The organism is Tessaracoccus caeni (genome assembly GCF_029211185.1).
Taxonomy (GTDB): domain Bacteria; phylum Actinomycetota; class Actinomycetes; order Propionibacteriales; family Propionibacteriaceae; genus Arachnia; species Arachnia caeni.
Genome location: NZ_JARGDO010000001.1, coordinates 1 through 97317, shown reverse-complemented (window position 1 = coordinate 97317; position 97317 = coordinate 1). Strand labels below are relative to the sequence as shown.

The 97317-nt window shown below is 68.3% G+C and carries 80 protein-coding genes; 43 read left to right on the top strand and 37 right to left on the bottom strand.

What is annotated here, in order from left to right:
• Positions 1–1279, bottom strand: a 1279-nt coding sequence (locus P0D62_RS00395; protein WP_275700637.1) for a sigma-70 family RNA polymerase sigma factor, incomplete at its 3' end; no start/stop codon positions are given.
• 290 nt (positions 1280–1569) lie between these two features.
• Entirely contained in the window at positions 1570–2592 is a 1023-nt protein-coding gene (locus P0D62_RS00390; RefSeq protein WP_275700636.1) for a LacI family DNA-binding transcriptional regulator, read from the bottom strand.
• A 126-nt stretch (positions 2593–2718) separates the two neighbouring features.
• Here P0D62_RS00390 and P0D62_RS00385 point away from each other — a divergent pair, with 126 nt between their 5' ends.
• Entirely contained in the window at positions 2719–5730 is a 3012-nt protein-coding gene (locus P0D62_RS00385; protein ID WP_275700635.1) for a glycoside hydrolase family 2 TIM barrel-domain containing protein, read from the top strand.
• The gene (locus P0D62_RS00380) at positions 5727–6185 is read left to right on the top strand and encodes a hypothetical protein (RefSeq protein WP_275700634.1); all 459 of its coding nucleotides are present in this window, start codon (positions 5727–5729) and stop codon (positions 6183–6185) included. The genes P0D62_RS00385 and P0D62_RS00380 overlap by 4 nt, the downstream gene beginning before the upstream one ends.
• A gap of 99 nt (positions 6186–6284) precedes the next feature.
• On the opposite strand, the gene P0D62_RS00375 is transcribed toward P0D62_RS00380, so the two are convergent.
• The 7 genes from P0D62_RS00375 to P0D62_RS00345 all read right to left on the bottom strand — a co-directional run bounded on the left by P0D62_RS00375 (position 6285) and on the right by P0D62_RS00345 (position 13933).
• Positions 6285–7967 (bottom strand): amylo-alpha-1,6-glucosidase, encoded by a 1683-nt coding sequence (locus P0D62_RS00375; protein WP_275700633.1) that lies wholly within the window; start codon positions 7965–7967, stop codon positions 6285–6287.
• A 1-nt stretch (position 7968) separates the two neighbouring features.
• Positions 7969–8820, bottom strand: coding sequence for a carbohydrate ABC transporter permease (locus P0D62_RS00370; protein ID WP_275700632.1), 852 nt, complete (start codon positions 8818–8820; stop codon positions 7969–7971).
• 3 nt (positions 8821–8823) lie between these two features.
• Positions 8824–9738, bottom strand: a complete 915-nt coding sequence (locus P0D62_RS00365; RefSeq protein ID WP_275700631.1) for a carbohydrate ABC transporter permease — start codon at positions 9736–9738, stop codon at positions 8824–8826.
• A complete protein-coding gene (locus P0D62_RS00360) occupies positions 9735–11021 on the bottom strand; it encodes an extracellular solute-binding protein (protein WP_275700630.1) in 1287 nt (428 codons plus the stop codon). The genes P0D62_RS00365 and P0D62_RS00360 overlap by 4 nt, the downstream gene beginning before the upstream one ends.
• A 14-nt stretch (positions 11022–11035) precedes the next feature.
• Positions 11036–11980, bottom strand: coding sequence for a DMT family transporter (locus tag P0D62_RS00355; RefSeq protein WP_275700629.1), 945 nt, complete (start codon positions 11978–11980; stop codon positions 11036–11038).
• A gap of 82 nt (positions 11981–12062) precedes the next feature.
• Positions 12063–12794 (bottom strand): glutamine amidotransferase, encoded by a 732-nt coding sequence (locus tag P0D62_RS00350; RefSeq protein WP_275700628.1) that lies wholly within the window; start codon positions 12792–12794, stop codon positions 12063–12065.
• The gene (locus P0D62_RS00345) at positions 12791–13933 is read right to left on the bottom strand and encodes a carboxylate-amine ligase (RefSeq protein ID WP_275700627.1); all 1143 of its coding nucleotides are present in this window, start codon (positions 13931–13933) and stop codon (positions 12791–12793) included. Before P0D62_RS00345 ends, P0D62_RS00350 begins: the two co-directional genes overlap by 4 nt.
• Positions 13934–14066: 133 nt before the next feature.
• Here P0D62_RS00345 and P0D62_RS00340 point away from each other — a divergent pair, with 133 nt between their 5' ends.
• Positions 14067–15263, top strand: a complete 1197-nt coding sequence (locus P0D62_RS00340) for an amino acid aminotransferase (RefSeq protein WP_275700626.1) — start codon at positions 14067–14069, stop codon at positions 15261–15263.
• Between the two features lie 61 nt (positions 15264–15324).
• Here the strand turns inward: P0D62_RS00340 and P0D62_RS00335 are convergent, their stop codons facing one another.
• The 5 genes from P0D62_RS00335 to P0D62_RS00315 all read right to left on the bottom strand — a co-directional run bounded on the left by P0D62_RS00335 (position 15325) and on the right by P0D62_RS00315 (position 26477).
• Positions 15325–17376, bottom strand: coding sequence for a PTS fructose transporter subunit IIABC (locus tag P0D62_RS00335; protein ID WP_275700625.1), 2052 nt, complete (start codon positions 17374–17376; stop codon positions 15325–15327).
• A 24-nt stretch (positions 17377–17400) separates the two neighbouring features.
• Positions 17401–18360: a 1-phosphofructokinase family hexose kinase gene (locus P0D62_RS00330; RefSeq protein ID WP_275700624.1), complete on the bottom strand. Its 960-nt coding sequence runs from the start codon at positions 18358–18360 to the stop codon at positions 17401–17403.
• A gap of 136 nt (positions 18361–18496) precedes the next feature.
• Positions 18497–20242, bottom strand: a complete 1746-nt coding sequence (gene recD, locus P0D62_RS00325) for an exodeoxyribonuclease V subunit alpha (RefSeq protein ID WP_275700623.1) — start codon at positions 20240–20242, stop codon at positions 18497–18499.
• On the bottom strand, positions 20239–23421 hold the full coding sequence (locus P0D62_RS00320; RefSeq protein WP_275700622.1) for a UvrD-helicase domain-containing protein: 3183 nt from the start codon (positions 23419–23421) through the stop codon (positions 20239–20241). Before P0D62_RS00320 ends, recD begins: the two co-directional genes overlap by 4 nt.
• Positions 23418–26477, bottom strand: coding sequence for an exodeoxyribonuclease V subunit gamma (locus tag P0D62_RS00315; RefSeq protein WP_275700621.1), 3060 nt, complete (start codon positions 26475–26477; stop codon positions 23418–23420). The genes P0D62_RS00320 and P0D62_RS00315 overlap by 4 nt, the downstream gene beginning before the upstream one ends.
• Before the next feature lie 122 nt (positions 26478–26599).
• Between P0D62_RS00315 and P0D62_RS00310 the strand changes: the two genes are divergently transcribed.
• Entirely contained in the window at positions 26600–28642 is a 2043-nt protein-coding gene (locus P0D62_RS00310) for an ATP-dependent DNA helicase UvrD2 (RefSeq protein WP_275700620.1), read from the top strand.
• On the opposite strand, the gene P0D62_RS00305 is transcribed toward P0D62_RS00310, so the two are convergent.
• The 3 genes from P0D62_RS00305 to P0D62_RS00295 form a co-directional block, all read right to left on the bottom strand.
• The gene (locus P0D62_RS00305; RefSeq protein ID WP_275700619.1) at positions 28637–29137 is read right to left on the bottom strand and encodes a hypothetical protein; all 501 of its coding nucleotides are present in this window, start codon (positions 29135–29137) and stop codon (positions 28637–28639) included. The two genes, P0D62_RS00310 and P0D62_RS00305, sit on opposite strands and share 6 nt — an antisense overlap.
• Before the next feature lie 160 nt (positions 29138–29297).
• Positions 29298–29459 carry a DUF5679 domain-containing protein gene (locus P0D62_RS00300; RefSeq protein ID WP_275700618.1) on the bottom strand — a complete coding sequence of 54 codons (162 nt, stop codon included), beginning with the start codon at positions 29457–29459 and terminating at the stop codon, positions 29298–29300.
• Positions 29460–29658: 199 nt separating this feature from the next.
• Positions 29659–30987, bottom strand: a complete 1329-nt coding sequence (locus P0D62_RS00295) for a zinc-dependent metalloprotease (protein WP_275700617.1) — start codon at positions 30985–30987, stop codon at positions 29659–29661.
• A gap of 110 nt (positions 30988–31097) precedes the next feature.
• On the opposite strand from P0D62_RS00295, the gene P0D62_RS00290 reads away from it, so the two are divergent.
• From P0D62_RS00290 to P0D62_RS00280, 3 genes are read left to right on the top strand one after another with little or no spacing between them, the layout of a single operon-like run.
• On the top strand, positions 31098–32141 hold the full coding sequence (locus tag P0D62_RS00290) for a YlbL family protein (protein ID WP_275700616.1): 1044 nt from the start codon (positions 31098–31100) through the stop codon (positions 32139–32141).
• Positions 32134–32652 carry a PPA1309 family protein gene (locus P0D62_RS00285; protein ID WP_275700615.1) on the top strand — a complete coding sequence of 173 codons (519 nt, stop codon included), beginning with the start codon at positions 32134–32136 and terminating at the stop codon, positions 32650–32652. The genes P0D62_RS00290 and P0D62_RS00285 overlap by 8 nt, the downstream gene beginning before the upstream one ends.
• A complete protein-coding gene (locus P0D62_RS00280) occupies positions 32649–35627 on the top strand; it encodes a UPF0182 family membrane protein (protein ID WP_275700614.1) in 2979 nt (992 codons plus the stop codon). Before P0D62_RS00285 ends, P0D62_RS00280 begins: the two co-directional genes overlap by 4 nt.
• Positions 35628–35634: 7 nt before the next feature.
• Here the strand turns inward: P0D62_RS00280 and P0D62_RS00275 are convergent, their stop codons facing one another.
• The 3 genes from P0D62_RS00275 to P0D62_RS00265 are packed head-to-tail and all read right to left on the bottom strand — an operon-like array spanning position 35635 to position 40032.
• On the bottom strand, positions 35635–36966 hold the full coding sequence (locus P0D62_RS00275; protein ID WP_275700613.1) for a M16 family metallopeptidase: 1332 nt from the start codon (positions 36964–36966) through the stop codon (positions 35635–35637).
• The gene (locus P0D62_RS00270) at positions 36963–38252 is read right to left on the bottom strand and encodes a M16 family metallopeptidase (RefSeq protein ID WP_275700612.1); all 1290 of its coding nucleotides are present in this window, start codon (positions 38250–38252) and stop codon (positions 36963–36965) included. The genes P0D62_RS00275 and P0D62_RS00270 overlap by 4 nt, the downstream gene beginning before the upstream one ends.
• Before the next feature lie 28 nt (positions 38253–38280).
• Positions 38281–40032 (bottom strand): bifunctional chorismate-binding protein/class IV aminotransferase, encoded by a 1752-nt coding sequence (locus tag P0D62_RS00265; RefSeq protein ID WP_275700611.1) that lies wholly within the window; start codon positions 40030–40032, stop codon positions 38281–38283.
• Here P0D62_RS00265 and P0D62_RS00260 point away from each other — a divergent pair.
• On the top strand, positions 40031–40849 hold the full coding sequence (locus tag P0D62_RS00260) for a TrmH family RNA methyltransferase (RefSeq protein WP_406708200.1): 819 nt from the start codon (positions 40031–40033) through the stop codon (positions 40847–40849). The genes P0D62_RS00265 and P0D62_RS00260 overlap by 2 nt on opposite strands.
• A 3-nt stretch (positions 40850–40852) precedes the next feature.
• Here P0D62_RS00260 and def read toward each other — a convergent pair whose 3' ends face one another.
• On the bottom strand, positions 40853–41458 hold the full coding sequence (def, locus tag P0D62_RS00255; protein WP_275700609.1) for a peptide deformylase: 606 nt from the start codon (positions 41456–41458) through the stop codon (positions 40853–40855).
• A gap of 126 nt (positions 41459–41584) precedes the next feature.
• On the opposite strand from def, the gene P0D62_RS00250 reads away from it, so the two are divergent.
• Positions 41585–42487: a tyrosine recombinase gene (locus P0D62_RS00250; RefSeq protein ID WP_275700608.1), complete on the top strand. Its 903-nt coding sequence runs from the start codon at positions 41585–41587 to the stop codon at positions 42485–42487.
• Between the two features lie 104 nt (positions 42488–42591).
• Here P0D62_RS00250 and P0D62_RS00245 read toward each other — a convergent pair whose 3' ends face one another.
• Entirely contained in the window at positions 42592–43500 is a 909-nt protein-coding gene (locus P0D62_RS00245; RefSeq protein WP_275700607.1) for a peptidoglycan DD-metalloendopeptidase family protein, read from the bottom strand.
• A gap of 319 nt (positions 43501–43819) precedes the next feature.
• Between P0D62_RS00245 and rpsB the strand changes: the two genes are divergently transcribed.
• From rpsB to gdhA, 7 genes are all read left to right on the top strand, one after another.
• A complete protein-coding gene (gene rpsB / locus P0D62_RS00240) occupies positions 43820–44692 on the top strand; it encodes a 30S ribosomal protein S2 (protein WP_275700606.1) in 873 nt (290 codons plus the stop codon).
• A 33-nt stretch (positions 44693–44725) separates the two neighbouring features.
• Positions 44726–45538, top strand: a complete 813-nt coding sequence (tsf, locus tag P0D62_RS00235) for a translation elongation factor Ts (RefSeq protein WP_275700605.1) — start codon at positions 44726–44728, stop codon at positions 45536–45538.
• An 86-nt stretch (positions 45539–45624) separates the two neighbouring features.
• Positions 45625–46338, top strand: coding sequence for a UMP kinase (pyrH, locus tag P0D62_RS00230; protein ID WP_275700604.1), 714 nt, complete (start codon positions 45625–45627; stop codon positions 46336–46338).
• A gap of 29 nt (positions 46339–46367) precedes the next feature.
• A complete protein-coding gene (gene frr, locus P0D62_RS00225; RefSeq protein WP_406708199.1) occupies positions 46368–46925 on the top strand; it encodes a ribosome recycling factor in 558 nt (185 codons plus the stop codon).
• Positions 46925–47785 (top strand): phosphatidate cytidylyltransferase, encoded by an 861-nt coding sequence (locus P0D62_RS00220; protein WP_275700603.1) that lies wholly within the window; start codon positions 46925–46927, stop codon positions 47783–47785. The genes frr and P0D62_RS00220 overlap by 1 nt, the downstream gene beginning before the upstream one ends.
• A 7-nt stretch (positions 47786–47792) precedes the next feature.
• Positions 47793–48917 carry a 23S rRNA (adenine(2503)-C(2))-methyltransferase RlmN gene (gene rlmN, locus P0D62_RS00215; RefSeq protein WP_275700602.1) on the top strand — a complete coding sequence of 375 codons (1125 nt, stop codon included), beginning with the start codon at positions 47793–47795 and terminating at the stop codon, positions 48915–48917.
• A 192-nt stretch (positions 48918–49109) separates the two neighbouring features.
• A complete protein-coding gene (gdhA, locus tag P0D62_RS00210; RefSeq protein ID WP_275700601.1) occupies positions 49110–50450 on the top strand; it encodes an NADP-specific glutamate dehydrogenase in 1341 nt (446 codons plus the stop codon).
• A 156-nt stretch (positions 50451–50606) separates the two neighbouring features.
• Here the strand turns inward: gdhA and P0D62_RS00205 are convergent, their stop codons facing one another.
• Entirely contained in the window at positions 50607–51311 is a 705-nt protein-coding gene (locus P0D62_RS00205) for a phosphotransferase (protein ID WP_275700600.1), read from the bottom strand.
• A gap of 43 nt (positions 51312–51354) precedes the next feature.
• On the opposite strand from P0D62_RS00205, the gene dxr reads away from it, so the two are divergent.
• From dxr to P0D62_RS00175, 6 genes are all read left to right on the top strand, one after another.
• A complete protein-coding gene (gene dxr / locus P0D62_RS00200) occupies positions 51355–52539 on the top strand; it encodes a 1-deoxy-D-xylulose-5-phosphate reductoisomerase (protein WP_275700599.1) in 1185 nt (394 codons plus the stop codon).
• Positions 52536–53822 (top strand): M50 family metallopeptidase, encoded by a 1287-nt coding sequence (locus P0D62_RS00195; protein ID WP_275700598.1) that lies wholly within the window; start codon positions 52536–52538, stop codon positions 53820–53822. The genes dxr and P0D62_RS00195 overlap by 4 nt, the downstream gene beginning before the upstream one ends.
• A gap of 23 nt (positions 53823–53845) precedes the next feature.
• Positions 53846–54988, top strand: coding sequence for a flavodoxin-dependent (E)-4-hydroxy-3-methylbut-2-enyl-diphosphate synthase (ispG, locus tag P0D62_RS00190; RefSeq protein ID WP_275700597.1), 1143 nt, complete (start codon positions 53846–53848; stop codon positions 54986–54988).
• Between the two features lie 56 nt (positions 54989–55044).
• Positions 55045–55878 carry a GNAT family N-acetyltransferase gene (locus P0D62_RS00185; RefSeq protein ID WP_275700596.1) on the top strand — a complete coding sequence of 278 codons (834 nt, stop codon included), beginning with the start codon at positions 55045–55047 and terminating at the stop codon, positions 55876–55878.
• A 76-nt stretch (positions 55879–55954) separates the two neighbouring features.
• Positions 55955–57280 carry an MFS transporter gene (locus P0D62_RS00180; RefSeq protein WP_275700595.1) on the top strand — a complete coding sequence of 442 codons (1326 nt, stop codon included), beginning with the start codon at positions 55955–55957 and terminating at the stop codon, positions 57278–57280.
• 78 nt (positions 57281–57358) lie between these two features.
• A complete protein-coding gene (locus tag P0D62_RS00175) occupies positions 57359–57745 on the top strand; it encodes a hypothetical protein (protein WP_275700594.1) in 387 nt (128 codons plus the stop codon).
• Positions 57746–57767: 22 nt separating this feature from the next.
• On the opposite strand, the gene P0D62_RS19130 is transcribed toward P0D62_RS00175, so the two are convergent.
• Complete coding sequence (locus P0D62_RS19130) at positions 57768–58049, bottom strand: DUF4276 family protein (RefSeq protein WP_406708198.1); 282 nt, start codon at positions 58047–58049, stop codon at positions 57768–57770.
• Positions 57973–59214, bottom strand: a complete 1242-nt coding sequence (locus P0D62_RS00170; protein ID WP_275700593.1) for an AAA family ATPase — start codon at positions 59212–59214, stop codon at positions 57973–57975. Before P0D62_RS00170 ends, P0D62_RS19130 begins: the two co-directional genes overlap by 77 nt.
• A 48-nt stretch (positions 59215–59262) precedes the next feature.
• On the opposite strand from P0D62_RS00170, the gene P0D62_RS00165 reads away from it, so the two are divergent.
• On the top strand, positions 59263–61020 hold the full coding sequence (locus P0D62_RS00165) for a proline--tRNA ligase (protein WP_275700976.1): 1758 nt from the start codon (positions 59263–59265) through the stop codon (positions 61018–61020).
• Between the two features lie 16 nt (positions 61021–61036).
• On the opposite strand, the gene P0D62_RS00160 is transcribed toward P0D62_RS00165, so the two are convergent.
• Positions 61037–61525, bottom strand: a complete 489-nt coding sequence (locus P0D62_RS00160) for a MarR family winged helix-turn-helix transcriptional regulator (RefSeq protein ID WP_275700592.1) — start codon at positions 61523–61525, stop codon at positions 61037–61039.
• A 117-nt stretch (positions 61526–61642) separates the two neighbouring features.
• Here P0D62_RS00160 and P0D62_RS00155 point away from each other — a divergent pair, with 117 nt between their 5' ends.
• Positions 61643–65332, top strand: a complete 3690-nt coding sequence (locus P0D62_RS00155; RefSeq protein WP_275700591.1) for an efflux RND transporter permease subunit — start codon at positions 61643–61645, stop codon at positions 65330–65332.
• A 10-nt stretch (positions 65333–65342) separates the two neighbouring features.
• Here P0D62_RS00155 and P0D62_RS00150 read toward each other — a convergent pair whose 3' ends face one another.
• The 3 genes from P0D62_RS00150 to P0D62_RS00140 are packed head-to-tail and all read right to left on the bottom strand — an operon-like array spanning position 65343 to position 67521.
• Positions 65343–66038 carry a hypothetical protein gene (locus P0D62_RS00150; protein ID WP_275700590.1) on the bottom strand — a complete coding sequence of 232 codons (696 nt, stop codon included), beginning with the start codon at positions 66036–66038 and terminating at the stop codon, positions 65343–65345.
• Positions 66035–66787, bottom strand: a complete 753-nt coding sequence (locus P0D62_RS00145) for a hypothetical protein (RefSeq protein WP_275700589.1) — start codon at positions 66785–66787, stop codon at positions 66035–66037. Before P0D62_RS00145 ends, P0D62_RS00150 begins: the two co-directional genes overlap by 4 nt.
• A complete protein-coding gene (locus tag P0D62_RS00140) occupies positions 66784–67521 on the bottom strand; it encodes an ATP-binding cassette domain-containing protein (RefSeq protein WP_275700588.1) in 738 nt (245 codons plus the stop codon). The genes P0D62_RS00145 and P0D62_RS00140 overlap by 4 nt, the downstream gene beginning before the upstream one ends.
• Positions 67522–67651: 130 nt before the next feature.
• Here P0D62_RS00140 and P0D62_RS00135 point away from each other — a divergent pair, with 130 nt between their 5' ends.
• Both P0D62_RS00135 and P0D62_RS00130 read left to right on the top strand, forming a co-directional pair.
• Positions 67652–68500, top strand: coding sequence for a sensor histidine kinase (locus tag P0D62_RS00135; RefSeq protein WP_275700587.1), 849 nt, complete (start codon positions 67652–67654; stop codon positions 68498–68500).
• Positions 68497–69156: a response regulator gene (locus P0D62_RS00130; protein ID WP_275700586.1), complete on the top strand. Its 660-nt coding sequence runs from the start codon at positions 68497–68499 to the stop codon at positions 69154–69156. The genes P0D62_RS00135 and P0D62_RS00130 overlap by 4 nt, the downstream gene beginning before the upstream one ends.
• On the opposite strand, the gene P0D62_RS00125 is transcribed toward P0D62_RS00130, so the two are convergent.
• From P0D62_RS00125 to P0D62_RS00115, 3 genes are all read right to left on the bottom strand, one after another.
• Positions 69129–71717 (bottom strand): PEP/pyruvate-binding domain-containing protein, encoded by a 2589-nt coding sequence (locus P0D62_RS00125; protein ID WP_275700585.1) that lies wholly within the window; start codon positions 71715–71717, stop codon positions 69129–69131. The two genes, P0D62_RS00130 and P0D62_RS00125, sit on opposite strands and share 28 nt — an antisense overlap.
• A complete protein-coding gene (locus P0D62_RS00120) occupies positions 71710–71943 on the bottom strand; it encodes an AbrB/MazE/SpoVT family DNA-binding domain-containing protein (RefSeq protein ID WP_275700584.1) in 234 nt (77 codons plus the stop codon). Before P0D62_RS00120 ends, P0D62_RS00125 begins: the two co-directional genes overlap by 8 nt.
• Positions 71944–72245: 302 nt before the next feature.
• Complete coding sequence (locus P0D62_RS00115) at positions 72246–73133, bottom strand: hypothetical protein (protein ID WP_275700583.1); 888 nt, start codon at positions 73131–73133, stop codon at positions 72246–72248.
• Between the two features lie 102 nt (positions 73134–73235).
• On the opposite strand from P0D62_RS00115, the gene rimP reads away from it, so the two are divergent.
• The 16 genes from rimP to P0D62_RS00035 all read left to right on the top strand — a co-directional run bounded on the left by rimP (position 73236) and on the right by P0D62_RS00035 (position 90449).
• A complete protein-coding gene (rimP, locus tag P0D62_RS00110) occupies positions 73236–73712 on the top strand; it encodes a ribosome maturation factor RimP (protein WP_275700582.1) in 477 nt (158 codons plus the stop codon).
• A 2-nt stretch (positions 73713–73714) separates the two neighbouring features.
• On the top strand, positions 73715–74689 hold the full coding sequence (nusA, locus tag P0D62_RS00105) for a transcription termination factor NusA (protein WP_275700581.1): 975 nt from the start codon (positions 73715–73717) through the stop codon (positions 74687–74689).
• Between the two features lie 99 nt (positions 74690–74788).
• A complete protein-coding gene (locus P0D62_RS00100; RefSeq protein WP_406708196.1) occupies positions 74789–75538 on the top strand; it encodes an amino acid ABC transporter ATP-binding protein in 750 nt (249 codons plus the stop codon).
• 23 nt (positions 75539–75561) lie between these two features.
• On the top strand, positions 75562–76437 hold the full coding sequence (locus P0D62_RS00095; RefSeq protein ID WP_275700580.1) for a glutamate ABC transporter substrate-binding protein: 876 nt from the start codon (positions 75562–75564) through the stop codon (positions 76435–76437).
• Between the two features lie 66 nt (positions 76438–76503).
• Positions 76504–77151: an amino acid ABC transporter permease gene (locus tag P0D62_RS00090; RefSeq protein WP_275700579.1), complete on the top strand. Its 648-nt coding sequence runs from the start codon at positions 76504–76506 to the stop codon at positions 77149–77151.
• Positions 77148–78056 (top strand): amino acid ABC transporter permease, encoded by a 909-nt coding sequence (locus P0D62_RS00085; protein WP_275700578.1) that lies wholly within the window; start codon positions 77148–77150, stop codon positions 78054–78056. The genes P0D62_RS00090 and P0D62_RS00085 overlap by 4 nt, the downstream gene beginning before the upstream one ends.
• A gap of 48 nt (positions 78057–78104) precedes the next feature.
• Positions 78105–80027, top strand: a complete 1923-nt coding sequence (locus P0D62_RS00080) for a sulfatase-like hydrolase/transferase (protein ID WP_275700577.1) — start codon at positions 78105–78107, stop codon at positions 80025–80027.
• The gene (locus tag P0D62_RS00075; RefSeq protein WP_275700576.1) at positions 80017–80292 is read left to right on the top strand and encodes a YlxR family protein; all 276 of its coding nucleotides are present in this window, start codon (positions 80017–80019) and stop codon (positions 80290–80292) included. Before P0D62_RS00080 ends, P0D62_RS00075 begins: the two co-directional genes overlap by 11 nt.
• 169 nt (positions 80293–80461) lie before the next feature.
• Positions 80462–83368: a translation initiation factor IF-2 gene (gene infB / locus P0D62_RS00070; RefSeq protein WP_275700575.1), complete on the top strand. Its 2907-nt coding sequence runs from the start codon at positions 80462–80464 to the stop codon at positions 83366–83368.
• A complete protein-coding gene (gene rbfA, locus P0D62_RS00065; RefSeq protein ID WP_406708204.1) occupies positions 83365–83802 on the top strand; it encodes a 30S ribosome-binding factor RbfA in 438 nt (145 codons plus the stop codon). The genes infB and rbfA overlap by 4 nt, the downstream gene beginning before the upstream one ends.
• Positions 83799–84686 carry a tRNA pseudouridine(55) synthase TruB gene (gene truB, locus P0D62_RS00060; protein ID WP_275700573.1) on the top strand — a complete coding sequence of 296 codons (888 nt, stop codon included), beginning with the start codon at positions 83799–83801 and terminating at the stop codon, positions 84684–84686. Before rbfA ends, truB begins: the two co-directional genes overlap by 4 nt.
• A 223-nt stretch (positions 84687–84909) precedes the next feature.
• Positions 84910–86574 (top strand): L-lactate permease, encoded by a 1665-nt coding sequence (locus tag P0D62_RS00055; RefSeq protein WP_275700572.1) that lies wholly within the window; start codon positions 84910–84912, stop codon positions 86572–86574.
• 9 nt (positions 86575–86583) lie between these two features.
• Positions 86584–87339, top strand: coding sequence for a (Fe-S)-binding protein (locus P0D62_RS00050; RefSeq protein WP_275700571.1), 756 nt, complete (start codon positions 86584–86586; stop codon positions 87337–87339).
• Entirely contained in the window at positions 87339–88838 is a 1500-nt protein-coding gene (locus P0D62_RS00045; RefSeq protein WP_275700570.1) for a LutB/LldF family L-lactate oxidation iron-sulfur protein, read from the top strand. The genes P0D62_RS00050 and P0D62_RS00045 overlap by 1 nt, the downstream gene beginning before the upstream one ends.
• Positions 88835–89479 (top strand): LutC/YkgG family protein, encoded by a 645-nt coding sequence (locus tag P0D62_RS00040; protein WP_275700569.1) that lies wholly within the window; start codon positions 88835–88837, stop codon positions 89477–89479. Before P0D62_RS00045 ends, P0D62_RS00040 begins: the two co-directional genes overlap by 4 nt.
• An 88-nt stretch (positions 89480–89567) precedes the next feature.
• Positions 89568–90449 carry a bifunctional riboflavin kinase/FAD synthetase gene (locus tag P0D62_RS00035; protein WP_275700568.1) on the top strand — a complete coding sequence of 294 codons (882 nt, stop codon included), beginning with the start codon at positions 89568–89570 and terminating at the stop codon, positions 90447–90449.
• A 24-nt stretch (positions 90450–90473) separates the two neighbouring features.
• On the opposite strand, the gene P0D62_RS00030 is transcribed toward P0D62_RS00035, so the two are convergent.
• A complete protein-coding gene (locus P0D62_RS00030; protein ID WP_275700567.1) occupies positions 90474–91916 on the bottom strand; it encodes a pyridoxal phosphate-dependent decarboxylase family protein in 1443 nt (480 codons plus the stop codon).
• A 145-nt stretch (positions 91917–92061) separates the two neighbouring features.
• A complete protein-coding gene (locus tag P0D62_RS00025; RefSeq protein ID WP_275700566.1) occupies positions 92062–92541 on the bottom strand; it encodes a GNAT family N-acetyltransferase in 480 nt (159 codons plus the stop codon).
• 245 nt (positions 92542–92786) lie between these two features.
• Between P0D62_RS00025 and rpsO the strand changes: the two genes are divergently transcribed.
• Positions 92787–93050, top strand: a complete 264-nt coding sequence (gene rpsO, locus P0D62_RS00020; RefSeq protein ID WP_275700565.1) for a 30S ribosomal protein S15 — start codon at positions 92787–92789, stop codon at positions 93048–93050.
• Positions 93051–93335: 285 nt separating this feature from the next.
• On the opposite strand, the gene P0D62_RS00015 is transcribed toward rpsO, so the two are convergent.
• From P0D62_RS00015 to P0D62_RS00005, 3 genes are all read right to left on the bottom strand, one after another.
• Positions 93336–95252: a thiamine pyrophosphate-binding protein gene (locus P0D62_RS00015; protein WP_275700564.1), complete on the bottom strand. Its 1917-nt coding sequence runs from the start codon at positions 95250–95252 to the stop codon at positions 93336–93338.
• Entirely contained in the window at positions 95249–96022 is a 774-nt protein-coding gene (locus P0D62_RS00010; protein WP_275700563.1) for a cyclase family protein, read from the bottom strand. The genes P0D62_RS00015 and P0D62_RS00010 overlap by 4 nt, the downstream gene beginning before the upstream one ends.
• Positions 96023–96348: 326 nt before the next feature.
• A complete protein-coding gene (locus P0D62_RS00005) occupies positions 96349–96939 on the bottom strand; it encodes a GNAT family N-acetyltransferase (RefSeq protein ID WP_275700562.1) in 591 nt (196 codons plus the stop codon).
• Positions 96940–97317 lie beyond the last annotated feature (378 nt).

Below are 97317 nucleotides of genomic sequence, written 5' to 3'. Positions count from 1 at the left end.
CTGTGGTCGGCGTCGGTGTGGGGTCCGTGGTCGGCGTCGGATCTGGCGACGGGGTGGGCGTGGGGCGCGGCAGCGGATCCGGCCTTTCGTCGCCCGATCCGGTTCCCGTAGACGGTGGGAGCGTGATCGGCGGCGTCCATGATGTCGGCACGAAGTTGGCCGCAGTCAGGTCGCTCGCGTCCTCGACCTCGGACTCCGCGGTGGTGGTGTCTTCACGGTCCTCGTCGGTGGTGTCAGTGGGGTCGGCGGTTGCTGATGTGCTGGGAGACGAGGTGCCGGGAATCTGCGACGACACCGTCGCGGTGGTGTTGGAGTTGGCTTCGGCGGGGCCGCCGGACAGTCTGGGCACGACGACGGCGCCGACGATCACCGCAGCGGCGGCCACTCCGGCGATGCCGGCGACGGTGGCCCCCGTCGAGGCGCCCAGCAGTGGACGGAGCACCTGCATGGCCACGCGCGCTGCCAGGTTGCCGGCGACCGAACCAGCGGCGGACCCAGCCGCAGCGCCACCCGCCGAACCGCTGGAGGCGCCTCCGGAAGTACCCCCGGACGAACCTCCCTGGGGGGTGGCCGCGGCGGCCGTGGCCGGGGCAGCGGTGCCTGCCGCCACCCACGCCGCCACGCCGCTCATGCTGCCGCCCGCGAGCAGGGCGATCAGGCGCAGAGACGATCCGATATGGGCGATGCGCCGGGTTGCTCGTTCGCATCCCGCGCACGACATGAGGTGGGTCTCGACCCGATCCTTCTGCGGGGCGCTGAGGGAGCGGCGAACGTGGCCGCCCACGTGCCCCAGAACCCAGCGGCACTCGGCTTCTTTGGCTCTGGTGTCGACCTGCTCTTGCAGCCAGGCGCGGCTCAGGGCCTCGCGGGCGCGCTTGCTCAGCGCGGCTGCGGCGTTGGGAGTCAGATCGAGTTCGACGGCGATGTCGGCGGCGCGCTTGCCCTCGACCTCGGTCATCCAGAGGACCGACTGCCAGCGTCCGGGCAGGGTGGCGAAGGCGCTGGAAACCAGTTCGTGCTCGGAGAGCGACTCCTCGAACGAGTTGGGCACGTAGATCTGCTGAGACTCGAACTCCAGCTGGTCCTGCTCGGTGGGAACCTCCTGAGACCGGCCGGCCCAGGTGGCCGCCACGTTGCGCACGACCGTGCGGGCGTAGGGGAGGAAGGCCTGGGTGGGGCCGCTGCCGTCGCGCAGCGCAGCCCAGATGCGGGTGAACGACTCTGCTGCGAGATCCTCGGGATCGAAAGTGCTGCTCGTGCCGGCCGCGATCCGCAACACGCTGTGGTGGTAGCGGCGGAACAGAGCGGTGAAGGCTTCGGTGTCTCCCTCGCGGCATGACTGCAGCAGAATCTCGTCACTGGGCCCAACGCGCGGGCGGCGGATGCCAGCCCGGCGTCTTCCCTGAGTGAGCGCCATATTTTGCCCCCGAAATCACCGAGTCTCGCCGTCGTGTCCATCGAGCGCCCGAGACGGCAGGCGGAACGCCCGTCTCACTATCCTAACCTTCCTTTGGATAGAGACCGAGAGAAGCAGTGAGGAGAATGCTCTGATCTGCCGTGGCGCAGCGGTCAGGCGCTGACCCGTTCGGTCAAACTCATGGGCAGCACGACGGTCTTCGGCGGCTTGCCCGCGATCATGCCGAGGGTGAGTTCGGCAGCCAGTTTCCCCTGCTCGATCAGGGGCTGACGGACTGTGGTGAGTGGCGGATCGGCCTGCGCGGCGAGTGCATGATCGTCGAATCCGATCACCGAGACGTCCCTGGGAACCCGACGGCCCGCGATGCCGAGGGCGGTGATCGCGCCGACGGCGAGACGGTCGGATGCGGCGAGCACGCCGTCGATGTCCGCTCGGCGTTCGAGCAGCTCGCGCATGGCCGCGATGCCCGACGCGGTGTCCCAGCCCGTGGAGACGGTGAGATCCTCGTCGTAGCGCTCGCCCAGCGCCTCCCGGTAGCCGCGAAGCCGATCGGCGGCGGCCGGATTCTGCAGGGGACCGTTGATGATCGCTATCGTGCGCCTCTTCCTCGCCACCATGTGTTCTGCGGCGAGCCGGCTGCCGGCCACATCGTCGGCCCAGACGCTGGAGAACACGCCCTCGTACGGGTTGCCTTCCAGCTGGCCGCACAAGGTTACCGGCAGCGGCCCGTTGGCGAGGGCGTCCAGGAGGTCGCCCCCGACGTAGGGGGAGATGTTGATCACGGCGTCGACGGAACGCCGTTCGAAGTGCTGCAGCGCCCGTTGCCGCTCCTCCGGCGACCACGCCTGGAGCAGCAGTGGGAGGGTGGGGGTGCGGGCCAGGCCTTCGTTGATGCCGCGCAGCACCGTGGCATAGGTGGGATCGACGAAGAGCTCGTCCAGCGGCTCGGTGACCAGGATCGCGATGGCCTCGGACCGGCCCGTGGCCAGCTGACGGCCGCGCGCGTTCATCACGAAACCGACGGAGCGGGCGGCGTCGCGCACCTTCCGCTTGGTCTGTTCGGTGACCTGCGAGGAGTCGTTGAGCGCCCGTGAGGCGGTCGCCCGGGATACCTCTGCGGCGCGAGCCACGTCCGCGATGGTGACGGAACCGTGGGCTCGAGCGCGGCTGGACATGGGACCATCTTGGCATGTTGCGCAATCACGTACGTCGGCGTGGCCAATCGCCCCGGAGGTGCGCTACATTCTCTGAATGTAACCGGTTTCATGGGTAGTTGGTTCGAGGCAAGGGAGCATCGTGTCATGGCAGAGCCAAGGGATTCCGCTGGGAGACATCACCAGCTGGCGGGTTCACTGGGTCGGCTCGACTGGGAGAATCCTGCGCTCACCGGCCGCAATCGGCTGCCCGGGCGCGCCTACTTCTTCGGCTATGAGACTCCCGAACTCGCGAGGTCGGGCGACCGCAGCCGGTCGCGCGGGTACGTCGGCCTGAGCGGTACTTGGCAGTTTCGCCTGTTCGATCACCCGGCCCGCGTACCGGCGGCCTTCACCCGGCTGTTCCAGGAAGAGTGGGACGAGGTGCGGGTGCCTCATCTCTGGCAGTTCGACGGATACGGCTCGCCCCACTACACCGACGAGGGCTACCCCTTTCCGGTCGACCCACCCCGCGTTCCGGCGAACACTCCGACCGGCGCCTACCAGCGGCTGGTGACGCTGAGCCGGCCGGCGGCGGGCGAGCAGATGCTGCTGCGCCTGGACGGTGTGGAGAGCTATGCGGAGATCCATCTCAACGGATCGTTCGTCGGGATGACGAAGGGGTCGCGGCTGTCGGCGGAGTTCGACATCACCGAGCAGGTGCGCGAGGGCGAGAACCTCTTCGCGATCACGGTGCTGCAGTACTCGGACGGTACTTACCTGGAGGACCAGGACATGTGGTGGGCCTCCGGCATCTTCCGCGACCTGTACGTCGTGACGCGGCCCGCCGCGCGGCTGACCGACTTCTTCGTGCGCACGCACCGTCGTGGCGACGACGCCGAGGTCACCCTCACCGCCTGGGCGGACGGCGCCGACGCGGTGCGCTGGCGGATCGAGGACGGCGAAGCGATGGTGGCAGAGGGAGAGGTGCCGCCGGGAGGCACCACGACCGCCGTGATCCCGCATGCCCGGTTCTGGAACCCGGAGAATCCGGCGCTGTATCACCTGACCTTCGTGGTGCGCGGGGCGGACGGGGTGAGCGAGTACGTGCCGCATCGGTTGGGCTTGGCCGAGGTCACCGTCGAGGACGGCCTGCTGCGCCTCAACGGGAGCTACTTCATGATGCACGGGGTCAACCGGCACGACCACGACCAGCGGCGGGGCCGCGCCGTCGACGTCGCCACCATGCGCCGCGACCTCGAGATGATGAAGCGCCACAACATCAACGCGGTGCGCACCGCTCACTACCCGAATGACCCGCGGTTCTACGAGCTGTGCGATGAGATCGGGATGATGGTGCTGGCCGAGACCGACCTGGAGACGCATGGCTTCGCCAACATCGGCGACCTCTCCCGGATCACCGACGACCCGGCCTGGGAAGCCGCCTTCGTCGACCGGATCGAGCGCCACGTGCTGGCCCAGCGCAACCATGCCTCGGTGGTGATGTGGTCGCTGGGGAATGAGTCGGGCTACGGCTGCAACGTCGGCCCCATGTACCGGCGGGCAAAGGAACTCGACCCCAGCAGGCCCGTGCACTACGAGGAGGATCGCGACGCGGAACACGTGGACGTGATCTCCACCATGTACTCGCGGGTCTCCCAGATGTACGACTTCGGCGAGTATCCCGGTCCCAAGCCCCGGATCATCTGCGAGTACGCTCACGCGATGGGAAACGGGCCCGGAGGCCTCGCCGAGTATCAGGCGGTGTTCGATCGCTTCGACTCGCTCCAGGGCCACTTCCTCTGGGAGTGGATCGACCACGGAGTGCTCGCCCACGACGAGCACGGCAGAGAGTTCCATCGCTACGGCGGCGACTACGGCGACTACCCGAACAACGCCAACTTCTGCATCGACGGCCTGGTGTTTCCGTGGGGCGAGCCCAGCCCCGGCTTGGTCGAGTACGCAGCGGTGCTGTGCCCTGTCCGGGTGGGCTTCGAGGACGGCGTCATCGTCGTGACCAACCGCCGCTGGTTCACCGATCTGAGCGACGTCGAACTGCGGATGGAGATCAGCCACGACGGCGTGCCGGTGGAGAGTCTGGTGCTCAGCCCGGGTGCGGTTCCGCCCGGCGGGTGTTGGCGTGCGCCGGTGGAGGTGTCCGTCGCGTCGGAGGGGGAGACCTGGCTGACGGTTGAGGTGCACGGCGTGGCGCGACCCGACTGGGCGCCCGACGGCCGGCGTCTGGGGGTCGCTCAGCACCTGGTGGCGTCGCGGCCTCGTTCCGTCGCTGCGTCGCGCGGGCTGCGGACGACCGCGGAAGACTCCGGTGGCCGGCTGTTGGTCGAGACGGGGGCCAGTCGGCTGATGTTCGATCTGGTCGACGGGTCGCTCGTCTCGTGGCACGTCGGCGAGCGCGAGCTCATCTCGACGGCGCCGACGGTCGGCTTCTGGAAACCCCTGATCGACAACCATCACCAAGAGGCGGCTGACCTCTGGCATCCCCGTCACCTGGAGATCATGCAGACCTCCGTGCGGGCCGTCTCGTGGCGGAGGGACGGGGAAGCGGTCGTCGTCGAGGTGGAGGAGCGGATCGCGCCGCCCGTGCTTGGTTTCGGCGTGCACGTGAGCCTCACCTGGCGGATCGAGGATGGCATAGCCCGGCTTCAGGTGACGGGCGAGCCCGACGGCGACTACCGCGACCTCGTGCCCCGCATCGGGCTCAGCATGGCGCTGTCGGATGAGTTCCGCCGGGTGGCCTGGTACGGCCGAGGCCCGGGGGAGAACTATCCCGACTCGGTGGCCGCCACGTCGGTGGGCCTCTGGCAGAGCGACGTGGACGCCATGTTCACCCCCTACATCCTGCCGCAGGACTGCGCGAACCGCGGCGACGTGCGCTGGGTCGAGTTCCGTTCCGCGGATGGCGCGGGGCTGCGGGTCGGCCGCGACCAGGGCCAGCCGCCGTTCCACTTCTCGGCGTGGCCGTACACCTGCGCGCAGATCGACCGGGCGCGGCATGTCAACGAGCTCGAACCCAGCGGATCGGTGACCGTCAACCTGAACCACGAGGTGCTGGGCCTTGGCTCCAACTCCTGGGGCTCCGAGGTGCTGGACGCCTACCGGGTGCGGTTCGAGCCTTTCTCGTTCTCCTTCGTCTTCGAGGCAGAGGAGGGGACGCGATGAGGCTGTTCGCGGACGCGGAAACCGCGGCGGAGGTGCTGGGGGCTCATCGCAAGTGGCAGCGAGTGCTGGAGGCCATCGCCCTCGCACCGACGCTGCCAGAGGGAATCACCCACTCGATCGGCGACTCGTTGACCTATCGGGTCGGCTCCGCGGCCGATCTGGCGACGGAATCGTTGATCGGTCGGCGGCGCTACCACCTGGTTTTCGCGTGCCTGTCCGGGCGGGCCGTGGTCGAGGTGGGGAGGAAGGACCAGCTCGCGGCGAAAGGACCGTACAGCGATCTCAGCGACCGCCAGCCCTTTGCCGGCTCTGCGGAATCGGTGGAGATGCCCGCCGGCGCGCTCCTGGTGGTCGGCATCGACGAGGCCGCGCGGGTGCGACCCGACTCGGACTCGGACTCGAGGCTCGTGCAACTGCACGTCACCGTCGAAGGGGCCACCTTCCACAACAAGTAGCGCGACGTTCCGGAATTATGGCTGGCTGGGTTGGTCGCTCTGTGCAATACGTACAGAACGACCAAAAGAGCCAGCCATAGTTCCTTCGTCGGCGTGAACTCAGCTCAGGGCGACCGCGAGGTCGATGGTGAGTGCGGCCGACCAGCCGAAGCAGACGGTGGCGGTGCGGGCGCGCTCACCGGTGTCGGGACGGAAGTACTCGGCGGGACCGCTCTGCTCCACCAGCTCCAGGATTCCTTCCGAGAGCCGATCCGCCAGCTCGTCGAGGCCGTGTCGACGCAGGCCCTGGATGACGAGCCAGGTGGTGTTCACCCACACGGGGCCGCGCCACATGCGCTCGGTGCTGTAGTCGGCATCGCTCGCGGCGACGGTCGGCAGCCGGTGCGGCGTGCCGAAACGCTCCGGATCCGAGATCGCGCGGACCAAAGCGTCGCGCTGCTCCGGGGGCAGGTCCGAGGCCAGGAGCGGCATCAGGCTGACCACGGTCTCGGAGGCCAGCGGTGAACCGTGCTCGCCGAGGGTGGGGAAGAAGCCCCGCTCGGCGTCCCAGGTGCCGAGCAACTGGCTCAAGGAGGCAGCCGCGCGCTCGCGGCACTCGGAGGCCTCCTCGGCGCGCCCCGCTTGTTCCAGCCAGCCCGCGAGCAACTCGTCGGACAGGATCAGGTAGGCGGTGAGGTCGGGCGAGACGACGATCGCGTCGTGGTCGAAGATGGGGGAGTCGTCCAGCCCGCTGGAGTACGGATGCAGGTATGCCGGGTGCCCACCGGGCGCGGACTTGCGGTACCACCAGTGCTGCGCCACCAGCATCGTCGGCAGCGATTCCTCGATGACCGATGGCCCGCAGACCTCGGCCAGCCGGCCGACCGCCAGCGCGGTCAGCGGCGGCTTGGTCAGGGGAACCGTGGCGTGCGCGAGGCTCGGCGAACCGAGACGACGCAGGTTCTCCAGGTCGCCGCGCGGGAGATCGTCGCTCGAGGCCAGCACGCCCTCCTCGTGCACCACATCGGGCAGCTGGCCCTCGGCGGTGGGGTAGGCGAGCGCGATGCGCAGCTGCTCGGCGGCCAGCTCCGGATCCCCGTGCCTCAGACCGATCGCGATGAAGTAGGCGTCCCATTGCCAGAGGCCCACGTAACCGATCTTCGACGGCACGACGGCCCGGTTCAGGCCTTCGGGTGCGTCCAGGACAAGGGTGTTGACGCCCAGCACCCACCAGCAGAGTCGGGTGGCCTCGCGCCACCGAGGAGAGACGTCGGGGCAGCGCCCCATCCAGGCGGCGAGCTCGGCGGCCACCAAGTCGCGGGCCTCGGCGAAGGATGCCTCGAGCGGTCCGGCACAGGCGATGCCGATCTCCCCTCCGGCAGGCAGCAGGATCTCGGTGAGGGTGCCATCGACCCGGACGACGGCATCATCCGGCAGGACCAGGCGGTCAGGGGTGAGCGCGACCTCGGCGGGCGGCAGAGTGAGATCCGCGACGAGGCGCCACCCGGCGGGAATGCCGCCGAGGTGGACGCCGTCGTCGGGCGTCACGACGAGGCTCGCCCCACCGTCGAAGCCGATCTTCAGCGGACTCGCCCGCCGCACCGGCACCTCCGCGCCGGCATCGTCCAGCAACCGCAGGTCGCCGGCCACGACGCTGTCCCGTAGCCCTCGCTCATAGGCCGCGCGATAGACCGTCAACCCGGCCGGGCCCCGCCGCACCAGCAGCCGCGAGCGTCGCACCGTGTAGGGCACCTCGACGAGATCGAACCGGGGAGCCAGATCCCGGCCGAGATCCGGCGTCACGTCAGCGACCTCCAAGGCCGGAGGTGGCCAGCGACTCGATGATCTGACGCTGTCCGATCACGAAGGCGATCAGCATCGGCACCGTGGACAGCGCCGTGGCCGCCATCACCAGGCCGTAGTTCATGCCTCCGTACTGGCCCTGGAACTGGCTCAGCAGCAGCGGGACGGTGAACAGCTCGGTGGAGTTCAGCAGCACCAGCGGAAGCAGGAAGTTGTTCCATGCGTCCAGCGCGACGATGATGGCCAGCGCGCCCAGACCCGGGCGAATCGTCGGCAGGATGATCGTCCAGTAGATCCGCCAGCGCGAGGCGCCGTCGATCATCGCCGCCTCTTCGAGTTCGACCGGAATCGAGACGATGAACTGGCGGGCGAGGAAGACGCCGAACGGGTTGACCATGATCGCCGGGATGATCAGCGCGAGGTGCGAGTCGACCCAGCCGATCTGCGCCATCAAGAAGTAGAACGGCACCAGGGTGACCTGCTTGGGCACCATCTGCATGGCGAGGAACACCATGAACAGTGCCTTCGATCCCTTGAACGGGATCCGGGAGAAGCCGTAGGCGGCCATCGAGGTGGTCAGCAGGGTGCCGGCCACCACGAGCACGGTGATGTAGATCGAGTTCGCGTAGGCGCGGCCGAACGGCAGCGCGTCCCAGGCGTCGGCGAAGTTGGTGAAGACCCAGGGGTCGGGGAGGATCGACAAGGGCTCCTGCAGCAGTTGCGGCAGGCCCTTGAAGGCCGTGAGCACCATCCAGATGAACGGGGCCACCATGGTCAGTCCGGCCACCAGGACCAGCGGGTGCTTCAGCCACCCGAGTCCGCCGCGCCGACGCGTCGTTGTAGGTGTAGACATGGCTCAGCTCTCGTAGTGGACGAACTTCTTCTGCGCCCCGAACTGAGCAGCCGTGATCAGCAGGGTCAGGAGCAGCAGGACGATGGAGGCGGCGCTCGAGACGCCGAACTGCGACTTGGCGAAGCCGAGGTCGTAGATGTGGTAGACGATGGTGCGGGTGCCGTTGTCGGGGCCGGCGTTCTTGACCAGGACGAAGACCAGGTCGAAGGTCTGCAGCGAGCTGATGAACGCCACCACCGACTGGTAGAACACGATGGGCGACAGCAGTGGCAGCGTCACCTTGAAGAACCGCGCGACGGGTCCGGCGCCGTCGATGGCGGCCGCCTCCATCACCGAGGGGGAGATGGACTGCAGGCCCGCCATGAAGATCACGACGTTGAGTCCGAGCGATGCCCAGATGGTCACAAGGCAGACCGACAAGAGCGCCAAGTACGGGTTGCCGAGCCAGTCGATGGGCGCGATGCCGAGCACGCCGCTCAGGGCCCCGGAGATCACGCCGTCGGTGCGCAGCAGCTGCGACCAGATCAGGGCGATGGCGACGGAGCTGGTCACGACGGGTGCGAAGAACATGACCAGGTAGACCGGGCGGCCCTTGATCTTGTTCAGCACCACGGCGGCGAGGATGGCGAGGAACAAGCCGATCGGCACCGTGACGACGGCGATCACCAGGGTGTTGACGATCGCGCGCCCGAGCAGCGGGCTGGTCAGCTGATCGGCGAAGTTTTCGAGGCCGACGAAGCGCGGCATCCCGAAGCCGTTCCATTCCGTGAACGCGAGCAGGAACGCGGCGGTGAAGGGCAGCAGCGTGAACAGCAGCATGCCGAGCGCCTGTGGGGCGACGAACAGCATGCCCCACCGCCGGTCCTTCTCGCGCCACGACCGCCGGGGGCTGACCCCGGCGGTGGCGGCGTTGCTCATTGCTTCGTCTTCTCTTCCACGAGCTTGGCGACGGCGTCGAGGGTGGTCTGGGTGTCGGACTTGCCCTCGTACAGCGGCTGCATGTACTCCACCGAGATCTGGTTGGACAGATCGGGAACGGCCGCTTCGGTGGCGAAGTTGGAGTAGCCGATGTCGCGCATGTCGAGCATCGTCTGAGCATGCGCCGGGTAGCCATCGCTCAGCACGATGTCGTCGGCGCCCTTGATCGACGGCACCGCGTTGCCCTGACCTTCGAGGCGCAGCTTCTGACCCTCGATATTGAGGAAGGCCGTGAAGAACTTCAGCGCCGCCTCCGGGTCGGCGGCCTTCGCGTTGATGGCGAGGTAGGAGGCGGCGACGCCGGTGGGAGCGGCCTTGCCGTCGACGGTGGGCCAGCGCACGATGTCGTAGAGGGCCTCGTCAACGCCGGCGCCCCGGATCGCGCCGATGGTGTAGCGGCCGGCGGCGAGGAAGCCGAGCTTGTGGGTGACCAGCAGCGTCTCGGAGCCGGAGCCCTCGGGCAGCAGGTCGGCGAGCTTGAACTCGCCGGTCTGGAAGCGCTGGGCGTAGTCGTCGAGCGCCTTGACGCTGGCCGCGTCGGTGTGAGCGACGTAGGCGCCCTGGTCGTCGTAGACCTTGCCGCCGCCGGCGGTGATGAAGCCGTCGTGGGTCGCCCAGTAGTTCCAGTACACGGCGCCGGTGAGGCCTGCGGCGGCGAGCTTGGCCGTCATGCCGAAGAAGGCCTCGGTGGTCCACTGGTCATTGGCGGCCAGTTCGGCGGGATCCTCGGTGATACCCGCGTCGGCGAGCGCCTGCTTGTCGTACCAGAGCGTGTCGGGATTGACGTCGTTGGGCAGGGCGTAGAGCTTGCCCTCCCAGCGGGCGATGTCGAGCACGTTGTCGGCGAAGTCGGACTCGCTGACGCCGGCGCCTTCGATGGGCATCAGGACGTTGTTGCGGATGATCGACGCCACCCGGTCGTCGCCGATGTAGAACACGTCGGGGGCGGTGCCGGAGGAGAGCTGGGTGAGCAGCTTCGAGTGGTATTCGCTGTAGGACGGGGTGGGCTGGAAGACGAGCTCGATGTCGGTGTTGCTGGCCTTGAAGGCCTCCTGGAAGCGGTCGAAGCTCTTCAGATCCTCGGGGGAGCCCCAGGTGGACCAGACGACCTTGCCCTTGCCGCCTCCTCCGGAGCCGGATCCCGAACAGGCGCTGAGGCCCGCGGCCGCCGTGGCGAGGCCTGCCAGTCCGCCGAGCTGGCGGCGGGTGATGCTGATGGTCATGGTGTTCTCCTGATCTATCGACGTTGACGAGACTCTTTGTCGGGACTCTTGGGTTCCTCGGAGGGAGGCGATGCGGGGTCGGCGAGGGTATGCAGCTCCGTCGGCTCGGGTGTGCCGCTGCGGATGCCGAGCAGGGTGGCGCCCAGGATCAGTCCGCCGCCGAGAAGGAGGCGCACTGTCAGATCCTCGCCCCCGAACCCGACGGCGAAGGCGGAGGCGAACACCGGCTCGAAGGTCATCAGCAGCGCGACCCTTGTGGGGGAGATATGGCGCTGTGCCCAGGTCTGCAGCAGCATGGTGACGATGCCCGCCACGATCGCGGTGTATGCGATCGCCCCCCAGACGCTCGGTTCGGTCGGCACGTGGTACCCGCCGGGTGCGCCGAGCACAACGACGACGATCGCCACGCCGATCAACTGGACCACGGTCAGCGACATCGCGTCCATGGCCCTGGACCACCGGTCGAGGACGATGATGTGCACGGCGTAGAGGGCGGCGCCGATGAGGGTGAGCAGCTCGCCGAGGCCGCCGCCAGAGCCGAGGCCGGTGATGCTGAGCACGCCCAGGCCCACGGCGGCGAGCCCGACGGCGAGCCACGTCGTGAGGTTCAGGCGCGACTTGAAGAAGATCCAGAGGAAGACCGGAGTCAGGATCACATAGGTGCCCGTGATGAACCCGGAGATCGAGGCATCGGTGTGACGCAGGCCGACGGTCTGCGCGATCTGGGCGAGGCCGTAGAGGCCGCCGAGGCCCAGGCCCATGCCCCATTGCTTGAGTGTCAGGCGAAGCAGCGAGCGGTGGAAGACGATGGCCGGCAGGAGGGCGCCGATCGTGAAGCGCACCGCCAGGAAGTCGATGGGGTCGATCAGCGTCACCGCGTCTTTGATGATGAAGAAGGTGGAGCCCCAGATGGCGGTCACGAGCAGGATGCCGAACGTCGCCAGGGTGGACTTCGACATCGTTCCTCCTCGAATGAAACCGGTTTCATTTTGTAGCGTAGAGAGCGAACCGGTCACGGTCAAGTACTTTGCGCGGAAGTGGTCAGTCTGTCGCGTAACGCGCGGCGAAGTTGCTGAGCACCTTGTGCACGGCGGAGGTCATCGAGGTGGAGTAGGCCATCTGGATCAGGTCGCTCAGGGAGTCCGGATCGAAGTAGCCGGCGTGCTGGTAGATCCGCAGCCGGTCGGCCAGGGCGTCGGCGTCGAGCTCCGGGTGGAACTGGGTGGCGTAGGCGTGCTCACCGACGCGGAACATCTGAACGGGGCAGTCGTCTCCCTCGGCGAGCAGCACCGCGGACGCCGGGAGCTCGGTGCAGGCCTCCTTGTGAGCGACGAAGGCGACGAACTCATCCGTCACGCCGGCCAGCAGCGGATCGGAGCGGCCCTCGTCGGTGAGTCGGACGGCGATGCCGCTGGGCGGCTCGCCATAGGTGCGGTCGACCACGCCGCCCAGCGCGGAGGTCAGCACGCCGACGCCGTAGCAGAGGCCGAGAAAGCCGATCTGGCGAGAGAGCACCTCGTCGACCACATAGGACAGGTCGGCCTCGACCCTCAGCTGCAGATCCGACTTGTCCTCGTCAGAGGAGTTGAAGGGACCGCCACCGAGGATCACGCCGGAGTACGCGCCGAGATCGATGCCGCCGAGCGGCTGGTCGATCACCGAGTGCTGCACCAGCTGGCGCGACGTGAGCCCTGCGAACTTCGCCACGGCCAGATACTCGCCGCGCGCTGCCGCCGGCTCGGGACGAGCGCTCAACAGGAGGAAGGGCTTCACAGCGGCTCCTTGAATCTCGGGGTTCGCGTCCGGGTCTCGTCGACGATGGACCGCGCGACCGCCACCATATCGCCCCCGGTGTCGGCGAAGACGCGGCGTTGACGCAGATAGCTCGGCCCCTTGCGCACGAGCGTCTGCACACCGACGAGCTCCTCCGCGCAGCCCAGTTCTTCGGCGACGGGGAGCAGGTCATTGGTCCAGCGCAGGATGCCGTCGGTGGTGTGGATCATGAACTCGTCCGGACGAGGCACGATGACGTCGGCCGCCAGCCCGTAGCGGGCCGCGCGCCACTTGTTCTCGCGCAGGAACCAGTGGGGGAGCCGGTCGATGGGCTCGCCGTCGTCGATCGCACGATGCATCCGCTCGGTCAAGGTCTGCGACAGCGCGGCCAGGGCGGCGACCTCGAAGGTGGTGGGCACCGAGTCCATGGCGCGGTTCTCCACCGTTCCCCAGGACGACGGCCGCACGTCCCAGCGGATCTCGGAGGGGTTCTGGATCATGCCGACGCTCTCCAGCTGTCCGGCGAATTTCTCCAGCTCGTCCCAGGTCTCGAAGTGATAGGGGAGCCCGTTGGTGGGCAGCTGCTGGAAGATCATGGTGCGCTGCGAGGCGAACTTGGTGTCCTTCCCCATCCAGAACGGCGATGAGCCCGACAGTGCGATGAAGTACGGGCCGAACCGGGCCAGGCCGTAGGTGATGGGCAGCGCCTTGTCGCGATGGCTGATGCCGCAGTGGATGTGCAGCCCGTTGATGGCCATCTGCGCCCCCCACCACGCGGCCCGCTCCGTCACGCGCCGGTATTGGGGCTTGTCGACGGGCTTCTGCGCTGTCGGGTCGCCGAAGGGATGGCAGCCGGCGCCCATCAGGGCGAGCCCGTGCGCGTCAAGCTTCTCGGTCACCTGATCCAGCAGGTCGTTCAGCTCGGCGACGGCGCTCGCCACCGTCGAGTGCACGCCGGTGACCAGCTCGATCATCGACGTGAGGTACTCCCCGCGGATCGGCCCGTCGACGGGATCTTCGACGGTCTCGAGCACGATGGGCGCGCCCGGCACCTGCTCCATCGTGGTTTTGTCCACGATCGCGAGCTCCCACTCGATCCCGAGGGTCGACTGGGCGGACTCCGCGAAGTTGATCTTCATGCTGGGCTCCTCGTCGGTTGCCAAAACAGTAGTGCCAGGGGGTCCGCGATGAGGCGAGAAACGGCGATATGGGTGATTCGCAGTAGGCTGAATCCGGTGTGCCGAGGAGCGGCAGCCAAGGAAGGAATCTGACATGTCGCAGCTGAACAGCATCGAGCTGGCTCCAGCCGATCCCATCCTCGGTCTCAACGAGGCCTTCGCCAAGGACGATCGGGCCACCAAGGTCAACCTTGGTGTCGGCGTCTACCTCGACGAGTCCGGCAAGCTCCCGCTGCTCGACTGCGTCCGCGAGGCCGAGCAGAGGCTCACGGCGCAGACCAAGCCCCATGGCTACCTCCCCATCGACGGACTGCCGGCCTACCGCGAGGCGGTGCGTGGCCTGGTGTTCGGCGAGGACTCCGCAGCGCTGACCGAGGGACGCGTGTCCACCGTCCAGACGCTGGGCGGCACGGGAGCGCTGCGCGTCGGCGCCGACCTGCTGTACCTGGCCGATCCCTCGGCCACCGTGCTGATCTCCAGCCCCAGCTGGGAGAACCACCGGGCCATCTTCACGCGCGCCGGGTTCACGGTCGACGAGTACCGCTACTACGACCCCGAGGCACGCGGCATCGACTTCGACGGCATGCTCGAGGACCTGCGCGCGGCGGCGCCGGGCACCATCGTGGTGCTGCACGCCTGCTGCCACAACCCCACCGGCTACGACCTGACCCCCGAACAGTGGACGGAGGTGCTGGCCATCGTCACCGAGGGCCGCCTGGTGCCGTTCCTGGACATGGCCTATCAGGGCTTCGGCTTCGGCATCGCCGAGGACGGCGCGGTGATCGCTCGCTTCGTCGAGGCCGGCGTCGACTGCCTGATCTCCACCTCGTTCTCCAAGTCGTTCAGCCTGTACGGCGAGCGGATCGGATCGCTGTCCGTGGTCTCCCAGGACGCCGACGAGGCCCGTCGCGTGCTGTCGCAGCTCAAGGTCATCATCCGCACCAACTACTCCAACCCCGCCACCTTCGGCGCGGCCGTCGTGGCCAGCGTGCTCGACGACGCCGAACTGCGCGCGCTGTGGGAGGACGAGCTGGGCCGGATGCGCGACCGGATCAAGACGCTTCGTTCCGGTCTGGTGGCCGCGCTCGAGACCGAGGGCGTCGAGGACATGGGCTTCATCGCCGGCCAGCTCGGCATGTTCTCCTACTCCGGCCTCACCAAGGACCAGATGGTGCGGCTGCGCTCCGAGTTCGGCATCTACGGCACCGACGCAGGCCGGATGTGCGTCGCCGCGCTGAACGACGGCAACCTGGAGGCGGTGGCCAAGGCGATCGCCGCCGTGCGCGCCTGAGATACACGAAGAACCGCCCGGCCCCTCAGGGGCCGGGCGGTTCGTTTTCGTCAGGTGACGATCAGGCTGCGGCAGCAGCCTTCTTGTTGGCGCCCATCTGCTTGAGCATGGTCACCAGGATGCCCGCCACGATCGCGCCAGCCACGACGGCGATGAGGAAGCCCCAGATCGGCTCGATCGCGAAGAACACGAAGATGCCGCCATGCGGAGCCTTCGAGCCGACGTTCAGGGCCATGATCAGCGCACCGGTGACGCCGCCGCCCGCCATGATCGACGGGATGACGCGGGCCGGGTCGGCCGCGGCGAAGGGGATTGCGCCCTCGGAGATGAAGGCGGCGCCCAGCAGCCAAGCCGTGGTGCCGTTCTCGCGCTCCGCAGCGGTGTAGAGCTTCGGGCGAAGCGTCGTGGACAGCGCCATCGCCAGCGGCGGGACCATGCCAGCGGCCATGACGGCGGCCATGATCTCGAACGATGCCTGGGTGCCAGCGGCGAGACCAGCGGTCGCGAAGAGGTAGGCCGCCTTGTTGACGGGGCCACCCATGTCGAAACACATCATGAGGCCGAGGATGAGGCCCAGTAGGATCGCCGAGGAACCGCCGGACATGCTGGTGAGGCCGTCGGTCAGGGCGGTCATCAGGGAGGCCAGCGGACGGCCCAGCAGGACCAGCATCACGCCGCCGACGAGCAGCGTCGTCACCAGCGGGATGATCACGACGGGCATCAGGCCGGCGAGCCAGCGCGGGGGCTTCATGTTGGCGAGCCACATGGCGACCAGGCCGGCGAAGATACCGGTGATCAGACCACCGATGAAGCCGGCGCCGACGGCAACGGAAACGGCACCACCGATGAAGCCCGGAGCGATGCCGGGACGTCCTGCCAAGCCGAATGCGATGTAGCCGGACAGTGCGGCCACCAAGAAGCTCATGCCGAAGCCACCGAGCGAAGCCAGGACTGCGCCGAGGTACAGCCGGAAGCCCGACTGAGCCGTCAGCAGCTCGACGCCGTTCTGCATGTAGGTCTGCGCCTCGGGCAGGTTCCAGAACGAGTAGTTGAGAGCCACGTCGTTGGAGACGAAGGCCACGTCGTAGCCACCGAACAGGAAGCCGAGCGCGGTCAGCAGACCACCGGCCGCCACGAACGGGATCATATACGACACGCCGGTCATCAGGGCCTGCTGGATGCGCTTGCCCCAGCCCACCTGCGGTCCGTCGGCCGACGAGTCGGAGCTCGCCTTGGCGTCGGCCTGCATGCGACGTGCGTTCGGGTTGTTCGCGGCCGCGACGGCCTCGTCGAGCATCTTGCCGGCCTCCGCCATCGGGCGCTTCACACCCGACTCGATGAGGGCGAGGCCGTTGAAGCGCTCGCGACCGGAGACGCCGACGTCGGCGGCGATGATGATGGTGCTCGCCTTGGCGATCTGCTCGGCCGTGAACGGCTCGATGCCGCCGGAGCCCTGGGTCTCGACGTAGAGCTCGATGCCCTTCTCCTTGGCGGCCGCCTCCAGGGCCTCGGCGGCCATGTAGGTGTGCGCGATGCCGGTGGGGCAGGACGTGATGGCCAGGATGACCGGTCCGGCAGGAGCAGAGGGAGCGGCTGCGGGAGCAGCGGCCTGGGCCGGAGCAGCGGCGGGCGCGGCCGGCTCGGCATAGCCCTCGACCAACTCGGGCTGCACGACGGCCAGGATCTGCTGGGCAGCCTCCTCCTGGGTCTCCGCGGCACGCAGGCCGGCGAGGAACTCCTTCTTGATGAGGGAGCGCGACAGCTTGGCCAGCAGCTTCATGTGCTCGTCGCCCGCGCCGTCGCCGGCGGCGATCGCGATGATCAGGTCGGCCGGGCCGTCCTTGGCGCCGAAGTCGACGGGGGTGTCCAGCCGGATGAGCGCCAGCGACGACTCGCTGACGGCGGCGGTGCGGCAGTGCGGGATGGCGATGCCACCGGGCATGCCGGTGGGGAACTGCGCCTCGCGCTTCTCGAATCCGTCGAGCAGTCCGTCGCGCTCTGCGCGCCCGGTGCCGGCGATGAGGGTGGCCATGGCGGCGATGACCGCATGCTTGTCACCGTCGACCTCCACCCCCAGCCTGACCAGGTCGGGAGTGATGAGTGGGGTTGTCATGTGTTGCCTCTCGTCATTAAGCGGTTACTGGAGTGTGATGACGGCGCCCGGGTTGGGGGACACCTGGGATCGGGCGGGAATGGTGGTGCCGGGAAGCGACACCGCTACTGCGCCGTAGGCGATGGACAAGGCCAGCCGCTCGGCAGGAGCGGCCCCGGTGACCCGTCCGATCAGGTAGCCGGCGGTGGCGGAGTCTCCCGCGCCGACGGTGGAGGCCACGGAGACCTTGGGCGACGGGGAATACCACGCGCCCTCGGCGGTGACCAGGACGGCCCCGGAACCGCCGAGCGTGACCAGCACCTCGGCCACACCTTGCTCGTGCAGGTGGCGCGCGGCCTCGGTGACGGCGGCCATGTCGCCCTGGGCGACCAGCGCCTCGAGCTCCACGCCGTCGCGGCCGGTGAGCTGTCCGAGCTCCTCGGCATTGGGCTTCAGGAAGTCGGGCGCCGAGTCCGGCCCGGCCGCGAAGAGAGCCGCCAGCGGGGCATCCGAGGTGTCCACCCCGACCCACGCGCCCTTGGCCCGCAGCTGGCGGATCAAGGTGGCGTACTCGTCGGCGGGAAAACCCGGAGCCAGCGAGCCGGACAGCATGACAGTGTCGCCCTCACCCACGGCATCGGCGAGCGTGGACTCCACGGCGGCCACGTCGTCGGCGGACAGCGGAGTACCCGGCTCGTTGATCTTGGTGGTCACGTCGGGATCCGAGACCACCGTGATGTTGGTGCGCACCTTGCCCGGCGACGGCACCGCCCGATAGGGCAGCTGATCCGCGTCAAGCAGCCCGAGCAGCGGGTCCGCCTCCGGCGCCGGGAACACCGCCAGCACGTCGAGGCCGGCGCGATGCACACCGAAGGCGACGTTGATGCCCTTTCCACCAGGCTGTGTCTTATCCGCCTGAATGCGGTGCACACCCCCGGGGGTGAGCTCGCCGTCCAGGTCCACGGTCCGGTCGAGGGATGGGTTTGCGGTGAGCGTAACGATCATCCTTGGCCTTCCTCCGGCCGCCATCGAAGGGGTCCACGGCCGTAGCCCTGATCCTACGGTGAGTCGGAGTCAGGTTGTGCCAAGGGTCCAATTAATCACGAAAATACCCGGCAAACCTGAGCTGACAAGCGATGACTCAGCGGCTCCCGGCGAGTCCGGATGCCCTGCGAACCGGGGTCGAGACGGCTTGCGCGAAGGCGTCCCAGGAGCCATACAGGCTCACCCGGGTCTGAGCCCGGGTGACCGCGGTGTAGAGCAGCTCGCGGGTGGCCAACGGAGAGCCCAACGGCGGAAGCACCACGGTGACCGCAGCGAACTGGCTGCCCTGCGCCTTGTGGATGGTAATGGCGTGGAGATCGGCCGCATCGTCCAGCAAGGCCGGCGGGAGGCGCAGCATGCCCGCCGCAGCGTCGACCACCGCCTCGAGGCGACCGCTGCCGCGGATCACCACGGCGGTGTCGCCGTTGCTGAGCTGATCCGAGTTCTTGGTGATCAGCAGCGGCTGGCCGACGTAGTGCTCGGCTCCGCCGTAGCCGGGGACGGACGACGCGATGGCCGCGCGTGCCGCTCTGGCCCAGGCGCGCACGCCGAACGGCCCCTCCCGATGCGCGCAGAGGACTCGGTGGCCGTCCAGCGCCGCCAGGGCGCGCGGGCCGTCGCCGGCCTCCGCGGCGCTCGTCACCGTCGTTGCCGTGCGCACGACATCGTCGTGGACGGTACCGACCGTCATGGGCGAGGCCCCGTCGTAGTCGTGGAAGCTCACGTGCTCGGCCGATTCGAAGACGGCCCGGCAGCGCTCGAGGTCGCCGTCGAGGATGGCAGCGGACAGCTCGTTGATCGCCGCGTCGGAGCGCCAGTTGTGGTCGAGGCGGCAGACGCCGTCGGCCGATCCACCGTCGACGAGTTCGGGGCGAGCGACGATGTCGGCCAGCACCGCGCCGGCCTCCACCGAGCGCAGCTGATTGGGGTCGCCGAGCAGTACCAGCCTGGTGCGGTCGGCCACGGCGTCGAGCAACCGGGCCATATACTCCAGCGACACCATCGAGGTCTCGTCCACCACCACCGCGTCGAAGGGGAGCGGGTTGTTCCGGTGATGAGCGGGCACCGGGCGCCGTGGCGCGGCGCCCAACAGCTTGTGCAGCGTGCCGTCCCAGAGGCGCAGCGGGGCGTCGGACGGCAGCTTCTCGGCGACGGCCGCCCGCAGCCGGGCAGCGGCCTTTCCGGTGGGGGCGGCGAGTGCGACGCGCGGCCGCGACCCGTCCGCGGCCAAGGCGATGAGGATGCGCGCGACGGTGGTGGTCTTGCCGGTGCCGGGGCCGCCGGTGATCACGGTGGTGCGGTTGGCCAGCGCCGACGCCACAGCGGCGTCCTGGTGGGCGTCGGGCCGCGCGGCGAGGCGCTCCTGGGCGGCGGTGAGCTGGGCGGCGGTGACCGTCGGAGCAGGCAGCGCGGCCCGGGCGCCCAGCTGGTTTGCCACGGTGCGCTCGTCGACGAAATGGCGCTCCAGGTAGAGCAGGCCGCGGTCGAGTCGGAACGGTCGGCTGGGGCCGTCGGCCTCTGAGACCGCAGCCGACCCCCTTACCGCGGCGAGCCAGGCGTCGGGATCGGGCCAGGCGAGGGCGAGCGGCTCCGTGCCGGAGAGGCCGTCGTCGATGTCGGCCTCTGGGCGAAGCTCGTGCGCGCGTGCCAGGTCGACGCAGACCGAGCCCAGCCGCAGCTCGCGAGCGGTCAGGGCGAAGGCCAACTCGACGTCGGGGTTCCGCTCGCCGAAGGCCTGCGCCATCCGGCGCGCGAGGTGGAAGTCGATGGGGCGCAGCATGCCGGCCTCGGCGAACTCGCGGAGCAGCCCCGTGGCCGCGACCGGCACCTCATGGGTTCTCATGCCTGGCCTCCCAAGAGATCCGAGGTGGCGACCACCAGCTCAGGGCTGGGGTACCACGAGAAGACCCCGCACCGGGCGCCGTCGACGACCGGGGTCTCGGGGCCGGCCATGCCGCGCACGAACAGGTAGCCGACGCCGCCCAGGTGACGGTGCGGGTCATAGCCCGGCAGGCGGAGCCCGAGGTAGCGGTGCAGCGCGGCGCAGTACAGCAGCGCCTGCAGCGGGTAGTGGGCCTGCATCATGGCCTCGGCCATGGCGCGCGACGTGTAGTGCCCGAGCGTCTGGGGTACGTCGGGGGAGGGCGAGAGGTTGTTGGTCTTGTAGTCGACCACGAGGAAGCGGCCCTCCGGGGTGCGCAGCACGGCGTCGATCGACCCCGTGAGGAAGCCGTTCAGCACGCCGTCGGCGGCCTCGGTGGCGGAGAGGCGGCCGGGATAGGCCGCGAGTGGGTCGGTGGCGTCGAGATGCCGCTCCATCAACGTCGCGAGCTGGCCGACCGTGGCGGGGCGGCCCTTGTCGGCCAGCGGCAGATCGAAGTCCAGCTCGGCCAGCCGCGCGGCGGTGCCGAGCCGGCTCAAGGTGGCCTCGGTGAGGGGGCTGAGCGGCGTGCGGCAGAGCGCCTCGAGCGCGTTCGCGAGGATGGCGCAGCGGGGTGCGTCGAGCCCGAACCGGCTGCCCAGCTCGGTGGCGACGCGCGTGGCGTCCTGTGCGAGCGTGGCAGGCGACCAGTCGAGACGCTCGAGGGCGGCGTGCACCAGCGTTCCGAAGGCGGCGCCGGAGGGCAGGCCGGTCATGGGGGAGAGCACCGCTAGCGACGGGTCGACGGGCAGCGCCTCCAAGGACGCCGGCTCGTCGCCCGCCTCGATGGGCGCGTCGTGCAGGGCCTGGGTAAGCCCCGTGTAGGAGGTGCGTCGCCAGGTGGCGTCGACGCGGCGGATGAACGTTCGAGGAGAGGGCGGTTCGGATCCGGAGACGGGCGGTGCCTGCCGGGGCTGCGGTGCGGGGTCGAGCCGTGAGAGCAGCACCCGCTGCCGGTCGAAGGCGATGTTGCCCTTGCCCGGGGCATACCGGGGCCCGAGCTCGGGGGAGGTGGGATCGCGGTAGAGCAGGGCGCTCATGGGGGAGGTGGCGGAGGTGCCGTCGTCGACGTGCCAGGCGATGGCCAGGTGCTTGGCCCTGGTGAGCCCGACATAGAGCAGGCGCAGCTCCTCGTCGCGCAGCTGGCGGGTGAGCTCGGTCTCGACGCGCGAGTTGCGAGTGGGCCGAGGGCCGACGTAGAGCACCCGCCGGTCGCCGTCGATGAGCGGGAACGGACGGTAGGTGATCGTCAAGGTGCGGCTCACCTCGGGCAACAGCACGATGGGGAACTCCAAGCCCTTGGCCGAGTGCATGGTCATCACCCGCACGGCATCGGCGTCGTCCTCGGCCCGGATGGGCTCGTCCGACTCACCAGGTGCGCTGATCTTCCCCTCCAGCCATGCCGTCAGGGCGGTCAGACCGCCGGAGTCCTGGGCCCCGAGAAGCTCGGCGACATGGACCAGGTCGGTGAGACGACGCTCCCCGCCGGCCTCGGCGAGCAACCGGGAGTCGAGCCTGGTGCGCAGCCGAAGGGTGGTGAAGGCTGCGGCGATGCCGCCGTCGGCGAAGTCGCGCGCCAGCTCCCGGATCAGGGCGCTGGCCTCCGCCGATGCTGGGGAGGAGTCGTCGGCGAGAGCGGCGAGGTGAGCTCCGATCAGGGCGGTCAGGGCCGCCTTCCGATTGGCCGCGACGCCAGGCTCGGCCATCGCCCGCAGCAGGGTGAGCCACTCTGCGGCGGCCTCCTGCTGCCAGACGGATCGCTGGCCCATCAGCGTGGCCGGGTGGCCCGTGTCGATCAGTCGTCGGCACAGTTCCTCGGCACGTCGGCCCCTGCGCGTGAGCACGACGATGTCATGCAGGCGCACCGGCCGGCTCCCTTCTTGGGCGTTCGGATCCTCGATCCGTCCCCCCGCCAGAAGGCGCCGCACCTGGCCCACCAGGTCTTCGGCGATCGCGTCGTCGGGGTCGGCCGTCAGCTGATCGGCGGTGGAACCGCGGATCCAGACCCGGGCCTCGGCATCGGGCAGCCGGAGCCGGCTGCCCGGCTGGCGGGTGTGCACCGGCTCCACCACGATCCGGGGATCGCCGAGCCGGAGATTCCCAAACAGCTCCTCGACCCCGTCGATCAGTGCCTGATCGGAGCGATAGTTCCTTGTCAGGCTGAGTTTGTCGGCCTTCGAGGTGGCTTCGAGGTAGCTCAGCACGTCGGCGTTGCGGAAGCCGTAGATGGACTGCTTGGGGTCGCCGACCAGGATGGTGGGCCGATCATCGGCCACGAATGCCGTCTCGATGATCGACCACTGCTGGGGATCGGTGTCCTGGAACTCGTCGACCAGCACCACCGCGTAGCGGTCGCGCAGCACCTGGATGGCCGCGCGGCCGCTGACGGGATCGAGCAGGGCGTCGCGCAGCCTGGTGATCAGGTCGTCATAGGTGACCACGCCCAGCTCCAGCTTGCGCGCGGCGAAGCGGCGCCGGACGGACTCGCCGAAACGGGCCTGGCTGCTGTCCGCCGGGTGAAGCGGGATCTGACGCAGGCACGCCTCGCGCCCGATGTCCATGGCCGTCCTGGCGGGGAGCGGGAGGTGCTCCTGGTCGACGGTGCCCCCGGCGAAGTCCTGCAGATACTGATCGGCGGTGCACTGCTCGATCAGCCGGCGGGCGTCGGGAAGCAGTTGCTCGGACGGATCGTGATCGCCGAGGATGCCGAGCGAGCGCAGCATCGCCTGGCAGAAGGCGTGCGTGGTGACGATGGTGGCTTCGTCGAAACCTTCCACCGCGGCGCGCAGGCGCCGATGCCGGAGCGGGGCATCGGCGGAGCAGAGCTGGCGTGCCACCTCGTCGTCGGGCAGTCGGCCGTCGGCGAGGAAGGCCCCCAGATCGTGCTCGGCCTGGGCGAGCGCGGCGAAGACCCGATCGCGTAGCTCGTTGCTGGCGGCGTTGCCGAAGGTGATCAGCAGCAGGTCGCCGATCTCGTGGCCGTGCTCCGCGACGTAGCGACAGGTGAGCGCGGCGATCGTGTAGGTCTTGCCGGTGCCCGCGCTGGCTTCCAGCACCACCGTGGAACGGGGCAGCGGCGCGGACAGATCGAAGGCTCTCATTCGGAGCCCCCGTTCAGCAGCGGGCGGTAGAGCGCCAGCGCCCACGAAGCGAACCGCGACCGGGCGACCAGCGGGGGCACGTCGTCGCGGAGGAGATGGTGGGGGAACGGCGGGTCGAGCGGGCCGGCGGGGTCGTCGAAGAGCTCGGCGGCGCGATCGCCGAAGAACAGATCCCAGCTCTCGTGCCGGAATCGCCAGGGCGCCCGGAACTCGCTGGAGGGAAGATGCCAGTCGGCGAGCCGGATGCCCTCGCGCGAACCGAGCTCCTGCACCAGGGTCACCGCCGGTTGGAGAGGCACGGCGAGCAACTGCTGGCGGCCGATCCGGTACGCGGCGGCGACCGTGCGCAGGACCGCCAGCGCCTGATCCGCAGACGGTGTGGCGATCCGTCGCGACTCCGGCAGCGGCTGTCCTCGGAACTTGGCGACGCGATGCACGACGGCACCGGCGGGGGTGCCCGTCGCCGAGAGGGCGAGCATGGACAGCCATGGCGCCAGCAGGGTCTTCGGCCCCTGGCTCACGGTGACGGCGACCACATCGCCGCCGCGTACGTGCACGGTGTCGGTGAGCACGATCCCGCCAAGGTCGAGTTCGAGTTGATGCTCCGTCGGCGCGGCCTGCCACTGGCCGGCCGCCTGCCCCCACAGCCCACGGACGAGGTCGAGCGCCTCGTCCACGACGGCCGCCCCCAACGAACCAGGAGGGACGCTCACCTGGCGGCGCGCGTCGGTGCGGGCCACCGCCGGATCGGTTCCGTCCTTGGCCGCGCGCAGCAGGAAGTCTTGGATCTGCCAGGCGTCGAGACCGGCGAGGCTCAGCGGGAGCTCCTCCCTCAGCTCGGGCGGCGGGAAGTAGGTGACGCCCATTCTGGCGCGGAGGAAGGCCTTGGCGGGGTTGTCGAGGAAGGCGACGAGATCGGCGATCGTGACCCGCTCGGCCTGCTCCGGAGAGGGGGGATCGCCGATGGGCAGCGATGCGGCGGCGAGGCGTCGTCGCGCCCAGGGGGCAAGCGCCGCCGTCGGCTCAGCCGCGAGGCGCCGGTCTCGGGCCCGTCTCGCGCAGGCCGCCTCATGAGCGAGCGCGTCGAAACCGGCGCCGTGCCCCGGGCGAGAGGCAGATCCGACCGTCGTCGCGGCATGACGGACGACGAGCGACGGCGTGACGCCGAGCTCGTGCCACAGTCTGCTCACCAGTACCGGCGTCGGAACCCGAGCGTTGGTGCGTTCGGAGAATCCGCGCCGCACCACCAGCAGCCGTTCGGCGGACCGGGCGTGGGCCAGTACGTGATCGAGCCGCCGTCGTCTCAGGTCTGGCATCAGATCTCCGAGGTCGATCGAATCGGCCGTCTCCACCGCGGCGGATTCATCCTCCGGTCCGAGGAGGACGACGACGCGGAAGTCCACGTGCAGCAGCTCACCCAGCCCGACCACCTGGATGGCGCCGTTGCCCGCGGGCGTGCGACGCGCTGGTCCAGGCAGTGCGGCCGACAGCAACCGGGCGAACTCTGCTCGGGTGAGTTGCCTGCCGCCCGGGCCGGAGCGCTCGAGATCGGTCAGCGCCGAGTGGGCCTGGACGAGCTGCCGTGCTTCGGAGGCGGGCAGTCCGGCGAGTTCCTCGAGGGCCGTGCGCAGGCGTCGGACCCACTGGACGACGGTGGCGGGCGTGGTCGACTCCGCGACGAACTTGCGCAGCCGGGAGAGCACTTCGCACAAAGAGCCGACGATCTCGAGGTCTGACGGTGAGACCCCTTGCGCCGCCGGGGCGGCCAGCACGGGCGCGGATCCCCGTGCCAGGGCCAAGCCGGTGAGCAGCGAATCCAGTCCGCTGAGCCAGGTGCCCTGAGGCAGCCCGTCGAGCCCGAAGCGCGCCCGATGAGCCGAATCCAGTCCCCAACGAATGCCCGCCTCAGCGACCAGCTCGGCCACCTCGTCCGCGTGCTCGACGAGACCCCACCGATGTGCGATCGGGGGACTGAGCAGCAAGGCGGTCAGCTCGGGTGCTGAGGCGCGGGACACCGGCAGAGCGACCAGAGCCTCCAGGAGCTCCAGTGCCGGATTGATCCGCCCGCGGAAGGCCTGCGGCTGAAGTCGCAGGGTGCGGCCGGGATGCGAGCCCGGCTCGTCGGTGGCGCCGAACACCGAGTCGAGGGCGGATGCGTAGGCCTCCGGGTGCGGGCAGACGATCAGCACGTCGCGGGGCTCAAGCGACGGGTCGTCGTCGAACAGCTGGGTGAGACGCTCACGCAACACCTCCGCCTGGCGGAGCGGGCCGTGCGACTCGTGCAGTTCCGCCTGCGGCGCGGGCCTGGGATCGCCGCCGAGATGCACCGTCTCCGTGGCCACCTCGCGAGCCCATCGATGGCCCACCGAGTCGTTCAGCTGCCACAGGGGCAGCGGGGTGGCCCGGCCCCGGGCGCTGAGCATCCGAAGATGGAGGGGAGAGACCTCGTCGACGGCGAGGACGCCCAGCGGAGTGGGATCTTGCGCGGCGGCATGCACCAGTGATTCCTGCAGGGCGAGCGGATCCACATGGAGATGCTCGACGGCGAGACGGTACAGGGCAGGCTGCCAGCTCAGATGGGCCGGAATCGCCTTGCCCTGGGGGCCGGCATCGCCGCCACCGAGCCATTCCGTCACGAGGTGCGGGGCGTGGAGCGCATAGCGACGAAACAGCCCCGCGACCCGAGCGGCGATGGTGAGGCTTCGGGTGGGACGATCCTGCGCGAGGTGCGCCGCGAGCAGCGGATTGTGGGCCGCGACCGCGTCGAGCTGGTCCAGCACCGCCACCACCAGCGCCTGGCCCTGCCACGCGCGCCATTGGTCTTCTAGGCCCGCTCCGACGGCGAGATCGCGCACCCAGCGGGCGGGTGAGACGGCCTCGACACCCGCACTGATGCCGTCGAGCCGGGCGAGTTCCTGTCCCAGCAGACGTCCGGCGCCGGCGCCGGAGACGACGATGCGGGCGCTGTCGAACGGATCGGTGAGAGCGTCCCGAAGCCATGCGGACACATGCGCGACGAGGCCCGTCCACCGTGGGGCCGTCACCAACGTCAGCACATCGCCTCCTCATCGTCTGTCGCTTCACACCCTAGTGATCCCCTCCGACAGAAGTGCGAGAGACGACACGAGACGAGCAGAGGCGTGGCCGCGAGATCGGACTGTCGGTGGGGCCCGGCACAATGGGGCGGGTGAGTGGAGAGCAGATTCTCGAGTTCCTCGATCCGGAGCAGCGGCAGGTGGCGACGTCGCTGGACAGTCCCGTCGTGGTGCTGGCCGGCGCCGGCACCGGAAAGACGCGTGCGATCACGCATCGGGTGGCCTACGCGGTGGCTGAGGGGCGCTATCAGGCCTCCGCGGTGCTGGCGGTCACCTTCACCACGCGCGCGGCGGGCGAGATGCGTTCCCGGCTGGCACAGCTGGGGGTGCGCTCGGCTCAGGCGCGCACCATCCACGCCGCGGCGCTGCGGCAGTGCCAGTTCTTCTGGCCCAAGGTCTACGGCGCGCCGTTCCCGCCGCTGGCCGACAACACGTTCTCACTGGTGGCCCGGGCGGCCCATCAAGTCACCGGGGGCTCGGATACTGCGCTGGTGCGCGACCTCGACACCGAGATCGGCTGGGCGAAGACCAGCAACGTTACGCCGTCCCGATACGCCGAGATCGCTACGGGCCGGGTGGTCTCCGGTCTGGAGCCGGCGAGGGTGGGGGCCGTGTTCGCGGCCTACGAGAAGCTCAAGACTGATTCCGGAGTGGTCGACTTCAACGACCTGCTGCTTTGCAACGCCGTTCTGCTCAGCGAGCACCCGGCCGCGGCAGAGGAGATTCGGTCGGCCTACCGCCACTTCGTCGTCGACGAGTACCAGGACGTCTCGGCGCTGCAGCACCGCCTGATCTCGCTCTGGGTCGACGGCCGCGACGATGTCTGCGTGGTGGGCGACCCCAATCAGGCCATCCACTCCTTCGCGGGCGCGGATCCCGGCTTCCTGCTGGGGTTCGCCGACGAGCATCCCGGAGCCAAGACGATTCACCTGGTGCGCAACTACCGCTCCACGCCGCAGATCCTGGGCGTCGGCACCAAGGTGCTGCGCCCGTCGAGGACGGAGACCTTGCGTCCCACCCAAGCGCCTGGGCCCATGCCCATTCTCGACCCATCCACCACTGAACGCTTCGAGGCAGAGGATGTCGCCGAGTGGCTGCGCCAGCGCGCAGCGGCCGGCACCGCGTGGGCCGAGATGGCCGTGCTCTACCGAATAAATGCCCAAGCACCCGCACTCGAAGCGGCGTTGAGCGCGCGTGACGTCCCGTACACGGTGCGCGGCAGCGAGCGCTTCTACGAGCGGGCCGAGGTGCGCCAGGCCGTCACCGGCGTGCAGCGCGCCGCCGAGACCGCCCCCGATCAGCCTGCGCTGGAGGCGCTCGACGGGGTGCTCGCCCAGCTGGGCTGGACCACCGAGCCGCCGTCCGGACAGGGACGGCAGCGGGAGCGCTGGGAGTCGCTCACCGCCTTGCGCGACACCCTGCGCGAAGAAGCCCTCGATAGGGACGACCGGGACGGCTGGAGTCTCGGCGAGGCCGCCGCGTGGTTGGGTGAACGGGCGTCGTGGCAGCACTCGCCCGTCGCGGCGGCGGTCACCCTCAGCACCATGCATGCCGCCAAGGGCCTGGAATGGGACGACGTGGCCATCGTCGGCCTGCGCGAAGGGCTGGTTCCGTTCGTGCTGAGCCAGGAGGAGCCGGCGCTGTCGGAGGAGCGACGGCTGCTCTACGTCGCCATCACCCGGGCGCGCCGCCAACTGCGGCTCAGCTGGGCGTGGCGGTGGCAGGGCGGCCAGTCCAGCCGGTCGCGTTTCCTCGCGGGGATCGGGGGGCCGGCGGCGCCCCGGGACGAGGCGCCCAGGCAGCGCGCGACGTCGCTCAAGTCGCGGCCCTGCAAGGTCTGCGGCGCCCTGCTGCACTCCGCGACCGAGCGAAAGCTGGGCCGGCATGAAGACTGCGAGGTGGCTTACGACGAAGAGCTGCTGGCGTCGCTGAAGGCATGGCGAAAGACGACGGCGGAGGAGGCGAAGGTACCGGCCTTCGTCGTGTTCACCGACGCCACTCTGCAAGCCATCGCCGAGTCCGTTCCGCGGTCGGTGCCGGAGTTGCTGAAGCTGCCGGGGATCGGGAAGGTCAAGGCCGATCGTTACGGCCAGGCCTGTCTCGACGTGGTGCTCTCTCACTCATAGCGGGCCACAGCCAGGGGTGGGGCAGCCCTCCTGCCGGTGCCACGTGGTGGAGGTGAGGCCCGGATCGCCGAGGCTCCACGACCACTGTGCTCCGATCAGCTCGCTGGTGCCGTGCGCCAGATACGCCTGGGCCTGCAGCGAGGCCCAACTGAGGGCCCAGGCGCGCAGCGTCGGACTCTCGGAGCGCGAGAGGGGCTGGCGGCAGCGCTGGCAGCGGGGACACGGTCCGGCGCCGCTGACGACGAACGGCCCCACTTCGGCGTCCGCGTCGCCCCACCAGCAGTGCAGACTCGGGGTACCGTCGGCGAACAGGGCCTCCTCCAGGACGGGATCGTGCCCGGGGCGCCAGAGCAGCAGGGTGAGTGCCCCGCGATTGGGCAGGCCGGCGGCGGACGGGAGATACGGAGCGAGGCGGACGCTCAGACCGGACGAGCGCAGCATGGCGGCGGCGTGCATGGCGCGCTCGCGCGCGCCGACCACCTGAACGTCAACCATGACCATGATCCTGGGGCACAGCCCGCGCCACGCATAGACCTTGAGGCCAACCGGACAACACCAGCGGCATGTCGGGCAACACCGCCGGGCACAGCGCTGGGGCGGGACCGATCGCGATGATCGATCCCGCCCCAGCGGTAGTCGCTTGACTGCGTGTAACTCAGGCCTTGCCGAGAATACGGTTGAGGTTGGTGCCGCACTCGGGGCACTTGCCCTTGGCCATCTTGGTGCCCTTGGCGTTGACAACGACGTTGCCCGAGGCCTGGCGCTTGGCCTTGCACTTCACGCAGTAGAACTCGCCTTCCCACGTCTCTTCTGCCATTGAATCCTCCTAAAGATCTTTGACCGTCTCCCCCGAATGGGGACAGCACACCGTTCACTGTAGCGGGCGGGGGTAGCCACACCAGCTCCTGACACGCAAAGGAGTCCCGTGGTCCGGACCCGCCTTCCCCTGCGGGCCGAACCACGGAACCCACTGCTGGGAAGTAAACCGCGTGCCGCCGCTCGGCGTCAACTCACCTTCACTCGCCCTGGTCGAGCAGCTTGCGGAGTTCGGCGTCGAAGTCGTCCTCCACCGGTGCACCGGCGTCCTCGGAGAGGAACGAGAGGGGGTCGGCCAGATGGGAGGCGCTGGGGATCAGGTCGGGATGCTGCCACACCGCGTCGCGGCCGTCGACGCCCCGGTCGTGCTCGATGGCGGCCCAGAGATTCTCGGCGTCGCGCACCAGCCGGGGACGCAGCGTCAGCCCGATCAGCTCCTGCAGCACCGAGCGCACAGGGCTTCCCGCCGCGCGACGGCGGCGCACCAGCTCTTGGAGCTGGGCGGCGCTGGGCATCCACTTGGCGGTCACCCTGGCCGTGACGTGATCTACCCAGCCCTCGACGAGGGTGAGCAACACCTCGAGGCGCTCCAGGATCTCCATCTGCTCCGGCGTGCTCGCCGGTTTGAAGAAGGACCCTCGGACCTGCTCGCCGACGGCGATGACGTCCTCGATCGACATGGACTCGAACCGGCTGGGATCGAACTGCTCCGTGATCGCCTCGAGGTCGATGGTGATCTCCCGCGCGAAGTGCGCCAGCAGCGCCTGGATCTGCGGGCTCAGCCATCCGACGTGGTTGAACAGCCGCTGCCGCAACGCCTCGCGCACGGTGAGGTAGAGCACGACGTCGGACTCCGACGCGTCGAGATCCTGGGTGAACTGGGCCAGGTTGGAGGGCAGCAGCACCACGTCGGGAGAGGGGAGGATGTTGAAGCCTACCTCCGTGCCCGTCAGAGTGTCGCAGGCCACGCGGGAAAGCTCGCGCTTCAGCCGATCGCGGTACATCAGCGATGCCGACTGCCTCATCAAGGGGGCGAGCATCGCTCCCATCGGATCCTGCGGATCGAGTCCGGGGCTCGCCTCGCGTTCCAGTGCATCGCCGAGGCCTTCGATGATCGGCTCCACGATGCGCCGCCAGGACGGGCTGGACTCGTCGAGCCACTCGGTGCGGGTCACCGCGCGCGCAACCCGATAGGTGGGCGGCATGGTGGTGTGCTCGTCGAGCCACGACTGAGCCAGCCGCTCCGCGTCGACGAGAACGTCGCGCTCCTGTTTGGTGAGGGCCGGGTCGGGAGCCTGCTCGGAGGTGAGCTGCTTGGCAGCGGTGATGGTGGTGAGCCAGGCGGCGTCGGGGTCGCGATCGGCGTTGGTCATGCCGAAGACGCCCATGCCCGGACCCGCCATCTTGCCGAACTGGGCCATCAGGTCCGGCAGGTTCAAATCTCCTCCGACGGTGAAACCCATCTGCTCGAGCATCCGTCGCAGTTGCTCGAAGTCGAAGGGACCTTGGGGGGTGTTCTCGGAACTCATCAGCTACCTCCTTGTCCCATTCAACCGTACGGAGCAAGCGAGGTGCGCGTCGCCCTCCTTGGCGCTCTTGATACGGTGGTTCACGCACACCGAAGGCGAAGGGAGGGCGGATGACGCGCAACGCGGTGGCCATCGTCTCCTCGATCCTCTTCGTGGTGCTCGCGTTGTTCCTCGTGATCCTTCCCGTGCCCTATGTCACCTGGCGCCCAGGCCAGACGTTGGACGTGCTGGGAACCCACGATCAGCGCCCCGTCATCACGGTCTCGGGCCTGCCCGTCTACGAGACTTCGGGCGAATTGCGGCTGACCACGGTGTCGACGTCGAAGAGCGATACCAGCGTCAGCCTGCCCGAGGCCGTGTTCGCCTACTTCGCGGAGGGATCCGACGCGATGCCGCGGGAGGCCGTCTACCAGCCGGGTCAGTCGCCGGAAGAGGTGCGCCAGCAGTCGATGCAGCAGATGCAGGAGTCGCGCGACAACGCCATGGTCGCCGCCCTGCGGGCCGCCGGCGTCGCCGTGACGGAGGTGCCGATGGTGACGGGCGTCGTGTCGTCGGGCCCGGCGGCGGGCATGCTCGAGCCAGGCGACCTGATCATCTCCGTCAACGGCAAGGAGGTGTCGTCGACGGCCGACGTCACCGACCAGATCGCCGTCCTCAAGGTGGGGGAGCCTGCGGCCTTCGAGGTGCGCCGCGACGGCAAGCAGACCCAGGTGGCGTTGACCACCGTCGCCAGCACCCAGGGAGAGCACCGCGCCGTGGTGGGAATCAGCGTCGGCACCGGGTATCGTTACCAGCCGACGCTCGAGTACAGCCTCGACCCGGAGATCGTGGGCCCCAGCGCCGGCCTGATCTTCGCGCTCGGCATCTACGACACCATCACCGAGGGACCGCTCACCGGCGGCTCGGTGGTCGCGGGGACGGGCACCATCGATCCGACGGGGAAGGTGGGCTCGATCGGAGGCATCCGGCAGAAGATCGCCGCTGCCGACAAGGCCGGCGTCGATACCTTCCTCGTCCCCGCAAATAACTGTGACGACGTCATCGGCGTCGAATCCGGAGCGCGGCTCGTCAAGGTCGCCACCTTGAACGACGCCATCGCGGCGCTCCAGTTGATCAACGAAGGAAATGTCTCGGAGGTGCCCGTCTGTGGCTGATGCAACCCGACTGATCGCTTGTCTGGCTGATGTCGAGCGGCATGTGTCGTCGGCCGGCTGGGACCAGCCCGCCCGGCTGTTCGCCCTGGTGAGCACCGCTCAACTGCTCGCGCTCGAGCCTCAGCTCCGTGGGCGCGTCCCGGAGGCCAACGACGATGCGCTGACCGCCATCGAGCAGGACGACTTCCACGCCACCGACAACGTCTTCGAGCGGCTGAGCGGCATCTACTGGCCGGACACCGTCGAGGGTGTCGCGCTGGCCATGGAGCGCAGCTTCCTGCCGCCCCAGTTCGAGGGTGACCTGCCTGAGGACGGTGACGCGGCGGAGCGTTTCGTCAGCTCGCACCCGGAGAAGCAGGACGTGCGAGTGGTGGTGGGCGTTCTGCGGGACGGCTCGCGACACGGTCTCGCGCGCCTGATCAGCAACCCCGAAGATCTACTCGGCAGCGAGGACCTGGTTCCCGGTCTTGCCGAGGCGCTGTTGGCAACCTTGGAAGGTGAGAGTTCGTGAGTATCCGGAGCAATGTCGCTGACGCCCGAGGACGCGGCAGGCCCAGCCCCTTGCTGATCACCGTGGCGGTGGTGGGCGCCCTCGTCGCGCTGCTGCTGCTGACGGCCCAGCTGGTCACCGAATACCTGTGGTTCGAGAACCTCAGCATGCAGACCGTCTTTACCACCCAGTGGGTGGCGAAGCTGGTGCTGTTCTTCGCCTTCGGGATCCTGCTCGGCGGCATGGTGTTCGCCAGCATGGCGATCGCCTACCGGCTGCGCCCCAAGGTGCGGCGGGCAAACCTCGACGCCGATCTGCTCGTGCAGCTGCGTGACGTCCTGGATCGTCGTTCCGCGATGCTGATGCTGGTGCCGGCGGTGATCATCGGCCTGATGGGCGGCGGTGCCGCCGCGTCCTCCAGCGAGGTGTTCCTCGCCTGGTGGAAGGGCTCCTCCTTCGGTGTCACCGACGCCCACTTCGGCCTCGACGTCTCGTTCTTCGTCTTCACCCTTCCGGCGCTGCAGTTCCTGGTGAGCTTCGTGTTGTTCGCGCTGGTGCTGAGCGCGATCGCGGCGCTCTCCGTGCACTTCATGACGGGCTCGCTGACCACCCAGGCGGTCAGAGGTCTCGGCAACGTGCCCAGCAAGTCCACCCTCACCGCGCAGCGTCACATCTCGATCATGCTGGGCCTCGGCCTGGTGGTGTTCGCCGTCAACTCCTACCTGACGCGCTTCCTGTACTCGGTCACCACCAACCAGCTGCTCACCGGCATCACCTACACCGACTCGGCCGCCCGGGTGCCCGCCCAGACGATCCTCGCGGCGGTGGCCCTGCTGTGCGCCGCGCTGTGCTTCTACAACGCCTACAAGGTGCGCTGGAGCATTCCCGCGGTGTCGCTGGCGCTGATGGTGGTCACCGGCATCATCCTCACCATGGTCTACCCGTGGTTCATCCAGAACTTCCAGGTGGAGCCCAACAAGCCCGAGCGCGAGCGTCCGTTCATCGCCGCCAACCTCGAAGCCACGCAGAAGGCCTACGGCATCGACAACATCGACATCGATGACTACGAGGCCGTCACCTCCGTCAGCGCGGGGCAGCTGCGCTCCGACGCGGAGGCGCTGCCGGCCATCCGCCTGATGGACCCCTCCGTCATGCCGCCCACCTTCGAGCAGCTGCAGCAGGTGCGCGGGTACTACCGCTTCCCGAAGACGCTCGACGTCGACCGCTACGAGATCGACGGCCGCAGCGTCGACATGGTGGTGGCGGTGCGCGAACTCGACCTGGCCTCGGTGGAGTCCGGCGAGCTGTGGAATAACATGCGCACCGTCTACACCCACGGCCATGGCATCGTCGCCGCCTACGGCAACCAGCGCCAGGTCAACGGCGAGCCTGTCTTCGCCTCCGGTGGCATTCCGACGGTGGGCCTCCTCGACGAGCACCAGTCGCGGATCTACTTCGGTGAGCGCAGCACGCACTGGGTGGTCGCCGGCGCGCCCGAGGGATCGACTCCTGTCGAGCTGGACACCCCGTCGGGCGGCGAGGCTCGCACCGAGTCGCGCAACACCTACGACGGTGAGGGCGGCGTCGCCATCGGCAACCCGTTCATGCGTGCCCTGTTCGCGCTGCGCTTCGGCGACATCAACCTGATGCTGTCGGATCGCGTCAACGAGGAGTCCCAGCTGCTGTTCAACCGGGTTCCGATGGAGCGCGTGCAGGAGGTGGCCCCCTGGCTGACCCTGGACTCCGATCCGTACCCGAGCGTCGTCAACGGCAAGATCGTGTGGATCATCGACGGCTACACCACCACCAACAGCTACCCCAACTCGTGGCGTTCGGATTGGGAGAACTCGATCTCCGACTCGCGCACCCAGTCGGCTCAGCAGCTGACGATGGCGCAAAAGGTCAACTACGTGCGCAACTCGGTCAAGGCCACCGTCGACGCCTACGACGGCACCGTGACCCTGTACGAGTGGGACGAAGAGGATCCGATCCTGCAGACCTGGTCCAAGGTCTTCCCCGGCGTGATCACGCCCAAGGAGAAGATCTCACCGGAACTGCTCGAGCACCTCCGCTACCCGCAGGACATGTTCAAGCTCCAGCGCCAGATCCTGAGCCGCTACCACACCAAGAACACCGACACCTGGCTGCAGGAGTCGGACGTCTGGGCGATCCCCAACGATCCGGTGCGCGGCGGGACGCAGGACGCGGTCAAGCAGCCGCCCTACTTCCTGACCATCCGCTGGCCGGGCGACGACGAGCCGCACTACGCCAACACCACGGTGTTCGTTCCACGCGAGCGCGAGAACCTGTCGGTGTTCATGGCGGCCAACGCCGATGCCACCAGCGAGAACTACGGTCAGTTGCGGGCACTCAAGCTCTCCGACACCCATCAGATCTCCGGACCCGGCCAGACCTTCAACGCGATCTCCACCAACGAGCAGGTGGCCGATCGATTGCTGCCGTTCACCCGTCAGGGATCGACGGCCAGCGCGATCTACGGCAACCTGCTGACGCTGCCGGTCGGCGGCGGTCTGCTCTACGTGCAGCCCATCTACACGCAGACCACCTCCACCACCGGCGGCTACCCGGCTCTGCGCTTCGTCGTGGTGCGCTTCGGCGAGCACGTCGGCATCGGTGAGACGCTGCAGGCCGCGCTCGACCAGGTGTTCAAGGGCGATGCCGGCGCCGACACGGGTGAGGGTTCGCAGGAAGAGGTTCCCGGCCTCGAGCCCGATTCGGGCACGGAGCAGCCCGCGCTCGAGACCAGCGTCAGGGTGCGCAATCACCTGGACAGCGCGGAGAAGCTCTTCGCTGAGGCCGACGCGGCGCTCCGCGAGGGCAAGCTGGCCGACTACCAGGCGAAGAACGACGCGGCGAAGGTGCAGATCGAGAGCGCCATCAAGCTGCTCGACGAGGAGACCGGTGTCGCGGAGACCGAGGATCCCTCGGCCAGCGAGCAGCCGTCCGGCGAGGAGACCCCGGAGGAGGAGCGCTAGGTCTCACTTAGCTCGCCGGATCGATCACCTCTGGCGCCAGGCCGGCGGCCTCCAACTCCGGGAGGAACCGCTCGGCCTGGCCCGTGATCGAGATCACCAGGTTCTCCGGTGTCACGAGCTCCTGGAAGACCTGGGTGGCCTCGTCCGGTTCGACGGTGGCGAGGGCCGCGAAGTGCTGCTTCAGAAAGGTGGTGTCCAGGCCTGCCGCGCGCAACTCCGCCACTTGGTCGACGATGTCCGCCGACGTCTCCGTGGCCAGCGGAGCGATGCCGATGAGGAAGCGTTTGGCGTCCTCGATTTCCGCGGCACCGAAGGGTTCACCGAGCCGGAGCCGGTCGAGGATACGCAGCACCGCGTCGATGGTCACCTCGCTGCGGGTGCTGCCGCCGACGGTGAACAGGCTGTGGGTGGGCCCGGCGCCGAAGCCGCCATGGATGCCGTAGGTGTAGCCGAGGCGCTCGCGCAGCTCGAGGTTCAGCCTGCTGGCGAAAGCGCCCGCCATCGCGTGCCCACCCAGGCGTGCGGCCGCCCAACGAGGATCGGTTCGGGGGACGCTGCGCAGGCCCACCAGGATGGTCGACTGCACCGCGTCGGGACGATCCACCAGCACGGTGCCCGTGCCGTGAGGCGGGAGGTCGTCGGCCGGTGGTGCGAGCGTGGGTTGTGAGTTCTGCCATGCGCCGAGCGCATCGAACGCCTCGGTGGGCACCCGGGAGAGGTCGCCGGCCACGATGACGGTGGCGTGCGCGGGGCCGAAACCTCGACGATGCCACTCCCGGACATCGTCGGGGCAGATGGCGCCCAGCGTCGTAGGTACGCCTCCAGCCGGCCTGCCCAGCCGGGCGTCGTCGCCGTAGAGGCGCCGGTTGAATGCCAACCGATTGGCGCTGCCGGGGGAGGCCAACGCCGTATCGTGCCGGGCGATGCGGGTCTCGATGTGGTGAGCGATGTCCTGGTCGGCGTAGGCGGGCTCGCGCAGCACCTCCGTGAACAGCTCCAGGACGGGGCCGAGCCGACGCGCCGGCGCCTGGCCTCCTAGACGGGTGTGATGTTGCTTCGCCCAGCCGTGCAGCGAGGCCCCTTCAGCCTCGAGCAGCTCGGCGATCCTCCCGTCGGGGTGGGGGACGGTGCCCTCGTCGATGGAATTGAGTGCGATCGTGCCTACTCCCTCCAGCGCCCGGGGCTCGCTGGACAGCGGCAGGGGAAGCAGCAGGTCGAAGGTGGCGACGTGCTGGCCCGGCAGGTCGAACAGCCACACGGTGAGGCCGTTCGGGAGAACGCGAACCTCCGGAGACGGGTAGATCCAGGGGCGCGGCGCGGGGACGACGGGGCGGCTCATCGATCTTCTCCGCTCAGGTAGTGCAGCTGGTGGGCGGCAGCGGGGGTGAGGTGATCGGCGACGACCCGGGCGAGGTCGGCCGGGGTGAGTGACATCACGTGCGTGAGATGCGTGTTGATCGAGGCCGGATCTCCGTAGGTCAGCCAGTGCTCGTTGATCAGGTCGGCACGCCCGGCGGTGGTGGCCAGTTCCCAGAGCCAGTCGCGTTCGTATTGGGCCTGCGCTCGCTGCAGTTCCTCCTCGGTGGGGCCCGACTCCGCGAACGCGGCGATCTCGGTGAGGAGGCGTTCGGAGAGCTCGGCGACGCTGGTCTGCTCAGACGGCCGAGCCGAAGCGGCCACGACGGACTCGGCCCTCAGATGCGGCAGTGTGGAGAGGTGGAGTTCGGTGGCGATGCCGGCCTCCTTGACCAGGGCGCGGTGCAGTCGCGAGGCATGTCCGTCGGCGAGCACCGAGGCGGCCAGGTCGAGCGGCGCGTGGTCCGGATGGGTCGCCGGCGGGACCGTCCAGGAGAGGTAGCTCAGCGAGTGGGGGACGGGGCGCGTCACAGACGTCACCTGGGGAGCGAACAACTGGTGGCGCTCGCCCACCGCGGGGCGCGCCGGCGCGGGCAGGGTGGGCAGCAGCCCGAAACGGTTCTCGACGAGGTCCAGGGCCTCGTCGGGAGGCACCGGTCCGCACAGCACCAGGCGGGCGTTGCTGGGCCGGTACCAGCGCGCGAAGAAGGTGGCCACATCGTCGAGGGCGGCGTCGTCCAGATGCTCCATCGAACCGATCGGCAGGTGGCCGTAGGGGTGTCCGGCGGGAAAGTGCTGCGCGATGAGCAATTCCAGCAGGTCGCCGTAGGGCTGGTTGTCGTAGCGCTGCCGGCGCTCTTCCTTGACCACGTCGCGCTGCGCCTCGAAGTTGTCGGCGGTGATCGCCAGCGACGCCAGCCGGTCGGCCTCCAGCCACAGCACCAGATCCAGCGCGCCGGGCGGAACGGCCTGGAAGTAGTTGGTGCGATCGCTGGAGGTGGTGGCGTTGACGGTGCCGCCCAGCGCCTCGATCAGCGCCATGTGCTCGCCGGACGCCACCTGAGCGGAGCCCTGGAACATCAGATGCTCGAAGAGGTGGGCGAACCCCGTGCGGTGGGGTTCCTCGTCGGCCGACCCCACCTCGTAGTAAAGGTTGACGGCCTCGCCGGGAGCGCCGGGATCGTGCTGGACCACAACCTCCAACCCGTTGCTCAGCCGGGCGCGGGTCAGCTCGTAGTGCAACTCTTCGACGGGTGGCTCAAGCGGCATGCGGGCTAGTCTCACGCACATGGCCCGGTTACACAACCAGCCGCGCCCACATCGCGCCCCGCAGGGCATTGGCGACGACGAGGCCGTCGGCGGATCGCAGCTCGTCGATCGTCACATCGCCCTCGGTCGCCGGGCGTCCGAAGAGGGAGCCGTGCTCCAGGATCTCGGCTCGCGCCACCCCGTCCAGCACGCCGCGTGCCAGGGGAGGGGTGCGCCAGACGCCGTCGATGAGGACGAAGACACTGCTTCGACCGCCTTCGAGCAGATAGCCGTCGGCGTCGGTGCCGAGGGCGTCGAAGGCCCCGGCGGCGTCCGCGTCGCGCCAGGCCTGGTCCAAGGCCGCGCGGCGGGTGGTCTTGTGGCGCGAGAGCGCGTCGGGCCGCCAGGGCTGGGGGGCGAGCGTGATGAGGATCGGGTTGCCCGATGACGGAACCATGGGCGCGTGCGCGATGCTCGCACGGCCGTCGGGTGCCACCTCCACCCGTGCGCGATGCGTCCCCTTGCTGGGCACCGTGGCCAGGGCGTCGGTCAGCAGGGCGCTCGCGTCCAGTTCCGGAAAGCCCAGCGCGGCGGCGGAGGCGCGGAGCCGTGAGGTGTGCCCGGCCAGTCTCGGGGCGCGGCCGTCGTCGACGAGGATGGTCTCGATCAGGGAGAACTGCGGAGCAAGCCCGGTGAGGAAGGAGCCCTTGGCGAGGCACTCGCGGTACTCCGCGGTCGGATCGCTGCCGATCGTGATGCCGGCTCCCACGCCCAGCCGCAGCGCGTCGTCGTCGATCTCGACGGTGCGGATCGCCACATTGAGGCTGCTCTTCCATCCCAGCGGTCCTTCGGCAGGCTCGAGAAGGCCCATGCTTCCGGTGTAGCCGCCACGTGGTGTGTCCTCCAGCGCTCGGATCACCGCCATGCTCGACGACTTCGGCGCGCCCGTGATCGAGCCGCACGGGAATGCCGCCCGCATCAGGGCTCCCGGCAGGGTGCCGGGTGTAGCGAGGGCCTCGACGGTGCTGGTCATCTGCCAGAGGTCGCCCACCCGGGACACATCGAACAGCGAGGTGACGGCCACGCTGCCCGGCTGGGCGACCTGCCCGAGGTCGTTGCGCAGGAGGTCGACGATCATCACGTTCTCGGCGCGGTTCTTCGGGTCGGCCGCGAGCGTCGTGGGGTCGTCGATCTCGTCTGCACGCGCCGTGCCCTTCATCGGGGTGCATCGCACGGTGCCGTCGGAATCGACCTGGAGGAAGAGTTCGGGGGAGAGTCCGAGCGTCCACGACGGAGCGGGCGACGGCAGGTGCGCCAGGACCGCGTACTCGGTGGGCTGCCGATCGCGCAGGCGTCGATAGAGGTCGATCGGGTGCCCGTACCGGTCGGCGCGGATCGGGAAGGTCAGGTTGACCTGATAGGTGTCGCCGCGCCGGATGGCCTGGTGCACGGCCGCCACCCGATCCGTGAAGACGTCCTCGTTCCACGCCGGCTCGGGGGAGACCACACCCGCCGGCTCGTTCGGCGCCGTGTCTGCGAGCCAGCTGCCGGCGTCGATTTCGCGCCGCTCGGCGAAACGAAACACGGCGCCGACTCCGGTGTCCCGGAGACGCAGGTGGGCCTCGCCGAGGTCGTAGGGCAGCCAGACGAAGCAGTGCAGGCCCCGCTGCCAGCCGTTGACGAGGGCCGCGTCGAGGCTGTTCAGATCCACCTCGACGATGTCGGTCAGGTCCGTGAGCAGGGTTCCGCGTCCGGAGAAGGCGTCGTCGAGCAGCACGAAGGGAACCTCACCGCGAGCCATGGTGAGCAGGCTATCGTCTCGGGGTGTGGAGATAGAGATCCAGACCCCGGACGATCCGCGCCTCAGGGACTTCGTGGCGCTGCGCGACTCGCAGCTGCGTACCAGTCTCGAGACGGCGGAAGGGATCTTCATCGCCGAGGGCGACAAGATCATCCGGCGCGCCGCCGAGGGCGGATGCCGCCCGCGAGCCTTCCTGCTGCAGGAGCGCTGGCTTGCGGGGCTCGCCGACGTGCTGGCCGAATGGCCCGACGTGCCGTGTTACGTCGCGCCGGGGGCTCTGATTGAGCGGGTCAGCGGCTTTCACGTGCACCGGGGCGCGCTGGCCTCGTTCGAGCGCCCGGCGCCGACCGACTGGAACACCCTGCTGGCCGCCGACCGACTGCTGGTGTGTGAGGATCTGGTCGACCATGCCAACCTCGGCGGCATCATGCGCATCGCCGCCGGGCTCGGCTGGGGAGGCGTGGTGCTCTCGCCGGGCGCCGCCGATCCGTTGTACCGGCGCGCGATCAAGGCGTCGATGGGAGCCTCACTGGCGGTGCCCTGGCGACGCATGACCAGCGACGACGACCTGCGCCTGCTGAAGGAGGCGGGGTTCCGGCTGGTGGCGGCGACGCTGCGTCCGGGTGCCGTCAGCCTGGACGCCTATCGGCCCGAGGGCAAGGTGGCGGTGCTGCTCGGCACCGAGGGGCACGGGCTCAGCGATGCCTGGAGCGGCGCGGCCGACGACGCGGTCACCATCCCGATGACGGACCGGGTGGACTCGCTCAACGTGGCGACCGCCGCAGCGATCCTCGCCTACGCGCTGCGCCCCTCGTGAAAGTCAGGCGACCGGCTTGGCGACGGTCTTCGGACTGACGGGCCAGTCGTCGGGATAGCGGAAGGCGAGCTCGGCGACCTGCTTGTCGAGCTGACGGCGGGAGCGCTTCGAGAGCCGGTCCCCGAACACGGTTCCGTTCAGGTGATCGGTCTCGTGCTGCAGGCAGCGGGCGAGGTAGCCGGTGCCGATCTTCTCCTGCGGGTTGCCGTAGGCGTCCTGGCCGACGCAGGTTGCGACGTCGGCGCGGGCGAGCGTGGCGTATCCACCGGGATGGGACAGGCATCCCTCGTCGGCGGCCTCAAGGTTGCGTTCGTTGCCCTCCGGCAGGATCACCTCTGGGTTGACGAACACGCCACGATGCGTGACGTGGTCGGCGTCGGGGCACTCGTAGACGAACACCGCCAGGTCGACGCCCACCTGGGTGGCCGCCAGGCCGACGCCCTCGGCGGCGTGCATGGTGGCCCACATGTCGCGGATGAGCTGATGCAGTTCCTCGCCGAACTCCGTGACGCGCCTCGTCTGGGCATGCATGACGGGAGTTCCCCAACGGGTGATCGGTAGCACCTTGCCGCCTGTCGTCAGATCGCCCAACGCGTTCTCGTCGCTCATCGTCTCCCCGTTTCCGTGTCTTTGCCGTGCGTCGAGCACCAAGTATGCCGAATCCCGCCGTCGCGGTGTGGGCGAGCCCGGCAGGTCGTCTTGGTATCCGTCTGGACCACGGGTCAGACTGAGCCCATGGGACAGCAGCGGCGAGCGTGGGAGGCATTGATCGACGACTACGCGCGCCATCTGTCCGCCGAGCGCGGGCTGTCTCCGCACACCGTGCGCGGGTACCGCTCTGATCTGCGCGACCTGGCCTCGTGCTGCCAGGAAGGCCCCGGCTCTGTCACGCTCGCGATGCTACGACGGTGGCTCGCTGATCTGGTCGAGGGCGGCGCCTCCTCGGCGACGATTCGGCGCAAGGTGTCGTGTGTTCGGGGGTTTTTCGGCTGGGCCGTGCGCCAAGGGCATGTCACGGAGGATCCGGCGGTGAGGCTCAAGTCGCCGAAACGGGGCCGGACGCTGCCGGCCGTGCCGACTCCGGCGGTGGTGGATCACGCGCTGGCGGCGGCCGAGGCCGCGGTGGCGGAGCAGGGGGAGCCCCAGCAGCTCCGAGACCTGGCGCTGCTGGAACTGCTCTATGCCAGCGGGCTGCGTGTGTCCGAACTCTGCGACTTGAGGCTGGATCAGCTGGATCTGGACGCCAGGGTCGTGCGCCCAGTGGGCAAGGGCAGCAAGCAGCGCACCGTGCCCTTCGGGGTGCCGGCTGCCGATGCGCTGCGAGCCTGGCTGGTGGTGAGGTCACGTCTGGCCGGCCCTCAGAGCCCGGAGCTGGTGTTCCTGGGCGCCCGCGGAGGGGCGCTTGATCCCCGGGTCGCGCGGCGGGTGGTGAACCAGGCGACGGCGGCGGAGGGTCGTCAGGTGAGCCCGCACGCCCTGCGCCATGCGATGGCGACCCAGTTGTTGGATGGTGGAGCCGACCTGCGCAGCGTGCAGGAGATGCTGGGACACGCCAGCGTCGCGACCACCCAGATCTACACCCACGTCACCTCCGAGCGTCTCCGCGAGGCCTACAAGACCGCCCACCCCCGGGCGTGATTCCGACTGAGACTCTCGCCATCCGTGATCTCTCGCCCCAGATGTGGGAGGCGTGAGACTCGTCCACATGGTGTGTGCCGCAGGCGTCTCATCGACCCGCGCTCCTATCCCTCCAACAGCGACTCCGGATCGATCAGGCTGCCGTCGCGCCAGGCCATCCAGTGCAAGTGACAGCCGGTGGAGTAGCCCGTGGTGCCCACCACACCCACCTGAGATCCGGCCGCCAGTTCCTGGCCGATGCTGACGCCCACGTCGGGGAGGTGCGCGTAGGCCGTGCGGAGCCCGTCGCCGTGATCGACGATCACCCGGTACCCATAGCCACCGTCCCATCCGGCCGAGCTCACGGTGCCGGCCCAGGGGAGCGAGATGGTCGTGCCGCAGGGCGCGGCGAAGTCGAGCCCGTCGTGCAGCTTGTAGACGCCCGTGACCGGGTGGACGCGCATGCCGTAGCGCGACGTGATCCTGCCGCTCACGGGCGCGTCTCCGGTGGCCGCCGTTGGTGCGAGAGCAGGAGGGAGGGGAACCTTGATCTCGGGTTGGGAGCCGGCAGGCAGCAGCCGGATCACGCGGGCCTCGGTGTAGTGCAGGGGGTTGAAGTAGTCCTCGCCGTCGGTGAGCCCCCAGTGCAGACAGGCTTGCGGCGTGCAGTGTCCCGCCGCGAGCGTGCCGATCACGTCCCCCGCCGAGACGATGTCGCCCTTGCCGACGCTGGGCGAGACCGGGGTGTAGGTGGTGCGGAGTCCGTTGCCGTGGTCGACCGACACCGATGGAGTGCCCGCCACCTTCCCGGCGAAGAAGATCGTTCCCGGTGCGGCCGCGCGCACCTCGTCACCCTCTCTGCCCTCCAGATCGACCCCCCGGTGCCCGGCAGAGTAGCGCGTAGGCCCAGGATCGAACGGGCGCACGGCCTGGCCGGGAACGGGCAATTCCAGTTTCAGTCCGTCATCGGCCCATGCGGTGGGCGCGGCCCACAGCAGAGCGACCGAGACGAGCGCAGCTATCAGTCGTCGCATGTCCCATGATTGGTTTCGGCGCCCCAGATTTCCCATCGGGTTCCCACCTGTGGAAACCTCGCTTCGAGATGCTCGCTCGAAGCCGTTTTGATGGTGTGACGGCTGGGGCATAGGATGGACCGGCAACCCACCTGGGTTGACTTCGCATGCGCAGCGCGACTTACGTCGCACGGCCGCCACGTGGTCCCGATTCGTCGGGGGTGTCGGACGGGCGCATCAGGGCTCCTGATCGAGAGGTCAAGGGGCAGAGAACCACCGTGAGGCGTCGCCTCACCCAAGCAGAGGTGGGCCCGTAGGCCTGCCGGAAAAGGATACGGCCATGGCCGTGGTAACCGCTCGCCAGTTGCTCGAGAACGGCGTTCACTTCGGGCATCAGACCCGTCGTTGGAACCCGAAGATGAAGCGTTTCATCTTCACCGAACGCAACGGCATCTACATCATCGACCTGCAGCTGTCGCTCACCTACATCGACAAGGCGTACAAGTTCGTCAAGTCGACCGTCGCCCGCGGCGGCCAGGTGCTGTTCGTCGGCACCAAGAAGCAGGCCCAGGAGGCCATTCAGGAGCAGGCCACCCGCGTCGGCATGCCCTACGTCAACCAGCGTTGGCTGGGCGGCATGCTCACCAACCTGCAGACCGTGAGCCAGCGCGTCTCGCGCCTCAAGGAGCTCGAGGGCCGCGACTTCACCGATGTCGCCGGCAGCGGCCTCACCAAGAAGGAACTGCTCCAGCTCGAGCGCGAGAAGAACAAGCTGAGCAAGACCCTCGGTGGCATCCGCGACATGGCCAAGACCCCGCAGGCCGTGTGGATCGTCGACACCAAGAAGGAGCGCCTCGCCGTTGACGAGGCCCGCAAGCTGAACATCCCGATCGTCGGCATCCTCGACACCAACTGCGATCCCGACGAGGTCGACTTCGCGGTTCCCGGTAACGACGACGCGATCCGCTCGGTGGCGCTGCTCACCCGCATCATCGCCGACGCCGTCGCCGAGGGCCTGATCGAGCGTTCCTCCGGCCGCAGCGCCGAGGAGACCCCGGCCGAGCCCATGCCCGACTGGGAGCGCGAGCTGCTGGGTGCCGACGAGGCCCCCGTCGCCGAGGTCGCCCCGGAGGCGCCCGCCGCTGAGGCTCCTGCCGAGGAAGCCGCTCCGGCCGAGGAAGCCGTCGAGGCTCCCGCCACCGAAACCAACTGATCACCCCTCCTGGAACGGAAGTAAAGAAGCACTATGGCAATCACTGCCGCTGATGTGAAGAAGCTCCGCGACGCCACCGGCGCGGGCATGATGGACGCCAAGCGGGCCCTCACCGAGGCCGACGGCGACTTCGACAAGGCCGTGGAAGGCCTGCGGATCTCCGGCCTGGCCAAGGCCGCCAAGCGTGCCGACCGCGAGGCCACCAATGGCATCGTCGCGGGCCGCGACGGCGTGCTGATCCAGTTCGCCGCCGAGACCGACTTCGTCGCCAAGAACGCCGAGTTCGTCGGCCTGGCCGAGCAGATCGTCGACGCCGTCACCGCCTCCGGTGCCAAGGATCTGGCTGCCGCCAATGCGGCCACCCTGGCCGGCGGCGCTGTGGTCGAGGAGGCCGTCAAGGAGCTGGGCGCCAAGATCGGCGAGAACATCTCGCTGGTCAACGTCGCCAACTACGACGGCGCCACGCACCTCTACCTGCACCGTCGCGCCGCCGACCTTCCGCCCCAGGTGGGCGTGCTCGTCGAGCTCGAGGGTGGCAACGAGGAGCTGGCTCACCAGGTGGCCATGCAGATCGCTGCCATGTCTCCCGCCTACGTGTCCCGTGACGACGTGCCGGCCGACATCGTCGAGAACGAGCGTCGCATCGCCGAGGCCACTGCTCGCGAAGAGGGCAAGCCCGAGGGTGCGCTGCCGCGCATCATCGAGGGTCGCGTGACCGGCTACTTCAAGGACGTCGCCCTGCTCGACCAGGCGGCCGTCTGGGAGGACAAGAAGTCGGTGGGCGCCGTGCTCGACGCCAACAACACAAAGGTGGTGCGCTTCGCGCGCTTCGCCGTCGGCGCCTGATCTCGGATAAGCGCTGAACAAACGCAGTAAAGTAACGTGCGCCGCGATGGATACATCGCGGCGCACGAACATATGAGGGGAAGTCCATGAGTAAGCCTTACAAGCGCGTTCTGCTCAAGCTGTCCGGCGAAGTCTTCGGCGGTGGCAAGCTCGGCGTGGATCCCGTCGTGGTGTCGGCGATCTCCAAGGAGATCGCGCAGGTCGTTCAGGGTGGCACGCAGGTGGCGATCGTCGTGGGCGGCGGCAACTTCTTCCGCGGCGCCGAGCTCTCGCAGAGCGGCATGGCGCGCGACCGGGCCGACTACATGGGCATGCTCGGCACCGTCATGAACTGCCTCGCACTGCAGGACTTCTGCGAGAAGGAAGGTGTCGTCACCCGAGTGCAGTCGGCGATCACGATGAGCCAGGTGGCCGAGCCCTACATTCCCCGCAAGGCCGAGCGCCATCTCGACAAGGGGCGCGTGGTGATCTTCGGCGCCGGCTCGGGCATGCCGTACTTCTCCACCGACACGGTCGCCGCCCAGCGGGCCCTGGAGATCGGCGCCGACGCGCTGCTGATGGGCAAGCAGGGCGTGGACGGCGTCTACAACGCCGACCCCCGCGTCGACCCGGACGCGAAGATGTACCGCCACCTCACCTACGACCAGTTCCTGGCCGAGGATCTCAAGGTCGCCGACGCCACCGCGATCGCCCTGGCGCGCGACAACAACCTCAACATCGTGTTCTTCAACCTCTCCGTGGATGGCAACATCGCCCGCATCGTCGGCGGCGATGACATCGGAACCCTCGTCACTCGATAACACTCAACAGCAAGGAAGGAGCGATCGCCATGATCGCCGATACCCAGAACGACGCCGAGTTCAAGATGGAGATGGCGGTGGAGCACGCGCGGGAAGACTTCGCGAGCATCCGCACGGGCCGAGCCCACCCCGCGATGTTCAACAAGTTGCTGGTGGACTACTACGGCGCGCCCACCCCGCTGCAGCAGCTCGCCACCTTCACCTCCACCGATCCGCGCTCGCTGCAGATCACCCCCTTCGATCGCAGCGCGATGGGTGGCATCGAGAAGGCCATCCGCGACTCCGACCTGGGCGTCAACCCCAGCAACGACGGCAACTCCGTGCGCATCGTGATGCCTCAGCTCACCGAGGAGCGTCGCAAGGAGTACATCAAGCTGGCGCGTCACAAGGCCGAGGACCACAGGGTCGCCGTGCGCAACACCCGTCGTCACTCGATGGATGCGCTGAAGAAGGCCGAGAAGGAGGGCGAGATCAGCGAGGACGAGCTGAAGCGCGCCGAGAAGGCCCTCGACGCCACCACGAAGAAGTTCGTGGAGAAGATCGACGAGCTGCTCAAGAACAAGGAAGCGGAGCTCAGCGAAGTCTGATGCTGCCCCCGTATGAGCTGAAGCCGACCCCGAAGGCCGGGCGCAACCTGCCCGCCGCCATCGGGGTCGGCGTCGCCCTGTTCGGCTTGGTTGCGGTCGGCCTGCTGTGGGTGCCGTGGCTGTTCATCGCCATCGCGGCCTTCGCGCTCTGCATGGGGGTCGTCGAGGTGGGGGGCGCGCTGCGCCTCAAGGGCCTCAAGCCGGAGGTGGTGCCGGTGGCGATCGGCACCGTGCTCAGCGTGCTCCTGGGCTACGCGGCTTCGGTCTGGCCGATGCGTTTCTCGCCCGAGGGCATCGTGGTCATCGTGCTGGGAGCGACGATGCTCGCCGTGCTGACCACCCGGGTGTTTCGGGGGCAAGAGGGCTTCATCGCCGACCTCGCGGCCAGCGCACTCCTGATCGCCTATCTTCCGCTGCTCGGCGGCTTCATCTCGCTCACCATGGCCGCCACCGACGGCGCCCTGCGGATGTGGCTGATCCTGATCTGCAGCATCGCCTCCGACGTGGGTGCCTACACCGTCGGGGTGCTGATCGGAAAGCACAAGATGGCGCCGTCGATCAGCCCGGGCAAGACCTGGGAGGGTTTCGCCGGCGGCCTGATCTTCGCCGTCGGATTCGGCATCCTCGGCAGCATCTATCTTCTCGGCGCCCCGTGGTGGGTGGGCATCCCGCTCGGGCTGCTGGTGTCGCTGGCCTCCGTCGTCGGCGACCTGGTGGAGTCGCTGATCAAGCGCGACGCCGGCCTCAAGGACATGTCCAATCTGCTGCCCGGACATGGCGGCTGGATGGACCGCCTGGACGCGCTGATCCTGGCCGTGCCCACCGGCTGGCTGGTCCTCTTCCTCACGATCGGAGCCTGATTCCTCTATGGAACGCACCCCTCTGCCCCTCGTCTTCGACGCGCCCTCGCGCGGCAAGGCCCCCAAGCACTGGCTGGACCTCACCCAGGACGAGCGGGTCGACGCCATGCAGCGGATCGGCCTGCCCAAGTTCCGGGCCGATCAGATCAGCCGGCACGTCTTCGACCGGCTCGAGGACGACGTCACCCAGTTCACCGATGTGCCCGCGCAGCTGCGCGACGAGCTGGGGGCGCAACTGTTCCCGTCGCTGCTGGAGCAGGTCACGCGGCTGAGCTGCGACGGCGACACCACCGTCAAGACCTTGTGGAAGCTGTTCGACGGGTCGCTGGTGGAGTCGGTGCTGATGAAGTACCCCAGCCGGACGACGCTCTGCATCTCGTCGCAGGCCGGCTGCGGCATGGCATGCCCCTTCTGCGCCACGGGGCAGAACGGCCTGAAGCGCAACCTGTCGCAGGCGGAGATCTCGGCCCAGGTGCTGGCGGCCAACCAGATGCTCGCATCCGGCGTGGTGCCGGGCGCCACCGGTCGGTTGAACAACGTGGTGTTCATGGGCATGGGGGAGCCGCTGGCCAATTACAAGGCCGTGATGGGCACGGTGCGCCAGATGGTGGACCCGTCCCCGCGTGGCTTCGGCATGAGCGCGCGAGGCATCACCGTCTCGACCGTCGGCCTGGTGCCGCGGATTCAGCAGCTCACCGAAGAGGGCATTCCTCTCACCTTGGCCGTCAGTCTGCATGCCCCCGACGACGAGCTGCGCGACGAGATCGTGCCGATCAACAACCGGTGGAAGGTGGCCGAGGTGGTGGATGCCGCGTGGGAGTACGCCCGCGTCACCAAGCGCCGCGTCTCCATCGAGTACGCCATGATGCGCGACATCAACGACCAAGCCCACCGCGCCGAGCTGCTCGCCCAGGTGCTGAAGCGTCGCGGCGACTGGGGCTGGGTGCACGTCAATCTGATCCCGCTGAACCCCACGCCGGGCTCGAAGTGGACGGCGTCGCGGAAGTCGGACGAGAAGGCCTTCATCCAGACCTTGGAGCGACGCGGCGTCCCCGTCACCTTGCGCGACACCCGCGGCCGCGAGATCGACGGCGCCTGCGGCCAGCTCGCCGCCTCCGCCACAGCCGGCTGAGAGGGGCTCGTAGACCCGACTGTGACATGCGCTGCACCTGTCATGTCACAGTCACGTTACAGTTTCGGCGTCATCCTCGGCGTCATGCCTAGTCAACGCGGGAACAGGTCGTTTGTCTGGTGGACTGTCCTTGCCCTCGACACCGGACCAAGCAATAGAATCACCTCGGTTTTACAGACGTGAGGAGCCAACATGGAACAAGTCCTAGAGCCGATCTTCGACGCGGTGATCGCGCGTAACCCTGGTGAGGCGGAGTTCCACCAGGCGGTGCGTGAAGTGTTCGAGAGCCTGGGCCCGGTGGTCAAGCGCCACCCCGAGTACCTCGAGATGAAGATGCTGGAGCGCATCTGCGAGCCTGAGCGTCAGATCATCTTCCGCGTGCCGTGGATGGACGACAAGGGCGAGGTGCACATCAACCGCGGCTTCCGCGTCGAGTTCAACTCCGCGCTCGGCCCCTACAAGGGCGGCCTGCGCTTCCACCCCAGCGTCTACCTCGGCGTGATCAAGTTCCTGGGCTTCGAGCAGATCTTCAAGAACTCGCTCACCGGCCTGCCCATCGGCGGCGGCAAGGGCGGCTCCGACTTCGACCCGCGCGGCAAGTCCGACGCCGAAGTGATGCGGTTCTGCCAGTCGTTCATGACCGAGCTGTACCGCCACCTGGGTGAGTACACCGACGTGCCCGCCGGCGACATCGGCGTGGGCGGCCGCGAGATCGGCTTCATGTTCGGCCAGTACAAGCGCATCACCAACCGTTACGAGTCCGGCGTGCTCACCGGTAAGGGCATCGGCTGGGGCGGCTCGCTCGTGCGCACCGAGGCCACCGGCTACGGCACCGTCGTGTTCGCCAACGAGATGCTGAAGACCCGCGGCGAGTCCTTCGACGGCAAGCGCGTGATGGTCTCCGGTTCCGGCAACGTCGCGATCTACGCCGCCGAGAAGGCCGCGCAGCTCGGCGCCAGCGTGATCGGCTTCTCCGACTCGTCCGGCTACGTCGTCGACGAGGGCGGCATCGACCTCGACCTGCTGAAGCAGATCAAGGAAGTGGAGCGCGGACGCGTCTCCGACTACGTCGATCGTCGTTCTTCTGCCGTGCTCGGCAAGGAGGGCACCAGCATCTGGGACGTGCCCGTCGACGTCGCTCTGCCCTGCGCCACGCAGAACGAGCTGAACGGCGACCAGGCCGCCAGCCTGGTCAAGAACGGCGTGAAGGTGGTCGCGGAGGGCGCGAACATGCCCACCACTCCTGAAGGCATTCAGATCTTCCAGTCCGCGGGCGTGCTCTACGGTCCCGGCAAGGCGGCCAACGCCGGCGGCGTGGCCACCTCGGCGCTGGAGATGCAGCAGAACGCGTCGCGTGATTCGTGGACCTTCGAATACACCGAAGAGCGCCTGACCAACATCATGAAGGCCATTCACGAGAACTGCGCGGAGACCGCGGAGAGCTACGGCGCTCCCGGCGACTACGTGGTCGGCGCCAACATCGCCGGCTTCGAGAAGGTGGCCAGCGCGATCCAGGCCTTCGGTCTGGTCTGAGCCTGACACAGCTACGTGGGCCCGAGCGGAAACGCTCGGGCCCACGTTTGTCTCCGAGAAGCCCCATGGGCCATTCGATGCCGTGGATAGCGCTGGTTATTTGGCGTGGCGTGTGCAGTAGGTACACGCCGCGCCAGATAGCCAGTTTTGTTCGGCTCATTCCGTTTCGGGTGCGCTCCAGAGGTTGCGGTAGTGGGTGATCCGGTCGGCGTCAGGGGCGATGCCGTAGCCGTCGAAGAAGGGCTGTTCGTAGCCAGGGCCGAAGTTCCAGTCCAGCGACCAGGAGGCGATGGCCAGATCGGCCCAGCGGTCGGCGACGCCGAGGTCGCCCAGGTCGACGTGGCCAAGGAAGGCACCATCGTCCGCGAGCAGCGTGTTGGGCGCGCAGGGGTCGCCGTGGGCGACCACCAGCAGGTCCACGTCGTCCTGGAAGCCGATCCATTCGGGCGTCTCGAAAAGGCACGCGGTCGGGTCGAGGGTATGGAGAAGGGCGAGCCCCTCGCCGATCGCGAAGGCCGCTCGAGCGGGATCCGTCTTCCACCGAGACGACACCGCGTTCTCGCCGGGAAGTTCCGCGCTCACCAGCAGCCAGCCGTCGTCGACCTCCTCGAAGTCGACCATGCGCGGGGCCGGATGCCGGCCGCTCAGCCAGGACAACCGTTCGGCCTCGGGCAACAGATCGAAGGGGCTCCACTTGGCGTACAGCGCCGGGGCATCCCCGGAACCGGCGAGGCGCGCGGTGATGCCGCCGAGCCCGTTGCGCCACACCAGCTTCTCGACCACCCTGGCGTGTTCCGCCGCCCACCGGGTGATCGCGAAGGGGACGGGAGTTCCGACTGGGGGAGCACCGGCGAGCGACATGTGTTCGATCCTTCCATATGCCGAGCACGACTAGACTCGCCTGGTGCGCACCATCGTCCTGCTCGGGAGCACAGGCTCCATCGGCACCCAGACCCTCGACGTGATCTCCACGCGAAGCGACCAGTTTCAGGTTGCAGGGCTGTCTGCCTCCGGAGGCAATCTCGAGCTGCTGGCCGACCAGATCGCCGAGTTCCGGCCCGCCGTCGTGGGCCTGGCTCAGGCGTCGAAGGCCGACGACCTGGCGCGTCTGCTCGAGGAACGCGGCCTGGTGGAGGCCGATCAGCCGGCCTTCCTGCTCGGCCCCGATGCGTCAGAAGAGTTGGCGGCAAAGCCGTGTGACGTGGTGGTCAACGCCATCACCGGCGCCGCTGGACTAAAGCCCACCCTCGCCACGCTGCGCGCCGGCACCACCTTGGCGCTGGCCAACAAGGAGTCGCTCGTGATCGGCGGGCGTCTGGTCACCCAGGCGGCCGAGCCGGGCCAGATCGTCGCCGTCGACTCGGAGCATTCTGCCTTCGCCCAAGCCCTGCGCGGCGGACGCTCCGACGAGGTGCGCCGGCTCATCCTCACGGCATCCGGCGGTCCGTTCAGGGGTCGCACCAAGGCCGACCTCGCCGACGTGACGCCGCAGCAGGCGATGGCGCATCCCACCTGGGACATGGGGCGCGTGATCACTATCAACTCGTCGACCCTCGTCAACAAGGGTTTGGAACTGCTCGAGGCTGGTTTGCTCTACGACGTCGACCTGGACGACATCGTCGTGACGGTGCATCCGCAGTCGATCGTGCACTCCATGGTGGAGTTCCACGACGGTTCCACCATCGCCCAGGCCTCGCCGCCCGACATGAGGCTGCCGATCGGCATCGCGCTCACCTGGCCGGAGCGGTTGGCCGACGCCGCGTCGCCGTGCGACTGGATGACCGCCGCCACCTGGACCTTCGAACCCCTCGACTCCGCGACCTTCCCGGCCGTCGAGCTGGCTCGGCGCGCGGGCAAGGCCGGCGGCACCGCCCCGGCCGTCTACAACGCCGCCAACGAGGCCTGCGTCGATGCTTTCTGCGACGGCCGACTGAGCTTCCTCGGGATCACCGAGACCATCGAGGCCTGCCTCGACGAGCACCTCGCCGGCGGGCACGTCGCCGACGGCGAACTGACACTCGACGCGGTGCTGGCCGCCGACGCATGGGGTCGAACCCGCGCCGCCGAGCTGACGGGAGCCGCCGCATGACGGTCGTCGCCATGATCGGCTTCGCGCTGCTGTTCCTTGCCCTCGTGATGGCCTCCATCGCGCTGCACGAGGTGGGGCACATGGTGCCCGCCAAGCTGTTCGGGGTGAAGGTCACCGAGTACTTCGTCGGCTTCGGCAAGCGCCTGTGGACCTTCCGTCGCGGCGAGACCGAATACGGCATCAAGCTGCTGCCGCTGGGCGGTTACGTGCGTCTGGTCGGCATGTATCCGCCGGCCAAAGCGACGGGCACCCCGCCGGGATGGCTCACCCGGGTGGCCGACAACGCGCGCTCCTACGAATACGAGACCATCACCGAGGCGGATCGCGGCCGGCTGTTCTACGAGAAGAAGACCTGGCAGAAGATCATCATCATGGCCGGCGGCCCTGCCATGAACATCATCTTGGCCTTCCTGATCTTCCTCGGTCTCAACGTCTTCCATGGCACCTATCAGCCCACCCTCACGGTCGCCACGGTGAGCGACTGCATCATCGCGGCCGACCGTGAAGACCCCACCTGCCGCGCGGAAGATCCGGTGACGCCCGCCCTCAAGATGGGCATCGAGGTGGGCGATGTGCTCGTCAGCTTCAACGGAACCACGCTCTCCAGCTGGGAGCAGATGGGCGACTTGATCCGCGAGAACCGCGATCAGCCGGCCGTGGTGGAGGTGCTGCGCGACGGCCAGACGCTCGTCCTGCCCGAGGTGCCGACGGCCCTCAACCACGTCGCCGACCGGCTGGATCCGTCGAAGACCGTCGAGGCCGGTTTCCTCGGTGTCGCGCCGACGCAGGAGCACGTCTACGGGGGCGCGGCCGCCACCGCCAAGCAGATGTGGACGATGACCAAGCAATCGGTGGTGGCGCTGTCGACCATCCCGGTGCGGATCTATCACACGGGCGCGGACCTGGTGATGGGCAAGCCCCGCGATCCGAACGGCCCCATCTCCATCGTCGGTGCCTCCATGGTGGCGGGGGAGATCGGCGTCACCGACAAGCTCGACACCGCGTCGCGTGTGGCCAGCTGGTTCTCGCTGCTGGGCTCGGTCAATTTGTTCGTCGCGCTGCTCAATCTGGTGCCGCTGGTGCCCTTCGACGGCGGCCACATCGCCGGGGCGATCTATGAGTGGCTGAAACGCGGTGTGGCGCGCCTGAGGGGCAAGCCCGATCCTGGCCACGTCGACACGGCTAAAATGCTTCCCGTGGTCTATGTCGTCGGCGGTTTCCTGCTGCTCGGCGGCGTGGTGCTGATCGCCGCTGACATCCTCAGCCCGATCCGGCTGTTCTGACGAAGAGGAATGGAAGAGAAAACATGAGCGTCAACCTCGGCATGCCAGCTGCTCCCGCCCCCGTGCTGGCCCCGCGCCGCAAGACGCGCCAGATCAAGGTCGGCAAGGTGCTGGTGGGAGGAGATGCCCCCATCAGCGTGCAGTCGATGACCACCACGAAGACCACCGACATCAACGGCACCCTCCAGCAGATCGCCGAGCTGACCGCCACCGGCTGCGACATCGTGCGCGTCGCGGTGCCCAGCCAGGACGACGCCGAGGCGCTGCCGATCATCGCCATGAAGTCGAAGATCCCGGTGATCGCCGACATCCACTTCCAGCCGCGCTACGTGTTCGCCGCCATCGACGCCGGCTGCGCGGCCGTGCGCGTCAACCCCGGCAACATCAAGCAGTTCGACGACAAGGTCAAAGAGATCGCCAAGGCCGCCGCGGATGCGGGCGTGAGCCTGCGGATCGGCGTCAATGCCGGATCCCTCGACAAGCGACTGCTCGCCAAGTACGGCGCTCCGACGCCGGAGGCGCTGGTCGAGTCGGCGCTGTGGGAGGCCTCCTTGTTCGAGGAGGTCGGCTTCTACGACTTCAAGATCTCCGTCAAGCACAACGACCCCGTCGTGATGGTGCGCGCCTACGAGCTGCTCAGCGAGAAGTGCGACTACCCGCTGCACTTGGGCGTCACGGAGGCCGGTCCGGCATTCCAGGGCACCATCAAGTCGTCCGTCGCGTTCGGTTCGCTGCTCAGCCGCGGCATCGGCGACACCATCCGCGTCTCCCTGTCGGCCCCGCCGGCTGAGGAGGTCAAGGTGGGCCTCAAGATCCTCGAGTCGCTGAACCTGCGCCCGCGCAAGCTCGACATCGTCAGCTGCCCGTCTTGCGGTCGCGCCCAGGTCGACGTCTACACGCTCGCCGAGCAGGTCACCAAGGGCCTCGAGGGCATGCAGGCACCGCTACGCGTCGCCGTGATGGGCTGCGTCGTCAACGGTCCCGGCGAGGCCCGCGAGGCCGATCTTGGCGTGGCGTCCGGCAACGGCAAGGGCCAGATCTTCGTCAAGGGCGAGGTGATCAAGACGGTTCCTGAGGCGGACATCGTCGAGACCCTGCTGGTCGAAGCACGTCGCATCGCGGCGGAGATGGGCGAGGTCGGCGCGCCCGAGGTCACCGTCTCCTGACCGGGCTGCGCGCCAACGCCCGCGGCCGAGGCCTTCGACCCCCTAAGGTTGCCTCCATGTCCGGCAGATTGCGCACCCTCGGTGCAGGTGACCAGCATCTGGCGCTGCGCTTCCTCGAGACGTCGCCGGTGGAGAACCTCTTCCTGAGCGCAAAGGTCGGCCAGTGGGGGCTCGATCGGCGCCGGCTGGGCTTGCTGCACGCGTTCGAGCGCGACGGTGAGATCACCGCGCTGCTGCTCGACGGAGGCACGGTCTTCGCGACGGGCATCGATCCCGAGGCCATTCCGGCCTTCGTGGACAAGCTGGGCTCGCGTCGCCGCGCCACCTCCATCCTCGGCCCGAGTTTCGCCGCCCTCGGCATCTTCGTCGGGCTCGAGCAGCGCTTCCCGATGACGTGGGGGCGGACCTCCAACATCAGGCGCCGGCAGCCGTTGATGGTGCTCGACGAACCGCCGGCCTGCGCCGCCGACCCGCGCGTCGTCCAGCTCACCTTCGAGCACTACCAGAGCTACCTCGAGGCGTCGGTACACATGTACACCGAGGAGATCGGTTCCTCGCCCTACAAGTACGGGCCCGGGTATGACACCTTCGTGGCGCAGCGCATCGAGAACGGCGACGCGTACGGCATCGTCGAGGACGGCGTGGTGATCTTCAAGGCCGACCTCGGTCCCAAGCATCGCGGGCAAGTCCAGTTGCAGGGCGTGTGGGTGCATCCGAAACGACGGGGACAGGGGATCGCAGTGCCCGGCCTGGCCGGAATGCTGCGCCAGGTGATGGCGAGTTTCCCGCTGGTGTCCTTGTACGTCAACGACTTCAATGCCCCCGCGATCCGCTCCTACGAGCGGCTGGGCTTCGTCGAAATGGGGTCGCTCTCGACCATCCACTATTAGGGACTCTTACGTAATGTAGGAGACGCCCGCTAGGCTGTCGCCGTTCCGGATGGTCGATCCGAGGAAAGGACAGCGCATGTCGAGCGACACCTCACCCCCGAACGAGAAGGTGGCGGCAGCCGTCACCAACAGGCGCGTGCTGATCGGCTCGCTGTCCGGCAGCGCCATCGAGTGGTACGACTTCCTGCTCTATGCCAGCGTCGCGCCCATCATCTTCAACAAGCAGTTCTTCGGCGTCGACGACCCATTCCTGGCGCTGATGCTCGCCTATTTCGGCAACCTGCTGACCTTCGTGGTGCGCCCCTTCGGCGGTGCCTTCTTCGCCCACATCGGCGACCGCGTCGGCCGGAAGGTCACGCTGGTGGCGACGCTCACCATCATGGGTCTCGGCACGGTGGCCATCGGCCTGTTGCCCACCTACGCCCAGATCGGCATGGCGGCGCCCATCCTGCTCTACACCTTCCGCGTCCTTCAGGGCCTGGCGATCGGCGGCGAGTGGGGCGGCGCGCTGCTGCTGGCCTATGAATACGCACCCAAGCACCGGCGCGGCTTCTTCGGCTCGATACCGCAGATCGGCGTCACCGTCGGCCTGCTGCTGGGCAACGGCGCGGTGCTGCTGGCCAACCTGCTGCCCAATGAGCAGTTCGAGTCGTGGGGGTGGCGCATCCCGTTCGTCGCGTCGATCGTGCTGGTGTTCATCGGCTTGTGGATCCGCAAGGGCCTCGACGAGACCCCGTCCTTCAAGGCGATGAAGAAGAAGGACAAGGTGGCCAAGATCCCGCTGGTCACCGCGTTCACCAAGCACTGGCGCGCCGTGCTCGTCGCGGTGGGCACCAAGGCCGCCGAGACCGCACCGTTCTACATCTTCGTGACCTTCATCATCGCCTACGCCACGGGCGAGCCGCTGAACTACGACCGCGCCGACGCGCTGAGTGCCGTGCTGTGGGGCGCCCTGGTGGCCAGCATCCTGGTGCCACTGTTCGGCAAGTGGTCGGACACCACAGGGCGCCGTCCGATGTACATGATCGGCGTCGCGGTACTGGGCGTGATCGGCTTCGTCTACTTCATGCTGGTCGAGACGGGCTCGGTGCCGCTGCTGATCGTGGCCTCGATCCTGGGCCTCGGCATCGCCTGGGCTCCGGTCACCGCGACGCTCGGCACCATGATGTCGGAGACCTTCAGCGCCGAGGTGCGCTACACCGGCGTGACGCTCGGCTACCAGATCGGCTCGGCGCTGTTCTCGGGCACCGCCCCGATGATCGCCGTCGCTCTAGTGGCGGCCTATGACGGCAGCTGGGTGCCGGTCGCGATCTACATGGCCGCCATCTGCGCGATCTCCTTCGTCGCGGCGTACTTCGCCAAGTACATCGCCATCGCCGAGGACCATGCCGACGAAGCCTAGGTGGGTCGACTCCGGCGAGATCCTGCGCAGGGTCTCGCCGGAGGGCGCCCGGCGGCCGGCGCAGGTCAGCTGCTGATCATGCCGTCCGCGGTGGCCGACAGCGACGTGATCCTCTGCTGCACCTCGGCCGCCGAACCCTTGTTCGATGGCTCGCTGGTGCGCGACGGCGCCTGTGTTGTGGCGATCGGCTCGCACGAGCCCGACCGACGCGAACTCGATAGCGCGCTGATGGGGCGCTCGCGGGTCGTCGTCGAAGACGTGGCCACGGCGCTGCGCGAGGCTGGCGACGTGATGATGGCTATCAAGGAGGGGGCTCTCTCGACGTCCGATCTCGTGGCCATCCGTCAGGTGGTTCGTGGCGACGTGCAGCGCGCCGCCGACCGGCCGAACGTCTTCAAGACGGTGGGCATGTCCTGGCAGGATCTGGTGATCGCCAAGGCTGCCGCCGAGGGGCAGTACCCGTGATCGGCGCGCCAGGCTACCTCGGTTACGGGGTTCTGGGATCGGGCGACAGCAGCTGATTCCACCACTTCTCGAAGGTGGGGCATTGTCTGGCGATGTCGCCCCACAAGGGCTGAGATAGCAGTACGGGGCCATAGAGTGCCTTCTGATACTCCGGCCACCATGTGATGAGCCGTTTAGACGGCGCAGTAGTGGAACCACCGTTGACCAACTCGACGTCTCCGCCAGTTTTACTGATGGCGGTTCGGGCCTCTTTCACCACATAGCTCTCTGCGTACGTTTGACCAGTGGCGATCGCGGCGATCACCAAGGTCTCCAACTCGTGCAGGACAGGGCCTGCCAAGACTCGTCCCGGTGTGGAGGATGTTCATCTGCCACAGATCGGAGAGCGAGTACTCGTCGACGAACGCCTCCAAGGCCGCCGGGTCAGGGCGGCTCACCGTGGTGGCCCCATCCTTTCTGTCCAGCAGCGCAACGCTCTCCAGCGGAAACTCATCGAGCAGGAGCGCCGATTGCGTCGCGACGATCGCTTGGCGCCCGCGTACAGTTGCCTGCCGGATGAGTGCAGCCAACTGGGTGATGGCGAACGGATGCAGGCCTAATTCGGGCTCGTCGAGCACGATCACCCGTGGTGCGTCAGGGGAAAGGAGCAGGGTCGCCAAGCAGGCGAACCGCAGGGTTCCGTCGCTCAGCTCACTCGCGCTGAAGACACGATCGCTGATCCCTCGTTGTCGCCATCTCAGTCGGATCTGTTCTGAGGAGTTCGGCTTTAGGACGAAGTCATCGAAGAAGGGAGCGACATTCCGGATGACGGTGACGATTCTCTGATACGCCCCGGGGTGCTCGGACTTAAGCCGCAAGAGATAGGGGGCGAGGTTGCCGGCATCGGCGTGGAGGATGACGTCATCGTCGACGGAATGCCACTTCTTGGTTGGCGCGGTCGCGCCGACATCGTCGAAGTGATAGACGCGTATGCCATCAAGCAGAGGACGAACGGTGCCGAGGAAATGCTCCAGCCGTTCATTGGATTGCGTTATGGATAGAACCGACTCCCTGGACCTTCCGAAGGTCTCGCCAGAGGGCCCCTTTGGAGGCTTGACAGCGCTGCGGGGAAAGACCGTCTCCCGCAGAACGGGTGCATCATCGACGGTGCTCTCCAACTCGGCACGGTATCCGTTGTAGACACCATCTGCGTCCTGGTCGCTCCAGACGATGAGTGAGATGCGCTCGGCGTCGTCTGCTGGTTTCGGGGCGACGTGCAGGTGTCGGCCGAACCCCCCGCGCTGAAGCAGCGTGTCTTGGAGTTGGCCGTCGAGGATTCGACTGAGAAGCTCCAGGGCGGTGACGAGGTTCGACTTGCCCGAGCCATTGGCGCCAATGAGGACAGTGACATCGGTGGCCAATTCAAGCTCGACATCACGAAGGGAGGTGAGTCCCGAGAAGTGCAGTCGGCCAAGCCGCGGTGGTGTCATACGTGCCAGCCTAGTCTCAGCCGATAGTGTATGGCTGTGATTGCCAAGCTGTCGTCTCTCTTCGTCCGCACCCTTCGTGAGGATCCCGCCGACGCCGAAGTGCCGAGCCACCGCTGGCTCGTGCGCGCCGGCTACATCCGTCGCGCCGCCCCCGGCGTCTACACCTGGCTGCCGCTGGGTTTGAGGGTGCTGCGCAAGGTCGAGGCGATCGTGCGCGAGGAGATGGAGGCCATCGGCGCCCAGGAGCTGAGCTTCCCCGCCCTGCTTCCGCGTGAACCCTATGAGCTCACCAACCGCTGGACCGAGTACGGCGACAACCTGTTCCGGCTCAAGGACCGCAAGGGCGCTGACATGCTGCTCGGCCCCACGCACGAGGAGATGTTCACCCTGCAGGTGAAGGATCTGTACTCGTCGTACAAGGATCTGCCGCTGTCGCTCTACCAGGTGCAGACCAAGTACCGCGACGAGGCGCGGCCTCGCGCGGGCCTGCTCCGCGGGCGCGAGTTCGTCATGAAGGACTCTTACTCCTTCGACATCGACGACGCGGGCCTCGAGGTGAGCTACCAGGCGCACCGCGGTGCCTACCAGCGCATCTTCGAGCGCCTCGGTCTGGAGTACGTGATCGTCTCGGCCATGGCGGGCGCGATGGGCGGGTCGAAGTCCGAGGAGTTCCTGGCCGTCGCTGCCAACGGTGAGGACACCTTCGTGCGCTCGCCCGGCGGCTACGCGGCCAACGTCGAGGCCGTGCGGATCCTTGCGCCGGAGCCGCTGCCGATCGACGATGCGCCCGCGATGGCCTTGGTGGACACCCCGGATGCCGGCACCATCGACGCGGTCGTGGAGATCCTCAACCGCGACCTGCCGCGCGAGAACGCCTGGACCGGTGCCGACACGCTGAAGAACCTGATCCTGAAGGTCACCGAGCCCGGCGGCAAGACGCGCGCGCTGGCGATCGGCCTGCCGGGCGACCGCGAGGTGGACATGAAGCGCCTCGAGGCCGCGCTGGAGCCCGCCACCAGCGAGCCTTTCAAGCCGGAGGACTTCGAGCGCTACCCCGACCTGGTGGTCGGCTACATCTCGCCGGTCTCGCTCGACGGTACCCGCGTGCTGGGCGCCGAATCCCTCACGAAGATCGAGTATCTCGTCGACCCGCGCGTCGTGGACGGCACCGTCTGGGCGACAGGCGCCAACGTGGCCGACAAGCACCTGGTGGGCGTGACGGCCGGGCGCGACTTCGTCGCCGACGGCGTGATCGACGTCGCCGAGGTGCGCGAGGGCGACCCGTCGCCCGACGGCACTGGGGCGCTGACCCTCGCTCGTGGCATCGAGATGGGACACATCTTCCAGCTCGGCCGCCGCTACGCGGAGGCGCTGGGCCTGAAGGTGCTGGACCAGAACGGCAAGCTGGTCACCGTCACCATGGGCTCCTACGGAGTGGGCGTCTCGCGTGCGGTGGCGGCCGTGGCGGAGGCGACCTGCGACGACAAGGGCCTCAGCTGGCCCGCGACGCTGGCGCCGTACCAGGTGCATCTGGTGGCGACGGGCAAGGGCACCGAGTTGTTCGCTGCGGCCGAGGAGTTGGCGGAGAAGATCTCGGCCACCGGCCTGGACGTGCTCTACGACGACCGCAAGGCCAGCCCCGGCGTGAAGTTCGCCGACGCCGAGATCATGGGCATGCCGGTGATCGTCGTCGTCGGGCGCGGCCTGGCCGAGGGCAAGGTCGAGGTGCGGGTGCGCGCTACGGGTGAGAAGCGCGAGGTCGCCGTCGAGGACGCCGTTGCGGAGGTTCAGGCGCTCCTCGCCTGAGCCCTGCCTAAGGGGGTCAGTCCCGCTCGTCGAGGGCCTTCTCGACGGCGTTCAGCATCGCGGTGGTGGCGTCGCGGATGGTGCGGAGATCGTCGACGGCGATCGCGGGCACGATGGTCTGGATCATCTGGTCGAAGACGGAGTCGATGCCGCTCAGCAGGTGCCGGCCGGCGTCGGTGAGTTCGATCCGACGCACGCGCCGGTCGTCGGGATCCTCTACTCGGGCGACGAGGCCCTTCGCGGAGAGCCGGTCGACGAGACCGCTGGCCGTCGGCGCGCTGACGGAGAGGCGCGCGCTCAGCTCTTGGCCGGTGAGGCCGGGCTCATGACCGACGACGCCGAGCACCCGCATCTGCTGCATGGTGAGATCCTCGGGCAGCTCGACCGGCCCGAGCAGCTGCATCGCGCGCGCGTGGATCCGGTCGTTGAGGCCCATGATCTCCTCGATCAGCGCGTCGCGCTGAGGGTCTCCGGAGCTGCACGGCCTCATCATGTTCCTCATCATCCTGCAGGTGCCTTCGGTGCACATCGTTTTTCCGTTACTTAGCCGCATGCTAACATCCTCAAGTTGATTAGTGCTGGGCTAATCAATAGCCGAGGTCATCGTAAGGAAGGACGGGCAATGAGCCGTCTGACGAATCTGAGCCTTGCCCACCGCACGGTGGTGCTGCTGCTCTCCCTCCTCACCATCGGCCTCGGCGTCTATGCCGCGGGCGCCCTCAAGCAGGAGCTCATCCCGTCGATGAGCGTTCCGCAGGGCGCGGTCGTCACCGTCTACCCAGGGGCGAGCCCCGAGGTGGTGGAGGAAGAGGTCTCCAAGCCCATCGAAGCCGCGATCAAGGCCGTGGATGGCATCACCGACGTCACCTCCACCAGCTCCAGCTCCGTCTCGCAGGTGGCGATCCAGTGGGACTACGACTACGAGTCCGACGAGATCGCCTCCAATGTCAACGCGGCCATCGACGCGATGGCCGCGGGCTTGCCGTCCAACCTCGACCCGCGGGTGGTCACCGGCAGCATCGACGACGTCCCCGTGATGATCCTCGCGCTGTCCTCCGACGTGGATGCCACCACGCTGTCGCAGCAGGCCAACGACGTCGTGCTCCCGGCGCTGCGCGGCATCCATGGCGTGCGCGACGTGGCCCTGACCGGCCAGGAGACCCACGAGGTGATCGTCACCTACGACCCCGAGACCCTGCGCGAGGCAGGCGTCGACCCGGCCACCATCGGCCAGTTCTTCATGGCCAACGGCACCGCGATCCCGTCGGGCACCATACACGCCGACGGTGCCAACCTGGACGTGCAGACCGGAACCAGCTTCTCGTCGGTCGAGGATCTCAAGGGCCTGATGCTGCAGGGCAGCGACGGTCCGGTGGTGCTCGGCGACGTCGCCACGGTGGTGGAGCAGCCGGTGGAGACCGCATCCGTCAGCCGGGTCAACGGCCGCCCGTCGCTGACGCTGTCGGTCACCAAGACCGCCGACGCCAACACGGTGTCCATCTCTCACGAGGTGCAGGACGCCGTCGCCGATCTTTCCGAGCAACTGGGCGGCGGAGCCTCTTTCGACGTCGTGTTCGACCAGTCGCCGTTCATCGAGCAGTCGATCCACGACCTGAGCGTCGAGGGCGGCATCGGCCTGGTGATGGCGATCCTCGTGATCATGATCTTCCTCGGCTCCATCCGCCCGACGCTGATCACCGCGGTGTCCATTCCGCTCGCGCTGCTGATGGCGCTGATCGGGCTGTGGGTCGGCGGGCACACGCTCAATATCCTCACCCTTGGCGCGTTGACGGTGGCGATCGGTCGCGTGGTCGACGACTCCATCGTCGTGATCGAGAACATCAAACGCCATCAGTCGCTCGGCGAATGGGGGCGAGGCTCCATCGTCGCGGCCGTGAAGGAGGTGGCGGGCGCCATCACCAGCTCGACGCTGACCACGGTGGCGGTGTTCCTGCCCATCGGCCTCGTCGGCGGGCAGGCGGGGGAGATGTTCCGTCCCTTCGCGCTCACCGTCACCGTGGCGCTGCTGGCCTCGCTGCTGGTCTCGCTCACCGTCGTTCCGGTGCTGGCCTCCTGGTTCATGCGCCCGTCGGAGAAGAAGCCGCCGAGCGAGGACAAAGAGACCAACACCTGGCTGCACAAGGCCTACAATCCGGTGCTCGGATGGTCACTGCGGCACCGCGTTGTGACGCTGCTGCTGGCCGTCGGCATCTTCGCCGGCACCCTGGCGCTCACGCCGTACCTCAAGACCGACTTCATCGGATCGGCCGGCATGGACAGCCTGCAGGTCACCCAGAAGCTGCCGCAGGGCACGCCGCTGGAGGAGACCGACGCCGCCGCGGCGAAGGTCGAGAACGTGCTGAAGGACGTCGCCGAGGTGGAGTCCTACTCCACGTCGATCGGCGGCTCGTCGTCGATCTTCATGGGCAGCCAGACCGGCACCAACCAGGCCACCTTCACCGCCACCCTCAAGCCGGGCACCGACACCAGCGCGGTCGCCGCCGCGATCCGCGAAAAGCTGTCCGAGCTCGTGGGTGCCGGCACCATCGACGTCGGCGTCGGCATGAGCGACCAGACCAGCCAGATGGTGCTCTACGTGGAAAGCGCCGACTCCGAGGCCCTGACGAAGGGCAGCGAGCAGGTGCTCGCCATGTTGAAGGGCATCGACGACCTGTCGTCCCCGTCGAGCGATCTGGGCGATGCCCGCGACATGCTCTCGGTGGACGTCGACGCCAAGGTCGCCGCCACCAACGGCTTGACGCAGGCCCAGATCGGCCAGGTGGTCGCGCGTGCCGTCCGCGGCGAACTGATCGGTTCCCTCACGCATGAGGACACCACCCTGGACGTCTACCTGCGCTCGCAGGATCCGGTGAAGAGCGTCGAGGAGCTGCGCGCCATCCCATTGCCCGTCACCCAGACCATGGTGATGAACGCCCGCAAGGACGCCGCAGAGAAGGTCACCGAGCGTCAGGAGGAGATGACGGAGGAGGCCAAGGCGCAGGCCGACGACGCCTACGACGAGCAGGTGGTCAAGCTGAAGGACGCCCGCTCCCAGGCGAAGAAGGCCTCGGCGGAGGCGAGCCGCAAGCTCGACGAGGCCACCGAGCAACTCGAGGCCTTGCAGGATCAGCTCAAGGCGCTGCAGACGCCGCCCTCACCGCCCGTCACCCCCGACCAGCCGGTGGAGCCGTCCGGTTCTCCTGAGCCCACGGACCCGGCGGATCCCACCGATCCGACGCAGCCCAGCCCGTCTCCGACCACGCCGTCGATGCCGGTGGATCCGCCGATCACCGTCTCCGTCTTCCAGCTCACCAAGCAGGTCGACGGGCTCACCCAGCAAGTCATCCAGCTCACCCAGGGCGTCGCCGCGGCCGATGGGCAGGTCGATGCGATCGACGAGCAGCTCGATGCTTTGGCGGAGCAGCGCGACAAGTCGCTGGAGTCGCAGGCCGACCAGGAGAAGCTGGCCGACGACGCCAAGGCCGCGCAGGAGCTGAACCCCGACGCCATCGTGCTGAGCGATGTGGCCGACGTGGAGATCGTCCAGGCTCCGGGCACCATCACTCGGGTGAACGGGGTCCGCGCCGCCACCCTCAGCGCCGGCGTCGAGGGCGGCGACCTGACCGCGGTCACGTCCGCTGTTCAGACCGGCATCGACGGGCTGGAGCTGCCCGACGGCGTCACCGTCCGACTCGGCGGCGTCACGGAGATGCAGCAGGAGGCCTTCGCCCAGCTGGGCCTGGCCATGGTGGTGGCGGTGCTCGTCGTCTACCTGATCATGGTGGCCACCTTCGGCTCGCTGCTCCAGCCGCTGATTCTGCTGGTGTCGATCCCGTTCGCCGCCACCGGCGCGCTGGGCTTGTCGCTGCTCACGGACACGCCCATCGGTGTTCCCAGCATGATCGGTCTGCTGATGCTGATCGGCGTCGTGGTGACCAACGCGATCGTGCTGATCGACCTGGTCAACCAGAAGCGCAAGGAGGGGGCCGGCGTCGACGAGGCCATCGAGCAGGGCGCGCGCCTGCGGCTGCGTCCCATCGTGATGACGGCGCTGGCGACAATCTTCGCGCTGATCCCGATGGGCCTCGGTCTCACCGGCGGTGGTGTATTCATCTCGAAGCCGCTCGCCATCGTCGTGATCGGCGGCCTGGTGAGCTCGACGCTGCTGACGCTGATCCTGGTGCCCGTGCTCTACGACATCCTGGAGAAGTGGCGCGAGCGCGGCGCCACCCGCCGCGAGTCGAAGCGTGCCGCTCGTGGTCGGGGCGACGGCGATTCGAACGGCCTCGTCTTCGAGGACCAGACGCCCTAGTGACGCGCCACTAGCCACCGCAGTCTCGGAGCTTTGCGGTCAGGATCGCAGCGGCGCAGGCCGCTCCTGTCCAGAGCAGCAGCCACAGCGGCTGAGCTCCGGGAAGATCGGGGATGGTGGGTGTGAAAAGGGCGGTTCCGGCCACGCCGGGCAGGTAGGAGAGGGAGCCGAAGATCTGCGCCACCGCCGGCACGATCAACAGCGACGAGCTGAGGGCCGCGAGCGCGACGACGGTGGACCGGCCGGCGAAGGTGGTGGCCCAGCCCAGCACGACCAGCAGCGCCAGATAGAGCGCGGTGCCGGCGGTCTGTCGGAGATCCGTCGCACTCACCGTCGCCCCTGCGAGCCTCGCAGTGGACACAAAGGCCGCCGCCACGGCAGCCGCGAGGGTGGCGGCCGCGGCAACCACGGCGATCGCCTGAGCCGCCGCGACGTCGACCCGGCGGGGCACCGCCAGCAGCCTGGTCTGCCAGACCCCGCTGCCGAACTGGTGCCCCGCGGCCACGCATCCCACGGCGAGCATCGGATACTGCGCGATCTGCACCACCAAGGGCAGGAGCAGCGTCAGAGAGGCGGCGTCGGCTCCCACCTCGCGCAGCACCAGAAGGGGAACCCCGACGCTGAGCAGCACGGCAGCGGTCGCCAGCCAGCGAGCGCTCGGCAATGCGATCAGCGCTTCCACCTCGAACCTCAGCACCTGCCTCATGAGTCCCTCCGCGCGGCGACTTCGGCGGACACGAGCAACGCGGCCACGGCCCAGAGTGCGAGCGTGAGGAACGCCGTCGGAGCAGGAAGCGGCTCGACGCCGATCCCTCGGACCGCGATGCCGGCGCCGGCGACATCGGGAAGATAGCGCGCCAGGGGCGTCACCAGGCTGAGCAAATAGGACACCGGAGCCAGCGACGATCCGGCGACGAGGATCACCAGGGGGATCACGATCGAGCGCGAGATCCACGCCAGGGTGCTGGAGAGCAGCGCGATCACGGCCCAGGTGGCCATCAGCGCCGCCGCGCGCTGCGGTGCGTCGAGGCCCCAATCGGGGGCGCTCCCCAGGACGCGGAGAGCGACGACGTGAGACACGAGGAGCGTGAGGCCGGAGACGGCGGCGGCGCTGAGCATCACCAGCACGCCGACCGTCAGTGCATGAAAGCGCCGGGGGACGGCGAGGTGCACGGTGAGACGCTCGCAGCCGCTGCCGCGTTTCGCGACGCCGGGGGCGAGTTCCGGTGCCACGGCGAGCACACCGAGCACCATCGCGCACGGAAGCAGGCCGTAGACCTCGCCGAACCCCAGCAGAGAGGTGTCGACGAAAGCTCCAGGCCGCCCTCCCTCCAAGTTGCGCCTGATCTGGATGCTGGTCATGAAGGCCATCGCGGAGGGGACGACCACCCCGATCAGCAGGGTGAAGAGGTAGGCGGGGCTACCCCATACTCGTCGTGCTTCGGCGCGGATCATCGTCGTTCCTCCTCGGTGATGACGGTGTGGGTTGGGGATGCGGCGCCGGTGAGTTCGACGTAGGCGGCCTCGAGCGATCCGTACCGCTCGGCGAGGATCTGTGCATCGGACTGGCAGGCCAGCCGGCCGCCGTGCAGCACCAGCACGTCGTCGGCGATGCCCTCGAGCTCTGTCAGGAGATGGCTGGAAAGCAGAACGGTCTGCCCGCTGTCGGCCCGCTCCCGGACGAGTCCGCGCAGCCAGCGGATGCCGTCGGGATCGAGGCCGTTCATCGGCTCGTCGAGGATCAGGAAACGCGGATCCCCCAGGAGCGCCGCGCCGATGCCGAGACGCTGTGCCATGCCCAGCGAATAGTGGCCGACCTTGCGGGAGGCGTGCGGCAACAGATCGACCGTCTCGAGTACCTCTTCCACTCGGTCGAACGGGATGCGCTGGCTGCGAGCGAGCCAGCGCAGGTGCGACCTGGCGGTGCGCGACCGATGCGCCCCGGCGCCGTCGAGCTGCGCGCCCACCACGGTGAGCGGCCGCTTCAGCCGGGCGTAGGGGACACCGTCGATGAGGGCCGTGCCGCTCGTCGCGTGGTCCAGGCCGAGCAGGATCCGCAGCAGCGACGACTTGCCGGCGCCGTTGGGTCCGACCAGGCCGGTCACCCGTCCGGGCGCGATCTGGGCGGTGATGTCGGTGAGGATCGAGCGGCCTTTTCGAAGCTTGCGTATCTCGTCGAAAGTGATCATGCAGCGAGTCTGCTCAGGAAGCGCCGCGCGGTCATCGGCGTGAGAGGCGAACCTGAACGCGGCCTCTCCACCTTTGCGATCAGCCCTGAGGGTGAGGCCCGGCGCGCCCAGGCTCACTACGATGCGTCGTATGGGTTCCTCCGATAGGCCGCTCGTGCGGCGCCGCTCGCTGCTCGGGTGGGCGCCCATCGCGTTGCTCCTGGTGATCCTGCTGCAGGTGGTGACGCTGGGTTTGCCGGCTCGGCAGTGGATCTTGGTGCTCGAGATGCTGATCGTGTTGGCGGCGATCGTGTGGCAGGTGGTTCAGGCGCGCCGAGACCGTCGTCGCTATGAGGACGAACTCGCGCGCCGGGCCGCAGCGCACGCGACGGCGCAGCAGCGGCTGGAGCTGGCCCGCGACGTGCATGACGCGATGTCCCACCGGCTGGGTGCGATCACGATGAGGGCCGCCCTCGCCCAGCGGATGCCCGACCGGGTGAGCCCCGAAGAGACCCTGCAGCTGATCGAAACCATGTCGCGGGCCGCCACCGACGACCTGCGCGGGCTACTCGACGAGCTGGGCAGGGAGACCGCCGAGCGGGATGCCGGGCCGCCGCTTCGCACGTTGGAGCCGTTCGTCGAGGCCATGGAGCGGGCGGGTCTCGCGGTGCAGCTGCAGATGGATCTGCCGGATGCGCTGCCCGTCGACACGGAGCGCGCCGTGGGCCTGCTCATCCGCGAGGCACTGGGGAACTGCCTCCGTCACGCGGGGCCCGTGAGGGTGAGTGTCGGCGTATCCATGTCGCCGGACGCGGTGCGGGTGCGGGTCTCCGATGACGGCCCCCACCCCGGATGGCAGGGGGCGCCCGGCACCGGCCATGGGCTGGCTTCGGTGCGGGATCAGGTCGCGGCGCTCGGCGGCACGGTGGAGTACGGCCCGGCGGCGCATGGCGGCTGGCAGGTGCGGGCCGAGGTTCCGCTGCGCGGAGCGTCGTCGTGATCCGGATCCTGCTCGTCGACGACGACACCCTGCTGCGCGAGTCGCTGAGCCTGCTGCTGGGGGCAGAGGACGACATCGAGGTGGTCGGTGTCGTCGCAGACGGGCAGACGGCGATCGACGCAGTGCACCGGCTGCGGCCCGACATCGTCGTGATGGACGTGCGGATGCCCGGCGTCGACGGGCCCACGGCGGTGCGCCGGATCCTGGCGTCGATGGGGGAGGAGGCCCCGGCGATCCTCATGGTGACCATGTTCGACACCGACGTGCACGTCTACGAGTCGCTGCGCGCCGGTGCCTCCGGTTTCCTGCTCAAGGACGCCCCGCCGCAGGAGCTGGTGGATGCGATCCGGGCTCTCCGTAAAGGCGAGATCCCCATGTCGCCGGCGGTGACGAGGCGCCTGATGGCGCACTACGTCGACACAGCCGGACCGGCCGAGCAGGGCAGGAGTCGGGCGCTCGACGGGCTGTCGCCGAGGGAGCGCGAGGTGCTGACGCTGATCGGACGAGGCCGGTCGAACAAGGAGATCCAAGAGGAGCTGTTCATCTCACAGGCCACGGTGAAGACCCACGTCTCGGCGCTGCTCCACAAGAGCGGCGCCCGGGATCGCGCCGGTTTGGTGGTGCTCGCCTACGAGTCGGGGCTCGTCCGGCCCTGATCTTCCTCAGCGAGCAGCGAGACCGTGCCCGCGGCGCCGTCGACGAGAACCCGGTCGCCGGTGCGCAGGCGCGACGTGGCGTCGCCGCAGCCGACCACCGCCGGGATGCCCAGCTCGCGCGCGACGATCGCCGCGTGGCTGAGCGGGGCGCCCAGATCGGTGACGATGGCCGCGGCGATGGGGAAGATGGGCGTCCACCCGATGTTGGTCAGCGGGGTCACCAGCACCTCGCCGGGGCGCAGCTGGTCGGCGTCGTCGAAGCTGGTCAGCACACGGACTGTGCCCTCGACGCGCCCGACCGCCCCGGGATGACCGATGATCGCGGCCGAGGGGTCGCCGTCGACGACGGTGCGGGCGGAGACGCAGGATCCGGCGAGATCGCCTCGACGATCAGGATCGGCGGCCCAGGCGAAGGGGTCGAAGCTGCCGCAGATCAGACCGGGCAAGGCTGGCAGATCGAGATAGCGCTGATAGGTGGCGCGCCGCCCGTCGAACGACACGTTCGGGCGGGTGTCACCGGCCAGCGCGTCCAAGAGCTCTTCGACGGTGAGCAGGAACACGTCGTCGCCGATGCCCAGCAGCTCGCCGGCGCGCAGGGCGAAGGCGCGCAGCACGCCGGTCGTGCGTACCCCTTCGGAACGCGCGGCCTCGCGCAACGCCGCGCGCTTCGCGGCCTTCCTGACGCGCCTTTCGACGCCCCGCGCCAGCTTGGGGTCGCGTTCGCGGAGCCGGGCCACCACGGCGGAGGACGCAACGTCCTGACGTCGTCGCGACGCGGCGATGTCCACGCCGGCAGCTCGCGCCAGTTCGCGATCCAGCCACCCGGGATCCTCGGAGGGACGTGCCCAGGCGAGTTCCGTCTCGTTCACGCCTCGGTGTCCGAACCGAGCGACATACTCGGCTCGGGACAGTGCGCCCGAGCGCACCTGCTGCAGCCCCTCCGCGGGCCCCAGACTCTCGAGATTTCCTGCATGCCCGGCCAGGTTCGACATCAAAGCGGACGCGTCCTCGGGGCCGAGCTCGGCGCGCAACTCCGTCTCCAGGCGGGCCGGATACTCCGACCCGGAGGCGATCACCGCCCAGAACGAGTCCAGGCTGAAGGCGAACAGCCGCTCGTCCCAGAGCCGACGCAGCTCGGCCGACGTGCGGGAAGCCGCGATCTCGGCGACGAGGGCGTCGCACTGGGCGGGGTTTCGACGCAGGAAGCGCGCCAGGCCGAGCCGCGTCCACCCCATGCGCAGCAAGGAACCGAGCAGCGGTATGCCGGCCTGCGTCCAGTCGTCGGCCGTCATCGGGATCAGGGGGATCGGCACGTCGTCGGGCAGTGATCCCCACCAGCCGGAGAGCTTGCGGTAGACCTCTCGCGGGTCGGCCTTGCCCGACTTGCCGCGCCGCCCGGTGATCTGGACGCTGAGGTTGGCGTAGGGGCGCCCGCCGATGAAACCCGCCATCTCGCGTCCGCGCAGCGCCATCGACGGCCCGCCGTTGGCCTGCTGATAGCGCGACAGCGAGATGGTCAGCGGGGTCTGCGCGATGGGGTTGGCCTCGCTGAGGTTGGTCGCCGACCACAGGCAGTTGCCGGCCAGCGAGTCGTTGCGCTCGGCCGTCGATGCGCGCCAAGGGTTCAGCGTGGTGATCGGACGCGCCTGCAACAGCCAGACCTTGCCGTCCGCCACCGCCCATTCGATGTCTTGCGGCACGCTGTCGAACGTGGCTTCGACGCGATGCCCCGCGTCGTGCAGGCTCTTGGCGAAGGGCACCAGGACGTCCGGGCCGTCGAGGTCGCCGGATGGGCGGGCCAGCCGGAACTGTTCGCCGGTGTCTTCGCCGGAGACGAGTGCCTCACCCAGGCCGCGCACGACGCTGCCGAGCATCGAGTCGAGGTCGCCGCTGATCGGATCGACGGTGAAGAGCACCCCGGCCAACTCAGCTGGCACCATCGCCTGCACGATCACGGCCAGCTCGCCGGTCTCGGCTCCCGAGGACCGAGCGTAGGCGGCGACGCGTCCCGCAGCGCCGGAGGCGCGAACGGCGGCGATCGCGGTGCCGAGTCCGTCGGCGGGCACATCGAGCACCGACTCGTAGGCGCCGGCGAAGGAGGCATGTTCAGAGTCCTCGCCCTGGGCGGAGGAGCGCACGGCGAACCGCTGGCCCTCGGGGAACGGGCGCAAGTGATCGTGCAGCGCCTCGGCCGCCTCCGCGGTCAGCTGGTCGTCGACGAAGGCGCGGGGGAGTAGCACCACGCCGTCTGGAACCGGGTAGCCGGCCCGGATGAGCCGCGACAGGGCCCGCGCCTTGCCGCCGGCCGTGGCTTCGGCCTCGGGCAGTTCGCGAAGGCGATAGACGGGGCGACCCGGGGGCGCATAGCCGCGCCGCGACAGCGCGCTACCGAGAGCGCGCCCTCCGAACCAACCGACGAACCAGCCAAGAGTGCCTGTCAAAGGACCGACGAGCACCGCCCACAGGCTGAACCCCGTCAGCGCGGCGCCGCCGAAGCCGAAGGCTGCCGCCGCAAGGTTGGTCAGGATCTTCTGCAACCGGTCGGCGCCGGCGTCAGTCATCGTCGGAGACCGGGGCAGAGAAGATCGCCTCGGCGCCCGGATGCCGGGCGATGACGTCCTCGGCGCGGGCGATCGCGATGCCATGCTGCAGATCGCCGAAGACCAAGAGCTTGTCGCCCACCTCGATCCCGAAATCGCGCCTCGCCTTGGCCGGGATCACGATCTGCCCGCGCTCGCTCACGGTGATCGCCCCGTAGAACCTCTTGTCTGGATCTGCTGCCTGCATCTCGGCCTCCCCGCCTCGCTTCTTGTATACAAGATATATCTTGCGTCAAGAGGTGGGGTTTGTTGGGGGGGCGGGCGTGTTGGCAGGAGTTAGAGATTCCGCAAGTAGGTGGTGCCGTTGCGAGGACGTGCTGGATGGATGATCTGGCAAGGCGAAGAATGAAACTGCCATCGGGTATGCCAGTGAGTTCGACAACGAAGCCAGGTCGCCATCCAGTGCGCCGCAGTAGGTGCCACCTACTCGCGGGATCTCTTAGCTCTCCTCGAGGCTCCTTCGTCGCACCTCGAAGAGCGTGGAATGGGTCAGCCGGCCCAGCCTGGCCAGTGGGGGAGGCGGCCGCCGAGGGACTGGACGCGCGGGACCTGGGCCTGCATCTCGGTAAGCCACGTCGCGTCGACGGCGGTGAGGCGGGCGTAGCCGTCCAGGACGCCCAGCTCCAGGGCGGCCCAGCCGGCCTTGATCTCGGACGCGTCGCTCATGGCGTTGGGCATCGTCAACGACGCGGGCTGCAACGGCGGCTCGCCGTCGATCAGGTCGCGGAGCCGGTTGCGTGCCTCGCGGATCTGCGGGAGGCGGGCGTCGGCGTACTCGCGCAGCTTGTGGTCTCTCGGGAGCCGTCCGAGGCCTAGCTCCACGCCTTGGATCAAGGCCCAGATATGGCTGAGGGCCACAGTGAGTGAACCCTCCAGTGTCGCGTCGGCGAAGCGGCGCGGTGCGCCGCCTGGCTTCGGTGGCCGCTTGTGCACCGCGAGCGAGGCCACCGCGCAGGAGGCCGAGGCCACCAGCAGGCGCTCGGGCTGACCCGGCGCGGTCGCGACCTGCTCGGACAGCTCTTCCCGGGCCTGCTCCACCGCGGCATCCAAGGCCTCATCGTCAAGGGCCGCGTCCGGCCCCTCCACGACGGGAGTATCGAAGTGAGGCTCGGGCTCATCGGCGAACGGGTCGAGGGCGGTCAGCCGGAGCAGGTGATCGTCGAGGAGAGCGAGGGCTCCGTCGCTCCACTTCGACGGTGCGGCGATCGCGAACAGCCCGCGCAATCCGGTGACGGTGGCCGTAGCCGCGACGGCCCAGGGCTCCTGCTCGGGGCTGGGAGGGGGTACCACGAAAGGCGGCTGGATCGTCGGAGACCCGGTGCACCCGGTGAGGGTGATCGCTGCTACGCCGAGGAGGCCGCGTCGGGTGATCCGCATTTCGGCATGCTATCGCCTATGCTGTTTCTCTTGGAGGTTTCGCTCTGCGGCGGAGCTTCTTGACTCACAATCGAGCCGACAACCGGATATGGAGGAGTGCGCATGCAAACCACAGCACTGGCCGCCGTGATAGAGCCAGTCTTGGCCGAACGCGAGCTGGAACTCGACTCGCTGGAGGTGATTCCGATGGGACATCGCTCCGTGCTCAGGATCACCGTCGACGGCGAAGGCCCCAAAGGCCGCGGCCCCCTCCTTGATGACATCGCAGAGGCCTCGCAGGCCATTTCCCGCGCGCTCGATGAGTCCAATGCCGACGGCGGCTCGCCTTACACGCTCGAGGTCAGCTCGCGTGGAGTGAGCAAGCCTCTCACCGAGGCCAAGCACTACCGGCGTAACCGCGGCCGCCTGATCAAGTTTCAGCGCGGCACCGAGCAGCTCACCGGCCGGATCCTGGAGGCGGGCGACGACGAGGTCACGCTCGACGTGACCGGCCGCCAGATGGCGTTGGCCTACGCCGACATCGACAAGGCCGTGGTGCAGGTGGAGCTGAACCGCCCGATGAACGACGACGAGGAGTGATCATGGACATCGATATGGCTGCCCTCAGGGCCATCGAGCGGGACCGTGAGATCCCCTTCGACTACCTGCTGAAGACGCTAGAGGACGCGCTGCTCAACGCCTACTCGCGCACCGACCACGCGCTTCGCGGCGTCAAGATCGAGATCGATCGACGCAGCGGCAAGGTGAGCGTGCTCGCGCCCGAGTTCGACGACGACGACCAGATCATCGGCTACTTCGACGACACGCCCTCCGACTTCGGCCGAGTGGCCGCGGCGACGGCGCGTCAGGTGATCACCCAGCGCATCCGCGAGGCCGAGGACGACCAGAAGTACGGCCACTTCGCCGGCGCCGAGGGCGACATCATCGTCGGCACTATCCAGCAGGACCGCGACACCCGGGCGGTGCGCGTCAGCCTCGGTGAACTCGAGGCCCTGATGCCGCAGGCCGAGCAGGTTCCCGGCGAGGACTACTCGCACGGGCGCCGGCTGCGCGTCTATGTGGTGAGCGTGCGCCGCGAGCTCAAGGGCCCGCAGGTGATCGTCTCGCGCACCCACCCCAACCTGGTGAAGAAGCTCTTCGAGCTGGAGGTGCCGGAGATCGGTCAGGGCGTCGTCGAGATCAAGGAGATCGCGCGCGAGGCCGGCCACCGCACCAAGATCGCCGTGCTGTCGAAGAACCCGGATGTATCCGCCAAGGGGGCGTTCATCGGGCCGATGGGGCAGCGCGTCCGCGCCGTCACCAACGAGCTGGACGACGAGAAGATCGACATCGTCGACTTCTCAGAAGATCCCCGCAGGTTCGTCGCCGCGGCGCTGTCCCCGGCGAAGGTCCAGTCGGTCACGGTGATCGATCCCCAGGCCCGCACCTGCCGCGCGATCGTGCCCGACTATCAGCTGTCGCTGGCCATCGGCCGCGAGGGTCAGAACGCCCGTCTGGCGGCCCGGTTGACCGGCTGGCGGATCGACATCCAGCCCGACAACCAGCCTCAGGGCTGAGCTTTCCAGCGCTGGGGGCAGGGTTACAGTTCGGCAACAACTGCCCCCAGTGCTCGGTTTTCTGCACCGCAACCGGGCGTTTCCGACTAGGGTCGTTGCATGAGCGAGCCCGATATTCGTCCATTGGTGGAGGTAAGAGGGGTCAACAAGTACTTCGGCCCCAACCATGTCCTGAAGGACATCGACCTCGACGTGCACAAGGGCGAGGTGGTGATCGTGATCGGGCCTTCGGGGTCCGGCAAGTCGACGCTGTGCCGTTCGATCAACCGGCTGGAGACCATCGATTCGGGTGAGATCTTCATCGACGGCGAGAAGCTCCCGGAGGAGGGCGCCCAGCTGGCGAAGCTGCGCAGCGACGTGGGCATGGTGTTCCAGTCCTTCAACCTGTTCGCGCACAAGACGGTGCTGGAGAACGTCACGCTCGCGCCCATCAAGGTGCGCAAGATCCGCAAGGCCGACGCCGAACGGCGCGCCATGGAGCTGCTCACCAGAGTGGGTGTGCAGGACCACGCCAAGAAGCTGCCGGCTCAGCTCTCCGGCGGTCAGCAGCAGCGCGTCGCCATCGCGAGATCGCTGGCGATGGATCCCAAACTGATCCTGCTCGACGAGCCCACCAGCGCGCTCGACCCCGAGATGATCAACGAGGTGCTCGACGTGATGGTCGAGCTCGCCAAGTCGGGCATGACCATGCTCGTGGTCACCCATGAGATGGGCTTCGCGCGCAAGGCCGCCGATCGGGTGGTGTTCATGTCCGACGGCGCCATCGTCGAACAGGCCACTCCCGACGTGTTCTTCACCAATCCGAAGTCCGACCGCGCCAAGGACTTCCTCTCCAAGATTTTGTCCTGATCGTCAACCGAGGAGGAAAAACGATGACAGTGAACAAGAAGATCGCCGCCGTTCTGATGGCGGTGGGTCTGGCCGCCACGCTCGCGGCCTGTGGCGGAAACGAGACCGACCCAGGCTCGACCAACACGCCCGCGGAGACCAGCTTCGCCGAGGGCACCACCATGGCCACGCTCAACGAGGCGGGCGCGATCACGATCGGCACCAAGTTCGATCAGCCGTTGTTCGGCCTGATGGGTCCGTCCGGCACTCCCGAGGGCTTCGACGTCGAGATCGGCAAGATCATCGCGGCGGAGCTGGGCATCGCCGAGGCGGACATCAAGTGGGAGGAGACGGTCTCGCAGAACCGCGAGCCCTTCATCCAGAACGGCCAGGTTGACATCGTGATCGCCACCTACACCATCAACGACACCCGCAAGGAAGTCATCGACTTCGCCGGACCGTACTACATCGCCGGTCAGTCCTTCCTCGTCCCCAAGGGCAATCCGCAGGGCATCACCGGTCCCGACAAGGTGGGCACCAACACGGTGTGCACCGTGACCGGTTCCACGTCGGAGAAGAACATCCTCGAGTACGTGGATGCCGCCAAGGTGATCACGCTCGACAAGTACTCCGATTGCCTGGAGCCGATCCGCACCGGCGAGGCGCAGGCGCTGACCACCGACAACGTCATCCTCGCGGGCCTGGTCTCCGGTGCCCCCGACGAGTTCGAGGTGATCGACTCCACCTTCACCGAGGAGCCCTACGGCATCGGGCTGAAGAAGGACGACACGGAGTTCCGCAACTTCATCAACGACGTGCTGGAGGCGTCGTACAAGGACGGTCGTTGGGCCGCGGCGTGGGAGAAGACGGCAGGCACCGTGCTGCCGGTTCCCGAGCCACCGGCGGTCGACCGCTACTGACCCGCTTCACCCATGGCCGCTGACCCGGCCCTGACACCGTGACGACGCCCTCGAGGAGGTGAGCCCATGGACGCAGTATTCGCCAATCTGGACGCGTACTGGCTGGGGTTCAAAGGCACCCTGGAACTGCTGCTTGTCGGCGGCCTCGGTGCGCTCCTCCTCGGGGGCTTCGTCTCGCTCCTGCGCATCTCGCCGATCGCCAGCCTGCGTGCGATCGCGACGGGCTACACCGAGTTGATGCGCAACACCCCGCTCACCCTGGTGTTCTTCTTCATCATCGTCGTGCTGCCGGCGCTGCAGATGGGGCTCAACACCAAGGTGGGCGCCTTCGTGGCGCTCAGCGTCTACACCTCGGCCTTCGTCGCCGAGGCGATTCGCTCCGGCATCAACGGCGTGCCCCTCGGGCAGGCGGAGGCGGCCCGATCGCTCGGGCTGAACTTCGGCCAGACCGTGTTCCTGGTGATCCTGCCCCAGGCGCTGCGCATGGTGGTGCCGCCCTTGATCAACGTGCTGATCGCCCTCACCAAGAACACCTCGATCGCCGGCGGGTTCGGCGTCGTCGATCTGTTCGCCCAATCCAAGCGGCTGACCAACGCCCACGGCGACTCGGTGATCCCGATCCTGATCGGCATCGCGGTGTGCTACCTGGTGATCACCATCCCGCTCGGCAGGCTCGCCGAGAGGGTCGAGCGGAAGGTGGCGATGCAGCGATGAGCGCGAGCACGGCCAGCGTCCTCTACGACGCTCCCGGCCCCAGAACCAAGCGGCTGTCGATGGTGGTGTCCATCGTCGCCGGAATCGTGACGATCGGCGGCTTCGCCTGGCTCATCTGGGCCTTGGGTCAGCCGCGGGTCACCGTCAACGGCGCCGTGCTGAGCGGACTGTGGACGCCGGAGCGGTGGGACATCTTCACCGACGGCGTGGTGTGGCAGCGGCTGCTCATCGACGGCCTGATCCTCGGCACGCTGAAGGCCGCCGGACTGGCGGCGGTGCTGTCGCTCGTCGTCGGCGTTCTGCTGGTGTTCGCTCGCACCGCCAAGTCGCGGTGGGTGCGCGTGCCGACGGCGGCGCTGCTGGAGTTCTTCCGCGGCATGCCCGTGCTGCTGATGATGCTGTTCATCCTGCTGGCGCTGGGCACCGGCGGCTTCGTCGCCGTGGTCGCGGCGCTGACGATCTACAACGGCGCGATCATCGGCGAGGCGCTTCGCGCGGGACTGGCGGCGCTGCCGAAGGGGCAGCGCGAGGCCGGCCTCTCGCTGGGCCTGACGGAGCTGAAGACCCGGATCTTCATCGAGTTCCCCCAGGCGTTCCGGCAGATGATGCCGATCATCGTCGCCCAGCTGGTGGTGCTGCTGAAAGACACCTCCTTGGGCTACGTCGTGGTCTACCCCGAGATCCTGCGCATCTCGAACTACCTCAAGGACTACTACGGCTCCACGAAGTACTCGTTCTCGATCTTCGTCGTCACGCTGCTGATCTACTTGGCGGTGAACTTCACCTTCTCGGCGCTGGCCCGCTGGATCGCGCGCCGCTCCGGTCCGAAGGCGGGAGTCGCCGAGGAGCAGCCCGGCCAGCTCCCCGGTGCTCCCATGGTCGGAGGCGTCCCCGGCACACGATGAACTCTGGTCAGATTGGGTGAACAAAAGGTAACGCCTACACTAACCCGGATGACTTCTTTGCGTGCCGTGCTGAACCGATTGCTCGACCCACCCAATCGGCTGGTGCACTTCGTGATCGCCGCGGTGCCGGTGGCGCTGCTCGGCGTGCATTTGAAGCTCATCCGCAGCCTCGTCTTCTATCCCGAGGCGGGCGTGCTCGATCGGGTGGCGCAGATCTCATCGGACATCGCGTTCGGCGCCGCCTGGGTGGTGGGGCTCTTCCTCGTGGTCGCCTTCGGGCAGAAACGGCTGCGGGCGCTCCGGTTGTATGCGTCCCTGCTGGTGACGCTGCTGCTCGGCATCTTCACCGTGATCAACCACACGTTCATGATGCGCAGCGGCTCGGTGCTCGCCTGGCACAACGTGGTGACCATCCTCAACGACGCGGAAGCGCTCGCCGGGCTGGTCAGCGCGCAGGCCGACCGGTCGACGGTGAGCCTGATGAGCGCGGTCGTGATCTGGGTGGTGCTGGCGCCGTTCGCGCTCACTCCCGTCGTCGAGTTCCTGCGTCAGCGACGCAGCGCCGAGCAACGTCGGCGGATGCGCCCCGGAAAGCGCCTGGCCATCGGCGGGATCGCCGCCATGGTCGCTCTCACCCTGGCCTCCCTGTGGACCGCGCCCACCGCGTCGGCCACCTTCTCGCTCGCGCCCCCGATCCAGATGGCGATGACCCCCATTCGCAAGGCCAACGCGCTGCCCGAAGAGCTGGCGGAGGGCAAGACCGTCGTCCCCGACCCCGCCAACACCACGCTCGTCCCGCGCGCGGACGAGGCCCGGCGCAACGTGGTGATCATCACCCTGGAGTCGACCCGCGACAGTTCGACGCTGCCCACGGACGTGCGGCAGAGCGTGACCCCGGTGCTGGATGAGCTGAAGACCCTGTCCCTGGCGCCGGAGCGCGGCTACACCGTGCTACCGCACACCACCAAGGCCCTCATCGGCACGACGTGCGGACAGACCCCGCCGCTCGACTACGAGAACTCCGAGGCCGAGGACAACGGTCTGTACATGCGCTGCCTACCCGATCTGCTCGGTGAGCAGGGTTACGCATCGGCCTTCTTCCAGTCCGCCACCGAGCACTTCGAGCGTCGCCGCGACGTGGTGCGCAACATGGGCTACGACGAGTTCTTCCCCGTCGACGAGCTGCCGAAGGACCGCTTCTACAAGTCGAACTACTTCGGCTACGAGGACGACATCATGTTGCAGCCTCAGCGGGAGTGGCTGGAGGCGCAGGGCGACCAGCCCTTCGTCATGGGCGTGCTGACGGTGACCGCCCACCACGACTACAACATGCACGGGCAGGCGCAGATCGACTTCGTCGACAACAAGATGTTCAACGACTACCTGAACGGCGTGCACTACCAGGACGCCTACGTCGGCAAGGTGATCGAGATGTTCAAGGAGCTCGGGCTCTACGAGAACACCATCTTCGTGATCGCCGGCGACCACGGCGAGGGGTTCGGCGAGCACCGGATCTACCAGCACGACAACACCATCTACGAAGAGGGCGCGCGGATCCCCATGATGATCCACGATCCTCAGCACGCTCCCGAGCTGTTCGACGGCCCGGCTGGTCAGCTGTCCCTGGCACCCACGGCCCTGGATCTGCTGGGCTTCGACCTCGTCTCGAGCGACCTCGACTACCTGCCGTCCTGGCGGGACGACGAGCCGCAGCCACCTGTCACCGTGACCTGCCTGGCGGAGGTGCGCTGCATGGCCACGCTGGAGGGCGACTACAAGGTGATCCATCACTTCGGGGACCGCCGCGACGAGGTGTTCAACCTCGTCGACGACAACTACGAGGTGCAGGATCTCGCCGGGGAGCTGGGGGAGGAGTGGGCCGCCGAGCGGTCCAAGATCGCCCTCGAGTGGTGGGTCACCACCGACGCCACCTATCGCGCGTACCGGGAGGCGAATCCCGTTGGGCGCTGAGCACGCCCAGCCGCAGCGCACCTGCATCGCCTGCCGCAAGCGCGACGACCAGTCGGCGCTGATCCGGATGGTGCGTCGCGACACCTTGGTGGTGGACGCGACCTCGCCCCGGCTGCCGGGCCGAGGCGCCTACGTGCACCCGTCCTGCGTCGACCTGCTGGCCCCCCGCAAGGCCATCCGGCGTACCTTTGGCGCGGCCGCCGAACTCGACCCCGAGGTGATGACACGCGCCGCCGGTTGGATCGAAGCTACCCCGAAGCGGTAGACTCCTCGTGGCCCTGTCAACAGGGTGCATCGTTTCCACGCCCGGAATCGCCGGGCGGCAACCAGAAAGTGGGCTAACGCTCATGACCACTCGATGAGTAACCAACGATGAGCATGCAAACCAACTAACTGGTTCAGGCTGGAAGAGGCCTGGGCCGTGAAGGAGAGTAGTGGCTAAGCCTCGCGTCCACGAGATCGCTAAAGAACTCGGGATCACCAGCAAAGAACTCCTGGCAAAGCTAGGAGAGATGGGCGAATACGTCCGCGGCGCCTCGTCGACCCTCGAAACCCCTGTGGTGCGACGGGTCCGAGACGCCTATGGAACCGGAGACAAGCCGGCTTCCACCCCAGCTCCCGCTGCGACGCAGGCGCGTCCAGCGGCCCCCGCCGCGCCTCAGTCGAGGCCGGCACCCATGCCCGGCGCGCCCGCGGCGCCCAAGCAGAGCGTCCCCGCGGCGCCGAAGCAGCCCACCCCGGCCGCGCCCAAGCAGTCGACCCCGACGCCCGCGGCGCCCAAGCCGGCCCCGGCCGCAAAGCCCGCCTCCGCCGCGCCTCAGGCACGGCCCGCGGCCACGCCGCGTCCGGCGAGCCCCGCCCCTCAGCAGGGTGGCGGTTCCGCTCCGCGTCCCGGTTCCCCCACGCCCGGTGCGATGCCCCGCAAGCCCGCCAGCCCTGCCGGCGGCGGCGCGCCTCGTCCCGGTGGTCCCGGCCAGGGCGCTCGTCGTCCCGGCGCGCCGACCCCCGGTGCGATGCCGCGGCGCCCGTCCGGCCCGCGTCCGGGTAACAACCCGTTCGGCTCCGCTCAGGGCATGGGCACGCAGCAGCGTCGTCCGCGTCCCGAGGGCGGCGCACGTCCCGGTGGCGCTCCCGCCGGTCGTCCCGGCGCCGGCTCCGATCAGAACCGGATGCCGCGTCCCGGCGGCACCAGCGGCATGCCTCGCCCCAACCCGGCGATGATGCCCAAGCAGCAGTCCTCTGCTCTCGGCGCTCCCGCGCGCCCCGGTCGTCCGGGTGGTCCCGGACGCGGTCGTCCCGGTGCCGGCGGTGCTGGCGGCGGTCGTCCCGGCACCGGTGCTCCCGGTGGCGGTGGCGCTCCCGGTGGCTTCGGCGGCGGTCCCGCGGGACGCGCCGGTGGTGGTCGCGGTCGCGGCGGTACGCAAGGCGCCTTCGGTCGCGGTGGCGCGGCCGGACGTCGTGGACGCAAGTCGAAGAAGCAGCGTAGGCAAGAGTTCGACCAGATGGAGGCCCCGACGATCGGCGGCGTGCGTCTGCGCAAGGGCGACGGCCAGACCGTTCGTCTGCGTCGCGGCGCGTCGCTGACCGACCTCGCCGAGAAGATCGGCGTGGACGCGGCGTCGCTGGTGCAGGTGCTGTTCCATCTCGGTGAGATGGTCACCGCCACCCAGTCCGTCGCCGACGACACCCTCGAGGTGCTCGGCGCGGAGCTCGACTACAAGATCGAGGTCGTCTCGCCCGAGGACGAGGATCGCGAGCTGCTGGAGAGCTTCGACCTGGAGTTCGGCGAGGACATCGGCGACGAGGACGATCTCGAGTCCCGTCCGCCCGTCGTCACCGTCATGGGTCACGTCGATCATGGCAAGACCAAGCTGCTCGACGCGCTCCGGAAGTCCAACGTCGTGGCGGGCGAGGCCGGTGGCATCACCCAGGCCATCGGTGCCTACCAGGTGGAGACTGAGGTCGACGGCAACGAGCGCAAGATCACCTTCATCGACACCCCGGGTCACGAGGCGTTCACCGCCATGCGTGCCCGTGGCGCGAAGTCCACCGACATCGCGGTGCTGGTTGTCGCCGCCGATGACGGTGTGATGCCGCAGACGATCGAGGCTCTGAACCACGCCAAGGCGGCCGACGTGCCGGTCGTGGTGGCGGTCAACAAGATCGACAAGGTGGGCGCCGACCCGTCCAAGGTGCGCGGCCAGCTGTCCGAGTTCGGCCTCATGCCCGAGGAGTACGGCGGCGACACCCAGTTCGTCGACGTGTCCGCGATCACGGGCGAGGGCCTGGACGAGCTGCTCGAGGCCATCGTGCTGACGGCCGACGCGGCGCTCGACCTGCGCGCCAACCCGGACATGCCCGCTCAGGGTGTGGCGATCGAGGCGCACCTCGACAAGGGCCGCGGTTCCGTGGCCACCGTCCTGGTGCACCGCGGCACGCTGCACATCGGTGACTCGATCGTCGCGGGCTCCGCCCACGGCCGCGTCCGCGCGCTGATCAACGATCAGGGCGAGACCGTCACCGAGGCTCCGCCGTCGATGCCCGTTCAGGTGCTCGGCCTCACGTCGGTGCCCGGCGCGGGCGACAACGTGCTGGTCGTCGAGGACGATCGCATGGCCCGTCAGATCGCCGACAAGCGCGAGGCCCGCATGCGTGCGGCTCAGCAGGCCAAGTCCAGCCGTCGCAAGACGCTGGATCAGCTGTTCGAGCAGCTCGAGAAGGGCGAGACCCAGGAGCTGCTGCTCATCCTCAAGGGCGACGGCGCTGGTTCCGTCGAGGCCCTCGAGGACGCGCTCAGCAAGATCGAGGTCAGCGACGAGGTATCGCTGCGCGTCATCGACCGCGGCGTCGGCGCCATCACCGAGACCAACGTCTCGCTGGCCGCCGCCTCCAAGGCCGTCATCATCGGCTTCAACGTGCGGCCCACGCCGCACGCCACCCAGATGGCGGATCGCGAGAACGTCGACATCCGGTTCTACTCGGTCATCTACTCGGCCATCGACGAGATCGAGGCGGCGCTCAAGGGCATGCTCAAGCCGATCTTCGCCGAGGAGGTCCGTGGTCAGGCGGAGATCCGCGAGATCTTCCGTTCGTCCAAGTTCGGCAACATCGCGGGCTGCATGGTGCAGAACGGGTCGATCCGCCGCAACGCCAAGGCTCGCCTGCTGCGCGACGGTGTCGTCATCGCCGACACCTCCATCGCGTCGCTGCGTCGCGAGAAGGACGATGCCACCGAGGTCCGCGAGGGCTACGAGTGCGGCATGACGCTGTCGAACTACAACGACATCCGCATCGGTGACATCATCGAGACCTACGAGATGGTGGAGAAGGAGCGTTCCTGATGCCCGGCAGTTCCCGTAACGCGAAGCTGGCCGATCAGATCAAGGTGATCATCGCCTCGACCCTTGACCGCAGGGTCAAGGATCCGCGGCTCGGCTTCGTCACCATCACGGAGGTGAGGCTGAGCGGCGACAACCGCGAGGCCACCGCCTTCTACACGGTGCTCGGCGACGAGGATGCGCAGGCCGCCAGCGCGGCGGCCCTGCGCTCCGCCACCGGCATGCTGCGCACCGCGGTGGGCACCCAACTGGGATTGCGGCACACTCCTTCGCTGGAGTTCGTGCGCGACGCCATCCCGGAGACGGCGAAGGAGATCGACGAACTCCTGGCCAAGGTGCACGCCAGCGACGCGGAGCTGGCCAAGGCGGCCGAGGCGGCGACCTTCGCCGGCGAGGCCGACCCCTACCGCAAGCCGCGGGAGGACGACGAGGAGTGAGCTCCGCTCAGGAGACTCCATCTGGGGTGGTGATCGTCGACAAGCCGTCGGGGGTCACCTCCCACCAGGTGGTCGGTCGGCTGCGTCGCCTGCTGGGCACGCGCAAGATCGGCCACGCCGGAACGCTGGACCCGATGGCCACCGGGGTGCTGATCCTCGGGGTCAATCGGGCCACCCGGCTGCTGGGCCATCTCGCCCTGCACGACAAGCGCTACCTCGCCACCGTGCGCCTCGGTCAGTCGTCGAACACCGACGACGCCGACGGCGATGTGGTGGACGTGGCACCCGCCGATGGACTGCTCCCGTCGGAGGTTGCTGAGGCCGCCGAGCGATTCCTCGGGCGCATCCAGCAGGTGCCGTCGTCGGTGTCCGCCATCAAGGTGAACGGAAAACGCGCCTACCAACTGGCCCGCGAGGGTCACGACGTGCAGTTGAAGGCCCGCGAGGTCGAGGTGACTCGCATCGACGTGCTCGACTCTCGTCAGGACGGCCCTCCCGGCACCGTCGACGTCGATATCGACGTCGAGTGCTCCTCCGGCACCTATATCCGGGCCATCGCCCGCGACCTGGGGGAGGCCCTGGGGGTGGGTGGCCACCTCACGGCGCTGCGTCGCACCCGCATCGGCGGCTATGACATCGCCGATGCCGTCGTGCTCGGCGACGAACCCCCCATGCTCATGCCGATGGCCGACGCGGCCCGGCTCAGCTTTCCCTGCCTCACCGTCGACGAGGTGGAGGCGACGGACGTCGGCTACGGGCGCCCGCTGGCGCGCGCCGTGCCCGCCGATCCCACCGGCATCATCGGCCCCGACGGCGACCTGCTCGCGCTCTACCGGCCCGCCTCCGGCGATTCCAGCCGGCCCGTGGCCGTGCTCGTGGGCTGATGATCACCGTCGATAATTAACCCTATTAATTCGCATTTAATTACCCGAGTGTGAGTCGGGATAGGGCTATTTATGTGCCTATTTCGTAGGCATTTTCCCTTGTCCGACCCCGCTGTCAGGGTCAAAATGTCATGTCCTAACATGGATTTCGTCATGCTTATCGCGCCCTGGGAGTAAGGGTCAGGGGCGGTAAAGAAACTCACAAGAACGACGGAGTTCGTCAATGGAATTTCAACCAGTATTGGCTCCCCTGGGGAGTCCCACCTGGTCGGCGCTGGTGGCGCTGATCCCGCTCGCGGTGATGTTCCTCACCCTGGGCGGTTTGAAGTGGAAAGCGCACTGGGCCGGGCTGGCCTCGCTCGCCTCCGCGATCGTCGTGGCCGTGCTGGCCTTCAAGATGCCGGCCGGCATGGCGCTGCTGTCGGCCTCCGAAGGCGCGGTGTACGGCCTCTTCCCGATCACCTGGATCGTGTTGACCGCGATCTGGCTCTACCAGGTCACCGTGATCAGCGGGCGCTTCGAGGATCTGCGGGCCACCTTCGGCCTGATCTCCGAGGATCCCCGCATCCTGGCCATCGTGATCGCCTTCTGCTTCGGCGGCCTGATGGAGGCCCTGGCCGGCTTCGGCGCCCCGGTGGCGATCACCGGTGTGATGCTGATGTCGGTCGGCTTCTCCGCCTTCCGCGCCGCCATGGTCGTGCTGCTGGCCAACACGGCACCGGTCGCCTTCGGCGCGGTGGCCATCCCGATCATCACTGCCGGCAACCTCACCGACATCGACTACCACCACATCGGGGCCTACGTCGGCCACCAGTCGCCGGTGCTGGCCTTCTTCGTGCCCATGCTGCTGGTGCTGATCGCCGACGGCATCCGGGGACTCAAGCAGACCTGGCCCGTGGCGCTGGCCATCGGCGCGGCCTTCGCCGTGTCCCAGTGGATCTCCGCCACCTACATCTCCGTCGAGCTCACCGACGTCATCGCGTCGCTGTTCGCGCTCGCGGTCGGCGTGCTGTTCATGCGCTTCTGGAAGCCGAAGGGCGGCGACGAGGCCCTGCAGCGGATGGCTGCGGAGCGGGCGAAGGAGAACCTGACCACCACGAACGAGCACGCTGGTCGGGCACCGCGGGGCGCCCTCACCGGCGGCCGGATCTTCATGGCGCTGATGCCCTACCTGCTCGTGATCGCGATCTTCGTCAGCGCCAAGCTGATCCCCGCGGTCAAGGCTGCCCTGGGCGCCACCGACGTCAAGATCCCGTGGCCGGGCCTGCACGGCAACCTGCTGATCGGTGGTGCGGAGCCCTCCGCTGTCACCTACACCTTCACCTGGCTGTCGGGCCCCGGCACCCTGTTGCTGATCACCGGCTTCATCGTCGGCCTCATCTACCGCGTCTCGATCGCGGACATGGCGAAGGAGTTCTGGAACACCATGTTCAAGATGCGGTGGTCGGCTCTGACCATCGCCTCGGTGCTGGCGCTGGCCTACGTGATGAACTTCTCCGGCCAGACCCTGACCATCGGTGCCTGGATCGCCGGCGTGGGCGCGGCTTATGCCTTCTTCGCCCCGGTCCTCGGCTGGATCGGCACCGCCGTCACCGGCTCCGACACCTCGGCCAACGCGCTGTTCGCCACGCTGCAGCAGGCCACGGCCGAGCGAATCGGCGTCGATCCGACGCTGCTGGTGGCCGCCAACACCACCGGCGGCGTGGTGGGCAAGATGATCAGCCCGCAGAACCTTGCCATCGCCGCCTCCGCGGTGGGCCTGCTGGGGTCGGAATCCGACATTTTCCGCAAGGTCGTGTGGTGGAGCCTCGGGATGTTGTTCGTGCTCTGCGTGCTGATCGGTCTGCAGTCGACACCGGTCCTGAGCTGGATGCTTCCGCACTTCTAAGGAGGAGAGATGGGACCTGGAACTGGCAAGACGGTGGCATTGTTCGCCACCTGCATCAACGACATCATGTTCCCCGCCACGCCCCGAGCGGTGGTCGAGGTACTGGAGCGTCTGGGCTGCCGCGTCGTCTTCCCGAAACGCCAAGGCTGCTGCGGCCAGATGCTCACCAACAGCGGGTACGCCAAGCAGGCCGTACCGATGGTGCGCACCTACGTCGAGGCCTTCGAGGGCTACGACTACGTGGTGGGGCCCTCGGGATCCTGCGTCGGCGCGGTGCGCCATCAGCATGCCGGGCTGGCCGAGCAGGCTGGCGACAAGGGGCTGAAGGCCGCGGCGGAGGATGCCGCGTCGCGCACCTACGATTTCAGCGAGTTCCTGGTGGACGTGCTGGGCGTGACCGACGTCGGGGCCTATTTCCCGCACGTCGTGACCTATCACCCCACCTGTCACTCGGCTCGCATCGCGAAGGTGGGGGACAAACCCATCCGGCTGCTGAAGGCCGTCAAGGGCCTGACGCTCAAGGAACTGCCCGACAAGGAGCAGTGCTGCGGCTTCGGCGGCACCTTCTCCGTCAAGAACCCCGACGTGTCGGTGGCGATGGGCAACGACAAGTCGCGCAACGTCCAGTCGACGGGGGCCGAGTACCTCGTCACCGGCGACAACGCCTGCCTCATGCACATCGGCGGCATCATGCATCGCAACAACGCGAGCGTGCAGCCGATCCATCTGGCCGAGATCCTCAACCACACGGAAGGAGCGGCGTGATGAGCATCGAGGTCGCACCGAAGAAGAGGCTGACCCCGGCGCCGCCCGAGGGCGCCTATCTGGGTATGCCGGCCTTCCCGAAGGCCGCCAAGGACGCGCTGCACAACCATCAGATGCGGCAGAACCTGCGCCACGCCACCACCACGATTCGCGAGAAGCGACTCCTGAGGGCGGCCGAGGTGAGCAACTGGCAGGAGCTGCGCACCGCCGGCGAGCAGATCAAGAACAAGCTCGCCCGCAACCTGGACAGCTACCTGCTGCAGGCCGAGGAAGCGATGACCAAGGCCGGCATCACCGTGCACTGGGCGCGCGACGCGGCCGAGGCCAATCAGATCGTGATCGACATCGCCAAGCAGAAGCAGGCTCAGGAGGTGGTCAAGATCAAGTCGATGGCCACCCAGGAGATCGAGCTCAACGAGGCGTTGGAGGAGGCCGGCATCGCGGCCTGGGAGACCGACCTCGCCGAGCTGATCGTCCAGTTCGGCCACGACCGGCCCAGCCACATCCTGGTGCCTGCCATCCATCGCAACCGCTCCGAGGTGCGCGAGATCTTCAAGGAGGAGATGGGGCTGTGGGGCAAGCCCGCCCCTGAGGGCCTCACCGACAACCCGCCGGACCTGGCCGGGGCCGCCCGTGCGCACCTGCGCGAGAAGTTCCTGCGGGCCAAGGTCGCCGTCTCCGGTGGCAACTTCATCGTCGCGGAGACGGGCACCCTGGTGATCGTCGAGTCGGAGGGCAACGGCCGCATGTGCCTGACCCTTCCCGAGACGCTGATCTCGGTGGTCGGCATCGAGAAGCTGGTGCCCACCTTCGACGACCTCGAGGTGTTCCTGCGCCTGCTGCCGCGCAGTTCCACGGCCGAGCGGATGAACCCGTACACCTCGATGTGGACGGGCGTCACCGAGGGCGACGGGCCGCAGGATCTCCACGTCATCCTGCTGGACAACGGGCGAACCAACGTGCTGGCCGACCCCGTCGGACGCGCGGCCCTGCGCTGCATCCGCTGCTCGGCGTGCATGAACGTCTGCCCGGTCTACGAGCGGGTCGGCGGTCACACCTACGGCTCGGTCTACCCGGGGCCGATCGGGGCGATCCTGACACCGCAGCTGCGTGGCATCGCGAGCGACGTCGACAAGTCGCTGCCTTTCGCGTCGTCCTTGTGCGGGGCGTGCGACGAGGTGTGCCCGGTGAAGATCCCCATCTCCGACATCCTGGTGCACATGCGCGCCAAGGTGGTGGAGAAGAAGACCAAGCATCACCCCACGATGGAGTCGATGATCTTCGGCATGGTCGGCAAGGCGCTGGAGAACGGCGACGGCATCGCCTTCATCCAGAAGTTCTCGAAGACGGCCGGCAAGGTGTTCAAGAAGCGCAGCCACTTCGGCGTGCTGCCGTTCCCCGTCGCCTCGTCGTGGGCGAACGCCCGGGACATGCCGGTTCCACCCACCGAGACCTTCCGGGACTGGTGGGACAAGCGAGAGTCGAAGGAGGAGAAGTGAGCGCCAAGCAGGAGATCCTCTCGCGCATCCGCACCGCGCTGAGCGACACGCAAGGGCAGCTGGAGCCGGTGGTCGAGTGGCAGTACCACCAGCCGACGCCGCTGGCCGACGTGCTGGACACCTTCGTCGAGAACATCCTCGACTACAAGGCCCGGATCGTCCGGGTGCCCGAGGCGAAGCTCGCCGAGGCCGTGGTGACCGCGCTCAAGGCGGTCGGTGCGTCCAGCGCGGTGCTGCCGTCCGGGATCCCGGTGGAGTGGCGCGAGCACATGGAGGACGCCGGCATCGTCGTGCACGACGACGAGCCGCAGCTGAGCCACGCGGAACTCAACGAGATCGACGCGGTGGTCACCGGATCCGCGGTGTCCATGGCCGAGACCGGCACGATCTGCCTGGATCACGGTCCCGACCAGGGGCGACGGGCGCTCACGCTGGTGCCCGACCGTCACGTGTGCGTGGTTCGGGCGGCCGACGTGGTCTCGGACGTGCCGGAGGCCATTCAGCGCCTCGGCGACGCCGTGCGCGCCGGTCAGCCGGTCACCTGGATCAGCGGCGGCTCGGCCACCAGCGACATCGAGCTGTCTCGCGTCGAGGGCGTCCACGGTCCGCGCCAGCTCTACGTCGTGCTCCAGGACGGCTGAGGCCGCGTCATCAGTCCAAGAACCGCCGCGCCCCTTTCCGGGGCGCGGCGGTTCTGTGGTGTCTGGGGAGGAGCGCTAACCTGGCCCGGTGACTCGAAGCGTTTGTGTGATCGGCAACTTCGACGGTGTCCACCGCGGACACCAGCGGGTGCTGGCGGAGGCCATGGGTGACGGGGGACTGCCGCTGGTGGTGCTCACCTTCTGGCCCCACCCGCTCTCCGTCGTTCGACCGGACAGCGCTCCGCTGCTGCTGGCCGACCTGGCGTCGCGCATCGAACTGCTGAAGCAGGCGGGTGCCCACGAGGTGCGGGTGGTGACCTTCACCTCAGAGGTCGCGAACATGAGCCCGTCGCAGTTCCTCGAGCGCTTCGTCCTGCCGCTCAACCCGGCCCGGATCGTGGTGGGCAAGAACTTCCGGTTCGGCCACAAGGCCGCGGGCGACGTCTCCACGCTGGCCGAGCTGGGCCGGGGGCGCTTCGTCGTGACCCCCGTCCAGCTGGAGTCGTTGGAGGGGGCCGTGACCTGTTCCACGCTGATCCGCGAGGCGATCGCTCACGGCGAAGTGGAACTCGCCGCCGAGCACCTGGGCCGACCGTTCCGTTCGCGCGGCGTCGTGGTGATGGGCGATCAGCGCGGGCGGGAACTCGGCTTCCCGACGGCCAACCTGCGGATGCCGCCCGAGATGGCGGTGCCGGAGGACGGCGTCTACGCCGGCTACGTGACCCGGCTGGACGATCCCGCGGCCAAGCCGTGGCCGGCGGCGATCTCCGTGGGCTCGAACCCCACCTTCGACGGCGCGGATCGCCGCGTCGAGAGCTATGTGCTCGACCGCACCGACCTGGAGCTGTACGGCATCGAGATCGCCGTCGACTTCACCGTCCGCTTGCGTGGGCAGGTGAAGTTCGACGGCGTGGAGGCGCTGATCGCCCAGATGCGGCTCGACGTGGAACTCGCGCGGCAACTGCTCTGAGCGGTCAACACCTCTGGGCGGTGGTCAGCTCTGGACGGCGTTGGCCGCCGCGATCAGGGCCTGGTAGGTGCGGTCGATGTCCTCGTCGGTGGTGTGCAGTGAGCCCACAGCCAGGCGGAGTGCGGCGCGCCCATTGACCCGGGTATGGGTGACGTAGGCTTCGCCCGACTCGTTGAGCTTGTCCATGACGGCGAGGGTGTCGTCGTCGTTGTCGAGCTGGAACACCACCAACGCAAGGCTGCGCGGCACCGGTTGGGTGAAGCGGCCGCCGGCCTGCAGGAGCTGCTCGAAGTGTTCTGCCCGTGCGATCGACGAACGCAGGTGCTCCCTGATGCCCTCGAGCCCGTAGGTGCGCAGCACGGTCCAGAGCTTGAGCGAGCGGAACCGCCGGCCCAGCTGCGGATGCCAGTCGCGGAAGTCGACCACGGCGCCGCTCTCGGTGGCCTTGTTGCGCAGGTACTCGGGCAGGTTCGACATGGAGCCGATCAGCGACGTCTTGTCGCGCGACCACAGCACCGAGCAGTCGAACGTGGTGAGCATCCACTTGTGCGGGTTCACCACGACGGAGTCCGCGTACTCGGCCACGCCGTCCAGCAGGTCGCGGTGTTCGGGGCAGATGGCTGCGACGCCGGCCCACGCCGCGTCGATGTGCAGCCATGCGCCGTACTCGCGCGCCAGCTCACCCAGCGCGCGCACGTCGTCGACGGCTCCGGTGGAGGTGGTGCCCACGGCCGCGACGATCATCGCGGGACGCACGCCGGCCATCCGGTCGGCCTCGAGCACGCTGGCCAGGTGTTCGACCTTGAGCCGCTGGGTCACCTTGTTCTCGGGCACCAACTGAACGTTCAGCTCGCCGAGGCCGGTGAGAAGCGCGGCCTTCTGGATGGAGGAGTGGGCCTGCGCCGACGCGTAGATCCGGTACCGGGCCTCGCCCTGACCCTCCTTGCGGTAGCGGCCGTGGCTGGTGCGGTGCAGTGCGGCCAGCAGAGCCGCCATGGTTGCCGTGGAAGCGGTGTCCTGGATCACGCCGCCGCCGGTGCCGCCGCGGTGGAGGAACTCGTCGGGAAGGCCGATCGCTTGGCCCAGCCAGTCGGTGACGGTGATCTCCAGTTCGGTCATCGCGGGCGACGTCGCCCACATCATGCCCTGGGCGCCGATGCCACTGGAGAGAAGATCCGCCAGAACGGCGGCGGGGGAGGTGTTGGCGGGGAAGTAGCCGAAGAATCGGGGGTGCTGCCAATGGGTGATTCCCGGCATGATCACCGAGTCGAGGTCTGCCATGACGGCGGAGAAGTCCTCGGCCTCTTCTGGTGCGGACTGGGGGAGGGCCTGGGTGATAGCGCAGGGGGAAACCGTGGATCCGACAGGTTTGGACTCTAGCGAGGCCCAGTAGTCGGCGATCCAGTCGATCACCTCATGCCCGTAGGCTTTGAACTCTTCTGATCCCATGTGTGCGCCTTTGCTCATAACAGCACCTTACTCACCCGTTCGGCGCCGTGAGACTCGGGGTCAAGAGTCGTTTGACTAGGCAAGGAATTGGCGGATTACGGTCCGAACCGACGCGGCCAGGCGTAAACTATTCGGCGGCCCCGGAGGGCCGCCGATGATGTGCTCAGTGAGCGGTGAGCGACTTCTTGTAGACCGCGTAGTGCGTCGGCTTCGGGGCCTCACCTTCGGTCTGGATGATCTCGGGAACCTCGACGAAGATGTGCTCGCCGGTGGGGTGATACTCCAGTGACACGTACAGCGGCACGGCCTTCTCGTTGTTGGGATCGACGGCCAGGTACACCGCGGAGAAGCCGCGCGCCCGGGCCTGATCCTCGATCCACTGGGTGAGGGCCTTGCCCGCACCCTTGCGGCGGGCCTCGGGGAAGACGTACATGTTGCGCAGCTCAGGGGAGAGATCCTCGCCCTCCCATTCGATGATGGCGCTGCCCAGCGGCCCGTCAGCGTCGAAGGCGACGGCGATGATCAGTTTGCCCTCCTGCTGCAGGGCGAAGTGGCGGTCCACGAGATTCAACTCGGGCCTCGACTGATGCGTCCGCAGCACCTCAAGATCACTGGCTTCAGCCGGGCGAACGACAACAGTCATGGATAGTCCTCCTGAGTCACAGTGCCCGGCCGCATGGCCAGTGGAGGCCAGTGTTGTTCGTCTGCGATCGGACGTACTCCAGCCTAGTCCAAGCATGGGCGCCGTTCGATTCGTCGAGGCGTTTGGGTGAGCCGTATTCGTGGTGTTAAGGTGACGAGGTTGCCGTTAGATCGGCCGCGGCCCAGTAAGAGCCCCGACAGCACCAGCGACCGGGGCGCCGCGCAGCGAGTCGGAAGGAGCCCTATATGGACGCCGCTGAGAAGAAGAAGACCATCGAAGAGTACGCGACCAAGCCGGGCGACACCGGTTCGCCCGACGTGCAGATCGCTCTGCTGACCAAGCGCATCGCGCACCTGACCGAGCACCTCAAGCAGCACAAGGGTGACCACCACTCTCGTCGTGGCCTGATGCTCATGGTCGGTCAGCGCCGCCGCCTGCTCAACTACGTCGCCAAGAACGACATCGAGCACTACCGTGCGCTGATCGCGCGCCTCGGCCTGCGCCGCTGATCGTCGTCGCGTAAAGACCTAGGGAACCACTGATCATTCATTCCTCGGCTGCGGCGCACCAGATCGGGCGATCTACGACCCCTAAATCTTGACGAGTATATCCAATACGCTTACAAGATTTCGGGGTCGTATCTCATCCCGCCTGGTACGTCCTCGCCGGAGGAAGCAATAATCAGTGCTTCCCTCTGGCTGTTTCGCGCTCCTTGAGGTGTGAGGCCGTTCGCGGCCGAACCTCGAAAGGGCGTGAGCGTACGTAGGGACCTGCGGTCGGTTTTGCCCTCCGGTTCAGTGGGCGCGGAAGGCCTCGGCCAGCCACCAGCTTCCGCCGTCGGAGGCGATCTTGGCGTCGATCACGAGCGGTCTTGCCTCGCTGCGGGGACGGGCGACGCACTCTGCGACCGCCGCAGCCATGGCGGGCAGGTCGTCGGTGCTGCGGACGGTGACACCGTCGGCCCCGAAGCCGCGGGCGATGGCCGCGAGGTCGGTGTCCGGGAAGGCGACCGTCTCGTCGGACTCGCCGAAGTGGTGCACCTCCGCCGAGTAGCTGGCGTCGTTGTAGACCAGCACCACCAGCGGCAGACGAAGCCGGACGGCGGTCTCCAGATCGGCGATCGCCATGTGGAAGCCGCCGTCGCCGGTGCCGAGAACCGGGATTCGGTCGGGTCGGGCGATGGCAGCACCGATGGCGGTGGCCAGGCCTAAGCCGATCGACTGGAAGGCCTGCGTGAAGCAGAAGCCGGCCACGTCGGGCACGTCGAGGAACTGGCTGGGGTAGCCCATGAAGTTGCCGGAGTCCACGGCTACCACCCGCTCGGTAGGGAGGGCGTGGTCGAGCGCGATGGTGACGGTGCGCGGGTCGATGCGGCCGGGTTCGTCGAGTGGCTCGAAGGCCACATCGCGCCAACGTCCCTCAGCCGCGATCCGGGCGAGCACCTCCGCAGTGCGGTACCCGCGCGCCGTCTGGTCTTCTCCTCCGCCCGCTCCTTCTCCTTCTTCCTGCCCCCACTCCCGCTCTTTCTCCCGCCGAAAATCGGCCAATGGCCGATTTTCCTGCGTCTGATGCCGAAAATCGGCCACCACCCTGCGTGTGAAGACTTCCGCCGCGCCTCCTCTTTCCGGCTCACGCTCCCCAGGAAAATCGACCAATGGCCGATTTTCCTCTGTCTGATGCCGAAAATCGGCCACCACCCTGGGCGTGAGGAGCATGGCGGTGTCGTGGGCGACGAGGGCGCAGTCTCCGACGATGCCGAGTTCGACGGGCCGATGGGCCCCGAGGGCGAGCGGATCCAGATCCACCTGGGCGATCCGCGCGTCGGCGCCGATCAGCCGGCCGTGTCGCGTGGTCCAGTTGTTGAGAGCGCAGCCGAAGCCGACCACCACGTCGGCGTCGGCGATGAGTTCGGCAGCCAGCGGGGTGGCGAAGCCGCCGGAGATGCCGAGATCGGCGCCGCCGTGCGATGGGACGACGCCGTCAGCTGACCCGCGGAACAGTCCCTTCACGACGGCGCTGGTAGCCAGCAGCGCTCCGCAGCGTTCGGCCAGCGCGGCGATCTCCGTGCCTGCTTCCCGGGCGCCACGTCCGGCGATGAAGACGGGACGCTGGGCGCCGGCCAGGAGGTCGGCCAGCGCTTGGGCGTCCTCGGCGGTGGGGCGGACGGCGCGCGGATCGACGGTGTGGTCACCCGATCCCGGCGCGTTGACGGCCACCTCCGGTGCCGGTTGGGTCAGCAGGTCGATGGGCACGCTGAGCACCACGGTTCGGCGGTCGTGCATGGCGACGGTCCAGGCGCGTTCGGCGTCTGCGGCCGCCGTCGCTGGCGAGTAGACCCGATCGGCGACCGCGCCGAGGGCCCGCGCGGCGGCGTCCTGGTCGATGCGGAAGTTGTTGAACCGGGCCGAGGGCGGGGCGTCGGCGGTGAGCACGATCAGCGGCGTGCGCGACTTCGCGGCCTCCGCCACACCGGTCAGCGCGTTGGTGAAGCCGCAGCCCTGGTGGGTGGTGACGACGGCGAGCCGACCCGCGGTGCGGGAGTAGGCGTCGGCCATCGTCGCGGCCCCACCCTCGTGCCGGGCCGCCGTGTAGGGCACCCCGTGCGTGCGCAGCGCTTTCACCAGCGCGAAATTGCCCGAGCCGACGACGCCGAACGCGTGCCCGACGCCGAGCCGGGCCAGCGTCGCCCCGACCGCCTCGGCGACGTTCACCGCTCGACGAGCGCGAACACGCGCGTGGGCGAGCCCGTGCCGTCGACCAGCGGCAGCGGCGCCACGACGATGGTCGCGCCGGTGACCGGCAGCTTGTCGAGGTTCTGCAGCGACGTGAGGCCGTAGGTGTCGGCGCCCAGCAGGAAGTGGTGCGCCGGGAACGGCGGGTCGAACGCGCCGGCCTGCCCGGAGTCGATGCCGACGGTCTCGACGCCGTAGCCGATCACGCGCGGGTTGTCGGCCAGCCAGCGGGCGCCGTCGGGGGTGATGCCCGGGGTGTGCGGGCCGTTCTCGTCGGCGTTGAGGAAGGTCTCCTTCGAGCCCGAGCGGGCCGACCAACCGGTGCGGAACAGCACCCAGCAGCCGTCGGGCAGCTCGCCGTGTTCGGCGACCCAGGCGTCGAAGTCGGCGGGAGTGAGGGCGAAGTCGGGGTCGGCTGCGGCCTCGGCGGTCTTGTCGATCACGACGACGGGACCGACGAGCCGGGACGGCGAGATCCGGTCGACCGAGTTGCCGTCCTTACCGGTGATCCAGTGCGTCGGCGCGTCGAGGTGGGTGCCGGCGTGCTCGCCGAGCGAGAGGTCGTTCCAGGCCCAGGCCGGGCCCGCGTCGTCGAAGTTCGACACTGGCGAGGTGCTGAGGCCCTTGGTGTTGGCGAAGGGCGCGGGCAGCTCGAGGATGACGGTGTCGGGGCTCAGCGGGCTGGTGAGGTCCACCACCTCGACGGACCCATCGGCGAGGGCGGCAACAAGCGGGGCGAGGACGGACATCGGCGGCTCCTTCGGCGTAGTCGGTGACCGGATTGTGGCATGTCCGGCCGCCCGTAGGGTGCTGTCCCAGAATCATCAGGCTTGGGCGATGAGGTGTGTGGTAGCGCGGCGCGGCATTCAGGCCGCTCGTCGGCAGTCGTCGTCACGTCCCAGAATCGTCAGTCGCGGGCGGCGAGGCGCGTGAGTAGCGCGGCGCGGCATTCAGGCCGCTCGTCGGCAGTCGTCGTCACGTCCCAGAATCGTCAGTCGCGGGTGGCGAGGCGCGTGAATGGCACGGCGCGGCATTCAGGCCGCTCGTCGGCAGTCGTCGTCAGGTCCCAGAATCGTCAGTCGCGGGTGGCGAGGCGCGTGAGTAGCACGTCGCGGGACCCAGGCCATTCGTCGGCGGTCATCGAGTACATGACGGTGTCGCGGACGGTGCCGTCGCGCCGCAACTGGTGGCCCCGGATCACGCCGTCCTTCTTCGCGCCGAGCCGCTCGATGGCGCGTTGGCTGGTGAGGTTGAGGTTGTCGGTGCGCCAGCCGACGGTTCGGTACTCGAGCGTGTCGAAAGCATGCGCGAGAAGCAGCAGTTTGCAGACTGTATTGACGTGGGTGCGTTGAGCGCGCTGGGCGTACCAGGTGTAGCCGATCTCCAGCCGTCGGACCTGGGCGAGGATCTCTGCGTAGCTGGTGCAGCCGAGCACTGTGGCCGAGCCATCGTCGATGACGGTGAAGGGAACGCGATCGGGCATGGCCAGCGCGGCTGTGACGTACTCCTCGACCCGATCAGGCTCCGGCACCGACGTCAGGCGGCTACGCCAGAGCTCTCCGTCGAGGGTGACCTGCTGCAGCCCTTCGATGTGATGGAAAGTGAGCGGCTCCAGCCGGACGCCACGACCGACAAGGACGACTGGAGTGACACCGTGCGCGTGCATGGATAAACCCTATCCACAGAAACTCACGCTCTTTGAGGTGCGGAGGCCCTGGGTGAGGGCACACCCCTTCACGGTCTTTGAGGTGCGGAGCGCAGCGGAGCCTCGAAAAGACCCAGCTGGCAGCGGCAGGGCGGGCTCGTTCACCGGTGCTATTGGTCGGGGTGCCAGGGGTTGGGTTCGGTGGGTTGTTGGGCGTGGGTGGCTTGGTTTTGTTGGATGATGCGTCGGAATTCTTCGAAGGGGTCGGGGGTCAGGGTGCCGTCAAAGTCGTGCGTAGGGCCGTCTGACTAGGCAGTTTATGTGGTTCGCGGCGTGGCGAACGCAAGGGACGCGGTCCCTCTGGTGAGGATGTGGGTGTTCAAATCCAGTCTCGCTTCG

Excerpts from the sequence above, each read along its gene's own strand:
- P0D62_RS00095 (WP_275700580.1), top strand. The coding sequence starts at position 75,562 with ATGACAGTGAACAAGAAGATCGCCGCCGTTCTGATGGCGGTGGGTCTG.
- P0D62_RS00300 (WP_275700618.1), bottom strand. The coding sequence starts at position 29,459 with ATGGCAGAAGAGACGTGGGAAGGCGAGTTCTACTGCGTGAAGTGCAAG.
- P0D62_RS00220 (WP_275700603.1), top strand. The coding sequence starts at position 46,925 with ATGCTGCCCCCGTATGAGCTGAAGCCGACCCCGAAGGCCGGGCGCAAC.
- P0D62_RS00290 (WP_275700616.1), top strand. The coding sequence starts at position 31,098 with ATGACGCGCAACGCGGTGGCCATCGTCTCCTCGATCCTCTTCGTGGTG.
- P0D62_RS00090 (WP_275700579.1), top strand. The coding sequence starts at position 76,504 with ATGGACGCAGTATTCGCCAATCTGGACGCGTACTGGCTGGGGTTCAAA.
- P0D62_RS00330 (WP_275700624.1), bottom strand. The coding sequence starts at position 18,360 with ATGATCGTTACGCTCACCGCAAACCCATCCCTCGACCGGACCGTGGAC.
- tsf (WP_275700605.1), top strand. The coding sequence starts at position 44,726 with ATGGCAATCACTGCCGCTGATGTGAAGAAGCTCCGCGACGCCACCGGC.
- P0D62_RS00175 (WP_275700594.1), top strand. The coding sequence starts at position 57,359 with ATGCCGTCCGCGGTGGCCGACAGCGACGTGATCCTCTGCTGCACCTCG.
- P0D62_RS00160 (WP_275700592.1), bottom strand. The coding sequence starts at position 61,525 with ATGATGAGGAACATGATGAGGCCGTGCAGCTCCGGAGACCCTCAGCGC.
- P0D62_RS00265 (WP_275700611.1), bottom strand. The coding sequence starts at position 40,032 with ATGGCTCGCGGTGAGGTTCCCTTCGTGCTGCTCGACGACGCCTTCTCC.
- P0D62_RS00345 (WP_275700627.1), bottom strand. The coding sequence starts at position 13,933 with ATGAAGATCAACTTCGCGGAGTCCGCCCAGTCGACCCTCGGGATCGAG.
- ispG (WP_275700597.1), top strand. The coding sequence starts at position 53,846 with ATGAGCGTCAACCTCGGCATGCCAGCTGCTCCCGCCCCCGTGCTGGCC.
- P0D62_RS00380 (WP_275700634.1), top strand. The coding sequence starts at position 5,727 with ATGAGGCTGTTCGCGGACGCGGAAACCGCGGCGGAGGTGCTGGGGGCT.
- P0D62_RS00340 (WP_275700626.1), top strand. The coding sequence starts at position 14,067 with ATGTCGCAGCTGAACAGCATCGAGCTGGCTCCAGCCGATCCCATCCTC.
- frr (WP_406708199.1), top strand. The coding sequence starts at position 46,368 with ATGATCGCCGATACCCAGAACGACGCCGAGTTCAAGATGGAGATGGCG.
- P0D62_RS00045 (WP_275700570.1), top strand. The coding sequence starts at position 87,339 with ATGAGCATCGAGGTCGCACCGAAGAAGAGGCTGACCCCGGCGCCGCCC.
- P0D62_RS00310 (WP_275700620.1), top strand. The coding sequence starts at position 26,600 with ATGGGGCGGGTGAGTGGAGAGCAGATTCTCGAGTTCCTCGATCCGGAG.
- P0D62_RS00125 (WP_275700585.1), bottom strand. The coding sequence starts at position 71,717 with ATGACTGACGCCGGCGCCGACCGGTTGCAGAAGATCCTGACCAACCTT.
- P0D62_RS00390 (WP_275700636.1), bottom strand. The coding sequence starts at position 2,592 with ATGTCCAGCCGCGCTCGAGCCCACGGTTCCGTCACCATCGCGGACGTG.
- P0D62_RS00335 (WP_275700625.1), bottom strand. The coding sequence starts at position 17,376 with ATGACAACCCCACTCATCACTCCCGACCTGGTCAGGCTGGGGGTGGAG.
- P0D62_RS00365 (WP_275700631.1), bottom strand. The coding sequence starts at position 9,738 with ATGAGCAACGCCGCCACCGCCGGGGTCAGCCCCCGGCGGTCGTGGCGC.
- P0D62_RS00085 (WP_275700578.1), top strand. The coding sequence starts at position 77,148 with ATGAGCGCGAGCACGGCCAGCGTCCTCTACGACGCTCCCGGCCCCAGA.
- P0D62_RS00305 (WP_275700619.1), bottom strand. The coding sequence starts at position 29,137 with ATGGTTGACGTTCAGGTGGTCGGCGCGCGCGAGCGCGCCATGCACGCC.
- P0D62_RS00050 (WP_275700571.1), top strand. The coding sequence starts at position 86,584 with ATGGGACCTGGAACTGGCAAGACGGTGGCATTGTTCGCCACCTGCATC.
- P0D62_RS00030 (WP_275700567.1), bottom strand. The coding sequence starts at position 91,916 with ATGAGCAAAGGCGCACACATGGGATCAGAAGAGTTCAAAGCCTACGGG.
- P0D62_RS00140 (WP_275700588.1), bottom strand. The coding sequence starts at position 67,521 with ATGATCACTTTCGACGAGATACGCAAGCTTCGAAAAGGCCGCTCGATC.
- P0D62_RS00100 (WP_406708196.1), top strand. The coding sequence starts at position 74,789 with ATGAGCGAGCCCGATATTCGTCCATTGGTGGAGGTAAGAGGGGTCAAC.
- P0D62_RS00360 (WP_275700630.1), bottom strand. The coding sequence starts at position 11,021 with ATGACCATCAGCATCACCCGCCGCCAGCTCGGCGGACTGGCAGGCCTC.
- P0D62_RS00260 (WP_406708200.1), top strand. The coding sequence starts at position 40,031 with ATGGTGAGCAGGCTATCGTCTCGGGGTGTGGAGATAGAGATCCAGACC.
- P0D62_RS00135 (WP_275700587.1), top strand. The coding sequence starts at position 67,652 with ATGGGTTCCTCCGATAGGCCGCTCGTGCGGCGCCGCTCGCTGCTCGGG.
- rpsB (WP_275700606.1), top strand. The coding sequence starts at position 43,820 with ATGGCCGTGGTAACCGCTCGCCAGTTGCTCGAGAACGGCGTTCACTTC.
- P0D62_RS00150 (WP_275700590.1), bottom strand. The coding sequence starts at position 66,038 with ATGAGGCAGGTGCTGAGGTTCGAGGTGGAAGCGCTGATCGCATTGCCG.
- def (WP_275700609.1), bottom strand. The coding sequence starts at position 41,458 with ATGAGCGACGAGAACGCGTTGGGCGATCTGACGACAGGCGGCAAGGTG.
- nusA (WP_275700581.1), top strand. The coding sequence starts at position 73,715 with ATGGACATCGATATGGCTGCCCTCAGGGCCATCGAGCGGGACCGTGAG.
- P0D62_RS00245 (WP_275700607.1), bottom strand. The coding sequence starts at position 43,500 with ATGCGACGACTGATAGCTGCGCTCGTCTCGGTCGCTCTGCTGTGGGCC.
- P0D62_RS00080 (WP_275700577.1), top strand. The coding sequence starts at position 78,105 with ATGACTTCTTTGCGTGCCGTGCTGAACCGATTGCTCGACCCACCCAAT.
- P0D62_RS00370 (WP_275700632.1), bottom strand. The coding sequence starts at position 8,820 with ATGTCTACACCTACAACGACGCGTCGGCGCGGCGGACTCGGGTGGCTG.
- rpsO (WP_275700565.1), top strand. The coding sequence starts at position 92,787 with ATGGACGCCGCTGAGAAGAAGAAGACCATCGAAGAGTACGCGACCAAG.
- P0D62_RS00270 (WP_275700612.1), bottom strand. The coding sequence starts at position 38,252 with ATGCCGCTTGAGCCACCCGTCGAAGAGTTGCACTACGAGCTGACCCGC.
- P0D62_RS00120 (WP_275700584.1), bottom strand. The coding sequence starts at position 71,943 with ATGCAGGCAGCAGATCCAGACAAGAGGTTCTACGGGGCGATCACCGTG.
- P0D62_RS00355 (WP_275700629.1), bottom strand. The coding sequence starts at position 11,980 with ATGTCGAAGTCCACCCTGGCGACGTTCGGCATCCTGCTCGTGACCGCC.
- P0D62_RS00025 (WP_275700566.1), bottom strand. The coding sequence starts at position 92,541 with ATGACTGTTGTCGTTCGCCCGGCTGAAGCCAGTGATCTTGAGGTGCTG.
- P0D62_RS00295 (WP_275700617.1), bottom strand. The coding sequence starts at position 30,987 with ATGAGTTCCGAGAACACCCCCCAAGGTCCCTTCGACTTCGAGCAACTG.
- P0D62_RS00385 (WP_275700635.1), top strand. The coding sequence starts at position 2,719 with ATGGCAGAGCCAAGGGATTCCGCTGGGAGACATCACCAGCTGGCGGGT.
- P0D62_RS00185 (WP_275700596.1), top strand. The coding sequence starts at position 55,045 with ATGTCCGGCAGATTGCGCACCCTCGGTGCAGGTGACCAGCATCTGGCG.
- P0D62_RS00170 (WP_275700593.1), bottom strand. The coding sequence starts at position 59,214 with ATGACACCACCGCGGCTTGGCCGACTGCACTTCTCGGGACTCACCTCC.
- P0D62_RS00250 (WP_275700608.1), top strand. The coding sequence starts at position 41,585 with ATGGGACAGCAGCGGCGAGCGTGGGAGGCATTGATCGACGACTACGCG.
- pyrH (WP_275700604.1), top strand. The coding sequence starts at position 45,625 with ATGAGTAAGCCTTACAAGCGCGTTCTGCTCAAGCTGTCCGGCGAAGTC.
- P0D62_RS00275 (WP_275700613.1), bottom strand. The coding sequence starts at position 36,966 with ATGAGCCGCCCCGTCGTCCCCGCGCCGCGCCCCTGGATCTACCCGTCT.
- P0D62_RS00155 (WP_275700591.1), top strand. The coding sequence starts at position 61,643 with ATGAGCCGTCTGACGAATCTGAGCCTTGCCCACCGCACGGTGGTGCTG.
- P0D62_RS00115 (WP_275700583.1), bottom strand. The coding sequence starts at position 73,133 with ATGCGGATCACCCGACGCGGCCTCCTCGGCGTAGCAGCGATCACCCTC.
- rimP (WP_275700582.1), top strand. The coding sequence starts at position 73,236 with ATGCAAACCACAGCACTGGCCGCCGTGATAGAGCCAGTCTTGGCCGAA.
- P0D62_RS00010 (WP_275700563.1), bottom strand. The coding sequence starts at position 96,022 with ATGTCCGTCCTCGCCCCGCTTGTTGCCGCCCTCGCCGATGGGTCCGTC.
- recD (WP_275700623.1), bottom strand. The coding sequence starts at position 20,242 with ATGAGAACCCATGAGGTGCCGGTCGCGGCCACGGGGCTGCTCCGCGAG.
- P0D62_RS00055 (WP_275700572.1), top strand. The coding sequence starts at position 84,910 with ATGGAATTTCAACCAGTATTGGCTCCCCTGGGGAGTCCCACCTGGTCG.
- P0D62_RS00005 (WP_275700562.1), bottom strand. The coding sequence starts at position 96,939 with ATGCACGCGCACGGTGTCACTCCAGTCGTCCTTGTCGGTCGTGGCGTC.
- P0D62_RS00180 (WP_275700595.1), top strand. The coding sequence starts at position 55,955 with ATGTCGAGCGACACCTCACCCCCGAACGAGAAGGTGGCGGCAGCCGTC.
- gdhA (WP_275700601.1), top strand. The coding sequence starts at position 49,110 with ATGGAACAAGTCCTAGAGCCGATCTTCGACGCGGTGATCGCGCGTAAC.
- P0D62_RS00205 (WP_275700600.1), bottom strand. The coding sequence starts at position 51,311 with ATGTCGCTCGCCGGTGCTCCCCCAGTCGGAACTCCCGTCCCCTTCGCG.
- P0D62_RS00195 (WP_275700598.1), top strand. The coding sequence starts at position 52,536 with ATGACGGTCGTCGCCATGATCGGCTTCGCGCTGCTGTTCCTTGCCCTC.
- rlmN (WP_275700602.1), top strand. The coding sequence starts at position 47,793 with ATGGAACGCACCCCTCTGCCCCTCGTCTTCGACGCGCCCTCGCGCGGC.
- P0D62_RS00145 (WP_275700589.1), bottom strand. The coding sequence starts at position 66,787 with ATGATCCGCGCCGAAGCACGACGAGTATGGGGTAGCCCCGCCTACCTC.
- P0D62_RS00320 (WP_275700622.1), bottom strand. The coding sequence starts at position 23,421 with ATGAGAGCCTTCGATCTGTCCGCGCCGCTGCCCCGTTCCACGGTGGTG.